Origin of the sequence: Xylanibacter ruminicola 23 (assembly GCF_000025925.1) — a bacterium.
GTDB lineage: Bacteria > Bacteroidota > Bacteroidia > Bacteroidales > Bacteroidaceae > Prevotella > Prevotella ruminicola.
Window position 1 is genome coordinate 2,417,795 of sequence record NC_014033.1, and the last position, 115,343, is coordinate 2,533,137.

The following is a 115,343-nucleotide window of genomic DNA, read 5'->3' on the forward strand; positions in this document are numbered from 1 at the left end:
GTGTAGTCATCTATAGCGCCATCGGTATATCCCCCATTCTCTTTAAACCATGCTCTGCGATGATATGCGTAATCCCATTCGGGATAACTATTTATAATATCATCCATAACCCTTATTGCATCGTCAACACGACCTGATTCATAATACACATCTGCTTTGGTAGCCTGAGCTCTAACATCTTTAGGATCCATTTGGAGCGTTTTTTCCAAATACGTCAAAGCCAAATCGTACTCACCAATACTCTCATAACATACAGCAATACTTCTGAATATCACAGAAGTCGTATTTATCTCTGCCGCCTTTTTGTAATACTCAATAGCCTTCTTCGTAGCACCTTTCCGGTCATATACCACTCCCAAATAATAAGGCCATGCCTGATCATTAGGATTCTTATTACTTTGAATTACTAATTTCGTCTTGAGTAGTGCGAAAGCATCATCCACGATGTTTTGCATAAGATAATACGCTTTTTGATCGCCATCTATTATCAACGCAGCAATGATATCGTCAATAGCCTCACTATACTTCTTTAAGCCAATATAGCTTTCAGCTCTAAATGAATAAACCGATGAGTAATTGTTGTCCAACTTGACTACATAATCAAATTGCTTGATAGCGTTCACCCATTGCTCTTGGGCATTAGCATTACGTCCAATCCCCATATACCCCATAACATCACCAGGCTTTAGCTCTATCATCTTCCGATAGTCTGCATCAGAACGAGCATAATCACCTTGCTCGTAATATACCTGCGCCCTATCCTCATAAGGTTTTGTTTCATTGGGTTTCAAACGTATTGCTTCGGTATAGTCAGATAAAGCTTTGATGGTATCTCCCAAATGTAGATATATGTCTCCTCTTGTGGTATGTGCAAACGAAGTGTAATCCACGTCTTTCTTTGGAAGGTATTTTATTGCCAAATCAACAGCAGTAAGCGCTCTACCATATTCCTCTGAACGAGTTCTTAACGAAGCTATCCACACAAACGAATATCCATTTTTAGGATTCTCCTGTACATCTTTGTTGAAATAATCAAGAGCATCCTCGTATTTCTGCTCCTGAATAGCCTCATGCCCCCTTAAGTAATTATATGTTTCTGGGCGCTTTATGTTCTGAGCTATAGTTTGAAGACAACAAACTACAGAAAGACAGGTTAATAGTAATTGTTTCATGCTACAAGTTTTTATATGTTGACACGTCCTAAATTCTATCCATTACAATTTTAATCAGCGAATTAAACGATTCATTCTTATCAAGATGCGAAATCTGTCCCGCATCATCGACAATACAACAAGAAATAGCTTTATGCCCCAACAATGATGCAAGTCCTATTATTGAAGCGGACTCCATGTCTATATTACATATACGTTCTCCTTCAAATTCGAATGACGCTAATTTCTCTTTAAGCATTTTGTCTTCTAATGGAAGTCTTAGTCCTCTACCCTGTGGAGCATAGAATCCTATACAAGAGACTGTATATCCACGCATAAGATCATCTTGAGCGACCTGCTCAATTAGTTTTTTCACTGTTGTAGCAACATATGGTGAGCCCTTAATAGGATTCCAACTCATATGGTCTACGAAACTCTTTTCTAATGATAAATCACATACAGTATCTCTATTAGCATAGAAATTCAGTAAACCATCAAAACCAATTGCCTTTTGTGTAACAACAGGCGTTCCTGGTTTAATATTTGGCTGTACGCTTTCACTTATTCCGACATTAACCATCGTTAGAGTACGGTGCTCGTCTTTTTCTTCTCGTGTTACATAATCGATATTTGCAAGTGTATCAAGTTCGTTAATAACGATGTCCATATTCTCTGAGCCAAAACCATATGACAAGCAAGTAATCCTTTTTTCTTTATATGTACCTGTGATGGTATGGAACTCACGGCTTTCTACTTCACACTCTCGGGTTTCATAATTATCTGCGACCAAGTTAACTGATGCAGGATCACTAACAAGAATAATACGGTCAGCCAACTGCTCTGGACGTAAATGCAAATGGAAACATGATCCATCTGAATTAATTATCAATTCTGATTCAGGAAATATTCGCTTCATTGTTCTTATTTGTTATGAACTGTATATCGTTATAGGTTATCACTCAGGTTTGCCATACTCATTTTCTCCATCATCACCTTTGGCAATCATAAGCCAAACGAAATATAGAGGAATTAGTTGCCACCAGCCAGAATTCCCAATATCATGGCATCTTTTAGCTCCCTGCATTAACATGAATACCCACAGGATTATCAGTATAATAGCATAGGCCCCATTATTACTTGGTGCTCCAATAATAAGTCTACAAATAAAATCAGCTCCGATAAAAATCAAAAGAGATAGTATATATTCCACTCTTCCAATTCTTCCGTTTGAATAAAATGGTGCCCTAAACATAATTTATAGTATTCAAATTTTTTATTAATTAAATTGGATTAGAAGGCACAAATAAGTGCCTCTAATCCTATCTAAATATCAGAGTAAGTCTTCCAAAATCTTCGGAAAATTCTTAGATTTTGCCTTGATGTTCAGTAACAGTGCTTTTTCTGTGCCATCAACTTGACCGTCCCCCTTAATCTTATCATAGAGATACTGAGCTTCATCATCATCAATCTCCCCTGGACTTGTTTCGTCATCAAGAACAAATGAAGTGATGGCCTTAACAAAGAATATCTCCCATGAAGGATCATTGGCCTTACCAGTTACAGCATCATTGAGCTCAAAGAGGAAGTCTGCTTCATCTTTGTCAATCACACCGTCTTCATACAAGACCTCTTCCAGTTCTTTTACTTCGTCAGCATCGATGATACCATCTGCCAACAATTCTTTTTTCAATTCTTCTAAAGATTTCATAATTTTACATTTTAGATTTTCTTTATTAATGCAAACAATTCACGTATAATCATTACCAAAGCAGAACCAATAATAATGATAGCCCAGTCAACCATCTTAAGTGGAACGACGTTAAAGAAGCTGTTAAGGAACGGGGCCTGAACTATGAGGATTTGACCAACCAAGATAATAATGGTAATGGTAATGAATCCGTCACAGCCTTTGAGATTCAAACCGCTACCGCCACTCTTATACGCTCTGGCATTGAACATATACCAGAAGTGTGTCATCACAAAAATTGTAAAGAGCAATGTTAACTCGTAAGGTGTCACAGCATTCTTCTCTGGAGTAAGTGATAATGTCATGAGATCGGTGAGCTGCTGAATATCACTATGCTGGAAAATATAGAGGAATCCAAGTAATAATACGAAGAAGAAACCACCAACACCAATGATATTAGCGAGCATTGACTTATCCAGGATAAAGGCCTTTCTATCTCTTGGTTTATCATTCATTACTCTATCTGTTGGAGGTAGAGCAGACAGTGCAAATGCAGCGAATGTATCCATGATTAGATTGACCCACAACATCTGTGTAACAGTTAATGGGGATTCTGTTCCCATAAAAGCACCACAAAGAACCAGGAAACAAGCTGCAACGTTTACGGTAAGCTGGAATAGCAAGAAACGCTGTATGTTCTGGAAAAGTGAACGTCCCCACTTCACTGCACGGGCAATACTTGCAAACGAATTGTCAATGATGGTAATGTCGCTAGCTTCTTTAGCAACGCTAGTTCCTGCACCCATAGAAAGACCAACATGGGCTGCATTAAGTGCAGGAGCATCATTGGTACCATCACCTGTAACAGCAACAACCTGATCTTTTGCTTGCAAGGCTTCTACAAGTCTCTTCTTGTCCATTGGGCGTGCACGAGCAATAATCTTGAGGTCATTAACTCTCTCCAACAACTCCTTCTCAGAGAGAGAAGCAAAAGTACGTCCGTCAATAATATTCCGTTCTGTATATGAATCCTTCCAGATACCAATCTGGCGACCAATCTCACGAGCCGTTGCAATTGTATCACCAGTAACAATCTTAACGTCAATACCTGCATGCAGACATTTCTCCACAGCATCCTTAACATCTTCACGAATAGGATCCTCAATGCCTACGATACCCATAAACGTTAAATCATCCGCAACCAGTTTGCCATTCTCGATGACCTTTTGATCATCTTCAATAATCTGGTAAGCAAAACCTAAGGTTCTCATCGCTTTCTTCTGATAGTCAAGAAGCGTCTTCTCATAATCCTCTTTGCTATGATTTGACGGCATGTGTTTACATAAACCTAATACTATCTCAGGAGCGCCCTTAACATAAAGCACTTTCTTTCCCTCCTTGACGCCTGATTGCACCATTGTAGCCATATACTTCCTCTCTGTAGAGAAAGGTACTTCTGCCAAACGACTTGTAGCTTCACGCAGTTCCTGATAACTCTGTTTCTTATTGTAGAGCCAAAGAAGAAGTGCGCCCTCAGTCGGGTTGCCAATTGCATGTGGTTTTCCTTCAGAAAAATCAAGCGAAGCTGTGGAGTTCACAGCCATTGCTTCATATACAAAAGCATCCTCGTCAATAACACTTTCCTTAACTTGCATCAGATTCTGAGTGAGAGTTCCGGTCTTATCTGTGCAAATTACAGTGGTCGCTCCCATAGTCTCACAGGCGTGCATCTTACGAACAAGATTATTCGTCTTAAGCATCTTACGCATAGAATTTGCCAGAGAAAGTGACACGGCCATAGGCAATCCTTCTGGAACAGCGACAACAACCAAGGTAACAGCAATCATTATCGTTTCTAATGAGTATGCCATCAAATGAGACATCTCAGCTTCTGGCAAGAGTAAATTATGAAGTCCGATTACTGCACCTATAAAAATTGCGAAGAATACAACAATCGTCGTCATACACTGCCATTTGCTGAAATCTTCAAACTTCTTAATAACAAGCCAGAAGAAAATGGCAGTAGGAATTATCAATCCCCAAACAGGTAATGCCCAGTCAAAATAAACCAAGAGTTTACCAACGATGATTAAACCAGCAAACACATAACTAATATTCGTAATGAGATCGCTAAGACCATCTAACTGTTCATTCAGCGGAGTCTTGACCTTCTTAGACACCTTATTCTTTCTTTGCAGTTTGACAGCTCTCTTTTGCTTCTCATCCAAGCCTACCAAAGCCTCGTCATCCTCTTCTTCATCATCAAAATCTGCACCGACTAGAGACTGCATTATCTTTCCATTTTCGGTATTATCTCCTACTGCAAAAACTTCTGCATAACCGTGACCTTCCATAATTTGGGTTCCACGGTATATCTGGTTACAGGGGTATGTCGCTTCGCTATCAAACTCTGCCTCATTAGTTGTTTTAGGATGGACAGGCTCACCAGTAAGAGATGATTCGTCAACATTCAGACTAACGGCTTCCAACAGTTTCGCATCTGCAGGAATCTCCTGACCTGTCTGAAGAACCAATATATCGCCAACAACAATGTCGCATTTTGGTACTTCTACAACATTACCGTTTCTAATAGCTAGTACAACCTCTTCATCATTAACCTGATTCAAAAGAGTAAACTCCTTTTGAGCTTTTAATTCAAAATAGAAACCAAGACCTGTAGCTAACAGGATAGCAACAAAGATTCCAATAGGTTCAAAGAAAACAGGAAAAGGTTCACCTAATCCCCAGAATTCATAACAGGATACTCCAATAGCGAAGATACCGATTACCATTAATATTACAATCAAGGGATCTTCAAACTTCTCAAAATACATTTTCCACAGAGATTCTTTCTCTGGTGGAGTTAATCGATTCGCGCCATGTTTCTTACGGCTTTCGAGCACCTGGGCATCGGTTAAGCCAGTGTAATGATTTTGTTTCATAAATAGATTTTTTATTTATTAAATAACTTATATGCAAAATAATAAACCGCACCAACACCTAAGGATATTGCGCAAATAGCATAATCTGAAACACAAATACCCCAAATAACACCACCTGCAGTGAATAACGCTATGTATGATACAGTCGATAACACAAACCACATCCAAGCAAGAGTAACAACAACTCCAGCAGAGATTGAAATTAATAATGACGCTATTACAGTATTGTTCCTACATATTGCCAAAAAAATCAGAATTGAGGCGATAACCCCAAAAACTTTGTAAAAATGCCCAAAAAGCACCAAACAATCTTGTATTCTATCTCGCATAATAGTCTTTTTACCTATTTTGCGTTCAAGACCTGATTTAGAAACAGAACTGCTCATATTCATATTTTGTGTCTTTATTCCATGTTACTTCATTTAATTGATATTGTTAACTACCTTCTTAAGCCATCCTTTGATGTTGAATAGCAGGTACAATAGAGCTATCAGAGTTACAATTATTGCTATCACTTCTCCAGTTCCCGGATATGTGATACCTATATAATATAGGCCCCAGAATACTAATACAAATGCGATAGGAATTATTTTTCTCATCTAATTATTTCTTTTAATGAACTTCTTTAAATAGTAATTACAACAATATATTATTGAAATAAGGGCAAAAAGTAGTATTGCAAACATTAAGAAATCACCTAATTGGGGATATATTAGTGTCAAAATGAAAAATCCAATCCAATATAAGGCGGTACTAAAACAATGCAATACTTTTTTCTTCATATTTTAATCAACTTTTATTCCGATAACCATCTTGCTACTCCATCATGGTGAAAGCATAACACTTATTCATAGCCTACTTGTTTTTCTCAAATTCTGCTTTAGATATACCTTGTCCCATTCCTCCTCTTCCTGATGACACAAAGAACTCTAAGGTGCCTTGTGAATAACCAGCAGCATCACATTGGACAGAGAACGGAGAAGATTTCTTGTAAAGGGTTTCAAATCCTTTTGTTGCTTTCGTTTTGGTAAAATAAGTGTCACTCTTTGAAAACGTAACATAACCTGAAGATTGGGGAGCTATAGAAAGAATCTGATACAACCCTCTCTCTCCCGTTCTCATAATCTTAACCGTCAAGGAATACGACGAACGATTCATTATCGTCAACGATGCTTTATGAGATGATGAAACGTCGCTGTCAGAATACCAACCCTGAGCACTAGCATTTACGATCAGTCCCATTGTAAGGACAAACATTAATAATAGCTTTTTCATATTCATGTCTTTTTTTTGATTGTTATTATTGATAGTGCAAAGGTACATCCTTTTTTTTATTCTTTTCGTAATTCCCAAACATTGCAATACTCCTACACGAATTGTTGCACTTATTAGTTTGCAAGGTTGCATCGAATCAATTTCACTTCTTAAAGAGGGCATCCAAAAGCATTTTGCCAATCTTGCGTTCCAAACCAGCCTTCGACGTAGGTACGCCTGTTCGTCTGGCAACATTTTGCTTTGCCTGCGTTATTCCCAAAGCCCTTTTCCATGAAAAAGTTAATCCAGGAATTCCTGTTCCATTTGATCTTTTTGCCATATTATTGTCTGAGTTTTGATTGATAGTTTACAGTTTGTTTCAAATATACCATGAGAAGCATTAAGCCGATGAATACCAAGAACAAAGAAACGAAAGGCCATGAAGAAATAGAATCATACAGGCCATGAATCAGTGCCGGTATTGTGAAAGCCAGAACATACAATCCCTTACGATACTTTGGATAGAGATTCGCAAATGAGAGGAAGTAGCCAGTAATACCACACCAACAAGCATGTAGGAATGGTAGACTAGTTAAACGTAATATGTTCAGATAAAAAGATACCGTATATTCTTGTTCAGCATTGACAGTCATTTGATATTGCACACCTTCCCATACACCAAAGGCTATGCCAGAAATCAAACCATAATAAACTACTGTTTGTGGAATAAGCGGCTCTTTTGCTTTATATAAAATAATAAGAAGAGGAACTGCTTTAGCCAATTCTTCGGTAAAGCCCACTCCAAGAGTATATCCTATAATATTCAAAGGAAAGACTGTTTCTGTAAACGAGTAGAATGGGTTTAAATTGGGCAAGCCAACCCCCCAAGCAGCAAAAACAAAAGCCTGTGTAATAAAGAATACGGCTAAAGTCGTTTTAAGTCCAACCTGTGGAGTCTTAAAACAGTCATAGAAAAACAATCCCCATATAACAGAGAAATAGAGAGATACTTCATAAAAGACAAAGAATCCGCCAAGTGGTATCTGCATGATTAGCATAGGTAACAACCCTACTAATGCCAAAATCAAGAATCGTTGGTCAAATAAGAATTGCTTGGAAAAGAGTGTCGTCCGTGGGAAAAGTAGCTCTCCTCCGATTGCTGCAATTTGTGAAAGGATGTTGCCTTTATTTTGACGATGTACTTTTAGATTAGCCCTTTTGAGATAATAGCCAACGGTTTGAGGAATGCTCTCCCCAACAGCAATGGCTTTATCATGGAGTAGTATCTGACCTGTGTTTACATACGAAAGCAACGTATGCTCATCGTATGGACCATATGGTTTGTTATTTCTTATAATATTTATATTCATGACATTACATTTCGTCCTTTGGGGTCTGGGCCATAACTGTTCTCATACGCATCACCATCTCCAAAGAGCATCCATAGCCCGTAAAATGGAATTATTTGATACCAACCACTATTATCACGATCATGACATCGTTTCGCTCCTTGTGCCCATATAAACCAATAACCAGGAATTAAAAAGAAATACATCATTCCTTCACTCCCATTATTAGCTCCCACAATAAAACCAACAATAATAGCGTAGATATAAACTATTATGGTTGATAACCAATATTCTGTACGTCGAATTCTACCTTCAAATGAAAATGGATGAGCAAACATACTCTGCCTTTCATTTTGAGATAAGGAAGACTCATTTGGACTAGAAAGAACAGATTTATCATCTGTATTTTTTTCCAAACTAATTCCAACTTTTCTATATGACTCACACGACATCTGATTGTAATTTGGTGATGCATTATCTACATTACATATACCAGATGCATAATGAATGCATTGTAAACACTGATCTTTTATTGCCATAACATTATTATACTCTAGTTATCTTACAAAAATTATTAGACTCGATATACTGAACAACGTCAAAAATTGCATCTGGTTGTTCTGTATCCTGCAATCCCCAAATCATAGATTTTTCACTGTATTTAGATTTGATATAGAACATCTTAAACCAAAATTTAGCTTGGCATATAACTTTATTCAATATAGAATCCAAATCATAGAAAAAAATGTATATCACCTCTAGTTCTGAAGAAAAATATATTTCCTTAATCCAATTCCACTCGAAGAATCCTAATGAGCCATTTTTGTCCGCAAGATAAATTCCTTGCTGACTGATTCCAACCCAATCTGATTCTCCAAAGAGTTGTGCTTTACCTATTTTGTATAGAAAGTCTCCTTTTACATCCTTATATGTCCTTTTAATATATTCCATAATATTAATTATTTACAAGTTGAACTACAATCAATCTGCCCCCATCTTCTGTAGAAAGGAGTATTTGGCGGCCATCAGTCAAAGGAACAAAGCCACCAACAGGTATCTGCTTGTTTTCTGTCTTATCCCACAAAGAATTAAGCCTGCGATTGATGAGAATCCACTGACCGTTATGAAAGTGGAAATCGCCTACAGGCCTTTTGTTCTCATCTGTAGTCTTCTCATTAGCTGCAATGTATCGATTAACATGCCACATATAAAGAGTCTGTTTGTCATAGACCATTAGGCGATAATTCTCTGGTATGAACTTTCCTTTTGATGGAGAGTAATAGAGATTAAGAACAGGTAACTGACCATGATACTCCTGACCACAGAAAGGACAACGTGGTTTCCTCGTGTTGTCGAAAACAAACCAATGGGCCTCGCATTTACTGTTCTGACAAGGTTGGACAAGATCTGTAGTCCTAACAAGAGCATCTTCCCATTCTGCTGCGCTTGGTCGCTTCATAGGGTCATGAAGTCCATCGATAAAGGCACGGTCAAACAGAGCCTTCAAATAAGGTCCACAAATTGTATAGGGCAATTTTGAAGGGTCACCCTGTGGAAGTTCTGATGGAGCCAATTGCTGGGGTTTAACTCTATTGGAATTGTCTGTAGGGTGTTCTATAAAAAGAGCTTTGATACCCATAGATAACTCCTCATCTCGTCCAGCGTCATTCACATCATGAACTTTACCACCACGAAGTGGATGTCTATTGAGCAGATACATATATATCAAGACAGCCAAGGCATGGCGGTCTGTGTAAATACTTGGCAATTTCCGATTTTTATCCGTAAGCGGAAGCCCTTTTGTTTCCATAACCTCTGGAGCTATGAAGTCGGGAGTTCCTAAAACCTCTGGTGGAAACTTTCCTGGAACAACAAGGCTGTCATCATCTATAATGCATGCAGCTCCAGTAATTGGGTCAACCAATATATTCTTATATGACAAATCGGAATGTGCAAGTCCTGCTGCATGTAACCTTCGGACTGCTCTTGCTATTTTTATACACATATGTAGATTCGTCAAGAATGTACCCTTTTGATCAGCAGGTAAGAAACGATTTCTCAATTTTGCAGAAGCAAACCATTTCCCTTCCTTTTCTTTGCCATCAAACGGACCACCATCAAAAAAATACTTTCGGTCGTAGAATGGCATGACTATTCCCATCTTACCATTCCATTCAACCATTTTTGTTGGCCAAGCGAACATCTGTTTCCAATAATCTCCACCTGGACCATTAAATATTTTTTCTCGATAAATACCAACGATATTATTAATTCTTTCTTTATCATTAGGATTTACAGGTGTTCTGTAAAATGCTACAACATACGACTTATCTGGACTGAAATAAACATCTTTCACTCCACCTTGTGCCTTGATTTCGTCTATGAATTCAACGGTACTGCCATCAGCGGCTTTCAATGTTATTTTCTGTGCCATAGGCTAATATAATATTGCAATAGTTCTATCATCATGGTTACCTCTATCCCAGAAGTTAAGCCAGCCAAGAAGCTGTTCCTGCGATTTCTCGTTGTCATCAGTTAACTCAACACCATTATCAGCAAGGTCTTTCCATAACTCGTCCCACATATCTATATTTTGGAGATTGGCATCTGTTTCAAATTTTGGGTCACTCACGCCATCAGTCATTAACATAAGCGCAGTGAAGTCTGGATAAATCTTAAAGCGGCATCGATTGTAAAAAGAATTGCTATCGCTGAATATTTCTGGCATTGTAAGGAAACGTGTTTGACCTGCAAATTCCCCTTCATCTGGCATACCTAACATATCTGCAGTGTGATTGTCTGCGTCATATACGCACATAGCACCATCACCAACCCAAAAAGATGCAACCGCCCAACCAAAATCAAATCGTTTACATATAGAAAGGAGTAACGTCGTTGCATAATCCTTCATCTTTGCGCCTTCTTTTCTTTCGGCCTCTTTCTTGATGGCATTATAAGCTTTTAATGCTGCATTCCCAAGAATTTTATAAGAAAAATCCCTCACACCTCTCAATTGCATTTCGTCTTCTGAATATATTTTTATGGCCTCTTCGAAATCAGCGCAATCCATAAGGGCATTTATGCAGTGCTCTACTACCGTCTCACAAGCGATTCTTGAACCTTCTCGAGAATACTTTGCAGAACCTGCACCGTCAGCGACTGCCATAATATACCATTCTGTATCCTTACAGTAATGCAAGAGAAAATGATCATCGCGAGGCTTACCTTCATGAGCATGAGAACGACCACGTTGACTTGCTGCTACAATATCCTTTCGGGGAACACCGTCTTTTTCTTCAACTTTCACATATTGCATCTGTGAATCCTCTTTGTAATATTCTGTGTCTCTAGGAGTTGGAATATCTTTCCAAAGAGTCTTGGGATCAGGATTTAATATAAAAGTCAATTTTCTCTCCAACCACTCTTCACCTTCAAGGATTCCTTTGGGTTTATATCTAAGGAAAAGAATAAAATCTCCACCTTTTATATCCTCTGGCTGAGCAGTTCCGGAAATAATAAACCCGGTATCTGTTTTCTCAAAATTCAAACCGATAGCATCAAGTCCGATTATTTCGTAATCTTCAACACCATCTACTTTAAAATCAACAGAAGTTTTATACTGCTCTCCAACTCTTCCATTAGGTAAAATTATTGGAGCAGAATCTACAGCATTCTTAATTATAAGCCTTTCGTCCATACGTTCATTTTTTATCTTGTTCCACAATCCACAGACAAGTCTTTTTTCAAAGTCTTCAAATTCACAATCTGTGGGTTCTATGCCAGCACGGCGCAATACTTCTAAAAAATAGTCTTTCATCCTCGTCCTCTAGTAATGTTCATTCCTCCTTCTTCAATCTCACCAAGAGCACCTTCCGTTCCACACCAAGGGCATGCCTGAGTATTACCATCAGAACACATGATATTACCGCAATCGCATACTACTACTCCATATTGGTTGCCACAACACGGACATGTTGGCACTCCACGCAGTGACATCGTATTAATATTTTGGTTAGATTTACCTTCACTCAAACTGTTGTAAATTTCCTCGTCAACAGGAAATGCACCAACGAGTTTATAATCAGTCGCCTTTATTCCAAGGCTTTCCAATCCGCGAATATCTCCAATACGTTTAGCATATTTTACAAGATATGTTTTCTTTGTGTTTGAACACTTTCCCATAAGAACGGCAAAGTTCTCATCGACAACACACTGTTCTTCTGTATTTACTTTTTCCAGGTTAATGCCATCCATCGGAGCAAGCTGTAAATCATCAATACCAGCATCTGTTACTGAAACGCTACTGGTTTTAATCGATGCTGTCACCCATTTAAAGAAAGCCTTGAACGAATACTCGTCGGTCTCTTTCAATCGTAAAACATTCTCAGTAAGTTTCCCCAATAAATGGGTATCAGCATTATCTCCTAATGAAATACAAACAAGATTGCACTTTTTTTGATATAGCTTTTGCCATCTTTCAATAGCAGGATTGGGATTGTCTGTAGGTGTACCATCTGTAAACAGGAAGATGATTGGTTTCCAGTCTCCTTTCATTTCTGATGTAGTCTTTTGAACAGATTTCTCCATATCATCCATCAAATAATTGAGGGCAGTCCCTAAAGAAGTACCACCACCAATCGGGAATTTTGGAGGATAGAACTTATATAGTTCTGTCAATGGAGATAGGCTCTTGGCCTTACCAGCAAAGGCGATGACGGACACGAAAACCGTTTCAAGAGCATAAGGATCTGTCCTCAATTCCTGAATGATATTCCTCATTCCATTCTCTACTTGTGTGATGGGGTCTCCCACCATTGACTCTGATACATCAATCAGAAAATATATTGGTAATCTTCTCATATTTCTACTAAATTACGATATTAACTTCTTCTGGTGGTCCGGGCAGTTCTATTGAATCTGTAGTACCAACGCTCTTTCCACCAAGTCCAATAACATCAGATACCCATACGAAGAACTTCTTAAAAGAAGTAGCATCCATAGTGTCAAGTCTGAATACTTGGTCTGTCAACTGCTGAAGTGGTTCAACCTTCGCTTTTGGGCCTGCTGCACAAGCTACTATACTAGCAAAATTTAAACTCTTTACTTTCGGAATAATTTGATTATAATCTTGTACATCACTGGGTTTTCCATCTGTCAATATAAACAAAAGTGGACGCCAATCACCCTTTTGTTCTGGAGTACCCCTTTTTACCTCCACAGCAATTTTGTCACAAAGCATTTTTAAAGCTTTACCAAGGTGCGTCGGACCTGTATCTGGAGTCAGGATATCAGGCATTTGAAGGTTTTCGAGCTCCGTAAGAGGTAGAACTTGACTTACTTCTCTATCAAAGGTAATTATACTAATACATACTGTTTCAAGAGCATATGGGTCTTGGCGCAAGGTTGCAACCATATCAGCTAGCCCTACCTTAACACTCTCTATTGGTTCACCTTTCATAGAACCACTAGTATCAATCAATATATAAACTGGTAAATGTCTCATGAGTCTGTTTTATAACATATTGCAAAGCCCTCATAGGCAGCAATTCCATAAACAATTAAACTAAAGAAATCAAAATCAGCAAATGCAATTTCAAAGAAATAAGTATTGTCAATCATTGTTAATGTCTCGAAATAGGCAAGTCCTTCTTCCTGGGCTATAAAACCAACATTCGTGAAGTAATCTCCCAATACACAAGACAATAAGGCAAAAAATCCGCCAATGAGTGAAATAGGGATTGTTCGACCTCTCCCTATAAGATGAACTACATAACCAACAGCAAAACCCGCCAAAATACCCATAATCATCCATTGCTTTTGAGCATTTACCGTAATCAAAGCCCAGAGACTGGCAATTAAAACACTAGACAATAGTCCGGCAATAATTGCAAAAACGAGATTTCCTTCCTGCTGGGGTATATAATTGCTGTTATCTTCAGCATTAGAAGGGACTTCCTGCCCCTCAATAACTCTATTTAGTTTTTCAAAATCGTAATTTGCCATATTTCCTAATCTTTAACAATATGAGGATGTAACAATAGCAGGCACACCCTCATATCATCTATTATCATACAACAATGTTTACCTCTGGAGGTGGCGGTGGCAACTCGCTCATAGTAGCAACATCACCGTGAGTATCCTCAACTTTTTGGCTTCCAGTGCTGATACTTGCACTTACCCACTTGAAGAATGCCTTGATTGTAGCACTATCTGCAGTGTCAAGTTGTACCACATTCTCTGTAATTTGCTTCAAAGTGTTGGTGTTTGCACCTTGACCAGCAGCACAAGCGACCACCATACCAAACTTACGCTTTCTAAACTCATTCAGCCCCTTCTGCAAGTCATCTGTTGGTTCTCCGTCAGTCATAATGAATACGATGGGTTTCCAGTCGCCTTTAACTTCAGCTGTTGTCTTTACAATTTCTGTATCAACTTTCTGAGCCAGTAGATTCAGCGCCTCGCCTAGGGCTGTACAGCCACTCGCATCAATTACAGGCGGTTGAAACGAAGCCAATTCGGTTAGCGGAGCTATTTGTTGAGCACTCGAATTGAAGGTAATAATACTAATGTATGCTGTTTCCAAAGCATACGGATCACTTCTCAGTGTTGAGACAAGCGTCTGAACGCCATTCTTCACAGCCTCAATAGGTTCACCATACATGGAACCAGAGGTATCAAGCAATAAATAAACAGGTAATCTTCTCATATTTTGTTGTCTTTATTTGTTATAATCCTTAGCAACTCTCGCAATCGTAAGCGCGATTGAGCGGTCTTCAAAAGCATCTCCAATAGCAGCAAACTTCCACTCGCCATTTCGACGATAGAGTTTACCCATTACTAAAGCCCTCTTTCCTACACAGTCAGTTTTAGTTGCAACGTCATATTGCGCAAAAACTTCTTTCACCTTGGTTGGTGTTCCCTCATACATACGAATAGATGCGTAGGGTATGCCTGAGAAATCTCCCTGATAATCATTGTTGTTATATATGTTCAAGAAGAAAACAATTGAGTTAACATTACTGCTTACACGAGCAAGGTCAACTGTAATAATCTCATTATCCAAGCCATCATCACCATCTTGATCTCCGGTAAGGTCATCACCTGTATGATGAAGTGCACGGTCATTTGAATCAAGCTTACCTTGGGGAAGTCCTATTTTTCCCAAATTATATAAGGGAGACCAAATGTGATCGACAACTTCTCCTTTTTCATTGAATAACAAGCAACTCAAGTCTAAGTCAACATCAACAGTAGTTGTTGTCATTCCAAAGAAAGCTTTCTTAGTAATAGCTCCCCAGTTACATCCAACACAAAAGTTGGTTAGTTTTGCACCACTTCCTTTTTCAAGGTTGATGCGTTGTCCTTTTTCAAGTTTAATAGCCATATCCGTTTATTTTAGTCCTTACTACCTGGTTTATAAGTAAATCCCCAACCATATTGACGATCACAGTCACTGTGACTATCGTGGAAAGTTACAAGTTTCTTTACCGTAATAGAATTATCTCCTCCAAAATCAAGTTCAGCTATGGCACAAAAGCGTTTGCTGCTTGATTGTTGTCCCATTTCTACAATAATATCTTCATTGCCTGGTACCTTGACCTTTACAACTGCATTTGTTTCTGCCCACTTTGCAACACCTTCAAAGATGAATGTGTAAACTACGATTCGTTTAATGTCATTCACGCCTTTAGGATTGACGAGGATGGTTTCTCCAGAGGACGAACCTCCGCCACGATCATCACCTTGATGCCATATAAAAGGCTTTTGGTCATAACAACCTTGACGCGTTACTTGATGACGGTTACCACCACGATTACGTGAGAACTGTAGACCATCAATAAGCATTTTAGACCCATCACGCAGTTCATAGAAACAACCTAAATCAAGGTCAACCGGATTTCCAAACATCTGCTTTAAAAAGCCTCCTTTACTCCAGTCGAGATTAATAATAATCTCACCAGAGAAAGAGGAGCAACCTTTTTCAAGATTAATCCGATGCTGGTCACCTGACTTTTCGAGGACAATAGCCATAATTACTGGTATTTATTAACCAAAGCCTGTAAACCACCCTTATTACCGATTCCCATTGCTTCAAACTTCCATTCACCATTACGACGATACAGTCGGCCAAATTCCACGGCAGTTTCAATCGAGAAGTCTTCATCAAGATCATAACGAGCGATTTCCTCATTAGTGATCGAGTTATAAATTCGGATATAAGAGTTTCTCACTTGCCCAAAGTTCTGCTTTCTTTCTTCAGCCTTGTAGATAGTGGCTGTGAAGATAATTTCCTGAACTTGAGGGTCTACTTTAGTTAGATCAACATTCAGAGTTTCATCATCGCCACCATCGCTATTACCACCAGTAAGATCGTCACCAGTAGATTCAACCGCTCCATCAGGAGACTTTTGGTTGTTGTAAAATACAAAGTACTCGTCCTTAGGAAGTTTTTTGTTTGCTCCCAGCATAAACGCCGAAGCATCCAAATCAAAATCAAAACCGGTACCTTCGTTGGGGTCCCATCCGAGTCCTACACTAACTTTTGACAGACCAATTTCAATACGCTGTCCTTTTTCCAAAGATATTGCCATAATTACTTTATTATATTATAAATGTTAATTATGGTGCAAATATAAATCAATTAATTATAAACATCTGGATTGTTGCAACCTTGCAAGTGTATATCAATAGATTGAAGAAGAATCCATGCAATATTACATAGCAAGCAATCGACCCCAGAAATCAGACTCTTCGAAAGAACATACTCTTGCTGTTACAGGATCATAACACAAGCAGAGTTCTTTTGGAATAGTCACACAATAATTACCGAACATATTACGCTGAACCAAATAGTCATCAGCCTGATTTAGCAAGTCGCCTAACTGTCGAAATTGTCTTTTAATAAGACTAATCATAGGTAGACGATTCTCTGGCAACTCTATTTGAGGGGCTTTTGTACGTTCTCCACCAAAATTTTCATATATTATTTCATATTTTCGCTGGATAGCGGCAATACGATGTTTGTACTTATCTAAAGACTTCACCCCGTTAGGCTTATTGAAATTAATACCTCCACTTGATGACTCTAATAAAAAAAGTGCATACAAGGCTTTTTCGCGACGATGTAAACCAGTAATTTTACTATCCGCTTCTGGCAAAAGAATATCTCCATGCATCAAATCTATTACAACACTACTTCTTATTCCTTTTTTATATATAAAAGAATCAAATATTTGCTTATAAAAACCATTATATACAAAACGTTGTTTCCCCTCGTAAACAGGATTTAGAATACGAGGTTTATACATTGAAACAAAGGTATCAACGAAACGACGAACCGCAACCAATGCTTCTTCTTCAATAGACATTACTAGGAAGTTATCAATATTTCTACCTTTAATAGAGGATATGCCTATTCTGAACATAATCGATGGAAGAGAATGAGCAAGACCGTCCATTTTCATCTTTCCAACGATCTCGTTCTTACAGAAATCAGATGTACTAAGTGCCATTAATTGCTTTGCAAAAAGTTCTATCTGAGCTGTTGTTGCAGAAGGGTAAAGAAAGGAAATAAGCGTATGCAAATCTTCTTGTGCTAGAGCCCTATAATGTTCACCAACTTTTGGAATATAAACAAAGTTAAATCCAATAAGTCGCAACTCATTTAATATTTCACGATAGTGAACCAATATCTCACGATTTGTTTCTTTGTAATATTCACCTTCAACATATAATACTTGTGAGTTATCAAGCTTAATATTCTCAGGTAGTTCAACGGAATAAACCATAGAATTATTTGGAAATCTTTCAGAAAGACATGACACTATCGCAATTAAAAACAAAGCTTCCTCCCTCGAACACGCATTATCAGAAAGCACCATACCTTTAAAGTCACCCCATAAATCTTGTTTTAAGCTAACGGAGGCATCATTTAAAGTTTGAAAAGCCTCTGCTAAAGTTATCGTTTCTGCGACAACCTCATCCTCGTGCTTAATATTATATTTTTGACGAATGCAATTAAGATATACAATTTCTTGCATATCAATGATGGCATCAGCTTTTACCATGTCAGAAACAATACGTATAATACTTGCCCTTTCTAATTGCTTCACATTAGTATACTATCATCCAAGGAGAATCCCAGAACTTGGCGATTTTCTGTAATTGGTTACTACATATAAAAGAAGCGTGGGAATCTCCTTGTTACTCGTCCCACCCTCCGAGGCTCTGGCATCGCCCTAACAGTCAGAACGAGCAACGCCGAAGCCCACGCCGATATGTATATAAACACACCTTTCTGCTTGAAGCCAATAATGGCTGTCAGCATAACCGATGTAGGATATTACATACCCATGGGCGTCATTGTTGCTTTGATTCCTCGACTGTTAGTTTGGAACTGCCAGATTCCGAAAGGTCAAGTACAAAGCGTCAAGTAACGCCTATCCTATATATAGGTCTCCACCCAGAAACAGACCCACCCGCAAGCGGGGCTTCGGTATGAAGACACTGCAAAGATAACGAGTTTTTCTGAACCAAACAAACTTTTACGAGAATTTTTGGAGAAATGTGTATTTCACAAGGCTTGTGGTGCACAATCTGACATAAATTTATGCTGCAAAAAAATGAGATTACTATTGGTGTTTTCAAATTTATATGTATATTTGCGCAATAAAACTGTTTAGGGATGGAAAGAATACATTCGGCAAAGGAGCTTTTTCTCAATACACTCATTAATATGGGTATCAAGTATGAGAGCCACAACTACGAAGATACCATCTGGTTTGACTACCAGGATATGGACTTTGAAGCAGAAGAAGATAAGGGAGGTAGGTACATAACCCTGGAGTATATGGACTGGAAAGAACTTCACGATGCCGAGGAAGCCTTAAGGATGCGGAGGATTATCAACAAGGTGAACAGGAACAGTGATGTAGTTATCTCAACAACGGTAAAATTTACTTATTATCGCAGAAAAATACTATTCATAGAGGAGATTCCTAATATCGAGGACTACCTGCGTTCTGAACTTCAAGAGTTGATACGTATTTACGAGATGGTGAACGAAGCTCTACAGAAAGATAACGAGAATGAGAAGTCAGGCAAATGGCAACCTATAGACATCGAATCTACCCAAACCAAAGACTTGTTTATTAAAACCATCAGGGAAATGGGGTGCGATTACGAACCATGGAAGGACGAGGAATCGCGTTGTGAAAGCATCGTTTTTGATTACCAGACGGAAACGTATCGTGCAACCTTTTTCGAAGTAACAAAGAAAGTGTTATTAGAAAACCACTATAGCCTATACAATGTGGCGCTAAACGACATGGATAAAGTAAACCAACTACGCGAGGTTGTAAACAAAGTGAATCAGGAGCATGATGCCGTTACTGTATACACGATCGACTGCGTTACTAATAAGATGTATGCCGAAGCCAGTCATACCGTGCCCTTCATGGCAGAAATACCCAATTTACTTACTTATCTTCATTCCATACTGAACGACCTCTATTTGGTGCGGATGGACATTAAATGCGAAATGGAAGCTGATGAGATTGAAGAACAAAGGATTATGGATCGAGAGGCCAATTAAACATAAGAATCTCCACTTCTTTCAGCGTCTCGTCAGCTCGATCAAGTCTGTACTGTACAAGCGCATCGCGGCTTGGGGCATCAAGAGTTTCGTTCATAACGTAATTCCTTCGTTCATTACATTAATATAGAAAGGTGTTTTGAATGGGCGATTCTCCCATTGCCTGCGAAGCATAATCATAGGACTGATGAGAACACCTGTGCTGAGTTCAAGATCATATAGGGCTCCTGACACAGCTTCCTCTCTTTTTAAGTCTCTAGCTTCCCCCTCAAGTAGAACGAGCACATCAATATCGCTATCGGCACGAGCATCACCTCGTGCTTCAGACCCATACAGAATTGCCGTTGCCGTGGGCTCGGTCTTTTTGATGGTCTGTTTTATTCGTTCTACAATCTCTGGTCTTCGCATTACCTTTATATTTCTGCGGCAAAGATAAGAAGAAAAACGTGAACTTTGCAAATATTTAGGGAAAAATTTACCAACCTGCGGGGAGGACGATATTGGGGACTTCGTGAGCTTTGGCGAAGAGGGGGGAGATTTCCTCGTTGGTGAAGCCAGCGATGCCACAACCTACGCGGGTTACTAAGAACGTGAGGTCGGGACGGGTTTTGGCGAATTCGATGAATTCATCTACATAGGGTTTGATGGCATCAACACCGCCATGCATGGTGGGTATGCCATAGCTCTGCCCTTGCAGACCAACGCCCTGCCCCCAGATAGCACCAAACTTACGATAGGCCAACAAGGCAGCCCCGCCACCATGCGCCCCAGCCAGGTTGCTACCAAACACAAACACCTCGTTCTCACCAAGCTCCGTTATCCGCTCCGGCGTCACTCTTTTCTGTTCCATATACTTGTATTTAGAAAGTCATCGCTGCAAATATACAACTTTTTCTGGAATATAAACAAAAAGGCACAAAAAAAATCGCAACAGGTTTTTGGCCTATTGCGATTTGATACTTGGGGGTGGATGCTCTACGATCCTACACAGCTGGTGGCGCCGAGGGCGGTTACGATGGCTGTAGCGATGGATGCAATCATCTGGACGATGAACTTCAGTGTTTCTTTCTTTGTCATAATGGTTTAGGTTATATGGTTAATACTTTGTGTTTCATGGTAAAAATGGTGGGGCTTGTGCCCCAACCATTAGTCGCCAATGGGCTCGTGGCCACCGCCGCCGGTATTGCCGCCACCGCCAGTGTTTCCACCGCCACCGGTATTGCCACCCTGAGTGCCGCCACCGGTATTACCTGGCTTATCATCCTCGATAAGCTGGCCAGCAAACGCCTCGGCATTTACAAACTCGGCCTTCTTGATGAACTCACGGCTTGAGATGTTGGTCTCGGCCTCCTGATCGGGCAGGAATCGGATGTGGAGGGCCTTCAGGTTCTTCTGAGGTGAAAAGTCCTCCTTCTTCAGAGCACCACCCTTCTCGTTCTCCAAGGTGGTAAAGAAGATGCCCAGACCGTCGATCTTGACGCGCTTGGAGTTCAGGAGCATCTCCAACAGACAACTACGGAACTTCTCCAGCACTCCGAACACCACGTCGGGAGTGTAGATACTGCCGTGCTCGGCGATGTGGTTGGCCATCTTACGAGTGTTCAGCGTCTCGACGGTCTTGCTGTGGGCAAACCACTTACCGAAAATCTTCGAATTCTTGATGTTGTTTTGCTTCAACAGATAAAAGATCTTTGCCATAATGTGTAAAAGGTTTTAAATGGGTTAATTATTAAGTTTGACGATGCAAAGGTACTACTATAGAATGTAATCTACAAACTTTTTAGGCCTCCACTTAGTTAAACAGTGTTAACAAAAATCAGCTACCACTTCATCGCTCACAATCCGTAACTTCGTGATTTACGATCTAACGGATATCGATGAGATAAGTGCCACCTCGTTCCAGGCACGCAGTATCACAGTAACATAACCGATTTTGCCTGTTCTGCAGAAAAACTGGCTATATTGAATATTATATATATTAAATATATATAATATTTATAATGCTATAATTATATATATTACCACCTATCGCCGCCTAACCTACTCGCAGTATCCTTATGTTACTGTGATACTGCGTGGAAAAAGATATATAAGAACAAAAATCGCGCATAAATCTTGTATATCTAAGAATTTTGCAATACCTTTGCAATATGGAATATTACATATGCCCATTCAGGATAGCAAGCAGCGAGAAATGGTACGCCCAGCCCGATGGTTTTCAACCACAGGAAGTCCTGGCGACAGTGACGCGAGATGACTTCCTACGACAGAACAAAAAATTACTATTCACTGACAAAAGCGGCAACCACATCTATTCGCACAAATACATATACCAACCCAAGGATGGCATAGCCGTGCTTAAACTAGCAAACAGGTACGTAGATAGTGATGACGAAGAATTCTGGAAAAGACGGCCTTGGGAAGACCGATTCTTTACAGTTATCGTCATAGTCAGTAGAAAGGATGGTACTTGTTTCTATGTTGAGGATAACGAGCGTGCATTTGATAGGGTTGAAGACGTGGTGAAGATACTGTGCAGAGGGCTTAACCATAGTCTGTCGAGTCATCAATTATTTATAGGTTCTGATTACAACTTCATCAAGCAAACCGATAACTTTGCCCTGATGTCGGCTTGTGCTATTATCAACCAGCAACTTGAAGACTCACTCAACCTTCAGTTTGGTACATGCGACGCGATGAAACATGAGTATGACGAGAATGCCCTATTAGCAGCACAACTGTTTACCAGCGCCTTAACCGACCAACGCAAAGCCAGCATGGTTATATCGTTGCTCTACGAACTTACCAAAGGCAGGAAAGACAGGAAAGCGCTGATGTGCGGACTACGAGCGGCTATGGATGCGGGGGTGATAGTAAAACCAAGCTACAACGATTTTATTACGGTGTTTAACTGTGGTCATCTGGTATCAAAAGAGCAGTATAGCACTTATACCAACCCAAATTATCACGGATACAAGAAATACGAACTCTACAAAAACGCCTACATCAGATTCAAACAGATTAAGGAAGCAGTCATCTAAACACACCAAAACGCTTAACTTTTCTGAACTTATCACAACTATTCTGGTCAAATCGGCACTCGGCCGAAATAATCAGTTTTTTTATTTGCGCATATCAGCCGGATGCTATATTTTTGCGGCCGCTGAGCACAACAATAATTAAAAACCTGAGACAGGCATGGGCCCATTCTGTTTCTTAAACTTTAACAACAATGAAGCAGAACAACAATGAAGTGCAGTACATTTGGCACGACGGGGCTACTATCCCCGAAGACCTGCTGATTAGCATGGCTAAAACAGCAGGATGTTACGAATCGGCTAAGCCTTATCTATTTTCGTTGATGGCGCATGGCCTTAACCATGGTATCCGCAACTATATATATAAGGTAAACGAGATACGTGATTATTACCACGTGGTACCTATCCCCATAGCCAAGGAGATGGGACAGGGCACTACCTGCGACCAAACCCATCACGCCGATGTGGCAAGGAAGCGATACAAAGCCATGAACCAGGAAGGTCGGGAACTGGTAGTAACCAACAGTCTGAAGCTACTGCTAACCAATCACCGCAACCTATTCTGCTCGAAAACCGATTGGGCGGGTATCTACCTGGTGATCAAGGACAGACTGAATGGACGAATAAGCAAAACCCGATTTACACGACTGATGATGAACCTTACCCGCGACTGGTGGCCCGGGGAGCTACAGATAGGCGAACGTACACTGAGTAACTTTGGTAGATGTGTGACCTACGAAGACCGACTGGAGGCTTACTACGACATGGATAATAACCCATGGGCCGAACTTTGCGACACCTATTGGAACCTACTGATGCAACAGATTCTGACGCATAACTGACGCTGTTTATCGCCCATCGACGCAAATAACGACGCGATTCTGACGCACTGACGCATCAGCCCCACCACCTATTTATTTCATCATATCTTTGCATCGTCAAAAAGAAATTAAAGCGAACAAGTATGAGAAAAATTGAAGAAAAAATCACGGTTACAACCAAGCCCAACGGCTATGCGTTGACAGTAAACGAGAAGGAGTATTTATACTTTAACACGTTAGATCTGGTAAAGGGTGTTTGCATTCATGTGGGATTGGGACGAAAGAGTCCGACCACCAAGTATGGACGCGATGCGATACTGAAGGCTATGGGCGATGGAAGTCTGGAGCGCAAGCTACAGAAAGAGGTAAACGAACTGAAATCACAAGTGTTTAATTTAAAGAACGCGCTGCATGAAAGCAAAGAAGAACAAAAGGGGAATAACGGTCAAGAAGGGCTGTATCTCATGTAAGTGGAAGATGTACGATGGTGAGGGCAACCGCATCTGCACCCTGTTCCGTAACAACGAGAAAGGTTACTGCAACAAATGGCGCATGACCCATGCCCTGAGGAACGCCGGTACACCATATGGCAACATTCATACCAAACCCTATCTGCGCTATGCCATGGAGATAGCGCAGGACGAGCAAAGGTGGATAGCCCAAGGTTACAACATCACCCCCACCCCGATCGAAGAGATGCGAAATAACTATTTAAAAGAACATAAAACTTATAACATCGATTTTTAACTAACTTATGAAAAAGAAACTTATCAACATTCAGGACATCACCGTAGTTATGAACCGTGCATCGAGAGGCCTTACCATTGAGGGCGTTATGTTTATCGACAAGCACACACACCATCTGACGTTCAAGCCTTACAACCTGGCCAAGTATCAGCCTGGCTACTACCAGCGAACCAAACCCAAACTGATTAAGAAACTGCCATGGGGAGCACTTAAACAGAGTATTCGCAACAACATTCTGCGACTGAGTGTGCCACAGGCGTTGGGAACAGCGCAAACCATAGCCATCTTTAACAACCATGTGGCCCAGGCCAACGATGCGCTGATTGATTTAGAACTCAAAGAGTTCTGTTGACTTTAAACATGAAACATGAAACATTAAAGATTAAAGATTAAAGATTAAAGATTAAACATGGGATTTTGTTATCAGAAGAACTTTAGTAATCCTACGTTGCCGGTTGACGAGGCCCAGTTCTGGGCCCTCGTCAGGGCAGAAAAATGGAACGAGAACATTGATAAGTATCGTGAAACTGGTGATGCTGCGTTGAAGCGAAAACTGCCTGCGTTTATCTTCCAGGCTACGTTCGACGAGACCACATCGAAAGCGGGCAAAGCTGGTGCCTGGCGCAAACAGAGTGCCACCCAGTTAACGGGATTGGTGGTGATGGATATCGACCATGTCGAAAAACCTCGTGAGGTATTTGACCAATGGGGATTAGGCACGGATGAACACGGCTTTATAAATAAAGACGCGGCTGGGAGAATACTTTTGGTGTATATAACGCCTAGCGGGAAAGGGCTGAAAGTTGTATTTAAAGCTGATGTGGCAGTAGGCAACCTCATCGACAACCAGCATGCTATGGCCAAGGTGCTTGGGGTGGAGGTTGATGAGAGTTGCAAGGATGCCAGTCGTATGAGCTTCATCTGTAAGGAATCGGATATTTTGTATTTAAACAAAGAACTTTTTACGTATGAGAACAAGGAATTTGCTGAGCGATATACTGCTCTATATCGAGACGGTCATAGCCAGGCTACGAGAGAGGATTTAGCAATGGATGACACGACTGTTGCCAACGAAAGGCGTGACAAGGGACAGGGCCCAGTCACATTCTGCGACAGGGACCAGTCCCTAGTCACGCCAGTCACAGCAAAATCTTTCAAAGGGGTTGCGTATTCGGATATTATTGATGAGTGGTGGCGGCAGAATGGAGGGGTGCCACAGGAGGGCGAAAGGAATGTAAAACTGTACCAGTTGGCGGTGAGTTTGAGGGCCATTTGCGACAACAACCGACAGTTGCTGATGGAGATTATGCCACGCCTGGGACTGAGCGAAGAGGAGGTTCGCAGCATTGTGGAGAGTGCCTGCAAGGAAACGCCAAAAGGTCTTTCAAAAGCCATGCGGAGTGTGCTGGAGGGGAATAAGAATCCGTCTGAACAATCAGAACACGATATCGACCAATGGCTGTGGGATTGGGGAGAGCAGATAGAGAGATTATTTGACGACTTTCCGATACTACGCGATGTGTGCAAAGGACTTAAACGCAACCAGTATGCTTCGGCCTTGTTTGTGAGTGGTGGATTTATGATGACACTGATGACGCGATGCCGATACAGCTTTTATCATCGACCAGAAGAATTGCGACGCCTGAACTGCGAGGTGATGGTGATTGGCGATCCTGCCAGCGGAAAGAGTTTTGCTACCCGATTGTACAAACTGCTGATAGCTCCGATTATCGCCGCCGACCGTATAGGTAAGGATGCCATCAACGCTTATCGCGAACAGATGAAAACCAAGGGTGCCAACAAGGAGAAACCGAAGAAACCCAAAGTGGTGGTACGTGTGCATCCTGCCCGCACCAGTAATGCCCAGTTTATTCAGGACATGGTGAATGCGGTTGAAGAGGTGGATGGCGAGCCCATGCAGTTGCACATGCTCACTTTTGATACTGAGCTGGACAATACCCTCTCGATTCAGAAAGGTGGTAGTTGGATTGACAAGCAATCGCTGGAGTTGAAAGCTTTCCACAACGAGGAGGACGGTCAGGCTTATTCGAACATGGACTCGGTGATTGAGAACTTCTGCGTAACCTGGAACTTTATATATACCGGCACGCCACTGGCCCTGAAGGCAAAAATAAACGAACGCAACTTTGGATCGGGATTGGCCACACGATTAACCTGTATCCCCTTGCCTCCCACTAACTTTGAGATGATGACCCGCGAAAGCGTGGTTGACCGTGAGAGCGACCATCGACTAAAGGAATGGGGTGAGAAGTTGGACCGTATGAAGGGTGTGCTGAGTGTAGAGAAGATTGTGGATGAGCTGTACGACTGGACGGCACGTCGCATGGCCGATGCCAAGGAGAACAACTCGAAGGCCGAAGAGATGCTGCTGAAGCGTTGTGCCTACCACGGACTAAACTTTGCCGCCCCGTTTATTGTGATGCGCCATTGGGAACAGATGCATCAGGATGGTGCCTACTACTGCGGAGAGTTTGAGACCGACGAGGTGGATTTGAAGTTGGCTGAGCTAATCGTCAACATACAGTACGCCTGTCAGCGCCACTACTTCTTGGCTATGGCCGAGAAATACTTCGACGACCAGATGCGTGATGTTTTAACTACCACCCACCGAAGACAGAAAACGTACGATGGGTTTAACCGATTACCCGAGGAGTTTGCAGTTGACGACGTAATGACTTGCTTTGCCATCTCGAACCCCACGGTGGCACGTGTAAAAATCAGCCGTCTGATGAAAGACCATCTGATTGAGAAGACAGATGAGTTTGTTGACAACGGCACCACAAAGGCCATCTACAGAAAGGTTGGTGCCATGTGTTAATCGCAGTATCACAGTAACAAATACATTAAACATTAAAGATTAAACATTAAACATTATTATGGAAATAGTGCAGCTTAATAGCAATGCCAATCTCTCCGAGCATTTTGTGCTCGGGGAGTTTACCAGGAGCAAATATCCTGAAGTATATAACATACCCAGTCATGAGGCGATAGCGAACCTCACCAAGCTCTGCCAATGGCTTGAGTTTTTACGAGAAAGGTCCTCCCAACCTATCATCATCAACTCAGGGTACAGATCTCCTCAACTTAATCGCAAGGTTGGCGGGGCGGCGAACTCGAACCATCTAACGGGGTGCGCGGTGGATATACGCACATCGGGCTACGAACAGGCCATACAGTATGCAGCCATATTGATAGACTATGCCAACAAAAACAATCAGCAGTTTGATGAACTGCTGATTGAGAGGAATCGTTATGGGGCCGTATGGTTGCACTTGGCAGTACGTCCCAAGGATAATCGTAGAAAAGTGCTGTTTATGATTACTTAAACAGCAACTGAGCGAACTGGTAGAGGCTGCGGCGCCAGGTTTGCCACTCATGGGCGGTCTCGGGGGAGATGTATGAGTGGGCGTTAATGCCTATCTTCTTCAGACCCTCGGCGGCGTTGATGACGCTACCCTCGCCTTCGGCCATGCCCTTCTCCTTACCACCGGCACTCATAAAGAGCACCTTGTTGGTAGCCTTGAAATCGGGCACGTCGGTGAGCTCGTCGGCACCAATGGTACCACCACTGAAGATACCTACATAAGCAAAGGTCTTAGGATTGTTGAGCGTGATGCCGTGGGTCTGCATACCACCCATCGACAAACCGGCCATGGCGCGATGATCGGCATCGGCAATCACACGGTAGTTTTTCTCAACCATAGGGATGATATCCTTAATGAGCACCTCTTCGAATGCACCACCCATGCGACGGGCCATCTTAGCAAAGTCGGCACCGCTCATGCGGGGGCGCTGACCACCTGCTGGACGTGCTCCACCCTGTGGACGTGGACCGCCTGGACGTGGACCACCAAAGCCCTGAGGCTGCTCGCCTGGCTTGCGGGCATTCAAACCATTGTCCATAAAGATGATGAAAGGCACGGCCTTGCCAGCGGCAATGAGGTTATCCATAATGATACCTGTCTTACCCTGAGCGCCCCAACCTGTCTCGTTCTCGCCCATACCATGCTGCAGGTAGAGTACGGGGAATTTCTTGGTGGGATTAGCATAATACTCAGCAGGCAGATAGATATAACCGTGGCGCATCTGCTGGGTTACTGATGAATAGTAGTAAACCTCGTTGACAGAGCCCTGAGGCACGTTCTTGACGGTATAGAAGTCTTCGTCGGCAGCAGGGATGTCGATACCACTACCCCAACGGCTGGCACCGTAATAGTATTTGCTACCTGGATCGGGTACTGAGGCACCATCGATGTTGAGCTGATAGTAGTGGAAGCCCTCGTCCTGTGGAGCCGACTCACCAGTCCACACACCGTTAGCATCCTTCTTCATCTCGTACTTCACACCACCGATATCAAGCTTGACGCTATTAGCCTCGGGGGCCGAAATCTGAGCGCGAACCATGCGCTGTGAATTTACCATGGGATACTGTTTTCCCTCCTGATTAGTACTTGCAGGCTTAAAGTCTTCAGTTACTTGGGCGCTTGCCGATACAGCCACAAAAGCTGCCATTAATAAAAGAGTTTTCTTCATAAATTTATAACAATTGTTAGGTTTATTATGTTACTTGTTTGACACCCGAGAGGGCAAAAAGTAAAATGCCGCCTGCGATAGTTAATGAAGATTAACAAATAAAAAAGAGCACCCTGATGCAGGATGCTCTATTTATAATAGCGTTTAGGGATTGCTTACTCAGCAGTCTCCTCGTCGTTAGCACGGAAGTTCTCGAGGTCCTCAACCTGGAAGGCCTTGATGTAAGCAGCCTTACCAAGAATATCCTCTTCGGCCATGCGGACATATACGTTAGCGCTCTTAGCGAACAGCTCAGGTGCCTTAGCAGCATCGCGGAGGATGAGCAGACTCATTACCAACTCAGCTGTCATGTCGTAGAGACGGCGAGCCAGGAAGTCGTGAGCATCCTGATTGTCGAGAGCCTTAACAGCAGCGAGAGCCTCCTCGTAAACGGGGATGAGCTTCTCGACACGGGCCTTGAGAGCAGCGTTAGCCTCAGCAGGCAGTGCAGCCAGCATGTCCTTGATGTTGTTGAGCATAGTGCCGTTGGTGATGTAGCGGATAGCAGCTACAACCTGCAACTGAGTGGTACCCTCGTAGATAGAGAAGATACGTGCGTCGCGGAACAGGCGCTGGCTCTTGTACTCCATGATGAAACCTGAACCACCGTGGATGCTGATAGCATCGTAAGCGTTCTGGTTAGCGTACTCTGAGTTCATACCCTTGGCCAGTGGTGTGAAAGCATCGGCCAGGCGCTGGTACTTCTTGAGTTCCTGCTTCTCCTCGGGAGTGAGCTTGCGGTCGCGCTCGATATCCTCCAAGCACTTGTAGATATCAACGTAAGCGGCTGTCTCGTACAGGAGTGAACGACCAGCATCGAGCTTAGCCTTCATGCGAGAGAGCATATCGTAAACAGCGGGGAAGTTGATGATCTTATCACCGAACTGCTGACGCTCCTTAGCGTAAGCCAGACCCTCGTTGTAAGCCTCCTGCTCAACACCTACACTCTGTGCGGCGATACCCAGACGGGCACCGTTCATCAGAGCCATCACATACTTGATCAGACCCAGACGTGTGCTACCGCAGAGCTCGGCCTTAGCGTTCTTATAGGTGAGCTCACAGGTAGGTGAGCCGTGGATACCCAGCTTGTGCTCGATGTGACGAACATCAACACCGCCCTGGCGCTTGTCGTAGATGAACATTGACAGACCACGTCCGTCCTTAGTGCCCTCCTCAGAACGAGCCAGCACGAGGTGGATGTCGCTATCACCGTTTGTGATGAAGCGCTTAACACCGTTCAGGCGCCAGCAGTTCTCCTTCTCGTCGAAGGTAGCCTTCAGCATCACGCGCTGCAGGTCGGAACCAGCATCGGGCTCGGTCAGGTCCATACTCATACCCTCACCAGCGCAAACGCGGGGGATGTACTTCTGGCGCTGCTCCTCGCTACCGAACTCATACAGAGTATCGATACAGCTCTGCAAGCTCCAGATGTTCTGGAAACCAGCATCGGCAGAAGAAATCATCTCAGACAGCATTGAGAACACGGTGTTAGGCAGATTCAAACCGCCGTAACGACGAGGCATAGAAACACCCCACAGACCAGCCTTACGGGTGGCGTCGAGGTTCTCGTAAGTCTTAGAGGCGTAGATCATACGACCGTTCTCGAGGTGTGGACCTTCGAGGTCAACGCTCTCAGAGTTTGGCTCGATGATATTGGCAGCCACGTCGCCAGTGATGTCGAGAATCTGCTTGTAGTTCTCGATGGCATCGCCCAGGTCAACGGGGGCATAGTCATATTCCTTTGCATCAGCAAAGCCTTTTTCCTTCAGCTCAACGATACGAGCCATCAGGGGGTGGTTCAAGTAGAACCCGATCTCAGGATGATCGCTATAATAGTTTGCCATAATTTCTTATTTGTTTTCTTGATTCTTCTTATATATTCTACCTCCTATTCTTGCACCAACGGGGATACCGCAAGCATAAGCGCCGATGTTTACTATCGCAGCACCTGCATGCTGGTCGATCGTCATCAGATAATACGATATACCGAGCAGTACGATGGTACAGAGAATGAGGAAATAATCTAAAGCTTTCATCTTACTTCGAGTTCTGCTTGTAGTACTTGATCAGTTTAGGTACAACCTCCTCAACGGTGCCAACGATTACGTAGTCGGCAATCTTGTTGATAGGAGCATCGGGATCGCTGTTTACAGAGATAATGATACCAGAATCCTGCATACCAGCGATGTGCTGAATCTGTCCAGAGATACCACAGGCGATGTACACCTTGGGGTGAACGGTAACACCTGTCTGACCAATCTGACGGTCGTGGTCCAACCAGCCTGCATCCACAGCAGCACGGCTACCACCAACCTCACCATGGAGCACCTTAGCCAGCTCGAACAGCATGTCGAAGTTCTCCTTAGAGCCAACACCATAACCACCAGCAACAACGATAGGAGCGCCCTTCAGGTTGTGCTTAGCAGCCTCAACGTGGTGATCCAGAACCTTTACTACGAAAGCCTCGGGGCTAACATACTTGCTTACCTCTGGATAAACAACCTCCTTGCGGCACTCGCCATCGTACAGAGCCTTCTGCATTACGCCTGAGCGTACAGTAGCCATCTGTGGACGGTGGTCGGGGTTAACGATGGTAGCTACGATGTTACCACCGAAGGCAGGACGAATCTGATAAAGCAGATTCTCGTAGGTCTTACCAGCCTTCTTATCCTCGAAAGGACCAATCTCCAGCTCTGTGCAGTCGGCAGTCAGACCAGAGGTCAGTGAAGACGATACACGTGGACCGAGGTCACGACCGATAACGGTAGCACCCATCAAACAGATCTGTGGCTGCTCCTCCTTGAAGAGGTTAACCAGAATATCAGTGTGTGGAGCTGAGGTGTAAGGGAACAGATCCTTAGCGTCGAAAACAAACAGCTTGTCAACACCGTAAGGCAGAATCTGATCCTCGACCTTACCCTTGATGCCAGTACCGGCAACAATGGCGTGGAGCTCAACCTTGAGTTCATTGGCGAGCTTGCGACCCTTAGTCAACAGCTCCTGAGATACTTCCTGTACCTGAGTACCTTCAATTTCGCAATATACAAATACGTTATTAGCCATATCTCGTTATCCAATGATTTTTTCGTCCAACAATTCTTTGATCATTCCCTCGATATCAGCATCAGAAGCCGTCAAAGTCTTCGACTCCTTAGCCTGGAACACGATGTTCTTGATGGCCTTAACCTTGGTAGGTGAGCCACTCAAACCGCACTGGTTTACATCGCCATCCACGTCGGCCACGCTCCACTGGTTGAGTGTGAGTTCAGGGCGCTGCTCGTACAGATAGTCGTAGGCAGTACCCTCGGCAGGGCGCTCCATAGGACAGGTAGCACGCTTGTACTTCATCACCAGCTTAGCGTTCTGGGGACGACAAGGAGCGGCACTTCCGTTAACAGTGATAACAACTGGCAGAGGAGCCTCAACAGTCTCAACACCACCGTCGATCACACGCTTGATGGTAGCCTTACCATCCTTTACTGAGAGAACCTCCTCAGCGTAAGTTACCTGGTTGAGACCCAGCTTCTGAGCCACCTGAGGACCTACCTGAGCGGTATCACCATCGATAGCCTGACGACCACCGATAACAATGTCAACATCGCCAATCTTCTTGATGGCAGTAGCCAGCGCATAAGAAGTAGCGAGGGTATCAGCACCAGCGAAGAGACGGTCGGTAAGCAACCAACCAGTATCAGCGCCACGATATAATCCCTGACGGATAATCTCACCTGCACGTGGAGGACCCATCGTGAGGATTCCTACTGTTGAGCCTGGGTTCTGCTCCTTCAGGCGAAGGGCCTGCTCCAGGGCATTCAAATCTTCTGGATTGAAGATGGCGGGAAGGGCTGCACGGTTTACGGTGCCTTCGGCAGTCATTGCATCCTTACCCACATTTCGGGTGTCTGGCACTTGCTTGGCCAGCACAACAATCTTTAAAGCCATATTTATTAATAATGTGAATGAAATTTCAAAATCGGCTGCAAAAATACACTTTTTTGAGCACACAGCCAAATAAAATGCACAAAAATACGCCGAATGTGCACAAATCGAGCAATTTGTGCAATTAAATAAGTACGAAAGTTTGCTTAATTATGCCAAAATGTTGTAATTTTGCAGCCGAAAAATGAATATTGAGATGAAAAAGTACATATTTATTGCTTTTGCGTGTCTTTTTGGCAACGCTACCATCCAAGCGCAGGACAAGGTAGAAACAACCGTAGAGGCCGACGTGGTAAGTCAGTATATCTGGCGTGGTATGGACTTGGGACATGTATCGCTACAGCCCACACTGGCCGTGAGTTACAGGGGATTAACACTCGAAGCATGGGGCAGCGTAGGACTGACCGACAGCAACGACACACGCGAGTTTGACGTGGCCTTGAAATACACCACCGGTGGATTTAATTTCGGCATTGGCGATTACTGGTTTAACGAGGGTCTTGACCCGCAGAACCGCTATTTCCGTTACAATGCACACTCAACCAACCATGTGATTGAGGCCAACGTAGGTTACGACTTCGGTCCGCTGGCATTACAGTGGTACACCAATATTGCGGGTAACGATGGCTTTACCTGTTGCGATCATCGTGCCTACAGCAGTTATGTAGAGGCCACAGCCCCCTTTAAGCTGGGTGGTTGCCAGTGGCAGGCCACAATAGGTGCCGTGCCCTTCTACACCACCTTTTACGATGCCGAGGGCTTTATTATAAATAATGTGACACTGCGTGCCGATCGTGATATCAAGATTACCGACCACTTCAGTCTGCCCGTGTTTGCCCAGATAACAGGCAACCCATCCAGCGAGCACGCTTATTTTGTATTTGGATTTAAGTTAAAAGCATTCTAAAACATTATGACAAACGGAATATATACCATCTTACTGCTCATTCTGAGCAATGTGTTTATGACCTTCGCCTGGTACGGTCATCTGCGCCTGCAACAGTCGGGCATTTCGAGCAACTGGCCACTGTATCTGGTGATTGCCTTCTCATGGATGATTGCCTTTTTCGAGTACTGCTGTCAGGTTCCCGCCAACCGCATCGGATTTATCGACAATGGCGGTCCGTTTAACCTTGTACAGCTGAAGGTGATTCAGGAGTGCATATCGCTGGTTGTGTTTGCCGTGATTGCCAACTTCTGTTTCCAGCACGAGCAACTGCACTGGAACCATGCCGCCGCAGCACTCTGTCTGGTGATGGCCGTATATTTTGTATTTATGAAACCGTAAGAAAGTTTATCGGGTTAACGAGAACTTCATAGATAAACCAAAATCATGCGTCGTTGTGGGATAGCTATTGCTTGACAACAACGGCGTATTTGTTTGTGTATCGTAATAAGCCGTGAGGGTGAGCAAACGCGAGAGTGTGTAATCGGCCATAAACGAGAGTTTAAAGGCCGAGTTACCGCTGGATGCTGATGACACACCTGTGGCGATATCGCGGGTGATGGCCGCCTGCTTGCGCAACGAGATATCAAGGCGCAGGTTCAAGTCGTGGTTAACACCGGTCTTTCTGCTTTGAACTTGGAGCTTTGTGTTTTGAACATTTTGGCTATCGCCTGCATTCTTTTTGCGGGGGTTCTGGGCTTTGCTGATGGTGCGGTTGCCCTTGGCACCAAACAGATTAAAATCGCGGATTTTATAAGCCAGACCAACCACCCAGTCCTTACTGAGCGACTCGTTGAGCTGAATGCTGGTCATCGAGAGGTTGAGCACACGGGTGGTGCGGTATTCCAGCTTTGCCGTAAGGTCGTTCTGGAAGGTAGCATCCACACCCAGCAAGGGCGAGAAGGCCTCGTTGATGCTCACGGTAGAGTAGCTGGTGTTGACGTAGCTACCCACACTATAAATGCTCTTATAAGCATGGTTCAGATTCAGACTCTTCAGATGCTCCTTTACCCAGGCCAGTTTCGACAGTCCGCCATAACGCACACTCCAGTTGGGTAACAAGCGGGCCAGCGACGGGAAGATGGCCAGCGACTTGCCTGCACCCGAGGTATAGGCCGACAGGAAAGCCGGGATAAGCACCTGGGGTGAATACTCCTCGCCTACCCTTTGCTGGAACTCGGGGATGAGCTCGCGGAAATGGTCGAAAGCGGCCGAACGATAGCCGTTGTTGGCATTGCCCATACCTGCCAGTGCCCCTCGCAAAGAAATGGTGGTGATATTAAACGTACCACTCAAGGTGGTGGGCATGCCATCGTACATATACTGTACACTCTTGGCGCGGGTATCGGTACGCGAGGCGGTGAGATCGATCTTCAGGTCGCGGATAGGCTCGAGTACCGCCTTTATCTGCAGATCCTTACTGGTGTTGATATTGGCAGGGGTGGATACACTTTCGTTCTGCAACAGCCAGTTGCGACCGAGGGCCTTATCGATATAGCCATCGCCCATCAGTCCGAAAGCAAAATCCAGTCCTGGTGTCAGCAATCCATCAGTACGGTTCTGACCCAACATATCGCCCACATTGGGCATAAAGCCAGGCAACAACATCGAATACTGGGTGCGATAGCTGATATTCATGCTACGCAGCATCATGAGCACACGCAGGGGCCCCTTGTTGCTCTTGTTGGCCTTTTGCAGAGCGGGGATGTGGTTATAGAGGGTGACGAAATTAAGCGCCACGTTCATGTTTACCTGACGGTTGCTGGTGATGGTGTTACCCAGACTGGTGCCATCCTCTAACTCGGTACCACGCACCCAGGTGTAGCGACCGCTATACGAGGCGTCGGCATTCACCCAATCGAAGATGGGTAGTTTGTTGAGCGGGAACTGGTACGAAGCGGTTACCTGTTGCTGGTAATCGAGCGGTGTACCCCAGTTGCGGATGCTCTGTTTTACCGAATCCTTCCACGCCACATACTGATCGGGATACAGGTCCTTGTTGATCGGCGTATAGGGCTCTTCGATCTCGGCACGGGTGGCCGACTGGAAGGTGAAATGCAGGTTCTTGGTAAAGTCCCAACGCAGGGAGAAATCACGGTTCCACAGGAACTGCTCGGAGAATGTAAGTGGCAGGTTCTGATTCTCCAGACTCTCCAGGTCGCGCTCCTGCAGTTCGTAGTAGTTACGCGTCATCTCGGTATTGAACGAGATGCTCTGGGGTAGGTAGTTCAGACCTATCGACTTGGGGAAGTTGAGCCACTTCGACTTACCCTTGAGTTTCTTAAACGGCTCCCAGGTCTTATACACGGGCGAGTAAGCGTAGTTCAGGGCGCCACGCCACTGGTCTTCACGCTCGTAAACGGTGGTCTTACCCGAGGTGTTACGATGGGCATGACTGTACGAGAACGAGAAGTTGGCGGGATCGTAAGGCATAGGATGACGCTTGGTTTTCAATCCCCAGCGCAGGTTCGACAGCGCGAAGTTGGTGTTACGTGTTTTGGTAACGGCAATACTCTCGATGCTGTCGCGCTCGTGCTGGTTGGCGGCACTCTCCAAGGCATCGCTCAGGCGCATATCCGAATCGAGCGGATTATAACGTGGGCGCACCTCTTCGTGACTCACCGAGTAGTACAATGGCGCACTTACCTTGGCCTTGTCGGGGAAGAACTTACCCAACTCTAACTGGGCGGTAAACGAGTATTCCTTCTGGGTGTCGGTAGAGCGTTGCATCACACTCTCCTCCAGTCCACCAAAGCCATCGCTGATGTATCGGCCCGAGAGGTTCACGGTACCGAAATCAGACAGTTGCACGTTCATGGTGCCCGATGCCGCCCAACCGCCATTGTTGTTGGCATCCATCAATCGGAGCTCGTTCACCCATACCTCACCCGACTTCACCTGGTCGGAGATGTTACGCACACCAATCATCATCACCTTCACCTCGCCCAGAGTAGGGTTACCCTGCACACGTACCGTGTTGTTGGGTTTGCGAGGGTCGGGCTCGCTATAAACCTGATTAAAGCTACCGATACCCTGTGCCTTGGCCTGATTGCGGGCTTTCTTCAGTTTGGTAAACACATCAAGATTGATATCCAGCATGTTCTCTTCGGGCCACACCATACGGCGATCGGCCGTGGCATACTTACTATAGTCGCTACGGTCGGGGGTGAGCTGAAGGGGAATCTCGTACTCGTAGTAGTTATTCTTATAGTCGCTACCCATACGCACAAACACAGCCAACTGGCCGTTCTGCAACTGGGTGGCATCGGGCACCAGGTGGTTGGCATGCACAAACATCTGCATGTGCTTGTACTGGCGCAGGTCGAGGTTCATGTTACGATAAACGGCCTTCGACTCGCCATGCTGCAAATCCTTCACCACCATATCGAGCGACTGCTCGTTGTTCTCAACCAACTGGGGCTGTGAGGGGTCGGTAACACGACTGATGCCTGGGGGCAACACGTAGTTAACGGGTGTTTTATCGTTGTTCTCCTCGATATTCACGGCACTCACCTCGATGGTTCCACCCTCGGCACCTGTGCCTAAGCTCTGCTTATATACGCGCCACTTGCCACGTACCAGGTCGAGCGAACCGAAACGCAATACGATAGGCTTCTGGAAGCCCGTCATAAACATACGCATAAAGCGCACACTGGTAAAATCGCTGATGCTACCCACCTTGCGTTCGTACTCGGTAAGGGGGATGCGGAACTGGTACCAGTTAACGCTGGTGGTATCGCCGTTACGCAACTTGACCCTGCTGGTACGCATATCGGTGATAAAGCAATCGGCAGGGGGCACACCATTACGGTAGGCTTCGAGTATCTCGGGACTGATACGCACCTTGTACTGGTAGTAGCGCTCGTACTCGTTCAGGGTGTAGTCCTGGTTGATATCCTCAACATCGGGACCGCTCTTATAGCTGGTATCGTAACTCTCGGTCTGGTCCTCGGTCTCGGGTGAGTTGCCCTGAGGGTTGTTGATACGCTTGTAGCGTTCGAGGATGCTCTTGCGCTCGTTGTCGAAATCGGTGCCACGATAGTAGTGATAATCGTCGCCTGCAGGGTCCTGTAGCCAGGCCTGTAGGGTGCTGTCGTTGGTTACCACACCACTCACAGCATTCAACCAATCGTGGTAGGCACCATACTGTTGCTCCTCTTCATCCGTTAATCCATTGTAACCCACATCCTGCTTTTTACGCGAGCCGGTGGTGGTAGCAAAAGCATAGGTCTGGGTGGCCTGCACGGGTATCTTTCCCCACTGAGTGGTGGTAAAATTGTTACTGCCATCCACGGGCATGCCGCTCTCGTAGAATTTCTTGCCATCGCGCAGGATATCCTCGGATATCTCACCCAGGTTAAAATACAGGTCGCCAGCATAATCCGAAGCCCTACCCTGCTCGCGGGTATAGATGAACGGATCGAGCAACCAGAACTCGATATACTCGATGTTGGCCTGCTCAAAGTCGTTGGTATCAATCTTACGCATCATACCGCCCCACTTGGTTTCGGGCTGTTGCAGGGTACCATCGCTGTTAAGTCCCAACGAGAGGTTGTAAGGACCACGCTCCTGGGGGTAGTAAGCCAGGTTAAGAATGGGCAGTGTTGAGGTGGCGCCATTATAGGTACTTTGGTCGCGGTTAGGATACAGTTCCTTGACGTACACCTCGCGCACATAGTGGTTGGAAAGCTGATTCAGGTCGCTCTTGATATGGGCAGGGGTGAGCGTAGAACTGCGACGGGTAAAGATGGGATCGACATTATACCACGCCAACAAGGCACGGTTATAACCACTCGAAACACCGGTCTTATCAGCACTCTCCACAAACATCGAGGGCACACTCGAGAGTGTCCACTCCTTGGGGTTGCTCATATCCAGATAGCTCTTGGTATTCTCGAAATCATCCACATACGAGGCGTTGTCCTGCGTGCCACGGGCACGACCGGCTATCAACTGGGCAAACTCGCCTGTAAACGAGATGTGCGAGGGTTCTTTTACATGCAGGAAAGGTATCTTATTGAGCATGGTAGTGAGCCACTGACTCTCCTGTTTCCAGTTTACGCTCAGACCCCAGATGGTGTTGCTCAAGGGTTCCTCACCCATGGTTACCTTCGAGGTAAGTGCCTGCTCGCTCAGGTGCATCAGTGTACCACCGATAGTGAGACTCTTGGAGAGTTCGTACTCCCAGTTGACGCCTAACATGGTTTTGCGCTGCATACCGTATTCGGTATCCGACTCGAGCGACACGTTCACGTTGGTGCCCGCATCGATGATGCTCTGGTTCAGGATGGTTACCTCGCCAGCCGAATAATCTACCGAATAATCGGAACCTTCGGTCAGCACCATGCCACCTGCCGTAACCACCACCGAGCCGTGAGGCACGTTCATGGCACCTAACGAGATGACATTGGCCGACGAGCCTTTATACTGGCCCACCAGCATATACTTATCCTTCTCGGCAATCAGCTTGGCCACCGTCTTGGTTGAGTCGTACAGTTCGCTGAACACGTACTTCTCGGCCTCGGATGCGGGCAAACCGTTCTTCTTCAACTGCTGGCGCAGGTAGTCACCAAAGGGTTCGGCAGAAGGCAGGAACACACGACCATCGCTTATGGTGTAGCCCTCAACAAAGTCGAAGTAGCCATTAGAATGCAGTTTATTGTTATTATCCAGGCGATCGCAACCCAGCATCTTCAGGAGCGTTGTGTTTTTCACACGCTGATCGGGGATATAGGTGAGATACACACCTGCGGTATCGCTCTGGAACTTGATGTCCAGACGGAACTTGGTTTTCTCGACCTTCGAAGCCAGATAATACACGTTTTTCATCATCAGCTTCCAGTTGGATTGCGAAGGATTATTCGAGGTATTCTTCAGCGACTTCACAAAGAGTGCCTTGGAGGTCTCGGTAATATCTGCGGCAAACTCGCCCACCTTATAGGTCACACCACCCAAAGTAAACTCGTAAGCCACGGCCAGCACCTGATCGGTCTGGAGTCCGCTCTTCAGTGAGATATAACCCAAGGCCTTGTTAACGGTGTATTCGGACGAGGTGAGTAAGCGGGCACTGGCCAGTTTCTCGTAGTCGCGCCCACTCTCAAAATCGGGCATACCAGCCAGCACACTATTGGTCTGGTCGATATCACGCGCATCGGCATACTGGGTAGTCAGGGTGTTATACAGGTTGTTAGCGGCATTATCAGGCACACGCTGCGAACCCTCACCCAAGTCGGTTACCGCCACAATGTTACGGGTATTCGAGGTGGTGCCGGTCTTATTGGTTACCCAAATCTCCACACGGGTTATCTCGATACCGGTAGTGAGGTTTGGCAGGGTGCTCATGGCCTGATCGTAGCGGTTGCGGAAGTAATGCGACAAGAAGAAGTGACGGTTCTCCTCGTAATCGGCCACATCGAGTTCGAAAGCAGTGGTCTGTGTGCCACCTTTCGATGAGACGCTCTTGGATGATGATTTCTTCTGCGAGAGCACGGTCTGGAGTTTCAGTCGTCCGAACTGCATATCGGTACGCACACCAAACAAACTGCTGGCACCTTTTACCAACGAGTTGTTACTGGGGAAGGTGATGTTACCAGCCTCGACCAGTTTAATAATCTCGTCCTCCTTACCCTCGTACTTCAATTTCAGGTTCTGGGCATCGAAATCAAACGTGGCATCGGTATTGTAGTTCAGGTTCATGTTCACCTTATCGCCCACCTTTCCGTTCAGGTTCAGATTCACCTTCTCGTCGAAATCAAACGAGGTAGTTTTACGGTTACGGATGGGCAATGAGGGGTTATCAATCTTCTTGATGTTACCACCAATCTTCAGTTCGGCGGTACCCTGGGTTTTGATACGCACACCACCAGGACCGAAAATCTTCTCGGCCGGTCCCAGGTCGAAGTGCATATCCATCAGGTCGAACTTATCCTTACCAGCGTTCTGGGTGTTCTCTTCGTTTTTCTTGTGAAAGAAATCGTGCAAGGCACGTTTCTCAACATACTGACGATACTCCTCGGGTGTCATCAGCGTGGGCACACTCAGGTACGAATCGCCCATCTTCTGTCCGATGTAATAAACGTTCAGCGAATCGTTATACTCCACCGTTTCGCGGATATTGTCGGGTGTCTTCAGGTAGTTCTTCGTCTGCGCATGCGCCCCCGCGCACGCGAACAAAGCCACCATCAACAATCCAACAATCCGCTTCATATCCAAAGATAAATGGCACGAATTACACGAATTTCACGAATTTATGTCGCGAATATAATTATTCGTGTTAATTCGTGTAATTCGTGCCTATATTTATTACTTGATTTGCTTAAGGGCGAGCTTAACAACCTCCTCAACGGGAGCGTTGGGGTTAGCCTGGAGGATCTGGAGCACCACCTTCTGGGTGGGGGCTGGGGCAAAACCAAGCATGGTGAGTGCTGCGATAGCCTCGTCCTTTACCTGGTTGTTTACCGGTGCCGCTATCTGTCCACCTGCCGGTATCTCGTCCGAGATACCCAACGTTACTATCTTATCCCTCAGATCAACGATGATACGCTGGGCCGTCATCTTACCAATGCCCTTAATGCCCTGTATCAACTTGGCATTGCCCATTGAAATGGCATTACAAAGCTCGGCCACACTCATGCCCGAGAGCATCATACGCGCTGTGTTGGCACCCACACCACTCACGGTTATCAACAACAGGAACATCTCGCGCTCCTTCTTGTTTACAAAGCCAAACAACACGTGCGCATCCTCGCGAATAGCCTCGTAAACATAGAGTTTTACCTCCTTCTTTCCCTGGATGGCACTGAATGTATTCAGTGATATGTTCAGACCGTAGCCTACACCACATGCCTCGACAGTTGCTAAAGCGGGAGTCAACTCGGTCAGTTCTCCCTTAATGTATTCAATCATAAACTTACTATTTTGTATATATACATCTAAATAAACGTAGAAACCTTACAATTTATTGTATTTTAAGGCAAGAAAGTTTCAATTCGTCACAAATTGAAAGTTTTTAGATAATTTTCACGTCAGATAGTTACGTAATTCGAGATAAAAGCATTACTTTTGCAACCGCAAACATAGAAATAATCATCAAAAGAATAAATAAAACATGAAGAAAATCAGAGCAGCCGTAGTAGGTTACGGCAACATCGGTAAGTATGCGCTTGAGGCTCTCGAGACCGCTCCCGACTTTGAAGTAGCTGGTATCGTGCGTCGTAATGGCGCTGAGAACAAGCCCGCCGAGCTGGCACAGTATGAGGTTGTGAAGGATATCCGCGACCTGAAGGATGTAGATGTAGCTATCCTCGCTACCCCAACACGTAGCTGTGAGGAGTATGCTAACCAGATTCTGCCATTGGGCATTAACACTGTTGACTCTTTCGATATCCACACACAGATTCGTGGCTATCGTGAGCGTCTGATGAAGCTGAACAAAGAGACAAACACCGTTAGTGTGATTGCCGCAGGATGGGATCCAGGTTCTGATTCAATCGTACGCACCCTGATGCAGAGCTTGGCTCCAAAGGGTCTGAGCTACACCAACTTCGGTCCTGGTATGTCGATGGGCCACAGTGTATGCGTACGTTCTAAGGAGGGTGTTAAGAATGCACTGAGCATGACTATCCCCTTGGGCGAGGGTATCCACCGCCGTATGGTATATGTAGAGCTGGAAGAGGGCGCTAAGCTCGAAGAGGTAACAAAGGCTATCAAGGCCGATCCTTACTTCGCTTCTGACGAGACTCACGTGTTCCAGGTAGAGAGCGTTGACGACGTTCGCGATATGGGACATGGTGTAAACCTGGTACGCAAGGGTGTGAGCGGTAAGACTCAGAACCAGCGTCTGGAATTCAACATGAGCATTAACAACCCTGCACTCACTGGTCAGGTTCTGGTAAACGTTGCTCGTGCCTCTATGCGTCTGCAACCCGGATGCTACACAATGGTAGAGATTCCTGTCATTGATATGCTGCCTGGTGACCGTGCCGACCTTATTGAGCATCTCGTATAAATGAACATTGCGATTTTCGTATCAGGTGGCGGTACCAACTGCGAAAACCTGATTAAATATTTTGCTGGCTCCGAGAACGTGAATTGCGCTCTCGTAGTCAGCAATAAGTTTGATGCCTACGCATTGGTTCGTGCCGAGCGTTTGAATGTGCCAACAGCTGTAACACCTAAAGCCGAACTGAACGACCCTAAAATAATGCTACCTCTGCTGAAGAAGTACAACATCGATTTTATCGTATTAGCAGGCTTTCTGCCATTGGTTCCCAGTTTTCTGATAGATGCCTATCCACATCGTATCATCAACATCCACCCTGCCCTATTGCCCAAGTACGGCGGCAAAGGAATGTGGGGCCACCACGTGCACGAGGCAGTAAAAGCTGCTGGCGAGACCGAGACGGGTATGACAGTACACTGGGTAACGCCTGTATGCGATTCAGGTGAGATTATCGCCCAATACAAGGTTGCCATCTCTCCCAATGACACTGTAGATGACATCGCCGAGAAAGAGCACCAACTGGAAATGAAATACTTCCCCAAGGTTGTTGAGGAAGTATTAAACAATCTGTAAAGTTATAAAGTCCGTTGTTACTCTACAGCGGACTTTAATATTTCTGACAGTGTGGGATGGATATGTACCATATCGGCGAGTTCGGCGATTGTGGTATGTTTGCACATCAGCACGCTCACCTCCTGTACAATATCAGCCGAATGGGCGCCATAGGCATGACAACCTAAGATGGCACCATCAGCAGGTGACACGAACAACTTCAACATACCCTCTGTTTCGCCCATCGCCAAAGCCTTACCATTGGCACGCCAGAACGACTTTCTGCACTCATAAGCAATACCTTCGGCTTTGAGCTGGTCTTCGGTTGGACCCACACAAGCGGCTTCGGGCTGTGTAAAGATGGCCGCAGGCATGATATCAAAACGGATATTGTCGGGTTTGCCGATAATCTGATTCACCACATGGATGGCCTGCATCTCAGCGGCATGAGCCAGCATCTGCTTGCCATTTACATCGCCAATAGCGAAGATGCCATTAACGGTAGTCTTGAAGTGATCATCTACGGTAACGCCTTTGCGCTCATCGAACTCAATACCAGCATTGGCAAAGTCAGCCTGCACACGAGGTTTTCTACCTGTAGCCATCAGGACAACATCGGCATCGATATCTGCGATATCTTCTACAGCAGTCTTCATCTTGAAAGTAATACCGCCTTTCATTCCCGACGTTCCGTCGCCTACCCGTGGCCTTTCAAGATACTTACGCAGGCGCTTGGCAATATCGCTATCAAGGGCTGGCAAGCACTCCTTCAGATACTCAATCACCGTTACCTCAGTACCAAAGCGATTGAACACCGAGGCGAACTCCATACCTATCACACCGGCACCAATAATAGCCAGGCGCTTGGGCTGGGTTTCGAGATTCAACAAGCCAGTAGAGTCGACTACACGAGGAATTCCCGAGCTTTGCTCGCCTACCCGTAGCCTTTTATCAACACCCTTGATGGGGAGCCACTTGGTTTCGGAGCCGGTAGCAATGATGATGTTATCGGCAGTATAATCGCCAACGGTATGAGCATCTGTAAACACACCCTTCTCACGAACCAACGTGATATTGGGATGCGAAAGGATGCCCTCAACACCCTGACGAAGCTGACTAACAACTGTTGCCATGCGTTCGCGAGCCTCAGCAAAGGTAGCACTATGCACATAGGTCTTGGTGGGTATACAACCCACATTCAAGCAGGTGCCACCCACTTCTGAACCTTCGAAGATGACCACCTTTAAGCCTTGCTTAGCGGCATATTCAGCGGCGCGGTAACCACCTGGGCCCGCGCCGATGATAATCAAATCAACCTTAGACATTAAACATTAAAGATTAAACATTAAACATTTTCTGCCTGGAGTTGACGGTAGGTCGTAACAGGATGCTTAGCGGCGAGGACATCATCCACACGACCGATAGGTGTATCGTGTGGAGCGCCCTTCACCAGTTCGGGATCGGTCTTAGCCTCCTCGGCAATCTGTCGCATCACGGCAATAAAGCCATCCAGCGTTTCCTTCGACTCGTTCTCCGTAGGCTCGATCATCAAGCTCTCGTGGAACAACAAGGGGAAGTAGATGGTTGGCGCATGATAGCCGTAATCGAGCAATCGCTTAGCCACATCCATCGTGGTAACACCCGTCGATTTATCCTTCAGTCCGTCGAACACAAACTCATGACAACAGATGGTGTTGATAGGCAGTTCGTACACATCCTTGAGCGACTCCTTGATATAGTTGGCATTCAAGGTGGCTAACGGACCAACCTCCTTGACATGTTCACGACCCAACGAGAGGATGTAAGCATAGGCACGCATCATCACACCATAGTTACCCTGATAGGGCGACACAAATGGGAAGCAATCCTGCAATCCCTCGCGAACACCCACAGGACCAGCACCAGGACCACCACCGCCATGAGGCGTTGAGAAGGTCTTATGCAGGTTAATATGCATCACATCAAAGCCCATATCGCCAGGACGACAAGCACCCAGCATCGGGTTCAGGTTGGCACCATCGTAATACATCAATCCGCCACAGTCATGAATCAACTGGGCAATCTCAGGAATACGAGTTTCAAACAGTCCGAGGGTATTAGGATTGGTCATCATCATAGCGGCAATCTCAGTTCCCTGCTCAGCTACCAAGCGTTGCAGATCCTCGAAATCAACCTGACCATTAGCCAACGATTTCACCTCAACAATCTCCAAGCCACACACAGCGGCCGAGGCAGGATTGGTACCATGGGCGCTATCGGGCACAATCACCTTTTTGCGCGCCATATCACCACGACTACGATGATAATTGTCGATAGTCATCAGTCCCGTTAACTCACCATGGGCACCAGCATAGGGTTTAAAGGTGAAGTGAGCCAGACCTGTGAGTGCGCAGAGCGACTTTTCCAACAGGGTTACCAAAGCCTGCGCACCACGTACCGTTTCGACAGGTTGCTCAGGGTGCAGATTCTGGAACTGGGGCAGAGCGGCCATCTCCTCGTTGATTTTGGGATTGTACTTCATGGTACATGAACCCAGCGGATAGAAGCCCGTATCAACACCAAAGTTATTATTAGAGAGGTTGGTATAATGGCGCACCACGGTGAGCTCGTCGCACTCAGGCAACTGAGCCTCTTCGGCACGTTTCATCTCTGCAGGTATCTCGTAACTGCCAAAATGATTCTTAGGCAGACTATAGCCTTTGCGGCCCTCCTTTGAGAGCTCAAAGATCAGATTTCCATATAATCGGTTGTTCATAGGGCAGCAATGTTTACGAGGTTATCAATTTCTTCCTTGGTACGCTTCTCGGTAACGGCAAACAGAATGCCATCACCCAGCTTTACGCCACCCAATATACCTGCATTCAGCAAGTGCTTAGAGAGAGTATCAACATTGCCATCATACTTTACGAAGAACTCATTAAAGAATGGTTTGTCGAAAGCCAGATGGAACTTACCAGTTTTAACCAGTTCGTCGCACAGATAATGTGCACCGGCATACGAGAGCTCTGCGGCCTCTTTCACTCCCAGTTTACCCATCAACGACAGATACATGGTAACAAAGAGCGCCATCAGACTCTGGTTTGAACAGATATTTGAAGTGGCTTTCTGACGACGGATATGCTGTTCGCGAGCCTGAAGAGTGAGTACAAAGGCACGCTGATCGCGATTATCCTTGGTCATACCCACAATGCGTCCTGGCATCTTACGAATCAACTTCTCGGTGCAACACATATAGCCTACGTAAGGACCACCAAACTGCATGGGGATACCCAAGCTCTGACCATCGCCCACAGCAATATCAGCCCCCCACTCGCCTGGTGTCTTCAGCACAGCCAAGTCGGCAATCACACTGTTCATGACAAACAGAGCCTTCTGCTCATGACAAGCCTCAGCAAAACCGGTAAAGTCTTCAACAATACCATACACGTTAGGCTGTTGCACAATAGCACCAGCCACACCACCATTTGCGAGTTGAGATTTGAGCATTGAGAGATCGGTAGCACCATCCTTCAGAGGGATGGTTTCGAGTTCGATTCCTTGATGCAGGGCATAGGTATCGAGCACCTCGCGGGTCTTGGGATTCAGACCTGCTGATAGCAGCACCTTGTTTTGTTTCTTACCTGCGGCAACAGCCATCATCATAGCCTCGGCAGTAGCGGTAGTACCATCGTACATCGAAGCGTTAGAGATGTCCATACCTGTCAGTTCGGCCATCATGCTCTGATACTCAAAGATATAGTGCAAAGTGCCCTGTGATATCTCAGCCTGGTACGGGGTGTACGAGGTAAGGAACTCTGAACGTTGCAGCAAACTTGGGATAACAGATGGCATATAGTGATCGTAAACACCATAGCCAGCAAAGCAGGTAAGCTGTTGGTTCTGCGAACCCAACTTATCAAACAGTTGGCGCACTTCCAACTCGCTCATCTCCGAGGGCAACTGGTAGTCGCCCTTAAAGCGGATGGCATCGGGTATCTGGGCATACAGACCATCCAAGTCTGTCACCCCCACCTTCTCCATCATCGCCTGCAAGTCGTCGCTTGTATGCGGAAAATACTTGTAATCCATAGATAGTATATTTTTGGCACGGATTAACACGGCTCTCTTTAGAGAGGCACTGCTTTTTTTTTGTAAAGAGCCGCGTCTTTATTTATAAAGCCGTGTTAATCCGTGCCTAATAATTATTTTTCGCAGAAAGCAGCGTAGGCCTTGGCATCCATCAGGTTTTCAACCTCAGAAGGATCGCTGAGCTGTACTTTGATAATCCAGTTCTCAAAGGCATCCTGGTTGATGAGTTCAGGCTGGTCGTCGAGAGCTTCGTTAACCTCTACAACGGTGCCACTAACGGGCGAAATCAGATCCGATGCAGCCTTTACGCTTTCAACGGCACCAAACTCCTCACCTGCTTCAACTTCGTCGTCAACATCAGGCATATCTACATAAACCACATTGCCCAGCGCATTCTGAGCATAGTCGGTAATACCTACAAAACCAAAATCACCTTCTACTCTAACAAATTCGTGAGACTCTGAGTAGTAGAGTCCTTCAATTACTTTAGCCATAATATTTATTTCTTATAATTTTTAGTATAGAATTGCTTTTTTACCACCTTGCCAGGGAATACCTTTTTGCGAATCTGAATCTGCACTTCGGTATCCAGTTTGGCGTATGCGGCATCGATGAGTGCCATACACACGCTCTTATCCGTAGATAAGGTGTGATAGCCAGTTGTCACCTCACCGATAGGTTCGCCTGCCATATTCAGCACGGTGTAACCATGACGGGGGATGGCCTTATCCATCAGTTCGATACCCACCAGTTTCTTAGCAGGACCTTCGGCCTTTTGCTTGGCCAGTGCCTCCTTACCAATAAACTCGGTCTTATCCAACTTGACGAACATGCCCAAGCCAGCCATGATAGGCGTGATATCCTCAGAGAGCTCATCGCCATAGAGCGGCAGTCCCACCTCGAAGCGCAGGGTATCGCGACAACCCAGTCCACAAGCCTGAACACCTGCTGCAATCAGCTTGTCCCAGCACTCACGGATATAGTCGTGATTGGCATAAATTTCAAATCCATCCTCGCCGGTATAACCGGTACGAGAGATGATAACATCGCCAATAGTCTTACAAGTATAGAACACCAGTTCGGCACAAGGCAAGCCCAATACCGTTTCAACGATATGCTCGCTCTCAGGACCCTGAACGGCTATCTGACCATAGAAGTCGGAACGGTTCTGCAGGTCGATATCAAAGCCCTCGGCATTCTGTTGCATCCAGGCCCAGTCCTTATCGATGTTAGCGGCATTGATGACCAGGAAGAAATCGTTCTCGCCCATCTTATACACCAACAGATCGTCAACCGTACCACCATTCTCGTAGCACATCATACCATAGTAGATCTTGCCCACAGGAGCACCAGCGATATCGTTGGTAAAAATGTGCTGCACATAACGCTCGGCATCAGGACCTTTTACGGTTACTTCGCCCATGTGCGAAACATCAAACAAGCCCACATGCTCGCGAACGGCCGTATGCTCGGGAGCAATACCAGCCATCTGATAAAGCAAAGGCATGTCAAAACCACCAAACGTTACCATGGTGGCACCAAGCTGTAGATGCTTGTCGTACAAGCAAGTACGCTTTTCTTTCTTTTCTAGTTCTTGTTTTATTGCCATAGATTATTGTATTTTTAATTATTGTATTTTAATGATTCTATTTGTTCAATGTCCTTAATTTGTTGGTTTGTGAGCATCACCTCGCCATCACACAGGGTTTGCCGTATCATTGTTTTTATCTCATCGAGCGATAACGTGGTGTGGTCTTTTAAAAAGGTGATGCGTTGCCGCACGCTCTGAATGCCTTTCTTCTCTAACTTCTCCGGCCCAGGCGTGATGGCATTCAGCATGTGCTCCATATTGGTGTCGTAGAGCATGGTGCTATGAACGATGCTGCGCCCAGGCAACTGATAGAAAGCCGTGCCGCACACTTTTTTATCACCTATCATAATATCGTTATGCGTGGTGCTGGTGGCTTCGACGCCCATCTTATGCAGCACCAGTTGCACCATCGTTACAAAACGGTTAAAGGTAAAGCCTACATTGTCGCCATCCGTAATCATCGAGAGCATCAGGTTGTCCATATCGGCATACACACATCCACCACCACTCTTACGGTGATACACCTGGATGCCATGCTCGCGACAATAGGCCAAGTTTACCTCGTTCTCAACCACCTGGTTGCGACCATAGATAACACTGGGCTCTACTTGCCACATAAAAAAGCAGTCGGGTTCGTTCAGATTTCGCGCTACATACTCCTCCATCGCCAGATAGAAACTTAGGCGACGGGGTTCGTTAGTAGGTAAGGCGATATATTTCATCTGTAAAGTATAGTCATTAAAACTTTCTGCAAAAATATGAAGATTTTATGTAACCACCAAATTCTTTCCTCTAAATAATGCTAAATCTTATTTATTGTCCGCCCAGACGTTCAAAGTAGGGTATCACATCATCCCATGTCTTAAAGGTATCGCTACCAAACTCTATCAGCGTAGCCATGCCATCAACCTTGTGTGTATCAATCAGATAATCGCCATAGAGCAGTTGTTTCTGGTTGGTAAAAATGGTATGTCCGTAGGCTGGTACGTTGATGTATTCATACAGCCAGGCGTTCACATCGGCATAATCCTTGGCATCTACCGTAGCAGGAGCCACAAAGTAGAGTTGATAGGTTTCGAGCAACTGGCGGATGGCTTTTTGCGACGAACTGCGTGGTTTGCCATACTGATCAATCAGCGTGTTGGTGCTGATATACACAATGGGACGCTCCCTACCCTCCTGTTTATCGTTCACCCAACGGATGACAGGCACCACCGAGTGCATAAACGAGCCATCGTTCATACGATGCTCGCCATGAAAACGCACAGCCTGCTGATAGTGATTGCGAAACAGGTCGTAGGTATTCACAGTGGTATCCTCGTCGCCAAACAAGCCCCAGACATGCTGTTGTTCAGCATCGCTGGTATCGGCAAAGCACTTTTCGGTGATATCCTTATACTCCTTGACCAGGGCCTTGGTAACGATAAAATCCTGCACGCCGTCCTGTCGTGGGTTCTGAAAGTGCTGGGCACCTATCATACCGTGCTCTTTCATGGTGTCGCCCATCTGCATGGCAGGGTTCACCAGAATGCGGTCATAGCCATGCAGCATCTCGGCATACATACCCCCCATCGAGGTACCGATAATCAGGTCGGGCTTCTCGGTTTCACATATCTTATATAATAGAGCCATCGCCTCCTCGGGGTGGATGGGCAGGTCGGGGGCAATCACCTCGGCCTCGGTCAACACCTCACGGATACGAGTTACAGTGCCACTCTGCCCCGACGAGGCAAAGCCATGCACATACATTACTTTTTTACCTTTAAATAAATCCATCATGGTGCAAAATTACAAAATTACCGCGAAAAAATTTGCACGGAACGAAATAATTTGTATCTTTGCAAGCAAAAATCTACATATCAATCAACATTTTAAACTTCTATGTTATGAAAAAGTATTTAGCAGAAATGGTGGGCACTATGGTGCTCGTGTTGATGGGCTGCGGTGTAGCAGTTAGTTTGGGTTGCGACCCAGTAAACAACATCCCCGCTGTGGTAGGAACGGCATTTGCCTTTGGCTTATCGGTGGTGGCTATGGCATATACCATCGGTGGCATCAGTGGTTGCCACATTAATCCTGCCATCACCTTAGGCTGCTTCCTCAGTGGCCGTATCAGTGGCAAGGATTGTGGCATGTACATGCTATTCCAGGTGATTGGTGCTTTCATCGGCTCTCTGCTATTGTATATACTTACCGAGAATGTACCTGGTTTGGAGGGTACTGGTGCCAATGATCTGCAGGCTAACGTAAGCGTGCTGGGCGGACTGCTGGCCGAGATTATCTTTACCTGTGTATTTGTGCTCGTAGTACTGGGCGCTACTGCCAAGACCAATGGTGCTACCAACAACTTTGCCGGACTGGCTATCGGTCTGTCGCTTATTCTGGTTCACTTGGTTTGCATCCGCTATACAGGCACATCGGTTAACCCTGCCCGTTCTATCGCTCCTGCCATCTTCGAGGGCGGCACAGCTTTGTCTAATCTTTGGATTTTCATTGTTGGTCCTTTTGTTGGTGGTGCATGTGCTGCAGGTATCTGGAAACTGATTGATTCAGATAAATAAATATATAAAAAGGAAATTAACTACAGTGAAACAAAACAACGGACTTTTTAGGGCAAACGGCGCCAACTATTTGGTGCCGTTTGTATTGATTACAACTCTCTTTTTCTTGTGGGGATTTGCCCGTGCCATTTTGGATGTGCTTAACAAACACTTCCAGAACGAGATGCACATCTCTATCACCCAGTCGAGCCTCATCCAGGTAACCACCTATATGGGCTACTTCCTGATGGCTATCCCCGCAGGTTTGTTTATTAACCGCTTCGGCTATCGTCGCGGCGTAGTATTCGGATTGCTACTGTTCGGTCTGGGCTCATGGTTGTTTGTGCCTTGTACCGAGGCTGGTACCTTAGATGCTTACCTGTTTGCGCTGTTCATCATCAGCGTAGGCTTGGTATTCCTGGAGACTGCTGCCAATCCTTATGTAACAGAACTCGGCGGTAAGGAAACGGCCTCCAGCAGATTGAACCTCTCGCAGTCGTTCAATGGTTTGGGTTGCTTGTTTGCCACCTTTGCCGTAGGCCAGTTCCTGTTCAGCAATGGTGGTGGCAATGTAGAGGTACCCTACGTTATCCTAGGATTCGTGGTATTGGTGATAGCAGGCATCTTTGCCCGTGTTGATCTGCCAGAGATACGCCATAACGACGGCCTGGAGGAGAAAGCCAAGTACGGTCGCGAGCCATTGAAGCGCATCTGGAGTCATAAGTATTTTGTCTATGGACTTATTGCCCTGTTCTCATACGAGGTAGCCGAGATTTCTATCAACAGCTATTTCATCAACTATGTTACGGGCATGGGGTGGATGGACGATCGCACGGCCTCGATGGTGCTCACTGGAGCCTTAGCCTTCTTTATGGTAGGCCGTTTTGGTGGTAGCTTTATCATGCGCTGGGTACCTGCCGAGCAGATGTTGCTTATCTGTGGTTGCGGTTGTGTGCTGTGTACCATGGTGGTACTGATGAACTTTGGTAAGCTGTCGATGATAGGTCTGTTAGGCAACTATCTGTTCGAGGCGATCATGTTCCCCACCATTTTCTCACTCGCAGTTCGCGGATTAGGCTCACTTACCAAGAGTGCCTCCAGCATTCTGATGATGACCCCTGTAGGCGGATGCGGCTTCCTGCTGGTAGGTATCATAGCCGATGCCACCGACATGATAGTACCCTTCATCATCCCTCTACTCTGTTATATCGTGGTTGGTCTTTATGGCTTCGGCCTCACCATCCACCGCGAAGAAAAAGGCTTGCTCGATTAATTCGAGCAAGCTTCTTTTTTTACAGACTAATATTTCGTATCACGAACACATCCTCGCCATCTCCCTCCCTGAAATCAAAGGTAGCAGGCTTAGTATCAAACGGCTCGAAAGTGAGGGTAAAATCACTGTAATAGATGTTAGCCAAGGTACCCTCTGTGGCAGTGTGGGCTTTTACCTTAACAAAGGTGCGTTCGTCGAGCGTGATGCCATCGGCAGCTGTCACCTTATATCTCTTGCCATTAGCCGCAATGTAGGATTGCCTGGCCACAGCGAAAGGATACTCCTTCAATGTGTAATAACGGAAACTAACCTTGGTGGCGTTGGCATCGGCTTCCACCTTCGTCACAACGAGTGCCAGATTAGAAGTATTGTCTTGTGGCAGACCATTGAGCGCATCGTACATGCCCATAAAATAGCCGGGAACATAGCCCATGGCCTTCCAAACAATACGCTTATCAGGCGAGAGCAATACATAATAAGGCTTAGCATGAACATCGCAATAACTGCTCACGATGTTAATACCCTTGAAGCCATCGTTCCAGTTCTTCCAGGCGATACGCTTACTGAACTCGTGCTCTTTCCATTGCGGAAGATCATCTAAGCTGATACCTACTATCTCAAGCTTACCTTTCATCTTCTCGTAGAAATCTTTCATCTCAGCCTCAGCCATTCTGCATGGACCACAACCTATTGCCCAGAAATCGAGCAGCACATAGCGCCCATCGGCAAAGGCATCTGACAGATAATGCTTATTGCCCTGCAAATCGAAGAGTTCGTAATCAACGGCTTGATTGCCTACTTGCAAAAGACGTGGCGGATAGAGATTTGCATGAATCTCGTCCATTTGGGTTTTAAGTGCTTGGGGCGCATGGGCTGCAAAACGCTTCTCGAGAGCCCTTGCCTGCTCCAGATAAGGGAAGTCCTTAGTAACCTTTGCCGATATGGAAATCTCGTAAAGCTTTTCTATCGAGGCTGCATCTATGGGCAGCAATGGTAGGATATCGAGCTCGCGTTTGGTTATCTCTAAACGTATTGGCTCTGTCTCCTTCCAGGCACCAGCCAACTCCAGCTTCATACATTTTTCCAGCAGATCACGACAATGGTCAACAAGACGGTTCTGAGTCTGCTGTTCAGGCACATCACTTTCTACTTTCCATAACGGGTAGAGGCAATCGGTGCCAGAAACCTTAACATGAGCGCCAGGTCTCAGTATGACATTAAATGTACGGCTGGGACAGCCTTCGCCCATAAAGTCAAGACTAACCAAGGTTACATCTTCTACAGGAACGGATAGCGAGAAGCGGCCGTTCTGAACGGTCCCTACGTCATGTCCAAGAGAACCCGTGGCAAGACCAATTACGGTGCCATCTTTAACTGCTGGTACTTCACCTGTGATTGTTGCGGTTTGGGTTTGCGCCAGTCCCATCATTGCGATGAGGGCGAGCATTGCGGTAATAATAGTTTTCTTTTTCATAATGATACAAAATTTGGTTGAATCCGACAGCAAAGATATGAATAAAAAGGTGAATGATGCAAGTGTTTTTCAGGAAAACTGCAATAGGGGGTGTTGCAAGCGTTTTTCAGCTAAACATCTGATAACATGACAGTTAAACAAAACAGCAACATCAAAAAAGTGGCTGAGAGGGACGGGCTGATAAGCAAAAAACACCGAAATTTCTTGGTCATGTTACGAAAAGACTGTATTTTTGCACACAAATATTAATCAATATGAAGAAACCATTAATCATATTAACCATCATGCTTGTCGTGACAGGTTGTACAGGGTGGCAGAACCCGCTCATCAAGCAGGCTTGGCAGGAGATAGACGACAAGCCCGAAGCAGCCAGAACCATTCTGGCCAAGGTGCATTACAACTCTTTGTCGGAGAGCGACAAGGCCGAGTATGGACTGCTGAGTGCAATCGTTGACTATGAAACCAGCAGAAAACCTGAAAACGACTCGCTGATATCGGCCAGCATTACCTATTATAATCAGCATGGCGACGATTGGCATCGCGGTCGTGCCTATTTCTATCGCGGAGCCGTCAGAATGTTTAAATTCGGTAATATCCCCGAGGCCGTGGGCGACTTTAAAGTGGCAGAAACGATTGCAGAGAAATCCAACGACGAAGAGCTGAAAAGCCGGGTGTACGAACGATTGTTTTATGCCAACTTCTATATCGGCAGCAACACCTCGGTCATTAAGTATGCACGAAAGCTATTGAACAGCAGCACCCACCTTAACGATAGCACCATGATGCTGAAAAGCATGCTGATGTGCGCCACCGCCCATGCCGACATGGACAGGATGGACAGCGCATACGCCTATATAAAGAAAGGTATAAAGCTGAAGAAGGATGTAGACTGGTTCCGGTTGGTCGATGTAGATGCCAACGGTATCAGATGGTATCTCACGATGGCCTACATCCGTAAAGCCCAAGGGCAATATGATAGCGCCATAGAACTTGCGAAGGTAGGTATGACCGATATAGACCAGAAGACACGCATGAAAAGCATGCAGCTGCTGGCCGAACTATACGAACAGACAGGCGACAAGAAGCAGGCAGAAGAGACCAAAATGCAGCTAAAAGAGTACGAAGACTCTATGAAATACGTCAAGCTGGGCATGCAAATGATAGACTGGCAAAACACATTTGATGAGCGCCAGCAAACTCAGGAGTTCTACAGGCAAACGGCATGGATGCAAGGGGTGATAACCATGATAGTCATACTGGCAGCACTGGCCATAGGCATCGGCTTGTGGCTACACCGCCGAAAGGTGCGCCGACTGAGCCACCAGTTGGACGAAGATGCACAAAGCACCAACGAGCTGCGTTCAAAGATGGGACTACTTGAGAACCGCATGGAGCGCATATCCAATACACTGCTGATTGGCACACAGATGTACAACCAGTTGCAGCAGCGCCAATGTATAGCCGAGGCTACAGCCAAAGAACAGCAAAGTCTGGTTGACTACTTTACCCAGCTGCGCCCCAAACGCTGGCAGGAGTGGAAGCGCAAATACAGCAGTCTATCCACGGCACAATACATCTTCCTGATTATGCAAGACGACCTGCACTACGACGACGAAGCCATCGCTAATGCCCTGAATGTAAAGCGTACATCGGTAAGAAGCATGCGTTCGAGGATTAAGAGCCGAGAGAGGTAAGAATAAACTTTTTTGGCAAATTACTTGGTCTTTAAAATAAAAATAGGTATATTTGCAGCCAAAACAATTAACTAAAAGATGAGGAAAGAACTACTTCTATGTTTATTGCTGGCTATTACCAACACGATGCTGGCCGATGAGAAACTGAATCTGGAGGCTTACTGCCAGCAGATTGACCATGCTATAGCCCACTCTGCCGACTATGTGGCAGCACACGAGAAGAAAATTAGCGAGACCAAAAGGGCACTGGCATTCGAAACAACACCCAAGAACAAATATCAGATAAACTTTCAGCTTTACGAACTGTACCGTGCTTTTGTAAGCGACTCGGCCATGTATCACCTGACGGAGTGTATAAAACTGGCCGACCAGTTAGGCGATGCATCGGGTGCCGTAAAATGCCGTGCGCTGATGGCTATCAGATGTTCGAACATCGGTATGTATGATGAAGCACTGAACACACTCGACTCGATACATCCCGTGGGTATCGACACACTCTCGCTAGGTATTTACTACGAGGCATATAATAATGTATATAGCGAGCTGGCCTACTACACTCGTTTGGAGCACATGCGACAGACGTACCAGGCCAAAGCCGACCATTACAAACAATTGATGATGGACATTCTGCCCCCCACCTACGAAACCCGTTTTCTGAGATTGGAACAGGCTGCGCAGGGCGAAGGCCGACTGGACGATGCGATGAAGATTAACGATGCATGGCTAAAAACCGTTGAGCCAGGCAGTCATCCCTATGCGATGGTAGCCCTATACCGCTATATAGAATACAAACTGAGAGGCGACAAGCCCCAAATGATGCACTGGCTGGTTGAATCGGTGTTAGCCGATATACGTAATGCCGCCATGGACCAGGGATCGATGTGGGAACTGGCCAACGAACTGATGCTGAACGGTGATATCGACAAGGCATCGAGCTACATCAGCTTTACCAGCGACTGCGCCAACCGCTACGGATCGCGCCAACGCAACTGGCAGATAGCCCCGCTCCTGACTACGATTGCCAAGAACTACAAAACCAAGAGCGAGCATACCACCAACCAGCTACGCATGCTGTTGGTTGCCATCAGCCTGTTGCTGTTACTGCTGTTAGGCGTACTGTTCTTCCTGCGCCGCCGCAACCTGCAGTTGGATGCTGCCCGTATGGCTCTGAAAGGCAAGAACGACGAACTGGCCACAGCCAACAGTCAGTTAGCCACACAAACCGAAGAGTTGTCAACGCTTAACTCTCAATTATCATCTCTCAACTCTCAATTATCCGAGAGTAACCGCGTAAAAGAGGAGTATATCGGCCGATTCATGAGTCTGTGTTCGCAGTATATCGACAAATTGGACGACTATCGAAAGATGGTGAACAAGAAGATGAAGAACAAGGAGTTGGAGGATCTGTTCCGTATGTCGAAATCTACCGAACTCAAGGAGAAAGAGCTGGAAGAGCTGTATCAGAACTTCGACTCGGTATTTCTGCACCTGTTCCCCAATTTCGTGAACGACTTTAACGCCCTGCTACAGGACGATATGCAGGTACACCCCAAGGAGGAGAACCGACTGACCACAGAAATAAGAATTTTCGCCCTGATACGACTGGGAATCGAAGACTCGTCGAAGATTGCCGAATTCCTGCATTACAGTGTAAATACCATATATAATTATCGTGCGCGTATCAAAAACGGTGCATTAGACAATCGCGAGAGTTTCGAACGGCGTATCAAGCAGTTAGGTAACATACAATAGCATCTTACAGTTAACAAAATATTATAAAAATATTGAAATAATCCACTAATTGGCGGTTAAAATCTACTAACCGTCAATTTTTTGTCTATTTTATTTGGAAGTTATCGATAAACTTATTACCTTTGCCGACGAAATCAAATATGATTGGGATGAAAAAAAGATTAGTTGTATTAAGTATGTTGATGCTGACGCTGACGATATCAGCTCAGAAGAAATGGACTATGCAGGAGTGTATCGACTATGCTATGGCCAACAACATAACTCTGCAGAAGTCAAAACTGCAGAAGCAGAGTGCAACCGAAGACCTGAAGGGTTCGAAGGCTGCATTGCTGCCTACTCTTAACGCATCTACCAACCAGAGCGTGGGTTACCAGCCCTGGAAGGATTCAGGTGTATCTACTGTTACCAATGGCATGGTAAACACCAAGGTTGACAAGACGTATTATAATGGTTCGTATGCCGTTAACGCCCAATGGACAGTTTGGAACGGCAACCGGAATACCAATACCATCAAGTTAAACAAGATAACCGAAGACGAAGCCGAACTGCAAAGCAAGGAAACGGCAAACAGCATTCAGGAGCGTATTGCCCAACTCTACACCCAGATACTGTATCTGGATGAGAACGTGAAGGTGAACGAGCAGATGCTGGAAACCGCTAAGAAAAACGAGGAGCGCGGACAGGAGATGGTAAACGTGGGTAAGATGAGCAAGGCCGACCTTGCCCAGCTGAGTGCCCAGCGAGCCACCGACGAGTATAACATTGTAGAGACTCGCAGTCAGCTGTTGAACTATAAACTGCAACTGAAGCAGTTGTTGGAGATTACCGACGAGACAGAGTTTGACGTGGCTATCCCTCAGATTACCGACACGATGGTACTGAAAGAGGTGCCCACCCTGCAGGGTGTTTACGAGCAGGCACTGCTGAACCGTCCTGAGATTGAGCGCTCTAAGTTAGCCATCAAGAGCAGCGACGTGAACCTCTCGGTAGCAAAGGCCGGTTGGCTTCCCACCGTTAGTATGACAGGTAGCTTCGGCACCAGCACCAACTCGCTGAGTTCGAACGGCTGGGGCAAGCAGATGAAAACCAACTTTGATGCGATGGCAGGTGTTTCGGTTAGTGTACCCATCTATGATGGCAGATCTACCAAGACATCGGTTAACAAGGCTAAGATACAGCAGTTGTCGGCACAGCTCGACCTGCTAGACCAGCAGAAGACCCTCTACTCTACCATTCAGGAGTACTGGCTGAATGCTCAAACCAACCAGCAGAAGTACAAGGCTGCCTGCGCTACCGTTGAGAGCGAACAGCAGAGTTTCGATCTGCTGCAGGAGCAGTTCCGTCTGGGACTGAAGAACATCGTGGAACTGATGACTGGTAAGGACAACCTGCTCTCGGCTCAGCAGAACCAGTTGCAGTCGAAGTATCAGACCATCTACAACCAGCAGATGCTGAAGTTCTACGAAACGGGAGAGATGTAATAATTGACAATTTACAATTGAAAATTGAGAATTTTAGAGATATGAAAAAGATCGGTAAGAAAGGATGGATTGGTATCGGCGTTGTGGCCGTTATCGTAATTTTTGCCCTGGTAAAATGCACAGGTGGCAAGAAAGAAGAGAAGATTAGCTTTGATACCGCAAAGATAGAGAAAACAAATATCCAGACCAGCATTACAGCTACTGGAACCATCGAGCCTGTAACCAGCGTAACCGTTGGTACCCAGGTGAGTGGTATTGTAAGTCATCTGTATGTAGATTACAACAGCGTGGTAAAGAAGGGACAGGTGATTGCCGAGTTGGACCGCACCAACCTGATTAGCGAACTGAACACAGCCAAGGCTAACCTGAGCAGTGCCCAGAGCTCGCTGAACTACCAGCTGAGTAATTATAATAGGTATAAGGAACTGTACAACAAGGGACTAGTAAGCGCCGATGAGTACGAAAGCGCCCGTTTGCAGTATCTGCAGGCCAAGGAGCAGGTAAACACATCGAAGGAGAGCGTACAGAAGGCTCAGACTAACCTGGGCTATGCCACTATCACATCGCCTATCGATGGTGTCATCCTGTCGAAATCAGTTGAAGAAGGTCAGACCGTAGCCGCCTCATTCAACACCCCAGAGCTGTTTGTGATTGCTCAGGACCTGACCGACATGCGTGTGATTGCCGATATCGACGAGGCCGACATAGGTGGTGTTAAGGAGGGACAGCGTGTAAGCTTTACCGTAGATGCTTTCCCCGATGATCAGTTCGAGGGTCGCGTAACACAGGTTCGCCAGCAGGCAACCACCGAGAGCAATGTGGTAACCTACGAGGTAGTAATTTCGGCTCCTAACAACGACCTGAAGCTGAAGCCTGGCTTGACAGCCAACGTAACCATTTTTACCTTAGAGAAGAACGACGTACTGGCCGTTCCTTCAAAGGCATTGCGATTCCACCCCAACGAGGCACTGTTGCAGAAGGGTGAGACCATCGAGGATTGCGAGGGCGACCACAAGTTGTGGACCAAGGAAGGAACTGTATTCAAGGCTCATAAGGTTGAGGTTGGTACCAGCAACGGTATCATGACCGAGATTACCGGCGGCATGAAGGTTGGCACAGAGATTCTTACCGACTTTAACATCAGTGGCGGAGCAGGCGAGGCTGAACAGCAGCAGGCCAGCAACCCATTCATGCCACGTCCAGGTGGAAACAGAAATAACAACAATAACAAGCAAGGCGGACAAGCTGGCGGTGGTGCACCACAAAGATAAGCATTATGGAAGAAGAGAAGAAAGTAGTTATTGAACTGCAGAACGTAAAGCGCTACTTCCAGGTGGGCAGTGAGACGGTGAAAGCCTTGCGAGGTGTCTCGTTCAAGATTTACGAGGGCGAGTTTGTTACCATCCAAGGTACATCGGGCTCAGGTAAGAGTACGCTGCTTAACCAGTTGGGCTGTCTCGACACGCCTACCAGCGGCGAGTATCTGCTGGATGGCATTGCCGTGCGCACCATGTCGAAGACCCAGCGCGCCAAACTGCGCAACCGCAAGATTGGCTTTGTGTTCCAGAATTACAATCTGCTGGCCAAGACCACAGCTTTGGAGAATGTGGAACTGCCATTGATGTACAACTCTGAGATTTCGGCCTCAGAGCGTCGTCGCAAAGCCATGGAAGCCCTGAAGGCAGTGGGACTTGAAGACCGTATGTATCACAAGTCGAACCAGATGTCGGGTGGCCAGATGCAGCGTGTAGCCATCGCCCGTGCGCTGGTTAACGATCCCGCTGTGCTGTTGGCCGACGAGGCAACAGGTAACCTTGATACACGAACATCGTTCGAGATGCTGGTACTGTTCCAGGAGCTCTACAAGCAGGGCCACACTATTATCTTTGTGACCCACAACCCTGAGATTGCCGAGTATTCGAGTCGAAATATCAACCTGCGCGATGGTAAGATTCGCGAGGATACCATCAATACCAATATCAAGTCGGCAGCCGAGGCACTGGCACAGTTGCCTGCTCCGCAGGATGATTAAACATTAAACATGAAACATTAAAGATTAATGAATATACTGAATCTGTTTAAAGTAAGTCTGAAGGCCGTAGCGAATAATAAGATGCGCTCGTTCCTGTCGATGCTGGGTATCATCATCGGCGTAGCAGCGGTGATTATTATGATGAGCATCGGTCAGGGCTCGAAAGAGAGCATCCGTGCCGAACTCTCGACAATGGGTACCAACCTGCTCACAATCCGTCCTGGTGCCGATATGCGAGGTGGCGTACGACAGGATCCGTCGAGCATGCAGACGCTGAAGATGGCCGACTACGAGCGTATTGTTCGTGAGAAGCGTTTTGTTACCAAGGTATCGCCCGAGGTAACAGCCAGCGGTCAGGCCATCTATGGCAGCAAGAACACCAACGCCTCGATGTATGGCGAATCGATAGATTATCTGGACATCCGACTGTGGACCATCGAAGAGGGCGAGTGCTTTACCGAGGAGGACATCAAAAAAGCCTCGAAGGTGTGCGTGGTTGGTGCTACCATCGTTAAGGAGCTGTTTGGCGAAGGTGCCGAGTGTATCGGTAAGACCATCCGCTTCAAGAGTATCCCCATGCGTATTGTGGGCGTACTGAAATCTAAGGGCTACAACTCGTGGGGTATGGACCAGGACAACGTGATTATCGCTCCCTACACCACAGTGATGAAGCGTATTGCTGCCCAGACCTATTTCTCAAGTATTGTCTGCTCGGCTGTAACCGAGGAGCTGAGTGATGCTGCCATCGAGGAGCTCACACAGATACTACGCGACAACCACAAGCTGAAGGAGGATGCCGACGACGACTTTACCATCCGCTCGCAGGCCGAGATGATGGAGACCATGTCGAGTACGATGGACACCGTTACCATCATTCTGGTAGTGGCTGCAGCCTTCTCGCTGTTGGTAGCTGGTATTGGTATTATGAACATTATGCTGGTAAGTGTAACCGAGCGCACCAAGGAGATTGGACTGCGCATGGCGGTAGGTGCTACCGGACCCGTTATATCGCTACAGTTCCTGATAGAGAGTGTGCTGATATCCTTTACAGGCGGACTGATAGGTGTGATTGTAGGCGTAGGCGCCAGCACCTTCTTAGCATCGTTCGGCATGCCATCAAGCGTACCCGCCTGGAGTATCTACGTATCGTTCCTGGTATGTGTGTTTATCGGTGTACTATTCGGTTACATTCCTGCACAGAAAGCAGCAAATATGGATCCTATAGAAGCTATAAGACATGAATAAACATTTAGCAGGCCTATGCCACGTGGCCCTTTGGGCATTTATGTTCCTGTCGCCTCTTACATTCTGGCGAGGCACAGGAATCAAGTTTATGCAGTACCTGATGTACTGCATGCAGCCAGCAATGCTGATGATAGTGTTCTATCTCAATTATCTGTATCTGGCTCCCAAGCTCTTTGTGGCAGGTAAGCATCGCTACGACCTGCTCATCAACTTGGCAATGATTTCGGTATTCAGTATCACCCTTCACTACTGGACCGATTTTACCAACGATCTCTTCGGTGTACGCCAGCGTTTCGACGACACGATTAACGACGTAACCAACATTCTGCGCGAGGGACTGAACTTCTGCATTTTCGCAGGTGGATCTACCGCTTTAGCCCTGGCACGCAAATGGGTAACTGCCGAACAGAAGCTGAGAGAATCTGAGACTGCACGCATCCAGAGCGAACTGAAAAACCTGCGTTCGCAGATTAACCCCCACTTCCTGCTCAACACACTGAACAATATCTATGCGCTGACAGCCATCGACCAGACACGCGCCCAGAATGCCATCCAACAGCTGTCAAAAATGCTGCGGCATCTGCTATACGATAATCAGGAACGCGAGGTAACGCTCACGGATGAGATGCAGTTTATCGAGAACTACATTGCGCTGATGAAGATCCGCTTGTCGCAGAACGTGGATGTAACGTTCCATCGACAGGTGGCCTTGCCTGGTATTAAGGTGGCACCACTTATCTTCATCTCGCTTATCGAGAATGCCTTTAAACATGGCGTAAGTCCTGTTGAGCCCAGTTTTGTACACATCAGCATTACCGCCACAGAACACGACATTACCTGCCAGATTGAGAACTCGAACCACCCCAAGTCGCACGACGACCGTAGTGGCCATGGCATCGGTCTCAGTCAGGTGCAGCGCCGCTTAGAGTTGTCCTATCCCGGACGTTACACCTGGGAGAAGGGCGTTAATAAAGAAGGAAATATTTACACATCAACAATACATATCCAGTTATGACAATTACTTGTGCTATCATCGACGATGAGCCTCTGGCAGCAGGTCTGCTTGAGAGCTACGCCAAAAAAACTCCTTACCTGAGTTTGCAGGGAACCTACAACAGTGCCGTACAGGCCATGAAGGATCTTCGTGAAAACCCCGTACAGCTGTTGTTCTTAGACATTCAGATGCCCGAACTGTCAGGCATCGAGTTTGCCAAGATTCTCCCCAAAGACACAAAGGTAATCTTTACTACCGCATTCCCTCAGTATGCTATCGAGGGCTTTAAAGTTAATGGTTTGGATTATCTGCTGAAACCCATTTCGTACGACGACTTCATTAAGGCTACCGACAAGGCCATCGAGTGGTTTACCGTAGCCTTGCGTCAGGACGTTTACCGCCGCGACCGCTTTATGTTCGTAAAGAGCGACTACAAGCTGCAGCGTGTTAACCTCGACGACATCCTGTATGTCGAGGGATTAAAGGACTACGTACGCTTCTACCTGAAGAACGGCGATAAGATTATGTCGCTGATGTCGATGAAGAAACTCGAGGAATATCTGCCTAAGCCAGAGTTCCTTCGTACCCACCGTTCATTCATCGTACATATGAAGGAGACACCACTCGTGGATAAGTTCCGCATTGTGTTCGACGATGTGATGATTCCTATCTCCGACAACTACAAGGAAGAGGTTCAGAAGTACTTCGACGAGCATACGCTGGTGTAAGATTGCAAACTGCGTTTTACAAAAGGTAAAAAAGTAAAAGGGTAGAAAAGTAAAAAAGTGATAATTTAAGAAATCATTAATAACTTTTACCCTTTTACTTCTTTTCCTTTTTACTTTTTTTTGTACCTTTGCAGGCGTTAAAGCGACAATTATTCATTTAAATTTAAAGATATTATGGTTAATTACAAGGAATTAGGACTCGTGAATACTCGCGAGATGTTCAAGAAGGCAGTAGCTGGTGGCTACGCTATCCCCGCTTTCAACTTCAACACAATGGAGCAGATGCAGGCTATCGTACAGGCTGCTGTTGAGACCAAGTCACCTGTTATCATGCAGGTTTCAAAGGGTGCTCGTAACTATGCTAACGGTACCATCCTGCGTAACCTCGCTAAGGGTGCTGTAGAGTATGCTAAGGAGCTGGGTTGCGAGAAGCCCGAGATCGTTCTTCACCTCGACCACGGTGATAGCTTCGAGCTCTGCAAGGACTGCATCGACAACGGTTTCTCAAGCGTTATGATCGACGGTTCTTCACTGCCTTACGAGGATAACATCGCCCTGACAAAGAAGGTTGTTGAGTACGCTCATCAGTTCGACGTAACTGTAGAGGCTGAGCTCGGCGTTCTGGCTGGTGTTGAGGATGAGGTAGTAGCTGAGGAGAGCCACTACACAAAGCCTGAGGAGGTTATCGACTTCGCTACTCGCACAGGTTGCGACTCACTGGCTATCTCTATCGGTACTTCTCACGGTGCTTACAAGTTCAAGCCCGAGCAGTGCACACGCGATCCTAAGACTGGTAAGCTCGTTCCTCCCCCACTCGCATTCGACGTTCTGCACGAGATCGAGAACAAGCTTCCTGGATTCCCCATCGTTCTCCACGGTTCTTCTTCAGTTCCTCAGGACGAGGTTGACACTATCAACAAGTACGGTGGTAACCTGCCCGACGCTGTAGGTATCCCCGAGGAGCAGCTCCGCGAGGCTTCTAAGAGCGCTGTTTGCAAGATCAACATCGACTCTGACTCTCGTCTGGCTATGACTGCTGCTATCCGTAAGTACCTGGCTGAGCACCCCGATCACTTCGATCCTCGCCAGTACCTGAAGCCCGCTCGTGAGAACATGAAGAAGATGTACATCCACAAGATTGTGAACGTACTCGGTTCAGACGGCAAGCTCGGATAATCCAAGCATCACATTATAAAAAAAGTCCGAAAGTATCATGCTTTCGGATTTTTTTTGTATTTTTGCAGCCAGATAATAAACCTAACAATACGAACAAGATGAAGACGAATGTTCTTAAACACAGTTTAGCAGCTGTTTGTTGCATGGGACTGGCTGCATCGTGCACCCAAAAGGCAGCAGTAGTAGAAAGTCAGGAACTCACAACACTTAACACCGTTGGAAACCCCTATCTGCCATTGTGGGAGCATATTCCTGATGGCGAGCCTTACGTGTTCGACGATCCCGATAACCCAGGTAAGCAGCGTGTGTACATCTATGGTTCGCACGATAACCTGAAGGATGCCTATTGTGGTCGCGACCAAGTGGTATGGTCGGCTCCAACAGACGATCTGAGTCACTGGCGTTACGATGGCATCATCCTCACCGTAAACCGAAATGCCCGAGGCGAGGTATTCGACTCAGCAGCTACAGCCGACGTGCTGTATGCACCCGATATCACTTTTGTAACCGATAGCACAGGCAAAAAGACATATTATCTGTTCCCCAACGACCAGACAGGCTACCGCAATGCACTGATTGCCAAGAGCGACCGTCCGGATGGGCCTTTCGAAGTATGCAACTGGAGCAAGAAGAACCCCAACCAGGTTGAGGGAATCTATGGTTTCGACCCCGCTGTGTTTGTTGACGATGATGGTCGTGTGTATGGCTATTGGGGCTTTGAGCACTCATACGCCGCCGAGATTGATCCTGCCACGATGTGTACCGTTAAACCTGGCACGGAGATTATCGATGGCATGGTATCAGGCCGCAACGAAGAGGGTATCTTCAGTTTCTTCGAGGCATCGAGCATCCGTAAAATAAAAGATAAATATGTGTTTATCTACAGTCGCTTTACCAAGGATGGCGAGTTTGGTTTGCCCACTAGCAACTACAACTTAGCCTATGCCTATAGCGACCAGCCATTAGGTCCTTGGACTTATGGTGGTACCATTATCGATGCTCGTGGTCGCGAGATTAACGAGAAAGGCGACACCATAGCATCGGCTGTTCCAGATGGCAACACCCATGGCAGTATCTGCGAGATTAACGGACAGTGGTATGTGTTCTATCACCGCCAGACAGGCACCAACGAGTATGCACGCCAGGCCATGGTGGCTCCTATCAAGGTAACTGTCGAGGAAGGCGAAGGTGGTAAGGTAGAGATTACCGAGGGCGAATATAACTCCGAGGGTTTTGCACTCGCTGGTTTGAATCCATTCGAACGCCACTCAGCCGGTATTGCTTGCTGGCTTACTGGTCCTACACCTGCCGTTCACGAGTGGCCTAACAACAAGTTCTCGGGTTCGTATGTCGAGGTATCGTATGGTAACGATAAGAACTTCGACGATCCTTATGCCTTGGCCTGCAATACCAACCGTGTGGTTAACAATACCGATGGTTCAATCGTAGGCTACAAGTATTTTAACCTCAACGAGAGCAAGGGCAAGAATAATTTGAAGCTGTCGTTGAATCTCATCCCTGCAGGTATCGATGGTACCATCCAGCTGATGCTCGATCGTCCTTGGACATCGCAGAAAGGCAAACTTCTTGGTTGCTTCGAACTCAAGGCCGACATGCCACAGGAGGCAACCGAAGCCGTTTTCGACCTGCCTGAGCTGGCCAAGCTTTCAGGAAAGCACGCCATCTACTTTGTATTCAAGTCGAATACCAAGCAGAAGTCGCTGTGCACCCTGTTGGATTTCGCATTTCAATACTCAGAGTAATACATGGAGATACAACCCATAGCATGGTTTGAATCACCATTCCCCACCAAGTTTGGTATTCCTCGTCAGAGCGGGTTGGTGCCCGACCTGACGGGGCGTATCGTGTTTGAACCAGAGTATCGACAGATGGAGGCCGTTCGCGGACTTGAAGCCTTCGATTACCTGTGGATTATCTGGGAGTTCTCGGCCAATCGCGATGCCGAAAAGAGTCTCACTGTGCGTCCACCCCGTTTAGGCGGCAACCAGCGCATGGGTGTTTTTGCCACCCGCTCGCCATTCCGTCCAAACAATCTCGGATTGTCGTGTGTGCGTATCGATCGCATTGAGCACGATGCCAAACTCGGCCCTGTCATCTACGTTAAAGGTGCCGACTTGATGCACCACACCCCTATCTACGACATCAAGCCCTATGTGGCCTATGCCGATGCCCACCCCGAAGCCCGTAGTGGGTTTGTGGATAACACTGAGTGGGAACCTTTAAAAGTAGAACTTCCAAAAGAGTTGGAAAACAAAATCCCAACTGATCAGGTAGCATCCTTAATTGCCACCCTGCAGCAAGACCCCCGTCCCCGTTATCACAACGATCCCAACCGCATCTACGGCATGCCGTTCCTCACCTTCGACATCCGTTTTAAGGTTGCAGATAATGTATTAACAGTGGTAGAGATAAAGTAAAATTTGCAAAGTACCTAAAGAAATTTTGCACTCTAAGTACTTTGCAATTGAAAAGTCCTTAGGAATTTTTGAGGTGCCTCTTTTACTTCACTTCTACCCATTTGCCGTTGCGCTTTACTGCTTTTACTTTGCGTACGCGGCGGGTGCCTATTTGGTTGAAGTTTTTAGGATCAACAGATGGGAGGGAAATCTGGCCTAACTGCTCCTGAGCACGCTTGGTGAGGCCAACAATCTTGCCATCACGAAAGGCAAACTCCATGTTGGCTGGGTCGATAATCACCTCGCGAAGATTAGGACAACCTTTCACAAGATCGACACCTATCTGATGAGTAGAAGCTGGAATATAGAGGCGCTCCAGCAGGGTGCAGTTTTCAAATACTCCAGCTCCCAGCGTGTCGATAGATTCTGGTAACGTCACTTCGGTAAGGTTCTTACATCCACAGAATGTACCACTCAGAATATTACGCACACCCTCAGGGATGTGGATACTCAACAGATTGGGACAAAAATTGAATGCCCCCTTACGTATACGCCATACCGACGAGGGAATGTCGACTTCATTAAGCATTATACAAGTATTAAACGCATCACGCCCTATCTGCTTGAGCTTCTTAGGCAGACGGACATAGAACAGCGTCTGCGTAGCGCATAATGCGGAATCGGGCAGATATTCCACCTCGGCATCGCTCAGATCGAGTGTGTGCAGGTCGCCTCCCTTGCCGACAAAACGATCCATTTGTGCCATCTGCTGCAATACCTTGAAGTCGCTCTTGTCGAGTGGTCCGCTAACGCGCAGATGTCGAATCTGTTTCCACTCGTTCTGTGGCAGCAGCTCGGCCAACTGTCCGGCATGCTCGGTCTTTACCACCTTAGACTCTGGCACATAGTCGGCCTTACCTATTCCTATAATTGCAGATTGGTTAATGTTGAATCCCCCAAGATCATCGAGCGCATAATAACCGTCGCCTTTACCATCCCAGCCGAAGTTCACGTGTACACGCGAGCCACGCACTCCATCAATAATAAATATGTGGCCTAGATTTTTGTCTCCATTCAGAAGTGAGCCTATCATCATGACCGGTCGGCCGCCCTGCAACTCGTCCATAATCAGCCTTCGCCAAAGCCTTCTGCCTTCATCGCCAGGATATTGTTCGCGCATGATGATATAGATGTACGGATTTAATCCGAAGCACTTCTTCATCGCACAAAGCACGTTGAAGGGATTGGTTCCACTGCTGTTTTTGCCGTACGCAGTAAAAGCATTGACGCCACAATCGGTAACCAATCGAGCGATAGCACGTGCCTCTTCAGGTGTAGACGGGCGCTGAGGCATCAAGTCCCACTGATATTTCTCGCCCTTGGGCGATACTGACGGCTCTTGCAGGTAGCGCATAACCTGTGCCATAGCGAGAGCGCCGCAGCCAGCAAGACTATTAGGACCTGCCAGCGACTCCTTAGGGCAGAACATATTATAAGGTGCGGCTTGTCCCCATTGGGTTTGTATCAGTGGCAGAATTTCTTGCGCCTGCATAGAAGCGCAGGCTATAACAGAGAATGTTAAGCCAGTAAAGTATCTTAATATGTGAAGCATTAAATATTCATTATTTATTTCTTGGCACCGATGACTTTCGAGATGTCCATCATCATGCCGCCGTTGCCAGTCATGATCTGGGGCATCTTGCCATCCCACTTCTCAATCATGTCCTCCTGAACAATCATGGGCGAGAGTGATGCGGCGATGGTGCGGTTGTAGTAGGCCTCGGCATCGGCCTTAATCTTCATGGCCTTGGCGTTACCCTCGGCTTTGGCCACAGCAATCTTGGCATTGGCCTCTGCCTCTTTCACCTCGTTCTCAGCCTTCAGGGCACTCTGGATGGCGGTGTTCTTGGCATCAATCATAGAGAGAAGCGATGATGGTGGGGTAATCTTTGAGGTGAACTCCTCAACCAGGAAGCCCTCGCTCATGAGCGACTTCTCCAAACGGGCACGCACATCGCGCTCGAAATTGGCACGGTTAGACATGAGTGAATCAGAGGTGTACTGGTTAGCACAGGTACGATAGGCCTCGTAGATACAGGTGCGGATATAGCCCTCCTCGAGTTCCTTAACACCCACACGATATTTAGTAAAAATGTCGCAAGCCTTGTCGGGATTGATGCGGTAGGCAATGGTAGGATCCATCTCAAAGAGCGAAGCATCCTTGGCATTTACCGAGAAGGTCTCATACTGCTTACGCTGGGTGAACGTAGGATAGGTAAACACGTTGGTGGTGATGGGATTATAGAACACCCAACCTTTACAAGTGCCCTCAACGCCACCATAGTCCTGCTCGTTGAGCGACCATTTGTGGAAACGGATACCCACCTCACCTGAATCAACTACTGTACAGCAGGTAGTAAACAGAATCAGAATAAACACAAAGCCTCCCAATCCGTAGGCCAGCAGACGATAATACGGTTTCAATGAATTCATAACTTATAGCTTTTTTATTGTTGCATGATTGATATCGGTTGCAAAAATACAAAAAAAGTTGGAAAGACTGCACCACCAAACAGATTTTTTCGTATATTCGCACCATAAAACATGTATTACTAAAAACCTTGAGCTTATGAAAGTAGGAATTCCAAAAGAGATTAAGAACAATGAGAACCGTGTTGGTATGACGCCTGCAGGTGTGGCCGAACTTACACGTCGCGGTCATGAGGTAAGTGTGCAGCATACGGCTGGCGAAGGTAGCGGATTCAGCGACGACGACTATGTGAAAGCTGGTGCGCGCATACTGCCTAGCATCGAGGCTGTGTATCGTGAATGCGACATGATTGTGAAGGTAAAAGAACCCATTGAGCCCGAGTATGAGCTGGTTCGCGAGGGACAGTTGCTATTTACCTATTTCCACTTTGCCTGCGAAAAGGAGCTTACAGAGGCGATGCTGAAGAGCAAAGCAGTTTGTCTGGCTTACGAAACAGTACAACTGCCTAACGGTTCGCTCCCCCTGTTGCAGCCTATGAGCGAGGTGGCCGGACGCATGGCCACACTGAATGGTGCCTATTATCTGCAGAAAACCAAAGGCGGAAAGGGTAAACTGATTAGTGGTGTGCCAGGTGTGAGTCCGGCTAAGGTGCTGGTACTTGGTGGCGGTGTGGTTGGCGAGGCAGCAGCCTTGATGGCCGCAGGACTGGGGGCCGACGTGACTATCGCCGATATCTCGTTGCCACGTTTGCGCCAACTAGATATTGAGACACCAGCCAACGTGCATACCCTGTATTCGTCGGAGCATAACATCCGACAGATGTTGCCAACGGTTGACATTGTGATAGGTAGCGTGTTAGTACCAGGCGACAAGACGCCACACCTGATTACACGCGAGATGCTGAAACTGATGGAGCCTGGAACAGTGCTGGTTGATGTAGCCATCGATCAGGGTGGCTGTTTCGAGACATCGCGACCCACCACGCATAGCGAACCCGTTTATACCGAGGAGGGCATTGTACACTACTGCGTAGCCAACATCCCAGGTGCTGTTCCTAACACCTCTACCCTCGCCCTCACTAATGCTACGTTGCGTTATGCCATTGCACTGGCTGATAAGGGCTGGCAGCAGGCTTGCAAGGACGACCCAGCACTGGCTAAGGGACTGAACATTGTAGAAGGAAAGGTAACCTACAAGGCTGTGGCTGATGTATTCGGTCTGCCTTACGAGAAGATTATCTAAGTAGGTAAAATTCCACAAAAATAAAATTTCCCCAAAAGCACAACGCTCTTTGGGGAAAATTTTATAACTTTGTCGCCGAATATGGAAGAAGTAAGCAAGATACCACAGGAGTGGAACAAATTCTACTTGAAGAATGTGTCGTTCGTGAACCTGATGACACGACGCATCTTTAATGTGCTGATTGTGGCCAATCCCTACGATGCGTTTATGCTCGAAGACGACGGTCGTGTGGATGAGAAGATCTTCGACGAGTATATGGAGCTGGGTATGCGATACCCACCCACGTTCCGACAGGTGTCGACAACCGAGGAGGCACACGAAGTGCTACACAACACGGATATCGACCTGGTAATCTGTATGCCTGGTAATGCGGACAACGATGCCTTTACCGTGGCACGAGAAATCAAGGCCGAGCATCCAAACATTCCCTGCGTGGTGCTTACACCCTTCTCGCATGGTATCACCAAACGTATTCAGGACGAGGATATGTCGGTGTTCGACTACGTGTTCTGCTGGTTGGGTAACACCAACCTCATCATGAGCATCATCAAGCTGATTGAGGACAAGATGAACATCGAGCACGACATCAAGGAGGCTGGCGTACAGATGATTATGCTGGTTGAGGATAACATCCGCTTCTACTCGAGTGTGCTGCCAAACCTCTATAACTATATCCTGGCTCAGAGTAAGCGTTTCTCGACCGAGGCGCTGAACCCGCATGCGGCTGCCCAGCGTAAACGCGGACGCCCCAAAGTGGTACTGGCTACCACCTACGAGGAGGCCATGCAGCTGTACGAGAAGTATCACGAGAACACCTTAGGTGTTATTAGTGATACCCGATTCCCCATGCAAGTACACGAGGGCCGACTGAGCCACGTAGAGGATGGCGACCCAGAGGCAGGATTGAAACTGCTGAGGGAGATTCGCCGTCGCGACGAGTACGTGCCCCTGATTCTCGACTCTTCGGAGATAACCAACAAAGAAAAAGCCGAAGCTGAGGGATTCCACTTTATAGATAAGAACTCGACCAAGATGAATGTGGACCTGCACCACCTGATGGAGGAACACATGGGTTTTGGCGACTTTATATTCCGCGATCCGAAAACCAAGGAAGAGGTGTTCCGTGTATCGTCGCTGAAGGAACTGCAGGACAACATCTTCAAGATTCCTTACGACTCGATGCTCTACCACGTGAGTCGTAACCACATGAGTCGCTGGCTTACAGCACGTGCCATCTTCCCCGTTTCGGCCTTCTTGAAGCATGTTACCTGGCATAAGCTGCAGGACGTGGATGCCCACCGACAGATTATCTTTGATGCCATCGTACAGTACCGAAGGATGAAGAATATTGGTGTGGTAGCTGTGTTCGACCGATTGAAGTTCGACCGCTATGCCCACTTTGCCCGTATCGGTGAAGGTTCTTTGGGCGGTAAAGGTCGTGGTCTGGCATTCCTTGATAACATTATCAAGCGCCACCCCGAGCTGAACCAGTTTGAACAGGCCAAGGTATCGATTCCCAAAACGGTGGTATTGTGTACCGATTTCTTCGACGAGTTTATGGAGAAGAACAACCTGTGGACAATTGCCCTGAGCGATGCCAGCGACGAGGAGATACTGCAGCACTTTATGCGTGCCCAGTTGCCCGACTCGCTGATAGCCGATTTCTTTACCTTCTTTGATGCCGTAAAGAGTCCTATCGCCATCCGTTCAAGTTCGTTGCTCGAGGATTCGCACTACCAGCCCTTTGCAGGTATCTACTCTACCTACATGATTCCATATCTGGATGATAAGTACGAGATGCTGCGCATGTTGGCCTGTGCCATCAAGGGTGTGTATGCCTCGGTTTACTATAAGGACTCGAAGGCCTACATGCTGGCCACACAGAACGTGATCGACCAGGAGAAGATGGCTGTGATTCTGCAGGAGGTAGTGGGCAAGCAGTATGGCGACCTGTACTACCCCAACTTCAGTGGTGTGCTACGTTCGTTGAACTACTACCCCATCGGCGACGAGACTGCCGAAGAGGGTATTGCATCGCTGGCAGTAGGATTAGGTAAATATATTGTTGATGGCGGTCAAACCCTTCGCGTTTCGCCCTATCACCCCAAGCAGGTGCTGCAGACATCGGAGATGGAGACTGCCCTGAGCGAGACCCAAACCCGATTCTACGCCTTGGACATGGCCCATGTAGGCGACGACTTTAAGGTTGACGACGGCTTTAACATCAAGAAGGTACGTGTAAAGCAGGCAGCCGAAGATGGAGCCCTGACCTATCTGGCCTCGACCTACGACCCCGTAGATCAGATTATCCGCGATGGTATCTACGAGGGCGGCCGAAAGGTAATCTCGTTCTGCGGTGTGCTGCAGCACGATGTATTCCCATTACCCGAGCTGTTGCAGATGGCACAGAAGCTGGGTGCCGACGAGATGAAGCGCCCCGTAGAGATTGAGTTTGCCTGCAACCTGAACGACGACCGTACAGGCGAGTTCTACCTGCTGCAGATACGTCCTATCGTAGATGCCAAGCAGGTGCTGGATGAAGACCTGCAACAGATACCCGATAGCGACTGCTTGCTGCGCTCGAACAACTCACTGGGGCATGGTATTTCCGAGGATGTGGTGGATGTGGTATATGTAAAGACCGACGACGATTTTACCGCTGTAAACAATCCCACTATCGCCAGCGAGATTGAGGAGATTAACCGCAAGTTCCTACAGGCCGACAAGAACTATGTGCTGATTGGTCCAGGCCGCTGGGGTTCGAGTGATTACTGGTTGGGCATACCAGTAAAATGGCCTCACATATCAGCAGCAAGGGTGATTGTTGAGGTAGGATTGAAGAACTACCGTGTTGACCCCTCGCAGGGCACGCACTTCTTCCAGAACCTCACCTCGTTTGGTGTGGGCTACTTCACCATCAACACCTATACGGGCGATGGGGTATTCCAGAAGGAGCTGCTCGACCAGATGCCCGCTATAGAAGAAACCCAGTTCGTACGTCACGTGCGCTTCGACCATCCGCTGAAAATCATGATGGATGGTAAGAAACAAACAGGCGTAGTACTGCGATGAGATACAGGCCCTGCTGCAATAATCAGATTGCTAGCAGGGCTTTTTACTAAATAAACAAAAAATTAAACAGAAAACTTGGTTTGAAAAAATATTTTTCATACCTTTGCACAAGTGCAATTCCAATCTATTAACATAGTCCAAAACATGTCGAAACTAACTGCAAAGATTAAACGTGATTTGCCATTACGCATCAGTCTGATGATAGTGCTTGCCATGGCGCTGCTGTTAACAGTAACACTGCTTGTCATGCTTCATTCTTCGCGTAACTCTATGAAAGATGATGCGCTGAATAGAGCCACCTATACACTCGATCGCGCCACCAACAACATCGATAACATCCTGCTGAGCGTAGAGGAAACGGCTGGCAACATATATTTCAACATGAAGTTTGATGATCCGGAACGGATGTACACCTATGCACATAAGATTGTAGAAACCAACCCATACGTGTCGGGCTGTGTCATCGCCTTTAAGCCCGGATACTTTAAGGGACACGACCTGTTTATGGTATATGCACATAGTACTGATAGTACCCATCAGGATCAATCCACAGCCAACATTGTTCACAGTAACAGTTTCGGCACCAAGCCCTATACCGAACAGATATGGTTTAATCGTCCGATAGGTAAGAACAGAGCCATGTGGATGAACCCGCTACTCGGCATGAAGTCGGACATAGAGCCACTCACCTCGTTCTGTGCGCCTATACTCGACGCTAATCACAGTCCGATAGGTGTTATCAGCGTACATGTGCCACTACAACTGCTTTCAAGCATTATCTCAGCCGCCAGGCCTTCGCCCAACTCCTATTGTGCGCTGTTAGATAACGACGGATCGTTTATTGTTGATCCCACTGTCAGCTATCTCTCAAAAACAAAGGCTTTCAACCTGCCAGGCAACTCAGTTCAGGAGGCCGTAAAAACAATGACGTCGGGTAATAAAGGCTATCTGCCATTCGAACTCAACGGACACAAGTTTTATCTGTTCTACCAACCATTCAGGATGGCCCAAGTGCCCTATCGCACCTTGATAACCAATCCTGGTTGGAGTATCGGCGTAGCATTCTCAGAAAACGACATCTTTGGCGAGTACAATGCACTATTCAATTTTGTAATCATCATCGCCATCGTGGGCATGGTACTGATGTATCTGCACACCCGTCTGATTATCCGTCACCGCTTAAAGCCACTCAGGATGCTTACAGAACTTACGGATCGCATTGCCCATGGACATTATAACGAGCCCCTACCCTCACGCCATCGGAACAAGGACGAGATAGGTCTGCTGCAAGGCCATTTCCAGCAGATGCAACGCTCGGTGGCAGCCAACATCAACGAACTGCACGAACTAACCCAAACCATACAGGAACGCAGTAAAGAGTTACATGAGGCTTACGAGCAAGCTCAGAAGGCCGACCGAATGAAGACGGCTTTCCTGCATAACATGACCGACCAGATGTTGGCCCCATCGTTTGCCATCGACGAGGATGTGTCGGCATTAAGTCATTTTGATAAAAAAACAAGCACCCAGACGGTGAGCCAGTTAGTGGAGGACATCCAGCAAAACGGCGACACCATTACGCAGATACTGAATAATCTGATCAACCTCTCGGAGAAAGAAGAAGACCTGGAGGAGAAAGGAGGTAAGTTATGATGAATATTCGTCGTTCATTCTCGGCAAAGGTCATCATGTGGGTTCTGCTGTTAGCAGTACCAGTTTTCCTGGCATCGGTAGGTGTACTGTTCTGGCAGTCGCACAAACTGATACGTGCCGAAGCTGTTGATAAAGCCAGCAATGTACTGGCTTGTGCCATGCACCGTATTAACCGTTATCTGATAACGACCAAGACGGCAAGTCATACTAATGCCTGGATAGTTGAGCAATCACTATACCCCGACTCGATACAGGCCATAACCAACCGCATAGCAACCACCAATCCCTATACCGATGGTTGCGCCATCAGCACCGAGCCAGGTGTTATCCCCCAGTATCCCGATGGATTCATGTCGGTTTCGTTCAATACCAAAGACAGCGTCAATACCTTTATTGAGCCCGACCACAGCTACTTCCAGGAACGTTGGTACAGTATTCCTCGTACACAGCGCAAACCAACCTGGGTGGTGTTTAACGACAAGAACAGGGAACAGGAAACCGACGAAGATGCTACGATAGCCGCCTATACGCACCCCTTGTTCAACAAGAAAGGTAAGTTTGTTGGCGTTATTTCAATCTGGCTCTCATTGCAGCACATCTCCAATATTATGGCCGAGGTACGACCCTATCCGCACTCGTACTATGTGATGATTGACGAGAAAGGACGTTATGTGGGTCATCCCGATTCTACCCGCCTATTCAACCAAACTATCTTCAGCGTGGCCGACCCACAACATCAGGCCGACCTGATAGCCTTAGGTTACGAGATGACAAAGGGTAATAAAGGTAGCATGTCGGTAAAAATCAATGGCAAAAAATCGCTGGTATGCTATATGCCCGTTGAAGGCACTCCATGGAGCCTGGCTATTGTTTGTCCGCATAGCGATATCTTGAGAGGATTCTACCGTCTTACCTATATTGTAGTGGCACTACTGATTGTAGGTTTGCTGCTTATCTTTATCAACTGTCACAAGGCGGTAACCGTTTCACTCAGTCCGCTACAGCAACTGCTTGAAAAGACCAAAGCAGTTAGCAACGGCCATTTAGATGTGGATATAGCCCATACCAAGCGAACGGATGTGATAGGCGGATTGCAGAACAGTTTTGCCACCATGTTGGAGTCGCTCAATTATTATATCAACAGCGTGCGTACCGCTACCGATCAGACCAAGCGTTACAACCGTGAGCTGGAGCATACCACCCAACTGGCAGTAGAGGCCCAGCATCAGAAAACGGTTTTCATCCAGAACGTTACACACCAGATACGCACACCGCTTAATATCATTATGGGCTTTGCACAGATACTGAATTGCCCTACCGACGACACATCGCTGAGCGAAGAGTTAGGACAGGATGAGATTAAGAGTATTGCCAGCACCATGACGCACAACAGTCGACTGCTTATACGTATGGTGATGATGCTGTTCGACAGCTCTGAAAACGGCAAGGCTGAGACTGCCAATTGTGATAAGCGCGAGATGGTGGCATGCAACGATGTGTGCCAGGTAGCGCTAAAATTCACAACCAAGAATCATCCTGACATACCTGTAGAATACAAGACCGAATTGGCTGATGATTTCTGCATCCACACCAATTTCCGCTATCTGGAATATAGTCTGGAGGAGTTACTCAGCAATGCCGTACGCTATTCCGACCAGCAGCACATCTCGCTACACGTAACGCGTAACGAGGAGTTTGTACGTTTCGTAGTACAGGATACAGGTAATGGTATTGCCGAAGCCGACCGCGACAATATCTTTAAGTTCTTTACCAAGGTGGACGACTTTAGCGAGGGCTTAGGCCTGGGCCTGCCCCTTACTAAACGTCATGCAGAAACATTGGGTGGAAACCTGATACTCGACACCACCTACCATGAGGGTAGCCGGTTTATCTTCGAGATACCCGTGGCATAGCATCAGCCACAATGGAAGTACTTGGTAACTAACTTCTGGATTTCCTCTGGATAATTCTCTATCGTAAGACGGAGGTTCTTATCGTCGAAGGCACGAAGCTGTTCGATGATACCATCTATCATGGCAGGCGAGAACACGCCATACTCCTCGTAGGCCCTACGCTGACGATTCAAGCAGTCGGCCGAAGCCACACACGAATCGGGTAACTGTGCCAGATTAGCCAGACGATCGGCATTCTCGGCAGCATGGATGTTTACATTCACGTAAGTTTTCTCGGCCAGTTTAAGTGCGCCATCCAACTCAAAACCATAACGGCAGGCTACGCACAAGCCAGCCAACAACTGGTAGAGATCGGCAGAGCCATCGGGTGAACGCATCTCAACGGTCTGCTTGATGCTGGTATCATAGCGAGTTTGTGGCTCCAACGGATTCGCAGCATGACACATATCCACATCTGCAGCCCAGCCTAATGGCACACGTACCAATACGCTGCGGTTTCTGTCGCCCCAACAAACATTAGTGGGCGCCTCCTGATGGGGAACCAGACGGAAGTAGCTGGTTGGATTCTTATTACCAAAAGCGGTAATCGAAGGTGCCAGCACCATCATACCAGCAATCATCTTACGGGCAGCCTCGCTCAGTACACCATTCTCCAGCATCTGGTTCTTGCCGTCCTTCAGCATACGCATGTGGATATGCAAACCAGAGCCAGCCTTACCTGTGGTAATCTTAGGAGCAAAGGTTACATCATAACCCAACTCATAAGCCAGGTTGCGGATAACCCACTTGGCAATCATCAACTGGTCGGCAGCCTGCTCAACAGCCACAGGCAGGAACTCAATCTCGTTCTGCTCGTAGTTCTTACCATCCAAGCTGAAGTTACCTACCTCAGAGTGTCCATACTTAATCTGACCACCAGCCTGGGCAATATACTTCATACAACGGGTGCGGAACTCATTAGCTTTGGCATAAGGTGCCGACTCGTGATAGCCGCGCTGGTCCTGAGCAGGGAACATGCCCTCGTCGTTACTAATCACATAATACTCTAACTCGCCCATGGCCTGGAACTCCATACCTGTTACCTGACGGAAAGCCTCAGCAGCCTTGTGGAGTGTGTGCTCGGGCGATGACTCCAACGGATTGCCATCCTTATCGAAGAACGAGCAGAGCAATGATACAGTTGGAATCTCGGCAAACGGATCGACAAAAGCCGTACGGTAGCGTGGCAACACATACAGATCGCTGCTGCCAGCCTGAATAAACGAGAACAAGCTACTGCCATCCACACGCTCGCCACAAGTAAGTATGGTATCAAGATAAGCCAGATCGTTAATTACAAAGTTAAGGGTTTTCAATCTGCCATCGCCGCCTGGATACATAAAGTTAACCATGCGGATATCGTTGTTCACAATGTAATCAATAATGTCGGCTTTAGTAAACTCTGCCGCGGGTTTCTGAAGTGCCTCTACAATAGGGTTGGCATTCAACATCAGCTTGTCGTTGTTCATCATGATGCTTTATCGTATAATTGTTTACGTTATATTTCGGGCAAAGATAAGCATTTTTATTGGGTGTATGGTATTATTTTGAGGTTTTTTATAATTTTTGCACAAATATACATAAAAATGGGAGACCGGTTAAAGTCTCCCATCCAACCAATTACTTACAATTAAACGTCGGATAACTACTTTCTACCGACGACTGGCTGCCTGCTATCAAAGGCCAGCCATTAACCCATTCAACACGATCCATCAACACCTGTCTGCCAGCATCGGGATCGCTCCTCATGTAACCATGATATATCATCCAGTCCTGACCGGCATCATCGGTAACAAACTCGGAATTATGGCCAGGGCCTGCCACGTTGTTACTGCCATGCAACAGCACATCGAATGCACCATCTAACATACGCTTGCCATCCTTGGTAACATACGGTCCGAACAGATTCTCAGAGCGTCCGTAGATAACCTGATAGGTACTGTTGTTGCCCTCGCAGCACGAGCCGTTTGATCCAAACAGATAGTAATAGCCATCGCGATGGTGGATATAAGTAGCCTCCATCTGGTTGCCAGCTATCTGTACAGGCTTGGCACCGGGCTTAAGCGTGAGTCCGTCGGCACTCAACTCTACACCATAGATACCATGGAACGAGCCCCAGAACAGATACTTCTTACCACCATCCTCGATATAGAAGGGATCGATACAGTTCTGTATGCCGATATCCTCGCTGATAAACAGTGCACCATGATCGGTGTAAGGTCCCTGCGGTTGGGTGGCCGAAGCAACACCTAAACCGCAAGTCCACTCACCACCCCAAGTCGACTTAGAGTAATAGAGCATATATTTTCCATCAACATAATTTATATCGGGTGCCCAGATACCACCACCAGGATTCCACTTGGGGCGACTCTCATCAGTAAAAGCCGTACCCACATACTGCCACTTCAGCAAATCGGTAGAACGATAGATAGGCAGGTTGCGGATATCCTCGGTAGCAAAGAGATAGAACACGCCATCGGGCGACTTTACTATAGAGGGATCGGGCAACGAGGTTGCAATGATAGGATTACGATACTTCTGAACAACAGGGATAGGTTTGTTATCCTGAGAGTGCCCACCGTCGTCCGACGATGAGCAACCCAGAATAGGCATAAAGCCAACAATTATACTAACTATAGAAAACATGTAACTTCTTTTATTCTTTACTAACATATTACCAACCAGGATTTTGTGTGAGATTAGGATTACGCTCCAGTTCGCCCTGTGGCACAGCAAACAGTTTTACGTGCTCGCCAATATAGTTATTGGTGTAGCGTTTGGTACCCCAGATTTCGGTCATACCATTAGCACCATTCAGCTGTGAAGGATCGCTAACCAGTGCGCGGTTGGTGCCCAACTTACGATCGAGCCATGTATCCCAACGCAGCTGCTTCCAGTAGAGCTGGCCCTCGCCACAAAGCTCCCAGCCATACTCGTTACGGATACGCTCACGCATGTTGTCCTGACCAGTTACCTTGGTGTACTCGTTGCTATTAAGCAGAGCCAATCCAGGAATACGGGCACGAACCATATTGATGTATTTCACGGCCTCATCGGTCTTTCCCTGCTCGTTCAGAGCCTCAGCCAAAGAGATGAGTGCACCGGCATAACGGAAGATAGGTGTATCGATATCACTGTTCAAGCCGTTCTTGGTTTCACGACCCTCGGGCACAAACTTACGCCACAGGTAGTAGAAGCGGTCGTTGGTATCGGTACGCAGGTCGTAAGGAGCAGCATTATCCGATCCAATGTAAGGCCAACGCAGGGTATAATCCCAGCAGTCGGCAGTTGAACCACCTTTATAAGTAGAGTACGGGGTGATGAAGTTCATCAGCATACGGGGGTCGCGGTTCTGATAGATAGCCAGAATGCGGGCCTCGTTACCATCCTTATCGTACTGACTCATGTCGGCACCGTAGGTTACCATCTGCTGGTAGCCGGCCTTCAGCTTATCGCTGGCAGCATTTGGATCAAGACCATCACGCAGGAAGTAAACCGAACGGGCCTTAGGATCCATCTTTGAGTAACCAGGGAACACCTCGTCCATATTGAATGGCTTACCATCGGCATACTCGTAAGAATCTACAAAGTAAGGATTAGGAATCAGGTTGTTCCAGCAACCAAAACCATCGGCGGTATAAGTATTACGGTTACCATGTGTACGACCTAACAGCGAGCCCATACCCTCCTCGTCGGTGTACTGATACTGGAAGATATACTCATCGTTGCGCTCATTGGCAGCCTTGAACATATTCTTATAGTCGGGGAACAACTGGAAGCCCATGGTGGTGATGGCAGTGAAATCGGCAGCTGCCTTATCCCAGTCCTTCAGCCACATGTAAACCTGACCACGCAGATAGTAAGCACAAGCCTTGGTTACACGACCGTAGTTCTTATCAGAGGTGGCGTACTTATTTGGCAGACTGGGCTCGTTGATAGCCTCAGAGCAATCCTTGATAATCTGCTGCCATACCTCATCGGCAGTGTTACGGGGCTTGGTGTCCTCGCCATACTCTACAGGTTCGGTGTAGATGGGCACACCACGCCACAGCACGTTGGCACGATAGTAAGCCCAGGCACGCAGGAACTTACACTCGGCAATATCACGGGCACGCTCGCTGGCCGCCATGGCCTCGCATCTATCCAGATTATTAATCACGTTGCTGGTACGATAAATCTCCTCATACAAGCGCTTCCACCAGTCGTTGAATCCCCAGTAACCGGCATTACAACGGCCACGGGCCCAATCGTAACCACCCCAGTTAGCATCCAGGTCGCAAACATCGGTAGCAGCATCAAAGTTCTGCCAGTCGGGGCATTCGCCCTGCTGCTCCCAGTAGAAACGTTCGTAGGCACCATTCACCACGGCATCAGCCATGTTATAGGTACTCCATACCAAGTCGGTACCTACACGGTCGGAAGGTTGAGTATCCAGGAAATCGGCATTACAAGCCGTGAGTGCGATACTCGATGCAGCCAAGATAAGACTGCGACACATATTATTAATTATTTTCTTTTCCATATTGGTTATTCATTGTTGATGGTTAAAATGTTACATTCAGTCCGAATGAGAGCTGTCGCATGGTAGCATAACCCTCACCAGAGCGCATCTCAGGATCAAGTCCGGGGAAGCTGGTGATAGTCCACAGGTTCTCGCCCGAGAAGTAAACACGCAGGTTCTCGGCATAGATCTTTCTGCTGATGCTCTTTGGCAATGTGTAACCGATAGTAAGGTTACGCAGCTTCAGGTAATCGCAGCTATAGAGATGGAATGTATTGTCGAGGGCATCACTCATACTTGGATTCTCGAGCGACATACGTGGATTCTTCGAAGTAATGTTGGTACGAGGATCGTTGGGGTTATTGGGATCATAGAAGTAGTGATCGTCGGCAATCCACTGTGGGATGCTCAAACCAAATACCACGTTTGATGAGTTCTGACCAATCTCACGCCAGTAGGTTGAGAAACCTGTGGCTCCACCCCAGTTCATCGAGAGGTCGATACCCTTCCACTCTGCATGCATCTGCATACCGAAGGTAAACTTAGGAACGTTCGACTCGCCCATGAACTGTTGGTCGTGACTGCCACCATAAACCTTATCGCCATTGGTATCGGCATAGATATACTCACCATACCAGATAGCATTCTGGGTAACAGCGTGCTGTGGCTCAAACGAGTAGCCGGCAGCAATCATATCCTGTACCCACTTCAGGTCTTCGGGCGTACGGATCATACCATCGCGTGGACCACCATTGGGGTTAACCACACCGTTGGCATCGTAATAGGTTCCGTTACCGCTATAGATAGGATATACATAGAACTCGTTCATCATGTGGCCCTCAACCAGGCGCTGGGTACCACCCGATGAAACCTCACCAAGGTTAGAGTAGTACACGTTAGGATCGGGATTGTTAGGATCGGCACCCCATCCCTGAATGATGCCACCCTTATAGTCGGTTACCTTGTTCTTGTTGAACGAGCCGTTAACAGCCACACCATAGGTTACATCGCCAATCTTATCCTCCCAACGGAAGGTCATCTCCAAACCGCGGTTGCTAACACCAGCCAGATTCTGCAATGGAGCCACCTTATCACCGAAGATCAGTCCGATAGACGGACGGTAGAGGATACCAGAGGTCTGCTTGTCGTAGTAGTCGATAACACCCGACAGACGACCACCGAGGGTACTGAAGTCGAGACCCAGGTTGAAGGTCTTGGTAGTCTCCCAAGTTACGTTCATGTTAGGCAGGTTCTTCAGGTAGAAACGAGGCACCTTCTTGCCACCCATGGTGGTGTAACCTGTTTCGTACCACGACTGATAAGCATAGTTATCAACCGATGAGTTACCCAGCTTACCATAAGAGGCGCGCAGCTTCAGGTTATCGAATACGCTGAGGAATGAGTTCTTGGCAAAAGCCTCCTCGCTGATACGCCAGCCTGCCGATGCAGAGGGGAAGAAGCCCCAACGGTTATCGGGTGAGAAACGCGACGAGCCATCATAACGGAAGTTAGCCTCTAACAGGTAACGTGAATCGTAGGCATAGTTCAAACGACCGAACCAAGAACGATAGGTATAACCGGTAAAGTTACCACGTGTGTACTCCTCCGATGTCAGGGTATTCAGGTCGGTCAGTGTGGCATCAATCATACCCATCTTCTTCACATCGGTATTACCATCGCTGTTCTTACCTTCCTCGAAACCTACCAACGCACCTACATCGTGCTTCTGGGCAAAGGTGTGGGCCCAGTTCAGGGTATTGGTAATCTTCCAGTTATAGTAGTGGTGATAGTACATATAGCTTGAGAGGGCCTCGAGTGCAGCAGGCGATGCCACCACCTCGTTACGACTGAAGCTATAGCTCTCGTTCTGTCCGTCGGTGTACTTATGACGGGCATTGTAGTAGTCGTAACCAAAGGTTGACTTGAAGGTAAAATCCTTCAGGAACTTCACCTGAGCATAGGCGGTACTGTAAGCGTGGGTAGTCTTATAGTAACTGTCGCCATCGCCATTCAACAGTTGCATGGGGTTGTGGGCAGCACCATCCTCAACCGATGTCTCGATACCACCAAACTTACCATCGTAATAAGGATAGATACCAGGCACGGTCTTCAGGAACTCCCAGCTCGATAGGGCATCCACGTTGTTACGGTCGCGATCGCTGTGTGTACCCCATACCTGAGCACCCAGCTGTAACCAGTTAGTTACATCCGAAATCAGCTTCAGGTTGATAGAGTACTTCTGCTCGCCCGAACGAACAATCATACCAGGGTTATCGAGATAGGTTAATCCAAGGTTATAACGTGTGCGGGTGTCCTTACCCGACAAAGAGATAGCGTGCTCCTGCATTACCTTGGTCTGGTAAATTTCATCATACCAGTCGGTATTAGGATAAGCCACGTAGTTGGGATAGCCCGACTCGGCAATGCCATTAGGATTAGCCTCAGCCTGACGCCACTGGTCAATCACGCTTTGTGGATATTTTCCGGCTGTACCGATATTCTCGCTGGCCTCGTTCACCATCTCCATATAGTCGGCATAATTCGACATAAAGCGAACCAGCTTTGACGGTTTGTTAATCGACAACCTTCCGGTATAGGTTACATTCACCTTACCCTCGGTACCACTCTTGGTTGTAACCAGGATAACGCCGTTAGCACCACGGTTACCATAGATGGCACACGATGCAGCATCCTTCAGGATCGAGATACTCTCGATATCCATGGGGTTCACATCCGAGAGACTCATCTCCATACCATCTACCAATACCAGCGGACTGGCATCGTTCATGGTTCCCACACCACGGATGTTTACCGAGAAGTTCTCGGCGCCGGGCTTACCTGAGCCCTGCAGGATATCAAGACCGGCAGCCATGCCCTGCAATGCCTGGGCCACAGTGGTAACAGGACGCGAGTTGGCTTCCTTCTCAAGGTTTACCGATACCACCGAACCTGTCAGGTTCACCTTTTTCTGGGTACCGTAACCCACTACTACTATCTCGTTCAGTTCGTTGCGGTCTTCCTTCATGGTTACTACCATGTTATCGGTTGCACGAGCAGTCACATCTACGTAACCGATATAGGTAAACACCACTTGTGCATCGCTCTTACTGAGCTGCAGTTTAAAACGTCCGTCCATATCGGTAACAGCGGCATTCTGCGTGCCCTGTTCCTTAACGGTAACGCCAATCAGGGGTTCACCCTGTGCATCAACCACCGTACCAGTAACAGTACGTTGCTGCTGAGTGGCTGCTACAGTACTGGAATGAACCGATAAGGCCAGATTTCGTTCGGCTAAAGCTGGCGAAGCTGCCATCAGCATAGCTGCGCCTACCAACGAGGTAATTAATCTTTTTTCCATTTCTTGATGTTTAGGTTTAATTGTTTTTGTTTATTTCTTCAGAAAATCATCTGTTCGTGTTGGTGAATACATTTCCCAGAGCGAGGCGATAGTCCAGCCTGGTGCAAAGAGGTTATTATAGAATCCCTTACCATTCATACCATAATCCCAAGTGGTGTGCTGTACTACCTCGGGATAGAATCCGGGTACTGAGATACCACAAAGGCGCTCGGGTGTAGGCATCAGCTGTGAGAGCGAGTTAAAGATCACATCGTGCATCTGCAGGAAACGCTGGTTACCCTTCTGCTGGCCCAACCACTTTACAATGTGTGGCAACTCGAATACAAACACATCAATATGGTTGTTCTCTACCGATACGTTACTCCAGCCACGGGTCTTCAAACCTAAGTCGCCCAGCATCTGACCCTGTGCAAAGGGTACATCCCACATGTAATACCACGACAAGGCAAAGTAAGCAGCCTTTTCACACAGGTCGATATAACGCTGGCGCTCCTTACCCTTGGTTACAGCTGCCAGGTAATAGGTAGCAGTAACAGCAGCAATGGCAGCCTCTTTATCCTCGCAGTTAGCATCGAGGGTTGATGAGAAGTAATCGCTCTTTGAGATGATATTCTGCTCCAGATAGTCAACAGTGCGACGGGCAGCCTCCAGGTACTGTTTCTTACCGAAGTAGCGGTAACCCATCACCAAGGCTGAGGTAGACGATGGTGTGCTACCACCAGTGCCATCCACGTCGGTACCATTGTCGTGATACTTACGGGCAAAGCTGCCATCGGCCTTCTGCAGTTTCAGGAATCCATCCAGGATACCCTTTATACGTGCCTCCCACTGGGGATGACGACGACCGTGTGCCTTCTCGTACTTGAGATATAACAGAATGGCATAAACACCCTCTGACTGCTGACGGATAGAATGTACTACCTTATCATCGCTTGGGAAACCACGTGTAAAGTTCACGTTATCGTAGAAGTAACCTGCACTGGTAAGACCATGCTGCAGATAGCTCTCCAGAATCTCATTACCCATGGTTACGAGATCCTGCTCGCCATGCTGTTCGCCGTACTCGATAGCATTGAAGGCATTCAGCAGCACACGACCACAGAAACCTACCTGTGCCTCGGGGAAAGGCTTACAATCGCTGGTAAGCAAGGTGTGACCCGAGTTGTACTTCAAGGGATAGTTGCTTACATACGATTGACGGAAATAGTTAGTCAGTCCCTTCTTCATCTCCTCAGGCGTAAAGAGTGGCTTCAATGCCTGTGGCTTCAGGTTATCGAAGCAGCGCTGCCACATCAGTGTTACGTGCTCGCCAAAGTCCTTGGCCTCGGTCTCACTGATGCGCCACTGGATAGTCTTGGTCTCACCCTTCTCGATCTTAGCGAAAGCAAATACCGGAGCTGCCAGGGTGAGCTTACGAATATAGCGCTTAGGGGTCTCGATATAAGGATAGCCGAAGGTAAGTTTAGCCTCCTGCTGTTCGCAATCCAGACCTAAATAACCCAAAGAAGTCTCACCACTCAGAATGATTTCACCCTGCTGATGTGTGGTCAGGCACTCCTTGGGGCTATCGAGCAGTCGGATCACAGATACCGATTTACCATTAGCCTCATCATAGACACTCGTCATGGGCGACGACAGACGATCCTCGCGGAAGTTCCAACTCTTTGAAGTGTGGAAAGCCGGCGCCTGCTTGGGCGAGCGCAGGTTGCGATGATACCAGAAGCCTGGCAGATAGAACTCACTATCGGCCGACTTGATGCCTGTGGCAAGCTGCGCACCGAAGTTGTAATACGTAGTGGCATCGGCCTTGATGGTAACGGTATAAACCTGATCGTTGCCATCGTTTGCCAACTGCGCACTGATGTGCAAAGGCAATGCCTTACCATCGGCAGGCTTTAGCTGATTGCCATCAGCCTGCAGTTGGATAACTTTTGCCTCGTTGCCTGGCTGCTTGATACTAATCTGCGTTTGGATGTTGATAGCAGAAGCATTCATCGATAAAGCAGCAAAGACTGTTAATAAAAAAGTTTTGTTGAACATATAATAAAAGTTTTTGTTGGTTGCTTGCGTGGGTTACTCTTTATATAAGTAATGGAACGTGCCATTGGTAACAGCAAAACCTTGACTGGTCTGTGATAATCCTACAACGGCTGTTTTTCGGGGACTCACCTCGGTAAAGCTGTTATGGGTATGGAACACGTAGTTCCACTGGCCCTGGGCATCCTTAAATATATCACCATGACCGGTGCCGTAATAGCCTATGTTGGCACGATTGATAACCGACTGCGATGATTTGGTCCAAGGACCGAAAGGCGACGAGGCTGTAGCCACACCAACGGCATAGTCGATATTACGGAAATCGTTAGCCGAGTAGAACATATAATAGGTATCGCCAAGATGCAGTACAGTAGGACCCTCGGTTACTCCCCAACTGGCCTGTGCCGTATTCTCCCACTGCTCCGAGGCATGGATACACTCCTGGGCTGTTTCTTCCTTAATGCCCATCAGGTCGTCGGTCATCTCGGCCACAAAGATACGGTTGCCATCCTGCAATCGCACATGATACAGATAAACCTTACCGTCGGTATCAAACAGCACAAAAGGATCGATCGCTTTTCCTGGGGTAGCAATGCACTTTTTCTCCTGCTGGGTAAAAGGTCCTTTGGGCGAGGTGGCTATTGCTACGGCAATCTGCTCGTTGGCTGTGTAGAACATATAATAGGTATCGCCACGTTTCACTACCTGTGGTGCCCAGAAACCTGTAGTACCATACGAGGTAGCCCCCGTTAAGCAGAACCCATTGGTATTACCAACCGGTCCCTGCCAGGTTTTCATATCGGCAGAACGGTATACATAGAAACCAGTATCCGAGTTGCTACGTGTACCATATAAATAATAGGTGCCATCGGTATCCACAAAAATGGTGGGGTCGGCTTCAGTCAGCACTTCCTGTTGGGGTACAGATGGTTTCTCGGGCACAGGTGCTACTGCGCTACCCGTGTCGTTCGAACTACATGATGGTAAAACAGTAAGTACTGCCATCAGAGTCATCGATAATCTTAAATTGGCTTTCTTATACATTTAGTTACAATTGGGTTGGTAATAAAGATTTCGGCGGCAAAAGTAATAAAAAGGATTATTAGGCACGGGTAATATTGTTCTGAAAACGGGTAATATCGTCAAAAGTACAGAATTACTGCACAAAAATAGGGTTAAAATCAGAATTAATCGCTAAATTTGCACACAGATAAAAACGAAGCAATGCGATATATAACGTTACTCCTTACTTGGATATTTGCCAGCGTCATGGTAAATGCTGCCGACTTTAAGTTCCAGCATCTGAACACCTCGTGCGGTTTACCCAACCAGCAGGTAGAGTGCATGGTGCAGGATAACAACGGCTATATATGGATAGGTACACGTAACGGACTGGCCAGATATGATGGTTATAATGTAGATACCTACTACCATGTTGAGGGACAGCCCAACTCATTAGTGCATAACTTTGTTCATGGATTGTTTGTGGATAGCAAGCACCGCCTTTGGATTAGTACCGAGAACGGTGTGAGCATGTATCGCCCCCAAACCAACGACTTCCGTAACTATTTCAACGTGCGGGGCTACTGTACCAGTTTTGTAGAAACCAACGATGGCAGGATACTCACCGGCTCGGGACAGTTGTATGCTTACGATGCCAAGACCGACTCGTTTGTAGTGATTCCATCGCTCAATGCCGGCACCATTGCCTCGCTGGCTAAGGATAGGGCTGGCAACATCTACGTGTCGGCCAGTCAGATGATATTCTCGATGAGCGCTAACCTCACAAAGATACTACCGCTAAACATCAGTCTGAACGATGGACAGCCCGTAAGCCATAACGCCATCCTCCCCTTGCTAGTTGATTCAAAACAGCGCCTATGGGTGGGCTGCAACGATGGTAGTGCCATCTGCTACAATCTGAAGAGTCATGCCCAACAGCGTTATACCGCCAACCAACTAACCGGCGGCATCATCCGTGTGATTATCGAGGACAAGCAGCACCGCATCTGGTTCGGTACCGAGAACGGCATCCTGACGTTGAATCCCGATGGCAGCAGCATACTCACACAGAAGCACTATGGTAGCGACGGTCTGTCGGACAATGCGGTATATACTATCCTGGCCGACCGTCAGAACAACATCTGGATAGGCTCATACTTCGGTGGCGTAGATTATCTGTCGACTCAGAAACCGCAGTTCCGCCATTTCGAGCCCAGTGCCGCGAAAGGCGAGTTAAAGGCGCGCATACCACGCATGATTACCGAGACATCGCCTGGCATCTTCTGGATTGCTAGCGAAGACCAGGGTGTAAACATCTACAACTCTATCACAGGTCTGTTCACACCTTTTACCGAGATTCCTGGTCTCGACTCGAACACGCACAGCATCTACTACGATGCCAAGACTGCCGACATCTGGATTGGTACACGATTCAAAGGGTTGTACCGCTACAACCTGCAAACCCGCAAAACCACCCAGTATTACCGTACCAAGGGACTTACATCGGAGGGTATTTTTTACCTGACCCGCGATAAGAACGGACGCTTGTGGATAGCCACCATGGAGGGACTGCGCTACTACGACGAGCAATCGGATACGTTCTGCACGATAGGCGACGACCTGCTGGACCGCACATTTATCTACTCGCTGTTTGTAGATCGCCACAACCAGTTATGGGCCAGCACGGTGGCTTGCGGCTTGTATTGCATCAGCAACGGCAAGGTAACAAGTTACAGTAGGGATAACGGCAGCGGACTGACCGATAATTACATCATATCGTCATTCGAGGACTCGAAAGGTCGCCTGTGGATAGGCACTAACAATAACGGCTTGTTCTGGCTCGACAACAAGAACGGCAAAATTCATCAGGCAGGCACATGGATACCCCGCCAATGTACGGTTTGCAGCATTGTTGAGGATAAAACGGGTAGCTTGTGGATTGGTACCGACCAAGGTTTGTTCAGTCACCGACTGAGCGATGGGCATACCCGCTGTTTCTCGGCAGGTGCCGAACTGCCCGTCAACCAGTTTAACTTTACATCAACCTATCTGGCCACCGACGGACGCGTGCTGATGGGTACCTTCGACGGTCTGATAGCCTTCCAGCCCAAACAGATGCACACCGAGGCCAGGAACATGTATGTGCATTTCAAGAAACTGTTTGTAAACGATCAGGTACGCTCGCAGATCGACTATACCGACTGCATCACACTCACCTACGAAGAGTCGCACTCGTTCCACATCGAGTATGGTGTAGTGATGCCCGAGAATGTGCAGGGCATACAGTATCAGATAAAGGTGGATGGCATTGATAAGGAATGGCGCAGTGTAGGTGCCGAACGCCGGTTCTATGGTTATCTGCTCAGTCCGGGCACCTACCAGCTGCACGTAAGGGCAAACACCTGCGACAGCGACTGGGATAAATGTCCTGAACGCACGCTTACCATCGTTATCAAGGCACCGTTCTATCTCTCCACCCTCGCGTACATTATATACTTTATATGTTTTGCCGCACTGGTGTGGGGCGGACTCACGCTCTACAATATCCGCATGAAAGAGCAGGCCAAGGTGCGCTATGCCAACATGGAGAAAGCCAAGGTTGAGGAGATCGACCGCATGAAGTCGAACTTCTTCACGATGGTATCACATGAGCTCAAGACACCACTCTCGCTCATCATCGCGCCACTAAAGAGTATCAGCGCCAGCGAGGTGGATAAGGAGGTGGGAGAATCGCTGAACCTTGCCATTCGCAACTGCTCTAAGATGGAACACCTGATTAACGAGCTGGTGACCTTCAACAAGATTGAGTCAGACAATTTCCCGTTCTACGTACAGCAGGGCAACCCAGTGGAGTTTGTGGGTGTGGTGGCCGATAACTTTAACGAGGCCGTTCAGGCCAAGGGCTTACACCTCACCGTGAACTGCATCGACAACGGCGAAGACGGTTGGTTCTCGCCCTCGTATATCGAGCATATACTGAACAACCTCATGTCGAACGCCATCAAGTTCACAGGTAACGGCGGCGCCATCACCATCCATGCCGAGATTACACAGACGGCGGATTCGCCCGACCTGTTCCTGAAGATGCAGGTAACCGATACCGGTATCGGCATTATCAAAGACGAGCAGAAGAATATATTTGAACGTTTCTACCAAACCAAGCGCGGCTACAGCACCAACAGCAGTGGCTGGGGCATCGGTCTGGCGCTCATCCGCCGACTGGTTGAGATCCATAAAGGCTCGGTATCGGTAGAGAGCGAGCTGGGCAAGGGCAGCACGTTTACGATACTGCTGAACATCTCAGGCAACGCATTCTCGGATAAGAACAAGATTGCCGGCGATAGCGAACAAGCCACGGTAAGCAACTATCTCAGTAAACTCGATGCCACACCCGTTACCATTGCGGGCAGTGCCGTTTCGGCCACTGCTGCCCCATCGGCCTCAGCAACACATAAACATACCTTGCTGGTGGTTGAGGATAATGAGGATATGCTGAAATTCCTGGAGCAGCTGTTTGCTGCCGATTACAACGTGATAACGGCGCCCGACGGACAGCAAGCATGGGACATCGCCATCAGTCGTTCGGATATCGACCTGGTGGTATCGGATGTGATGATGCCTGTGATGACCGGTGCCGAGCTATGTAACATGATAAAAGGCAACATGAGCACCAGTCATATACCCGTGATTCTGCTCACTGCCAAGGGCGATCCCGAGGACGTGAAGGATGGTTATCGCAACGGTGCCGATGCCTATGTACTGAAGCCTTTCGACCCCGAATCGCTTTCGCTACAGATCAGTAACCTGCTCAAACTGATACAGAACCGTCAGCAATCCATCTTTAATGACGGTGAAGAATCGCTGAAACAGAACGACAGTCTGACGCAGCTCGACCGCGACTTTATCCAGCGACTGATGGAACTGGTGGACAGCAACATCGGCAACGCCAACTTCTCGGTTACCGATATCACCACCGAATTAGGTATGAGTCGCAGTCTGTTGCACACCAAGATGAAGAATCTGATGAACACCTCGGCTGGCGACTACATCCGCCACAAGCGCATACAAAAGGCTTGCCAGATGATTACCGACGGACATAATGTTTCGGAAACAGCCTACAGCTGCGGCTTTGCCGACCCCAACTACTTCTCAAAGGTATTCAAGAAAGTAGTTGGCGTGGCACCATCCGAATATACTAGTAACCGCGCACAACAGCAAAACCATTAGGCTTATAGTTATTTTTTTCATAATCATGCCGCAAAGATAGAAAAATTATTGCAAAAAGTGATGCACATTCGGTATTTATTTGTATATTTGCCACATGAAAGATAAAGTTGACCACTATACTATATGTTTTATAGACAGTTGCCCGTTGCACAGGCACTGTTTGAGATGGATGGTAGGCCGTTATGCCGATACCAGTAGAGAAACATACCTGGCAGTTAACCCACATAACCCACTGATGGGAAGCGACAGTTGTCCGTTGTATCGCGAAGATATACGTGTTATCAAGAAGAAAGGCTTTACCAACATGTATTACGACATGCCTTGGCACCTGGAGTTTAAGATACGTCGACAGCTGATTGCCAAGTTCGGGCGCAAGCAGTATTTCCAGATGCGTAAGGGCGAACGCCTGATAACACCCGACCAGCAAAAGGTGATAGAACAGGTAATGCGTGCCAACAACTGGCAAGGCCCCATCAAGTTCGACGGGGAGGTAGAAGATTACCTGTGGTAAGAACTTAATCTTTTTGTGATTTCAAGAGTTGTTGATCGGCAGGTGCCACATCAACAGTCTGTACGTCGCCCTCAACATCAAAGGCAAGCGTAGTTACATCGGGTGTTACATCAAGTGTGCATGTAGCTCCCACATACAGCGGCATACACCTGTTAGCACCAAAGGGCAGTCCGCAGGCAATAGGAATATCCAGATCGTTAAGATGCGCAATAAGCATCTGCTCAACGCTATCGTACTGAATATCGAACCTGATAGAACTGAAAGTACCGAAGATAATACCTTTTACACGCGAGAAATCTAACTGCAGTCGCAACATATAGAACAAACGGTCGATATCGTGCAACGACTCTTCCATCTCCTCAAGAAACAGAATAATGTCCTGATCTTCGGGCAGGTTGAACTTTGTTCCTGCGATGGCCGAATAGCTCGACAGATTTCCACCTATCAGAATACCTTCGCCATGACCGCATTGGTTGTTTGGATTACCAGGCACCTTAAAAAGCGGCACCATGCCAAACAGCATATTGCGCATCAACGTAGAACAGGGCTCCAGATTACCTGCCAACTGGAATGCCATCGGTCCGTGCATGCTCATCACCCCTGCCCCAGCCTCAGCATAAAGCAGTGTGGTAATATCGCCATGCCCCACCAGCCACTTGGGGTGCTGACGATAACTATCCCTACTGATACGGTTAAGCAGATGGATAGAGCCGTAACCACCTCGACTACAGATGATGGCCTTAATGCTATCATCCTGCAGTGCCCATATCATATCGGCTGCACGCTCATCGGCTGTGCCTGCATACACATCAGCATTCAAACAGTTGGTATGAGGACCGATAACAGGTTGTAAGCCCCAGCTCTCGATAACTGCTGCGGCTTCGGCTATCACTGCCTCATCTACCCTGTAGGCAGGCGACACCAATGCGACCTTATCACCCGGTATTAGAAACGGTGGTGGTACAATTGTTTTCGTCATAAAGTTAATAGATAGTCACGGGGACATGTTTCTGTTGCAAAGATAAACAATTCTTTCAATTTATGCAAGAAAAACGCCCAAAATTTGGCATATTGATATCTTTTTTGTACTTTTGCCGGCAAATTGTAAAACAAGAGGATCAAGATGGTAAAGAAACTAAGACAAGGTACACTATGTGTACAGGCCGGCTACAAGGCCAAGAACGGAGAACCAATTGAGTTGCCCATCATCCAGAGTACTACATTTAAGTACGACGACTCTGAGGAGATGGCAAAGTTGTTCGACCTGGAGAAGGAGGGCTATTTCTATACCCGCCTGCAGAATCCCACCAACGATGCGGTAGCAGCTAAGATCTGCACACTCGAAGGCGGTGTAGGTGCTATGCTCACATCTAGCGGTCAGGCAGCTAACTTCTACGCTATGTTCAATATCTGCCAGGCTGGCGACCACTTCATCACATCGAACGAGATTTATGGTGGCACTTACAACCTCTTTGGCGTCACCATGAAGAAGCTGGGCATCGAATGTACCTTCGTATCGCCCGAAGCCAGCGACGAGGAGATTCAGGCAGCCTTCCGCCCGAACACAAAGGCTGTGTTTGGCGAGACTATCTCGAACCCTGGTTGTGCCGTGTTCGATATTGAGCGTTTCGCTAAGATTGCTCACAAGAACGGTGTTCCCCTGATTGTGGACAACACCTTTGCCACACCAGTAAACTGCCGCCCCTTTGAGTGGGGTGCCGATATCGTAACCCACAGTACCACCAAGTATATGGACGGAATGGCCACACAGGTTGGCGGTTGTGTTGTGGATAGCGGTAACTTCGACTGGTTGGCTCATGCCGAGAAGTTCCCCGGACTATGTACACCTGATGAGAGCTACCACGGACTTACCTACGTAAAGGCCTTTGGCAAGATGGGCTACATGACCAAACTGGTGGCTCAGCTGATGCGCGACCTGGGCTCTATCCCTGCCCCACAGAACTCGTTCCTGCTGAACATGGGACTGCAGACACTGCACCTGCGCATGGCCCAGCACTGCAAGAATGCACAGAAGGTAGCCGAGTTCCTGAACGCCAACGATAAGGTGGCTTGGGTACACTACTGCGGACTGCCTACAGATAAGTACTACGCACTGGGACAGAAGTATCTGCCCAACGGCAGCTGCGGTGTGATTGCCTTCGGACTGAAGGGTACTCGCGAGACAGCCATTAAGTGGATGGACTCGCTGGAGATGATCAACATCGTGACCCACGTGGCCGATGCCCGCACCTGTGTACTGCATCCTGCCAGTCACACCCACCGTCAGCTCAGCGATGAGCAGCTGCGCGAGGCTGGTGTAGCACCCGACTTGATCCGTCTTTCAGTAGGTATCGAGGATGTAGAGGATATCCTGGACGACATCAAGCAGGCACTGGAAAAGATATAAGCCGACGGCAAACGTCGAAACACAGGGGGGCAAACGTCGAAAGAGATTTCACGCTTGCCCCCTTTTTTCATACCTTTGCAGCAGAAAAATTTAAAAATTCAAGAATGTAAAAATTAAAAATATAAAAGGTATGAAACAGATTAGATTTTTCCTGGTAACAATGATGCTGACACTCTCAGCAGTAGTAATGGCACAGAAGACTACCGTTAGTGGTGTGCTGATGGACAAGACCCTGAACGAGGGCGAACCATTTGCCACCGTTCGTGTGTTTAAGGCTGGCAAAAGCGATAAGCCTATCGCCATGTTTATCACCGACGAGAACGGTCACTTCCAGCAGGAGGTGAAAGGTAAGGGCAAGTTCGACATCGTGTTTAGCAGCGTAGGTAAGGAAGAGTTGCGACAGAGCATCGAACTGGGAAAAGAAACACCACTCGATCTGGGTACGATCTTTATGAAAGAGAATGAAACCATGCTGAAAGGTGTGGAGATTGTTGCTCAGAAGCCATTGGTAAAAATGGAGGTTGACAAGATGAGCTACAACGTAGCCGAGGACGAGGATTCGAAATCAAATACCGTACTGGATATGCTGCGTAAGGTGCCCATGGTAACTGTCGACGGACAGGATAACATCACCGTTAACGGATCGTCATCATTCAAGGTATATGTAGATGGTATGCCCAACGTGATGTTCTCGAGCAACCCATCAATGGTATTCAAGAGCATGCCAGCCTCAGCCGTTAAGAGCATCGAGGTAATGACCAACCCAGGCGCCAAGTACGATGCCGAGGGTGCCGCAGGTGTACTGAACATCGTGATGAACAAGCAAAACCCACAGGCAGCACAGAGCATGAACGGCTATAACGGAACAGTACGTGCATCGGCTGGCAACAAGCAGTTGGGCGGAAGCCTGTTCCTGAACGGACAGCAGGGCAAGTTGAGTTATAGCGCCAACGTGATGACCAGCTACAACAAACCTGGCAACACCACCACCGAAATGGAGCAGATTCAGGACAACGGAGTTAGCCAGTTGATGACATCGAGCAACAACGTAAAAACACCATTCACCATGGGAAGCTTGAGTCTGGGATACCAGCTCGACTCGATGAGTGTGCTGAACCTGACTGCTCAGGTGAACTCGATGAACATGAAGAGCACCGGCACATCTACCACCACCATGGGTGGCAACGCTTACGGCAATGGATTCAGTTACGGCAGTACTACAGATATGAAGAACTCGCGTACTTCATTCAGCGGAAGTATCGACTACCAGCGTTTCTTTAACAAGGAGCACACCCAAAGCCTGGCTCTGACCTACCAGTTGAACTACAGCCCCGCCACCACCGAGATGACCAACAACTTTGGAACAAGCTCGACCATTATCGATCTGACCGACCGTTTCTCGGAGAATAAGGATAAGACCACCAACCACATCTTCCAGCTCGACTACACCATGCCACTGGCACAGGGACAAACACTGAGTATGGGTAGTAAATTGCAACTGCACGATGCCACATCAGATGCCAAGTACTATCTGAAGGGCACCTACGATCCCAGTTCAAGCTCCGACTACGAGTACAAGAACTCTATCTTGGCTGGCTATGGCGAGTATGTAGGCAACTTTGGCAAGTTCGGTATGAAGGCAGGCTTGCGTTACGAGTACACATGGCAGGATGTAGAGTACCATTTGGGTAATGGTCAGGATTTCAGCACCAGTTACGGTAGTCTGGTTCCAACAGCCAGCATGCAGTACACCATCTCGCAGGGTTCTAACCTCGGTCTTACCTACAACATGCGTATCTCTCGCCCCGGTATCTCTTACCTGAACCCATACGTTGATAAGACAAACCCCATTGCTCTGAGCTACGGTAACCCCGACCTGGATGTTGAGAAGGCACATAACGTATCACTAGTTTACAATGCCTTTACATCAAAGTTGATGGTGAACCTGAACCTGCATCACAACTTTGTGGATAACGCCATCTCGCAGTACAGTTTCTACGATACCGACAACCTGTTGAACACCACCTACGGCAACGTTGTAAAGAGTCATCAGACTGGTCTGAGCGGTTACGTTAACTACCTGCTCACTAAGAATACCCGTATCTTCTTCAACGGCGGTCTGAACTACACCGACCTGCGCAGTACAGCACTCGACCAGAAAAACAGCGGTTGGACAGCTAACATCATGGCCGGCATACAGCAGACACTGCCTTGGGACCTGAAGCTGAGCGCCTTTGCCATCACCTCTACCAAGAGCTACAACCTGCAGGGCTACAGCGGCGGTTTCAACCTGGTAACAGCCAGCGTATCGAAGAGTCTGCTCAAGGATAAGCTGAATCTGAGCATTTCAGGACTGATGGGACTGAACAAGGGCGGCAACATCAATATCGAGACCTCAAGCCGCGGTAAGGACTTTACCAGCAACACCAGCATCAAGGTGCCCATCTACGGCGTAACCTTCACCGTCAGCTACACCTTCGGAAACTCAAGAGTATCGCAGAAGCAGCACCAGAGCCGCGTACAGAACGACTTCATCGAGCAGCAGTCGCAGGGTGAGATGTTGAACAGCATCGGCAGCGATATGTAAGAAAAAGATGGAATAAAGCGTTCTTTTTACAAAAAAGGGCGCTTTATTCTAAATTATTTCATATATTTGCAAGCGTTATGAAGAAGATAGAGAAAAAAAATATCTGGTTACTACTGACACAGCTTGGTGTTTGGGCCATCATCATACTGGCAATGCCGCTGGCCACATTCCTTAGCACGCAAGACTTACATGCCACAAAGACCTCGTTCTTTGTGGTTTGGGGTATTCTACACTCGCCCTTCGTAATCTATTTCATCAACTTCTACCTGTTCGGTCCATTCCTGTTTTTCCGCCGCAGGTTCTGGTGGTTCGCACTGTGCAACCTGCTCACTATCCTACTGATGAACAGTCAGTTCTTCATGCTATGGTTCCATCGTGACCGCATTCCGCATGAGATAACGATGACACCAAACATGTGGATAGGTATCTTTGCAGGCATGTTGTTGTTTATGCTGCTCAACTGCTTTGTGGGCGCTATCGCCATCGGCATACGCCACTTTATGCGCATCCGACAAATCAAACAGCAACTGAAAGACGAGAAAGCCAAGAACACTGAGGCCGAACTGGCTTGGCTCAAAAATCAGATAAACCCACATTTCTTATTTAATACACTCAACAATATTTCGAGTTTGTGCCAAATAGATGCAGATGCCGCCCAGGATGCTATCGCACAACTGAGCGATTTGTTGCGCTACGCTATGTACGAGACAAATAAGAAAACGGTGCCCATCGAGGGCGAGGTGGAGTTTATGCGTAACTACATCGAGCTGATGAAACTGCGCTGTAACGAGAAAACCGAGGTAACAACTTCGTTCGATATCAAACAGAACATGGAGATAGCTCCTTTGCTATTCATATCACTCGTAGAGAATGCATTCAAACACGGTGTGAGCAGTAACCGTCCGTCGAAGATCGACATCCGATTGCTGCAGAACGCTGACGAACTGATATTCAACTGCGACAACACCAACTTCCCCAAGGATGATGCCGACCGTAGTGGTTCGGGCATCGGACTGGAGAACACCCGTCGCCGCCTGGAATTAATGTACGCAGGCAGGTACACATGGGAGCAATCCCTCGAAGACAATATTTATCACGTGAGGATTACTTTAAACATTATACATTAAACATTAAAGATTAAACATTAAACATTATATGCCATTAACCTGTATTATAGTAGATGATGAGCCACTGGCCGTAAAGCTGATGGAATCGTTTGTAGCTAAGACACCCGACTTGAAACTGCTGGGCAGTTTCACCGACTCGGTAGAGGCTATCAACGCCGTTAAGGAGCAGAAGCCCAACCTGCTGTTCCTCGACATACAGATGCCCGACCTGAACGGCATGGAGCTGGCCCACATGATTCCAGCCGAAACACGTGTGGTGTTCACCACCGCCTTCAAGGAGTATGCCTTTGAGAGTTACGAGGTGAGTGCCCTCGACTTCCTGCTCAAGCCCATCCGCTATAACAAGTTCATGGTGGCCGTAGAGAAAGCCAAGGAGTGGTTTGCCAAAAGCGAATCGCCTGTCAGCCAACACCCATCCCCCATCACCAATCACCCATCAGCCATCTTCGTTCGCGTGGATGGCGAGTTGCGTAATATCACCATCAGTGATATCATCTATGTAAATGGTATGAAGGATTACGTGATGTTCTATCTCGACAGCGAGCCCAAGCCACTCATCACCCACCTCACGATGAAAGCTGTTGAGGAGATGCTGCCACCTGAGAAATTTCTGCGTGTACACCGATCATATATTATAGCGGTTGACAAAATAAGAAAGGTTGACCGCAACGATTGCATTTACATCGGAAACGAGATTATTCACGTGCCCGATGGTTACCAAGATGCCTTCCATAAATTCCTGGGAACGCGCACAATTAACAAAATGTAACTTTGCGATAAAAATTTTCGGGTTTTTACTTGGATGGTATCGGTAATTTTCCTACTTTTGCAGTACAATTAGTAACAAAATGTAAACTTAAAACGTTTTAACGACAATGGAAGTTGAGAAAATTATGCAGGCCTTGGAGCAGAAGCATCCAGGCGAAATGGAGTACTTACAGGCAGTAAGAGAGGTGTTGGACAGCATCAAGGATGTGTACAACCAGCACCCCGAGTTTGAGAAAGCCAAAATCATAGAGCGCATCGTAGAGCCAGAGCGTATCACTACTTTCCGTGTGCCCTGGGTCGACGACAAGGGCGAGGTACAGGTAAACATTGGTTACCGTGTGCAGTTCAATAGCGCCATCGGCCCCTACAAAGGCGGTTTGCGTTTCCACCCATCAGTAAACCTCAGTATCCTGAAGTTCCTCGGTTTCGAGCAGACCTTCAAGAATGCACTTACCACCCTGCCTATGGGTGGCGGTAAGGGCGGATCCGACTTTGCTCCCCGTGGTAAGAGCGATGCCGAGATTATGCGTTTCTGCCAGGCATTCATGTGCGAGCTGTACAAGGTGATCGGTCCTGATATGGACGTACCTGCCGGTGATATCGGCGTAGGTGGTCGCGAGATTGGTTATCTGTTCGGCTACTACAAGAAGCTCACCAGCCAGTTCCATGGCGCTACCCTCACTGGTAAGGGTATGGAATGGGGCGGCTCTATCCTGCGCCCAGAGGCTACAGGTTATGGTGCACTCTACTTTGTTCACCACATGCTGGAGACTCACGGACTCGACATCAAGGGTAAGACCGTTGCTCTGTCAGGTTTCGGTAACGTAGCATGGGGTGCTGCCAAGAAGGCCACCGAGATGGGTGCCAAGGTTATCACCATCTCAGGTCCTGATGGATACATCTACGATCCCGCAGGTCTCGATGCAGAGAAGATTGAGTACATGCTGGAGCTCCGTGCCAGTGGTAACGACGTATGTCAGCCATACGAGGAGGAGTTCGAGGGTTCTAAGTTCTTCGCAGGCAAGAAGCCTTGGGAGCAGAAGGCCGACATCTATCTGCCATGTGCTACTCAGAACGAGCTGAATGGTGCTGATGCCGACATGATTCTGGCCAACAAGCCACTCTGCGTAGCCGAGGTATCTAACATGGGTTGCACAGCCGAGGCTGTCAACAAGTTCATCGCCGCTGGTCAGCTGTTCGCTCCTGGTAAGGCTGTTAACGCCGGTGGTGTAGCCACATCAGGTTTGGAGATGACTCAGAACTCAATGCGCATGAGCTGGACCGCCGAGGAGGTTGACCAGCGTCTGCACCAGATTATGAGTGGTATCCACGAGCAGTGCGTGAAGTACGGTAAGGAAGGCAACTACATTAACTATGTAAAGGGTGCCAACGTAGCCGGCTTCATGAAGGTCGCTAAGGCTATGCTCGCTCAGGGCATCGTGTAGAGCTCGGCGATAGCCAAGGTCTATTCTGCCATGCTGTCAGGCATTGGCGGCGATAGCCAAGGTCTATACTGCCATGCTTCGGCATGAAGGCATTGTATGATCAAATTCATAAAAATAGTCGCAACGACACTAACACTAATAATAAGCTTTACCGCTCAGGCGCAAACCGAGAGCGGTAAGGCTTCGTTTTATTCTAAAAGCTCCAGCGGCCGCCGAACGGCCAGCGGTGTGCGACTGCATCACGACAGTCTTACATGCGCCCACCGCACCTACCCTTTCGGTACACTGCTGTTAGTAACCAACCCAGCCAATGGTAACCATGTTATCGTAAAGGTCATCGACCGTGGTCCGTACGTTAAAGGTCGCGTTATCGACCTCTCGCATCGTGCCGCCAAAGAGTTAGGCATCATCGCCCAGGGCATAGCCCCAGTGATTGTCGAGGAGTTTAACGAGTCGGTCATCCCGTTCAAACCTGCCGAGGTATTCAGCAAGCCAGAGCTCGACTTAAGTACCAGCGATGGCGATGCCGCCACACCAATCTGGGTTGAACTAAACCAACAGATGAAACAGAAAAAGCAGCAGGAGCATAAAGAAAAAAAGAAGCGATAGGACGAACCCTATCGCTTACTTGTTTGAATCCTGAACTCCCTTGTCTGGGAAACAATCTCATTACGACCTAGAAAAACTCCTATACGGAAAACAGCCTCGCCATCTCTTAATCCATTATCAGCCCGTACGAGCGCTGTATATCTGATGCCCTTACCTGGGGCTATACTCTCTATCATTACGTTGTCAGAAACCTCTATATGCTTGTTTCCGCTTATTTCTGTTACATTAGGACGTACGCGGTACAGAATCTTATCTGTTGTATTATAAACCTCGAACACAATTCTGGCCTCCTCACCACGTGCCAGCACCTGGTCGCGACTACTGTCGATCAGCATCGGACGGCGGATCTCCAACACATCAGGTGTGCGAGCTGGTGTATTATCCATATATATGCGATCATCGGGATAGTCATAATCCGACTGGCGTTGAACACTGCCACGATCCATACGGCGCTGCTCGTATTGCTCCACCTTCTTTTGATGCGCTTCATCGGCTGCTTGTCCTACAGCTGCACCAACAATTGCACCACCGGCCATGCCAATCAGCGTGCCGACATCACTGCCACGTGGACCGCCAGAAAGGCCTCCGATAGCCGAACCGATGATTGATCCGAACCAGGCACCTGTGGTAGCCCCTGTCTCCGTGTAGGTGCCACAACTACTCAGCAGCAGCATGGCACCAAGCGACATAACAAACAACTTCTTCATAACCAATCTAACTAACTAATTAACTATTTCGGTGCAAAGATACGCATATATACAAAAAAAAGAAAAGGAATTCCCCCACACTTTGGTAGGAAAATCCCTATTCTTTATAATTAGAATATAAAATTCTAACGATTACTCAGCCTTAGCCTCTTCAGCAGGAGCCTCAGTTGCAGGAGCCTCAGCTACGGGAGCCTCAGCAGCCTCTGCCTTTGGAGCAGCCTTGCGTGAACGACGGGTTGACTTCTTCTTAGTATCCTTTGCCATCTCTGGATCAAAGTCAACGAGCTCGATGAAGCAAACCTGAGCAGCGTCACCCTGACGAGTACCGAGCTTAATGATACGAGTGTATCCACCGGGACGATCGCCAACCTTCTCACTTACAGTAGAGAAAAGCTCCTTGATAGCCTCCTTGTTCTGGAGGTAGCTGAATACTACACGACGAGAGTTGGTAGAATCCTCCTTAGCCTTAGTGATCAGGGGCTCTACATACTTCTTCAGGGCCTTAGCCTTTGCTACGGTCGTAGTGATTCTTTTGTGCATGATCAGCGAGATAGCCATGTTTGCGAGCATGGCACTGCGGTGAGATGCAGTACGACCGAGATGATTAAATTTCTTATTATGTCTCATAATTATTTTTTGCTTTTATTGGGCAAGAGATTACTCTCTGTCCAGTTTGTATTTTGAAATATCAGTTCCAAACGACAGATTCAGACTCTCGAGCAAATCATCAAGCTCAGTGAGCGATTTCTTACCAAAGTTACGGAACTTCAGGAGGTCTGTCTTATTGTACTGTACCAGATCGCCAAGTGTCTCAACATCAGCGGCCTTGAGGCAGTTGAGGGCACGAACCGAGAGGTTCATGTCAACGAGACGAGTCTTAAGCAGCTGGCGCATGTGCAGGATCTCCTCGTCGAACTCCTGGTTGCTCTCAGTCTCAGAACTCTCGAGAGAGATCTTCTCGTCAGAGAACAGCATGAAGTGGTAGATGAGGATCTTAGCAGCCTCTTTCAGTGCATCCTTTGGGTGGATGGAACCGTCCGTAGTAACCTCGAGTACCAGCTTGTCATAGTCGGTCTTCTGTTCAACACGATATGGCTCAACAGCGTACTTTACGTTACGGATCGGAGTGTAAATAGAATCGATTGCAATTACATTAACGTCGGTGCAGAACTCGCGATTCTCATCGGCAGGTACATATCCACGACCTTTGTTGATTGTAATATCAATCTGCATCGATGCTTTGGAATCTAAATGACAAATCACCAAATCGGGATTTAACACTTCAAATCCAGAAAGATACTTGCTGATATCACCAGCCTTGAATTCTGTAGAATTCTCGACCGTGATACTTACTTTCTCGTTCTCGAATTCTTCTACTATTTGCTTGAATCGAACTTGCTTCAGATTCAAGATAATGTTGGTTACATCTTCCTTTACACCGGGAACTGATGAGAATTCATGCTCAACACCAGCAATGCGGATGGTGTTGATAGCATAACCCTCGAGTGATGAAAGCAGAATGCGGCGAAGGGCGTTACCAATGGTTACACCAAAGCCAGGCTCCAAAGGACGGAATTCGAACTTGCCGAACTTGTCGTTGGCCTCCAACATTACGACTTTATCGGGTTTTTGAAATGCTAATATCGCCATTAATTTAAATGATTTTAGTTCTTAGAGTACAACTCAACGATTAACTGCTCCTTAATATTCTCGGGGATGTCGGCGCGCTCAGGCTTGTGCAGGAACTTACCGCCCTTTACATTCTCATCCCACTCAATCCAAGGATACTTGCTGTGATTGAAACCTGCAAGAGCAGCCTCAATAACCTCAAGTGACTTAGACTTCTCACGAACAGCTACAACCTGACCAGGCTTAACAGCATAAGAAGGAATATTAACAACCTGACCATCAACTGTAATGTGCTTGTGACCTACGAGCTGACGAGCAGCAGCGCGAGTTGGAGCAATACCAAGACGGAATACTACGTTGTCGAGACGACTCTCGAGGTTCTGCAGCAGAACCTCACCAGTGATACCCTCAGCCTTAGCTGCCTTCTCAAACATATTACGGAACTGACGCTCGAGTACACCATAGGTATACTTGGCTTTCTGCTTCTCTGCCAGCATGACTGCATACTCCGACATCTTACGACGACGGTTGTTGCCATGCTGTCCAGGAGGGAAGTTTCTCCTAGACAAAACTTTGTCTGCGCCGAAGATGGGCTCACCAAAACGACGCGCAATTTTTGATTTCGGTCCTAAATATCTTGCCATAATAATAAAATATGTTTCTTCTTAATAATCCTTCTAATAATTATACGCGACGACGCTTTGGAGGACGACATCCGTTGTGTGGCAGTGGAGTTACATCGATAATCTCCATTACCTCGATACCAGCACCATGAATGGCACGGATAGCTGACTCACGACCGTTACCGGGACCCTTAACATAAGCCTTAACCTTGCGAAGACCCAGGTCGTAAGCAACCTTAGCGCAATCCTCAGCAGCCATCTGGGCAGCATAAGGAGTATTCTTCTTAGAGCCACGGAAGCCCATCTTACCAGCTGATGACCAAGAGATGATCTGACCCTCGTCGTTAGCCAGCGATACAATAATATTATTAAAAGAACTGTGTACGTGGAGCTGGCCGATAGCGTTTACTCTCACGTTTCTCTTCTTTGAAGTGACTGTTTTCTTTGCCATAATTCCTAATTTCTTAAATGTTCAACTTAGAATTACTTCGTAGCCTTCTTCTTGTTAGCAACAGTCTTCTTCTTACCCTTACGAGTACGAGCATTATTCTTAGTGCTCTGACCGCGAACGGGAAGACCGTTACGATGACGGACGCCACGATAGCAACCAATATCCATCAGTCGCTTGATATTCAACTGGATCTCTGAACGGAGATCACCTTCTACTTTGAATTCAGCGCCGATAATTTCACGGATTTTGGCTGCCTGGTCGTCAGTCCACTCGTTAACCTTCAGGTCACGGCTGACACCTGCCTTATCCAATATCTTTGCTGAACTACTTCGACCAATACCGTAGATATAGGTCAATGCGATTTCGCCACGCTTATTCTGGGGCAAATCTACTCCAACAATTCTTATTGCCATTGTTAATTAAAAAGATAAAAATAAATTACTCTAAAAATTACATTTCTTGCTAAAAAGCATGCAAAGGTACGAAGAATTTTTCAATTCTCCGCCATTTTATGCATTTTTAACATTAACCCTGACGCATTTTATACTTTGGGTTCTTCTTGTTGATAACGAACAGGCGACCCTTACGACGTACGATTTTGCAGTCTGGGGTACGCTTCTTCAATGATGCTCTTGTCTTCATATTAATTCGTATTGTTTATTTGTATCTGAATACAATTCGTCCCTTTGTCAGGTCATAGGGGCTCATTTCCACCTTAACCTTATCACCGGGGAGGATCTTGATATAGTGCATTCTCATCTTACCAGAGATATGCGCAATAATCTGGACCCCATTTTCAAGTTCTACACGAAACATCGCATTCGACAGCGATTCTACAATTGTTCCGTCCTGCTCAATAGCGGATTGTTTTGCCATACTTAATGTTTAATATAACTTACCTTCTAATTTCTCCACTTCTTCAAAAGAAGACAGGATTTCGGCCTGACCCTTTCTAACAGCAATGGTATGCTCAAAATGAGCTGCTGGCTTTCCGTCGCGAGTACGGATTGTCCAGCGGTCGGCATCCATCCAGATGGCTCGGTTACCCATTGTTACCATAGGCTCGATAGCCAAGCACATACCGGCTTTCAGCATGATACCGTTGCCACGTCGACCATAGTTAGGCACCTGTGGGTCTTCGTGCATCTCGCGACCGATACCGTGACCGGTCAACTCACGTACGATGCCGTACTTCTGTGCCTCACAATGCTCCTGCACTGCAGCGCTGATATCCCCCAGGTGTTTGCCCGCTACGGCACTTTCGATACCTTTGTAAAGCGACTCCTTGGTAGTCTTCAACAGCTGCTTGACCTCGTCGGAAACCTCGCCCACACAGAATGTGTAACACGAATCTCCATTAAAGCCGTTCAACAGTGTACCGCAGTCGATCGAAATGATGTCGCCCTCTTTGAGAACAGTCTCAGCGTTGGGCACGCCATGAACCACTACGTCGTTCACCGATGTGCAGATGCTGGCAGGAAACGGCCCTCCATATGGATTGGGGAAACCCTTGAAAGTTGGGATAGCACCATTATCTCTAATGAACTCATCCGCTATCTTATCCAACTGGAGGGTCGTTATACCAGGCTTAATATGTTTAGCCAATTCGCCAAGCGTTTTGCCAACAAGTTGGTTGGCCTGGCGCATCAGCTCTATCTCATCTTCAGTTTTTAGATATATCTTCATAGAAGATTAGTATGCGGCCATTCCACGTCCGTGAATACGACCTGAACTGAGCAGACCGTCGTAATGACGCATCAGCAGGTGACTCTCGATCTGAGCGAGTGTGTCGAGCACAACGCCCACCAGAATCAGCAACGATGTTCCACCGAAGAACTGAGAGAACGCATCCTGAACATTCAGCAAGCTTGCCAATGCAGGCATGATAGCGATGAATGCGATGAACAATGAACCGGGGAGAGTAATGCGACTCATAACTGTGTCGATGTACTCAGCGGTCTCCTTACCGGGCTTAACACCTGGGATGAAACCATTGTTACGCTTCATGTCCTCAGCCATCTGAGTAGGATTCAGAGTGATGGCTGTGTAGAAGTATGTGAAAGCGATAATCAGTATAGCGAAAATGATGTTGTAGGTCCAGCTGTGATGATCGAGCATCGTGCGAACGAACCAACTTGCATTCTCAGGAGCTGAATACTGTACGATAGTCAATGGAATGAACATCAGAGCCTGAGCAAAGATGATAGGCATTACATTGGCAGCGAACAGCTTCAGGGGGATATACTGACGTGCTCCACCGACCTGCTTGTTACCTACGAGGCGCTTAGCGTACTGAACGGGCACTTTGCGAACACCCTGTACCAGAACAATTGATGCGCAAACAACTGCATAGAGAATGATGATCTCGACCAAGAACATAACCAGTCCACCACCAGTGATGGCAGTGAATCGCGAGCTAACCTCCTGGATGAATGCCTGAGGCAGACGTGCGATAATACCGATCATAATAATCAGTGAGATACCATTACCTATACCCTTATCCGTAATGCGCTCACCCAACCACAGGATAAACATGCTACCTGCAGCCAGAATGATAACAGCAGGAACCATGAAGTATGACCATGAGATGCCTGTTGCCAGGGCAGCTCCCGAAGTCATCTTCAGGTTCATCAGGTAACCCGGTGCCTGGAACATCAGGATGGCTACAGTGAGCCAACGGGTGTACATGCTGATCTTCTTGCGGCCGCTTTCACCTTCGCGCTGCATTTTCTGCACGTAGGGAACAGCGACAGCAAGAAGCTGCATTACGATAGAAGCAGAGATGTAAGGCATGATTCCAAGCGCAAAGATAGATGCGTTGGAGAATGCACCACCGGAGAACATGTCGAGCAATGACATCAAACCACCGGCAGTCTGTGACTGCAATTGGCTTAACATGGCTGGGTTGATACCAGGAAGTACAACGAACGAACCAAAACGATAAATTGCTACGAACAGGAGAGTGATGAGGATGCGCTGGCGCAAGTCCTCAATCTTCCAGATGTTCTTCAGTGTCTCTATTAACTTCTTCATTTTTAATGTTAGATTTTTGTTGCGTTACCACCTACTGCCTTGATTGCCTCTTCAGCAGTCTTTGAGAAAGCGTTAGCTTCTACGTCAACCTTAGCCTTGAGCTCACCGTTGCCAAGAACCTTTACCAGCACCTTGCCATTGGTAAGACCAGCAGCGATCAACTCCTCAATGCCGATCTTGGTGAGGTTCTTCTCCTCAGCAAGCTTCTGCAGTGTAGAGAGGTTAACTGCAAAGTACTCCTTGTGGTTGATGTTCTTGAAACCAGACTTCGGAACGCGACGCTGGAGTGGCATCTGACCACCTTCGAATCCAATCTTTCTCTTATAACCAGAACGAGCCTTGGCACCCTTGTGACCACGAGTAGAAGTACCACCCAGACCTGAACCAGGTCCGCGACCGATACGACGACTTGAGTGGGTAGAACCCTCAGCCGGCTTTAAATTATTCAGTTTCATAATCGAATCTACTTTTAAAATGTTAATTACTCAACTACTGTTACCAGGTGGTGTACCTTACGGATCATACCACGGATTGAAGGAGTATCCTCTACCTCAACAACCTGAGAGATCTTGCGCAGGCCGAGAGCCTCGAGAGTGCGCTTCTGATCAACTGGATAACCGATCTTACTCTTAATCTGCTTTACCTTAATTGTTGCCATAGTTATTTTCTCCTTTAACCTCTAAATACTTTATCCATACTGATTCCACGAGTACCTGCTACAGTATAGGCATCACGCATCTGACTCAGAGCTACGATAGTTGCCTTAACCAGGTTGTGAGGGTTAGATGAGCCCTTTGACTTAGCGAGCACATCCTTGATACCAACACTCTCCAGTACGGCACGCATAGCACCACCGGCAACAAGACCGGTACCAGCAGCAGCTGGCTTCAGGAATACCTGAGCACCGCCGAAGCGAGCCTCCATCTCATGAGGGATGGTACCCTTGAGTACGGGAACTTTAACAAGATTCTTCTTAGCTGCCTCAACACCCTTGGCGATAGCTGCTGTAACCTCACCAGCCTTACCAAGACCCCAGCCGATGATACCGTTGCCGTCGCCGACAACTACAATGGCTGCGAATGTAAAGGTGCGACCTCCCTTTGTTACCTTGGTAACACGGTTGATGGCAACCAGTCTGTCTTTCAACTCTACGTCACTATTTACTTTAACTTTGTTCATTGCCATAATCGTTTAGAATTTAAGTCCACCTTTACGAGCTGCGTCTGCAAGCGACTTTACGCGGCCGTGATACAGATAACCGTTACGGTCGAAGACAACGGCGCTAACGCCAGCCTCCTGAGCCTTCTTGGCTACCAGCTCACCTACCTTCTCAGCCTGCTCGATCTTAGGCATAGCCTCGAGACCCAGTGAAGATGCAGAAGCAAGTGTTTTACCTTCCAAATCATTGATCACCTGAGCATAGATCTGCTTGTTGCTGCGGAAAACGCTCAGACGAGGACGCTCGGCTGTGCCGAATACGTTCTTACGAATTCTATATTTGATCTTAATTCGTCTTTCTACTTTCTTTGTTGTCATAATCTTCAATTTTTAATGATGTTAATTTTCAAGATTACTTAGCTGAAGCTGACTTACCCGACTTACGACGGATAACCTCACCCTTGAACAAAATACCCTTTCCTTTGTAAGGCTCAGGCATACGGAAAGAACGAATCTTAGCACAAATCAGACCGAGCAGTGCCTTGTCGCATGACTCGAGGATAATCTGAGGATTCTGGTTACGCTCAGACTTGGTCTCAACCTTAACCTCCTTAGGAAGCTGGATGAAGATGGGGTGAGTATAACCCAGAGCGAACTCGATGATGTTACCCTGGTTAGAAACACGGTAACCTACACCTACGAGCTCCATCTCCTTCTTATAACCTTCGCTTACGCCTACTACCATGTTGTTAACAAGCGCACGATACAGACCGTGGAAAGCCTGCTTCTGCTTGATGTTAACAGGGCTGTTCTCGTCGATCTCAAACTTAATCTGACCGTCCTCGATAGTCATCTTGATTGAGGGGTCAACCTTCTGTGTCAGCTCTCCCTTTGGACCCTTAACGGTTACAACACCGTCCTTGTCCTGAGCAACAGTAACGCCTGCAGGGATACTAATTGGCAATTTTCCTATTCTTGACATATTCTATCCTCCAATTAATATACATAGCAAAGAACCTCACCACCGATCTTCAGGGCTGCGGCCTCTTTGTCTGTCATTACACCTTTAGACGTGGAAAGGATGGCAATTCCAAGTCCGTTAATTACTCTCGGCATGTCTTTGTAGCCAGTGTACTGGCGAAGACCTGGGGTTGAAACTCGCTTCAAGCACTTGATAGCGTTTTCACGAGTAGCTGGGTTGTACTTCAAAGCAACCTTGATAGTACCCTGAGGACCATCCTCGATGAACTTGTAGTTCAGGATGTAACCCTTCTCGAAGAGGATCTTAGTGATCTCTTTCTTCAAGTTTGACGCAGGAACCTCAACGACACGGTGATGTGCCATGATGGCGTTTCTGAGTCTTGTCAGATAATCTGCTATTGGATCTGTCATAAAAATAAATGTTTTAATTAATCGGGACTACCCCGACAATATTAAATTAATAAATCTCTTTTTTGCTTAAATCAGGTAGATTACCAGCTGGCCTTCTTTACTCCAGGAATCAGACCGTTTGATGCCATCTCACGGAACTGGATACGAGAAAGACCGAACTGACGCATATATCCCTTTGGACGACCTGTGATCTTGCAACGGTTGTGCAGACGGATAGGGTTAGCGTTCTTAGGGATGCTCTGCAACTTGCGAGCTGCCTCATAAGCCTCTGCGGGATCCTCAGTAGTAGCGATCACCTTCTTCAGAGTTGCACGTTTCTCAGCGTAGCGAGCAACGAGCTTAGCGCGCTTTACCTCGCGGGCTTTCATTGATTCTTTTGCCATATCTCTTAATCGTTTTTAGCGTTCTTGAATGGAAGACCGAAAGCCTTCAGCAGTGCGAAACCTTCCTCGTCGGTCTGAGCCGATGTAACGAAGGTGATGTTCATACCCTGAATGCGGTCAACTGAATCGATATTGATCTCTGGGAAGATAATCTGCTCCTGGATACCCAGTGTGTAGTTACCACGGCCGTCGAACTTGCTCTCGATACCCTTGAAGTCGCGGATACGAGGGAGAGCGATGCGAACGAGCTTCTCGAGGAACTCGTACATGCGCTCACGACGAAGAGTTACCATCACACCGATAGGCATCTTCTTACGAAGCTTGAAGTTTGCGATATCCTTCTTAGAATATGTAGCAACTGCCTTCTGACCACAGATAGCGGTAATCTCGTTGATAGCAACCTCGATAATCTTCTTATCCTGAGTAGCGTCACCAAGACCCTGGTTTACTACGATCTTCTTCAGGACAGGAATCTGCATTGCAGAAGTGTAGTTGAACTGCTTCTGAAGAGCAGGAGCGATCTTCTCCTTGTACTCTTTCTTTAACTGTGCTGTATTTGCCATTACTTAATCTCCTCTCCTGACTTTTTAGCGATACGAACGACATTCTTACCCTCGCGCTTGATAGCAACACGGGTAGCCTTGCCACTCTTCGGATCAATCAAACTAATATTCGAAATGTGAATAGGAGCCTCCATCTTCACAAAGCCTCCCTGAGGATTCTTGGCGCTTGGCTTGGCACTCTTGTTCACCATGTTGATACCCTCTACGAGAGCACGCTGCTTGTCGGTCAGAACCTTCAGTACCTTACCAGTCTTGCCCTTGTCCTCACCGGCCAGAACGATGACTGTATCGTTTTTCTTAATATTGAACTTTGCCATTTCTCTTAACTCTTAACTGTTAATTATTAACTATTACAGTACCTCAGGTGCCAAAGAAACGACCTTCATATTCACGGCACGGAGCTCACGGGCAACGGGGCCGAAGATACGGCTACCGCGGAGCTCACCTGCATTGTTCAGCAGTACGCAGGCATTGTCGTCGAAACGGATGTAAGAACCATCAGCACGACGGATTTCCTTCTTAGTGCGAACAACCAAAGCCTTTGATACTGCACCCTTCTTTACATCACTTGTAGGGATCGCGTTCTTGATAGACACAACGATGATATCACCTACGCTGGCATAACGGCGCTTGGTACCGCCCAATACACGGATGCAGAGAGCCTCGCGTGCACCGCTGTTGTCAGCTACTGTAAGTCTTGATTCTGTCTGTATCATAATTACTTAGCTTTTTCTACGATGTTAACTAATCTCCATCTCTTTGTCTTTGACAGAGGACGGGTTTCCATAATGAGCACTGTATCACCTACATTGCACTCGTTATTCTCATCGTGTGCGTGATACTTCTTTGTCTTCTGGACAAACTTACCATACATAGGGTGCTTCTCCTTGAACTTGGCTGCAATAACAATGGTTTTATCCATCTTGTTGCTGATAACGACACCCTGTCTTGTCTTTCTTAAATTTCTTGTTTCCATCTGGACCATTGTTATTTATTAAGTTCTCTCTGATGAAGTTCTGATTTCATTCGTGCGATATCGCGACGAGCGGCCTTAATCTGAGATGGATTCTCAAGTGGAGTGATTGCGTGGTTCAACTTCATCTGGTTGTACTTTGCAACCTCAGCCTCAATGCGCTCTGCCAGATCCTTGGTCTCGAGCTCTCTTACTTCTTTAATCTTCATACTCAATTAAGCGTTTTTATCGAAATCACGTCTTACAACAAACTTAGTCTTTACGGGCAGCTTCTGAGCACCGAGGCGAAGAGCCTCCTTAGCGATGTCGAAAGGTACACCCTCTACTTCAAAGAGAATACGGCCTGGTGTAACAGGTGCAACCCATCCTGCGGGATCTCCCTTACCTTTACCCATTCGCACGTCAGCAGGCTTGCGAGTGATTGGCTTATCAGGGAAGATGCGAATCCATACCTGACCTTCACGGTTCATATAACGATTGATAGCAACACGGGCTGCCTCAATCTGGCGGCTGTCGATCCACTTTGCATCCAAAGTCTTGATGCCGAAGCTACCGAAAGCCAGTGTTGTTCCTCTGTGGGCGTTGCCTTTGTTGCCGCGTCCATCCTGAGGTCTTCTATATCTTACTCTTTTGGGCTGTAACATAATAAGTTTCTACTTTAAATCGTTATTACTTCTTCTTATTACGGAACTTTCTGTCACGACCATTACCGCCGTTAGAGCGACCATTTGATTTCTCCTGAGTGAAGTTAGGTGCGAGGTCAACGTTTCCGTAAATCTCACCACGGCAAATCCATACCTTGATACCCAGAATACCAACCTTGGTCAGAGCCTCAGCGTGGCAGTAGTCAATGTCAGCACGATAAGTGTGCAGAGGAGTACGACCCTCCTTCAGCATCTCGCTACGTGCGATTTCAGCTCCATTAAGACGACCTGAAATCTGAACCTTAATACCCTCGGCACCAGCACGCATTGTGTTCTGGATAGCCATCTTGATGGCACGGCGATAAGCGATCTTACCCTCTACCTGGCGAGCGATGTTGTTGGCAACAATCGTGGCATCGAGCTCAGGACGCTTTACCTCGAAGATATTAATCTGAATCTCCTTATCATAGAGCTTCTTCAGTTCTTCCTTCAGTTTGTCGACATCTTGTCCACCTTTACCAATGACGAGACCTGGACGGGCTGTGCAAATAGTAATGGTAACCAGCTTCAATGTGCGCTCGATGACAATCTTCGATACGCTGGCCTTAGCCAGACGCTCGTTCAGGTACTTACGGATTTTCTGATCCTCTACCAGGTTATCTCCGAAGTCCTTGCCTCCGAACCAATTTGAATCCCAACCTCTTACGATTCCAAGACGGT

109 protein-coding genes and 1 pseudogene (2 of these 110 running past the window's edge) are annotated in these 115,343 nt (G+C 47.0%); 37 read left to right on the forward strand and 73 right to left on the reverse strand.

Annotated features, from left to right (window positions below):
* The 21 genes from PRU_RS10350 to PRU_RS10440 all read right to left on the reverse strand — a co-directional run.
* Positions 1–1,172: the 5' portion of a tetratricopeptide repeat protein gene (locus tag PRU_RS10350; protein WP_013063374.1), read on the reverse strand. The gene continues 874 nt to the left of window position 1, outside the view; 1,172 of the gene's 2,046 nt are visible here — the first part of the coding sequence; it begins with the start codon at positions 1,170–1,172; its stop codon lies off the left edge, out of view.
* 28 nt (positions 1,173–1,200) lie between these two features.
* Positions 1,201–2,067: a nucleoside phosphorylase gene (locus tag PRU_RS10355; protein ID WP_041386107.1), complete on the reverse strand. Its 867-nt coding sequence runs from the start codon at positions 2,065–2,067 to the stop codon at positions 1,201–1,203.
* 39 nt (positions 2,068–2,106) lie between these two features.
* On the reverse strand, positions 2,107–2,403 hold the full coding sequence (locus PRU_RS10360; RefSeq protein ID WP_041386108.1) for a DUF805 domain-containing protein: 297 nt from the start codon (positions 2,401–2,403) through the stop codon (positions 2,107–2,109).
* Positions 2,404–2,481: 78 nt separating this feature from the next.
* On the reverse strand, positions 2,482–2,859 hold the full coding sequence (locus PRU_RS10365; RefSeq protein ID WP_013065137.1) for a hypothetical protein: 378 nt from the start codon (positions 2,857–2,859) through the stop codon (positions 2,482–2,484).
* An 11-nt stretch (positions 2,860–2,870) separates the two neighbouring features.
* Positions 2,871–5,780, reverse strand: a complete 2,910-nt coding sequence (locus PRU_RS10370) for a cation-translocating P-type ATPase (RefSeq protein WP_013065581.1) — start codon at positions 5,778–5,780, stop codon at positions 2,871–2,873.
* Positions 5,781–5,791: 11 nt separating this feature from the next.
* Positions 5,792–6,166 (reverse strand): hypothetical protein, encoded by a 375-nt coding sequence (locus tag PRU_RS15865; protein ID WP_187288010.1) that lies wholly within the window; start codon positions 6,164–6,166, stop codon positions 5,792–5,794.
* 469 nt (positions 6,167–6,635) lie between these two features.
* Positions 6,636–7,055, reverse strand: coding sequence for a hypothetical protein (locus tag PRU_RS10375; RefSeq protein ID WP_143040026.1), 420 nt, complete (start codon positions 7,053–7,055; stop codon positions 6,636–6,638).
* Positions 7,056–7,197: 142 nt separating this feature from the next.
* Positions 7,198–7,374 (reverse strand): hypothetical protein, encoded by a 177-nt coding sequence (locus PRU_RS16125; RefSeq protein WP_177168130.1) that lies wholly within the window; start codon positions 7,372–7,374, stop codon positions 7,198–7,200.
* A gap of 1 nt (position 7,375) precedes the next feature.
* Positions 7,376–8,404 (reverse strand): PrsW family glutamic-type intramembrane protease, encoded by a 1,029-nt coding sequence (locus tag PRU_RS10380; protein WP_013064782.1) that lies wholly within the window; start codon positions 8,402–8,404, stop codon positions 7,376–7,378.
* Complete coding sequence (locus PRU_RS16340; RefSeq protein WP_143040025.1) at positions 8,401–8,922, reverse strand: DUF805 domain-containing protein; 522 nt, start codon at positions 8,920–8,922, stop codon at positions 8,401–8,403. The genes PRU_RS10380 and PRU_RS16340 overlap by 4 nt, the downstream gene beginning before the upstream one ends.
* 7 nt (positions 8,923–8,929) lie before the next feature.
* Positions 8,930–9,334 (reverse strand): hypothetical protein, encoded by a 405-nt coding sequence (locus tag PRU_RS10390; RefSeq protein WP_041386112.1) that lies wholly within the window; start codon positions 9,332–9,334, stop codon positions 8,930–8,932.
* A 4-nt stretch (positions 9,335–9,338) separates the two neighbouring features.
* Positions 9,339–10,817 carry a helix-hairpin-helix domain-containing protein gene (locus tag PRU_RS10395; RefSeq protein ID WP_013063837.1) on the reverse strand — a complete coding sequence of 493 codons (1,479 nt, stop codon included), beginning with the start codon at positions 10,815–10,817 and terminating at the stop codon, positions 9,339–9,341.
* 3 nt (positions 10,818–10,820) lie between these two features.
* Positions 10,821–12,200, reverse strand: coding sequence for a PP2C family serine/threonine-protein phosphatase (locus tag PRU_RS10400; RefSeq protein WP_013063570.1), 1,380 nt, complete (start codon positions 12,198–12,200; stop codon positions 10,821–10,823).
* Entirely contained in the window at positions 12,197–13,243 is a 1,047-nt protein-coding gene (locus PRU_RS10405; protein ID WP_013063981.1) for a TerY-C metal binding domain-containing protein, read from the reverse strand. The genes PRU_RS10400 and PRU_RS10405 overlap by 4 nt, the downstream gene beginning before the upstream one ends.
* A gap of 7 nt (positions 13,244–13,250) precedes the next feature.
* Positions 13,251–13,886 carry a vWA domain-containing protein gene (locus PRU_RS10410; RefSeq protein ID WP_013064383.1) on the reverse strand — a complete coding sequence of 212 codons (636 nt, stop codon included), beginning with the start codon at positions 13,884–13,886 and terminating at the stop codon, positions 13,251–13,253.
* Positions 13,883–14,386, reverse strand: coding sequence for a hypothetical protein (locus PRU_RS10415; RefSeq protein WP_049769146.1), 504 nt, complete (start codon positions 14,384–14,386; stop codon positions 13,883–13,885). The genes PRU_RS10410 and PRU_RS10415 overlap by 4 nt, the downstream gene beginning before the upstream one ends.
* 64 nt (positions 14,387–14,450) lie before the next feature.
* Positions 14,451–15,089 (reverse strand): vWA domain-containing protein, encoded by a 639-nt coding sequence (locus PRU_RS10420; RefSeq protein WP_013063246.1) that lies wholly within the window; start codon positions 15,087–15,089, stop codon positions 14,451–14,453.
* A gap of 12 nt (positions 15,090–15,101) precedes the next feature.
* Positions 15,102–15,767: a TerD family protein gene (locus tag PRU_RS10425; protein WP_013065631.1), complete on the reverse strand. Its 666-nt coding sequence runs from the start codon at positions 15,765–15,767 to the stop codon at positions 15,102–15,104.
* Positions 15,768–15,778: 11 nt separating this feature from the next.
* Positions 15,779–16,414, reverse strand: coding sequence for a stress protein (locus tag PRU_RS10430; RefSeq protein ID WP_013063752.1), 636 nt, complete (start codon positions 16,412–16,414; stop codon positions 15,779–15,781).
* Between the two features lie 2 nt (positions 16,415–16,416).
* Positions 16,417–16,974, reverse strand: a complete 558-nt coding sequence (locus PRU_RS10435; protein ID WP_013064878.1) for a TerD family protein — start codon at positions 16,972–16,974, stop codon at positions 16,417–16,419.
* 123 nt (positions 16,975–17,097) lie between these two features.
* On the reverse strand, positions 17,098–18,495 hold the full coding sequence (locus PRU_RS10440; protein WP_013063005.1) for a hypothetical protein: 1,398 nt from the start codon (positions 18,493–18,495) through the stop codon (positions 17,098–17,100).
* 572 nt (positions 18,496–19,067) lie between these two features.
* Here PRU_RS10440 and PRU_RS10445 point away from each other — a divergent pair.
* Positions 19,068–19,976 carry a hypothetical protein gene (locus tag PRU_RS10445; RefSeq protein WP_041386114.1) on the forward strand — a complete coding sequence of 303 codons (909 nt, stop codon included), beginning with the start codon at positions 19,068–19,070 and terminating at the stop codon, positions 19,974–19,976.
* Between the two features lie 93 nt (positions 19,977–20,069).
* Here PRU_RS10445 and PRU_RS10450 read toward each other — a convergent pair whose 3' ends face one another.
* The 4 genes from PRU_RS10450 to PRU_RS10460 form a co-directional block, all read right to left on the reverse strand.
* On the reverse strand, positions 20,070–20,384 hold the full coding sequence (locus PRU_RS10450) for a nucleotidyltransferase domain-containing protein (protein ID WP_013063913.1): 315 nt from the start codon (positions 20,382–20,384) through the stop codon (positions 20,070–20,072).
* A gap of 67 nt (positions 20,385–20,451) precedes the next feature.
* Positions 20,452–20,826 (reverse strand): A1S_2505 family phage non-structural protein, encoded by a 375-nt coding sequence (locus tag PRU_RS10455; protein WP_013063173.1) that lies wholly within the window; start codon positions 20,824–20,826, stop codon positions 20,452–20,454.
* Between the two features lie 125 nt (positions 20,827–20,951).
* Positions 20,952–21,053: a smalltalk protein gene (locus PRU_RS16135; protein ID WP_013064575.1), complete on the reverse strand. Its 102-nt coding sequence runs from the start codon at positions 21,051–21,053 to the stop codon at positions 20,952–20,954.
* Positions 21,054–21,122: 69 nt separating this feature from the next.
* Positions 21,123–21,674, reverse strand: coding sequence for an HU family DNA-binding protein (locus PRU_RS10460; protein WP_013063062.1), 552 nt, complete (start codon positions 21,672–21,674; stop codon positions 21,123–21,125).
* 452 nt (positions 21,675–22,126) lie between these two features.
* Here PRU_RS10460 and PRU_RS10465 point away from each other — a divergent pair, with 452 nt between their 5' ends.
* The 7 genes from PRU_RS10465 (at position 22,127) to PRU_RS10495 (ending at position 27,929) form a co-directional block, all read left to right on the forward strand.
* Complete coding sequence (locus PRU_RS10465; protein WP_041386116.1) at positions 22,127–23,017, forward strand: hypothetical protein; 891 nt, start codon at positions 22,127–22,129, stop codon at positions 23,015–23,017.
* A 191-nt stretch (positions 23,018–23,208) separates the two neighbouring features.
* Positions 23,209–23,856 (forward strand): hypothetical protein, encoded by a 648-nt coding sequence (locus tag PRU_RS10470; RefSeq protein WP_041386118.1) that lies wholly within the window; start codon positions 23,209–23,211, stop codon positions 23,854–23,856.
* 122 nt (positions 23,857–23,978) lie between these two features.
* A complete protein-coding gene (locus PRU_RS10475; protein WP_013064224.1) occupies positions 23,979–24,305 on the forward strand; it encodes a hypothetical protein in 327 nt (108 codons plus the stop codon).
* Complete coding sequence (locus PRU_RS10480) at positions 24,247–24,582, forward strand: hypothetical protein (RefSeq protein ID WP_143040024.1); 336 nt, start codon at positions 24,247–24,249, stop codon at positions 24,580–24,582. Before PRU_RS10475 ends, PRU_RS10480 begins: the two co-directional genes overlap by 59 nt.
* A gap of 7 nt (positions 24,583–24,589) precedes the next feature.
* Positions 24,590–24,934, forward strand: coding sequence for a hypothetical protein (locus PRU_RS10485; RefSeq protein ID WP_013063000.1), 345 nt, complete (start codon positions 24,590–24,592; stop codon positions 24,932–24,934).
* 57 nt (positions 24,935–24,991) lie between these two features.
* Positions 24,992–27,421: a BT4734/BF3469 family protein gene (locus PRU_RS10490; RefSeq protein WP_041386120.1), complete on the forward strand. Its 2,430-nt coding sequence runs from the start codon at positions 24,992–24,994 to the stop codon at positions 27,419–27,421.
* A 58-nt stretch (positions 27,422–27,479) separates the two neighbouring features.
* Positions 27,480–27,929, forward strand: coding sequence for a YcbK family protein (locus PRU_RS10495; RefSeq protein ID WP_013065405.1), 450 nt, complete (start codon positions 27,480–27,482; stop codon positions 27,927–27,929).
* Here PRU_RS10495 and PRU_RS10500 read toward each other — a convergent pair.
* The 5 genes from PRU_RS10500 to PRU_RS10520 all read right to left on the reverse strand — a co-directional run bounded on the left by PRU_RS10500 (position 27,922) and on the right by PRU_RS10520 (position 33,117).
* Entirely contained in the window at positions 27,922–29,136 is a 1,215-nt protein-coding gene (locus PRU_RS10500) for an alpha/beta hydrolase (protein ID WP_041386122.1), read from the reverse strand. The genes PRU_RS10495 and PRU_RS10500 overlap by 8 nt on opposite strands.
* A gap of 155 nt (positions 29,137–29,291) precedes the next feature.
* A complete protein-coding gene (locus tag PRU_RS10505) occupies positions 29,292–31,019 on the reverse strand; it encodes an acyl-CoA dehydrogenase family protein (protein WP_013063855.1) in 1,728 nt (575 codons plus the stop codon).
* A 6-nt stretch (positions 31,020–31,025) separates the two neighbouring features.
* Entirely contained in the window at positions 31,026–31,211 is a 186-nt protein-coding gene (locus PRU_RS10510) for a hypothetical protein (protein WP_013065651.1), read from the reverse strand.
* A gap of 1 nt (position 31,212) precedes the next feature.
* The gene (locus PRU_RS10515) at positions 31,213–32,238 is read right to left on the reverse strand and encodes an electron transfer flavoprotein subunit alpha/FixB family protein (protein ID WP_013065223.1); all 1,026 of its coding nucleotides are present in this window, start codon (positions 32,236–32,238) and stop codon (positions 31,213–31,215) included.
* A gap of 6 nt (positions 32,239–32,244) precedes the next feature.
* A complete protein-coding gene (locus PRU_RS10520) occupies positions 32,245–33,117 on the reverse strand; it encodes an electron transfer flavoprotein subunit beta/FixA family protein (protein ID WP_013064028.1) in 873 nt (290 codons plus the stop codon).
* Positions 33,118–33,298: 181 nt separating this feature from the next.
* On the opposite strand from PRU_RS10520, the gene PRU_RS10525 reads away from it, so the two are divergent.
* The gene (locus PRU_RS10525) at positions 33,299–34,021 is read left to right on the forward strand and encodes a TorF family putative porin (protein WP_013063487.1); all 723 of its coding nucleotides are present in this window, start codon (positions 33,299–33,301) and stop codon (positions 34,019–34,021) included.
* 6 nt (positions 34,022–34,027) lie between these two features.
* Positions 34,028–34,402: a DMT family protein gene (locus PRU_RS10530; protein ID WP_013065301.1), complete on the forward strand. Its 375-nt coding sequence runs from the start codon at positions 34,028–34,030 to the stop codon at positions 34,400–34,402.
* Positions 34,403–34,408: 6 nt separating this feature from the next.
* Here the strand turns inward: PRU_RS10530 and sov are convergent.
* Both sov and ruvA read right to left on the reverse strand, forming a co-directional pair.
* Positions 34,409–41,191: pseudogene (sov, locus tag PRU_RS10535) on the reverse strand (T9SS outer membrane translocon Sov/SprA); the annotation flags it as partial.
* A gap of 171 nt (positions 41,192–41,362) precedes the next feature.
* A complete protein-coding gene (gene ruvA, locus PRU_RS10540) occupies positions 41,363–41,965 on the reverse strand; it encodes a Holliday junction branch migration protein RuvA (protein ID WP_013063699.1) in 603 nt (200 codons plus the stop codon).
* A 202-nt stretch (positions 41,966–42,167) separates the two neighbouring features.
* Here ruvA and PRU_RS10545 point away from each other — a divergent pair, with 202 nt between their 5' ends.
* Positions 42,168–43,067, forward strand: a complete 900-nt coding sequence (locus PRU_RS10545) for a diaminopimelate dehydrogenase (protein ID WP_013064713.1) — start codon at positions 42,168–42,170, stop codon at positions 43,065–43,067.
* Positions 43,068–43,634 (forward strand): phosphoribosylglycinamide formyltransferase, encoded by a 567-nt coding sequence (purN, locus tag PRU_RS10550; protein WP_013064837.1) that lies wholly within the window; start codon positions 43,068–43,070, stop codon positions 43,632–43,634.
* Positions 43,635–43,651: 17 nt separating this feature from the next.
* Here the strand turns inward: purN and PRU_RS10555 are convergent, their stop codons facing one another.
* The 7 genes from PRU_RS10555 to PRU_RS10585 form a co-directional block, all read right to left on the reverse strand.
* Positions 43,652–44,938: a dihydrolipoyl dehydrogenase family protein gene (locus tag PRU_RS10555; protein ID WP_013063907.1), complete on the reverse strand. Its 1,287-nt coding sequence runs from the start codon at positions 44,936–44,938 to the stop codon at positions 43,652–43,654.
* Between the two features lie 20 nt (positions 44,939–44,958).
* The gene (gene gcvPB, locus PRU_RS10560; RefSeq protein ID WP_013063268.1) at positions 44,959–46,368 is read right to left on the reverse strand and encodes an aminomethyl-transferring glycine dehydrogenase subunit GcvPB; all 1,410 of its coding nucleotides are present in this window, start codon (positions 46,366–46,368) and stop codon (positions 44,959–44,961) included.
* Complete coding sequence (gcvPA, locus tag PRU_RS10565) at positions 46,365–47,681, reverse strand: aminomethyl-transferring glycine dehydrogenase subunit GcvPA (protein ID WP_013065253.1); 1,317 nt, start codon at positions 47,679–47,681, stop codon at positions 46,365–46,367. Before gcvPA ends, gcvPB begins: the two co-directional genes overlap by 4 nt.
* Positions 47,682–47,794: 113 nt before the next feature.
* Positions 47,795–48,175 carry a glycine cleavage system protein GcvH gene (gene gcvH, locus PRU_RS10570; RefSeq protein ID WP_013064567.1) on the reverse strand — a complete coding sequence of 127 codons (381 nt, stop codon included), beginning with the start codon at positions 48,173–48,175 and terminating at the stop codon, positions 47,795–47,797.
* Between the two features lie 5 nt (positions 48,176–48,180).
* A complete protein-coding gene (gene gcvT, locus PRU_RS10575) occupies positions 48,181–49,290 on the reverse strand; it encodes a glycine cleavage system aminomethyltransferase GcvT (RefSeq protein WP_013063972.1) in 1,110 nt (369 codons plus the stop codon).
* 14 nt (positions 49,291–49,304) lie between these two features.
* On the reverse strand, positions 49,305–49,994 hold the full coding sequence (locus tag PRU_RS10580) for a lipoate--protein ligase family protein (protein ID WP_013064063.1): 690 nt from the start codon (positions 49,992–49,994) through the stop codon (positions 49,305–49,307).
* Positions 49,995–50,085: 91 nt separating this feature from the next.
* On the reverse strand, positions 50,086–51,051 hold the full coding sequence (locus tag PRU_RS10585) for a YqiA/YcfP family alpha/beta fold hydrolase (RefSeq protein ID WP_041386124.1): 966 nt from the start codon (positions 51,049–51,051) through the stop codon (positions 50,086–50,088).
* A gap of 107 nt (positions 51,052–51,158) precedes the next feature.
* Between PRU_RS10585 and PRU_RS10590 the strand changes: the two genes are divergently transcribed.
* Both PRU_RS10590 and PRU_RS10595 read left to right on the forward strand, forming a co-directional pair.
* Positions 51,159–51,833, forward strand: coding sequence for an MIP/aquaporin family protein (locus PRU_RS10590; RefSeq protein WP_013064759.1), 675 nt, complete (start codon positions 51,159–51,161; stop codon positions 51,831–51,833).
* Between the two features lie 25 nt (positions 51,834–51,858).
* Positions 51,859–53,085, forward strand: coding sequence for a sugar MFS transporter (locus PRU_RS10595; RefSeq protein WP_013064522.1), 1,227 nt, complete (start codon positions 51,859–51,861; stop codon positions 53,083–53,085).
* A gap of 19 nt (positions 53,086–53,104) precedes the next feature.
* Here PRU_RS10595 and PRU_RS10600 read toward each other — a convergent pair whose 3' ends face one another.
* Positions 53,105–54,559 (reverse strand): TlpA family protein disulfide reductase, encoded by a 1,455-nt coding sequence (locus PRU_RS10600; protein WP_013063669.1) that lies wholly within the window; start codon positions 54,557–54,559, stop codon positions 53,105–53,107.
* Between the two features lie 254 nt (positions 54,560–54,813).
* Between PRU_RS10600 and PRU_RS10605 the strand changes: the two genes are divergently transcribed.
* The 11 genes from PRU_RS10605 (at position 54,814) to tsaA (ending at position 68,099) form a co-directional block, all read left to right on the forward strand.
* Positions 54,814–56,253: a tetratricopeptide repeat protein gene (locus PRU_RS10605; RefSeq protein WP_013064151.1), complete on the forward strand. Its 1,440-nt coding sequence runs from the start codon at positions 54,814–54,816 to the stop codon at positions 56,251–56,253.
* Between the two features lie 78 nt (positions 56,254–56,331).
* Positions 56,332–58,005 carry a DUF6377 domain-containing protein gene (locus PRU_RS10610; protein ID WP_013064973.1) on the forward strand — a complete coding sequence of 558 codons (1,674 nt, stop codon included), beginning with the start codon at positions 56,332–56,334 and terminating at the stop codon, positions 58,003–58,005.
* 149 nt (positions 58,006–58,154) lie between these two features.
* Positions 58,155–59,486, forward strand: a complete 1,332-nt coding sequence (locus tag PRU_RS10615; protein WP_013064579.1) for a TolC family protein — start codon at positions 58,155–58,157, stop codon at positions 59,484–59,486.
* Between the two features lie 41 nt (positions 59,487–59,527).
* Positions 59,528–60,757, forward strand: a complete 1,230-nt coding sequence (locus PRU_RS10620; protein WP_041386127.1) for an efflux RND transporter periplasmic adaptor subunit — start codon at positions 59,528–59,530, stop codon at positions 60,755–60,757.
* A 5-nt stretch (positions 60,758–60,762) separates the two neighbouring features.
* A complete protein-coding gene (locus tag PRU_RS10625) occupies positions 60,763–61,518 on the forward strand; it encodes an ABC transporter ATP-binding protein (protein WP_013064549.1) in 756 nt (251 codons plus the stop codon).
* Between the two features lie 27 nt (positions 61,519–61,545).
* A complete protein-coding gene (locus tag PRU_RS10630; RefSeq protein WP_013065353.1) occupies positions 61,546–62,763 on the forward strand; it encodes an ABC transporter permease in 1,218 nt (405 codons plus the stop codon).
* Positions 62,756–63,778 carry a sensor histidine kinase gene (locus tag PRU_RS10635; protein ID WP_041386128.1) on the forward strand — a complete coding sequence of 341 codons (1,023 nt, stop codon included), beginning with the start codon at positions 62,756–62,758 and terminating at the stop codon, positions 63,776–63,778. The genes PRU_RS10630 and PRU_RS10635 overlap by 8 nt, the downstream gene beginning before the upstream one ends.
* Entirely contained in the window at positions 63,775–64,485 is a 711-nt protein-coding gene (locus PRU_RS10640; RefSeq protein WP_013065081.1) for a LytR/AlgR family response regulator transcription factor, read from the forward strand. The genes PRU_RS10635 and PRU_RS10640 overlap by 4 nt, the downstream gene beginning before the upstream one ends.
* A gap of 174 nt (positions 64,486–64,659) precedes the next feature.
* A complete protein-coding gene (locus tag PRU_RS10645) occupies positions 64,660–65,661 on the forward strand; it encodes a class II fructose-bisphosphate aldolase (protein WP_013065104.1) in 1,002 nt (333 codons plus the stop codon).
* A gap of 98 nt (positions 65,662–65,759) precedes the next feature.
* Positions 65,760–67,424: a family 43 glycosylhydrolase gene (locus tag PRU_RS10650; protein ID WP_013065570.1), complete on the forward strand. Its 1,665-nt coding sequence runs from the start codon at positions 65,760–65,762 to the stop codon at positions 67,422–67,424.
* A 3-nt stretch (positions 67,425–67,427) separates the two neighbouring features.
* Positions 67,428–68,099: a tRNA (N6-threonylcarbamoyladenosine(37)-N6)-methyltransferase TrmO gene (gene tsaA, locus PRU_RS10655; RefSeq protein ID WP_013063424.1), complete on the forward strand. Its 672-nt coding sequence runs from the start codon at positions 67,428–67,430 to the stop codon at positions 68,097–68,099.
* A gap of 82 nt (positions 68,100–68,181) precedes the next feature.
* Here tsaA and PRU_RS10660 read toward each other — a convergent pair whose 3' ends face one another.
* The gene (locus PRU_RS10660; protein ID WP_080517201.1) at positions 68,182–69,690 is read right to left on the reverse strand and encodes a C10 family peptidase; all 1,509 of its coding nucleotides are present in this window, start codon (positions 69,688–69,690) and stop codon (positions 68,182–68,184) included.
* A gap of 14 nt (positions 69,691–69,704) precedes the next feature.
* The gene (locus tag PRU_RS10665; RefSeq protein ID WP_143010946.1) at positions 69,705–70,571 is read right to left on the reverse strand and encodes a prohibitin family protein; all 867 of its coding nucleotides are present in this window, start codon (positions 70,569–70,571) and stop codon (positions 69,705–69,707) included.
* A 136-nt stretch (positions 70,572–70,707) separates the two neighbouring features.
* Between PRU_RS10665 and ald the strand changes: the two genes are divergently transcribed.
* The 4 genes from ald to PRU_RS10685 all read left to right on the forward strand — a co-directional run bounded on the left by ald (position 70,708) and on the right by PRU_RS10685 (position 78,449).
* Entirely contained in the window at positions 70,708–71,811 is a 1,104-nt protein-coding gene (ald, locus tag PRU_RS10670; protein ID WP_013064027.1) for an alanine dehydrogenase, read from the forward strand.
* Between the two features lie 81 nt (positions 71,812–71,892).
* Positions 71,893–74,883 carry a PEP/pyruvate-binding domain-containing protein gene (locus PRU_RS10675; RefSeq protein ID WP_013065249.1) on the forward strand — a complete coding sequence of 997 codons (2,991 nt, stop codon included), beginning with the start codon at positions 71,893–71,895 and terminating at the stop codon, positions 74,881–74,883.
* Between the two features lie 144 nt (positions 74,884–75,027).
* Positions 75,028–76,536, forward strand: coding sequence for a PDC sensor domain-containing protein (locus PRU_RS10680; protein ID WP_080517202.1), 1,509 nt, complete (start codon positions 75,028–75,030; stop codon positions 76,534–76,536).
* Positions 76,533–78,449, forward strand: a complete 1,917-nt coding sequence (locus PRU_RS10685; protein WP_041386132.1) for a sensor histidine kinase — start codon at positions 76,533–76,535, stop codon at positions 78,447–78,449. The genes PRU_RS10680 and PRU_RS10685 overlap by 4 nt, the downstream gene beginning before the upstream one ends.
* A 2-nt stretch (positions 78,450–78,451) precedes the next feature.
* Here PRU_RS10685 and PRU_RS10690 read toward each other — a convergent pair whose 3' ends face one another.
* The 6 genes from PRU_RS10690 to PRU_RS10715 form a co-directional block, all read right to left on the reverse strand.
* On the reverse strand, positions 78,452–79,957 hold the full coding sequence (locus PRU_RS10690; protein ID WP_013063758.1) for a glutamine synthetase family protein: 1,506 nt from the start codon (positions 79,955–79,957) through the stop codon (positions 78,452–78,454).
* Between the two features lie 151 nt (positions 79,958–80,108).
* Positions 80,109–81,101, reverse strand: a complete 993-nt coding sequence (locus PRU_RS10695; protein WP_143040022.1) for a family 43 glycosylhydrolase — start codon at positions 81,099–81,101, stop codon at positions 80,109–80,111.
* A gap of 61 nt (positions 81,102–81,162) precedes the next feature.
* Positions 81,163–83,010, reverse strand: coding sequence for a RagB/SusD family nutrient uptake outer membrane protein (locus tag PRU_RS10700; RefSeq protein ID WP_013064098.1), 1,848 nt, complete (start codon positions 83,008–83,010; stop codon positions 81,163–81,165).
* Positions 83,011–83,032: 22 nt separating this feature from the next.
* Positions 83,033–86,347, reverse strand: a complete 3,315-nt coding sequence (locus tag PRU_RS10705; RefSeq protein ID WP_033149498.1) for a SusC/RagA family TonB-linked outer membrane protein — start codon at positions 86,345–86,347, stop codon at positions 83,033–83,035.
* 30 nt (positions 86,348–86,377) lie between these two features.
* Positions 86,378–88,387 carry a hypothetical protein gene (locus PRU_RS10710; protein WP_013065017.1) on the reverse strand — a complete coding sequence of 670 codons (2,010 nt, stop codon included), beginning with the start codon at positions 88,385–88,387 and terminating at the stop codon, positions 86,378–86,380.
* Positions 88,388–88,420: 33 nt separating this feature from the next.
* On the reverse strand, positions 88,421–89,428 hold the full coding sequence (locus PRU_RS10715) for a glycoside hydrolase family 43 protein (RefSeq protein WP_013065036.1): 1,008 nt from the start codon (positions 89,426–89,428) through the stop codon (positions 88,421–88,423).
* Positions 89,429–89,608: 180 nt separating this feature from the next.
* On the opposite strand from PRU_RS10715, the gene PRU_RS10720 reads away from it, so the two are divergent.
* Both PRU_RS10720 and PRU_RS10725 read left to right on the forward strand, forming a co-directional pair.
* A complete protein-coding gene (locus PRU_RS10720; protein ID WP_041386134.1) occupies positions 89,609–93,613 on the forward strand; it encodes a hybrid sensor histidine kinase/response regulator transcription factor in 4,005 nt (1,334 codons plus the stop codon).
* Positions 93,614–93,707: 94 nt separating this feature from the next.
* Positions 93,708–94,124, forward strand: coding sequence for a DUF6078 family protein (locus tag PRU_RS10725; protein WP_143040021.1), 417 nt, complete (start codon positions 93,708–93,710; stop codon positions 94,122–94,124).
* 4 nt (positions 94,125–94,128) lie between these two features.
* On the opposite strand, the gene PRU_RS10730 is transcribed toward PRU_RS10725, so the two are convergent.
* A complete protein-coding gene (locus tag PRU_RS10730; RefSeq protein ID WP_013063734.1) occupies positions 94,129–95,103 on the reverse strand; it encodes a S66 peptidase family protein in 975 nt (324 codons plus the stop codon).
* Positions 95,104–95,247: 144 nt separating this feature from the next.
* Here PRU_RS10730 and PRU_RS10735 point away from each other — a divergent pair, with 144 nt between their 5' ends.
* The 6 genes from PRU_RS10735 to PRU_RS10760 all read left to right on the forward strand — a co-directional run bounded on the left by PRU_RS10735 (position 95,248) and on the right by PRU_RS10760 (position 103,067).
* Positions 95,248–96,531, forward strand: coding sequence for an O-acetylhomoserine aminocarboxypropyltransferase/cysteine synthase family protein (locus tag PRU_RS10735; RefSeq protein ID WP_013063038.1), 1,284 nt, complete (start codon positions 95,248–95,250; stop codon positions 96,529–96,531).
* Between the two features lie 130 nt (positions 96,532–96,661).
* Complete coding sequence (locus PRU_RS10740; protein WP_013063782.1) at positions 96,662–99,118, forward strand: outer membrane beta-barrel family protein; 2,457 nt, start codon at positions 96,662–96,664, stop codon at positions 99,116–99,118.
* Positions 99,119–99,195: 77 nt separating this feature from the next.
* Positions 99,196–100,245 carry a sensor histidine kinase gene (locus tag PRU_RS10745; protein ID WP_013064586.1) on the forward strand — a complete coding sequence of 350 codons (1,050 nt, stop codon included), beginning with the start codon at positions 99,196–99,198 and terminating at the stop codon, positions 100,243–100,245.
* Positions 100,246–100,273: 28 nt separating this feature from the next.
* On the forward strand, positions 100,274–101,014 hold the full coding sequence (locus tag PRU_RS10750) for a LytR/AlgR family response regulator transcription factor (protein WP_013065275.1): 741 nt from the start codon (positions 100,274–100,276) through the stop codon (positions 101,012–101,014).
* 106 nt (positions 101,015–101,120) lie between these two features.
* Positions 101,121–102,458, forward strand: a complete 1,338-nt coding sequence (gdhA, locus tag PRU_RS10755; RefSeq protein WP_013063372.1) for an NADP-specific glutamate dehydrogenase — start codon at positions 101,121–101,123, stop codon at positions 102,456–102,458.
* A 96-nt stretch (positions 102,459–102,554) separates the two neighbouring features.
* Positions 102,555–103,067 carry a septal ring lytic transglycosylase RlpA family protein gene (locus PRU_RS10760; RefSeq protein ID WP_013064184.1) on the forward strand — a complete coding sequence of 171 codons (513 nt, stop codon included), beginning with the start codon at positions 102,555–102,557 and terminating at the stop codon, positions 103,065–103,067.
* A gap of 8 nt (positions 103,068–103,075) precedes the next feature.
* Here the strand turns inward: PRU_RS10760 and PRU_RS10765 are convergent, their stop codons facing one another.
* The 24 genes from PRU_RS10765 to rpsC all read right to left on the reverse strand — a co-directional run.
* A complete protein-coding gene (locus PRU_RS10765) occupies positions 103,076–103,774 on the reverse strand; it encodes a glycine zipper domain-containing protein (protein WP_013063848.1) in 699 nt (232 codons plus the stop codon).
* A 132-nt stretch (positions 103,775–103,906) separates the two neighbouring features.
* Positions 103,907–104,401, reverse strand: a complete 495-nt coding sequence (rplQ, locus tag PRU_RS10770; RefSeq protein WP_013065636.1) for a 50S ribosomal protein L17 — start codon at positions 104,399–104,401, stop codon at positions 103,907–103,909.
* A 30-nt stretch (positions 104,402–104,431) separates the two neighbouring features.
* Positions 104,432–105,424: a DNA-directed RNA polymerase subunit alpha gene (locus tag PRU_RS10775; RefSeq protein ID WP_013064365.1), complete on the reverse strand. Its 993-nt coding sequence runs from the start codon at positions 105,422–105,424 to the stop codon at positions 104,432–104,434.
* A gap of 14 nt (positions 105,425–105,438) precedes the next feature.
* On the reverse strand, positions 105,439–106,047 hold the full coding sequence (gene rpsD / locus PRU_RS10780) for a 30S ribosomal protein S4 (RefSeq protein ID WP_013064747.1): 609 nt from the start codon (positions 106,045–106,047) through the stop codon (positions 105,439–105,441).
* 40 nt (positions 106,048–106,087) lie between these two features.
* Positions 106,088–106,477, reverse strand: a complete 390-nt coding sequence (gene rpsK / locus PRU_RS10785) for a 30S ribosomal protein S11 (RefSeq protein WP_013063216.1) — start codon at positions 106,475–106,477, stop codon at positions 106,088–106,090.
* Positions 106,478–106,509: 32 nt separating this feature from the next.
* Positions 106,510–106,890 carry a 30S ribosomal protein S13 gene (rpsM, locus tag PRU_RS10790; RefSeq protein ID WP_013065210.1) on the reverse strand — a complete coding sequence of 127 codons (381 nt, stop codon included), beginning with the start codon at positions 106,888–106,890 and terminating at the stop codon, positions 106,510–106,512.
* Positions 106,891–107,002: 112 nt separating this feature from the next.
* Positions 107,003–107,119: a 50S ribosomal protein L36 gene (rpmJ, locus tag PRU_RS10795; RefSeq protein WP_009160995.1), complete on the reverse strand. Its 117-nt coding sequence runs from the start codon at positions 107,117–107,119 to the stop codon at positions 107,003–107,005.
* 15 nt (positions 107,120–107,134) lie between these two features.
* Positions 107,135–107,353 carry a translation initiation factor IF-1 gene (gene infA / locus PRU_RS10800; protein WP_004341775.1) on the reverse strand — a complete coding sequence of 73 codons (219 nt, stop codon included), beginning with the start codon at positions 107,351–107,353 and terminating at the stop codon, positions 107,135–107,137.
* 9 nt (positions 107,354–107,362) lie between these two features.
* Complete coding sequence (map, locus tag PRU_RS10805) at positions 107,363–108,163, reverse strand: type I methionyl aminopeptidase (protein WP_013064374.1); 801 nt, start codon at positions 108,161–108,163, stop codon at positions 107,363–107,365.
* A gap of 6 nt (positions 108,164–108,169) precedes the next feature.
* A complete protein-coding gene (secY, locus tag PRU_RS10810) occupies positions 108,170–109,510 on the reverse strand; it encodes a preprotein translocase subunit SecY (protein ID WP_013063504.1) in 1,341 nt (446 codons plus the stop codon).
* An 8-nt stretch (positions 109,511–109,518) separates the two neighbouring features.
* The gene (gene rplO, locus PRU_RS10815; RefSeq protein WP_013064744.1) at positions 109,519–109,965 is read right to left on the reverse strand and encodes a 50S ribosomal protein L15; all 447 of its coding nucleotides are present in this window, start codon (positions 109,963–109,965) and stop codon (positions 109,519–109,521) included.
* A 26-nt stretch (positions 109,966–109,991) separates the two neighbouring features.
* Positions 109,992–110,168 carry a 50S ribosomal protein L30 gene (gene rpmD / locus PRU_RS10820; RefSeq protein ID WP_013063208.1) on the reverse strand — a complete coding sequence of 59 codons (177 nt, stop codon included), beginning with the start codon at positions 110,166–110,168 and terminating at the stop codon, positions 109,992–109,994.
* Between the two features lie 14 nt (positions 110,169–110,182).
* Positions 110,183–110,695, reverse strand: coding sequence for a 30S ribosomal protein S5 (gene rpsE, locus PRU_RS10825; RefSeq protein ID WP_028902366.1), 513 nt, complete (start codon positions 110,693–110,695; stop codon positions 110,183–110,185).
* 6 nt (positions 110,696–110,701) lie between these two features.
* Positions 110,702–111,046, reverse strand: a complete 345-nt coding sequence (gene rplR, locus PRU_RS10830; RefSeq protein WP_033149489.1) for a 50S ribosomal protein L18 — start codon at positions 111,044–111,046, stop codon at positions 110,702–110,704.
* 34 nt (positions 111,047–111,080) lie between these two features.
* The gene (gene rplF / locus PRU_RS10835; RefSeq protein WP_013064742.1) at positions 111,081–111,650 is read right to left on the reverse strand and encodes a 50S ribosomal protein L6; all 570 of its coding nucleotides are present in this window, start codon (positions 111,648–111,650) and stop codon (positions 111,081–111,083) included.
* 14 nt (positions 111,651–111,664) lie between these two features.
* Positions 111,665–112,060 carry a 30S ribosomal protein S8 gene (gene rpsH / locus PRU_RS10840; protein ID WP_013064141.1) on the reverse strand — a complete coding sequence of 132 codons (396 nt, stop codon included), beginning with the start codon at positions 112,058–112,060 and terminating at the stop codon, positions 111,665–111,667.
* Positions 112,061–112,140: 80 nt separating this feature from the next.
* Positions 112,141–112,443 carry a 30S ribosomal protein S14 gene (gene rpsN / locus PRU_RS10845; protein WP_013063532.1) on the reverse strand — a complete coding sequence of 101 codons (303 nt, stop codon included), beginning with the start codon at positions 112,441–112,443 and terminating at the stop codon, positions 112,141–112,143.
* Between the two features lie 5 nt (positions 112,444–112,448).
* Complete coding sequence (gene rplE, locus PRU_RS10850) at positions 112,449–113,006, reverse strand: 50S ribosomal protein L5 (RefSeq protein ID WP_013065667.1); 558 nt, start codon at positions 113,004–113,006, stop codon at positions 112,449–112,451.
* A complete protein-coding gene (rplX, locus tag PRU_RS10855; protein ID WP_013065652.1) occupies positions 113,006–113,323 on the reverse strand; it encodes a 50S ribosomal protein L24 in 318 nt (105 codons plus the stop codon). Before rplX ends, rplE begins: the two co-directional genes overlap by 1 nt.
* A gap of 33 nt (positions 113,324–113,356) precedes the next feature.
* Entirely contained in the window at positions 113,357–113,722 is a 366-nt protein-coding gene (gene rplN, locus PRU_RS10860) for a 50S ribosomal protein L14 (RefSeq protein ID WP_013065032.1), read from the reverse strand.
* Between the two features lie 2 nt (positions 113,723–113,724).
* A complete protein-coding gene (gene rpsQ / locus PRU_RS10865; RefSeq protein WP_013063072.1) occupies positions 113,725–113,991 on the reverse strand; it encodes a 30S ribosomal protein S17 in 267 nt (88 codons plus the stop codon).
* A gap of 2 nt (positions 113,992–113,993) precedes the next feature.
* The gene (gene rpmC, locus PRU_RS10870; RefSeq protein ID WP_013065209.1) at positions 113,994–114,188 is read right to left on the reverse strand and encodes a 50S ribosomal protein L29; all 195 of its coding nucleotides are present in this window, start codon (positions 114,186–114,188) and stop codon (positions 113,994–113,996) included.
* Between the two features lie 6 nt (positions 114,189–114,194).
* On the reverse strand, positions 114,195–114,623 hold the full coding sequence (rplP, locus tag PRU_RS10875; RefSeq protein ID WP_013065278.1) for a 50S ribosomal protein L16: 429 nt from the start codon (positions 114,621–114,623) through the stop codon (positions 114,195–114,197).
* 25 nt (positions 114,624–114,648) lie between these two features.
* On the reverse strand, positions 114,649–115,343 hold the 3' portion of the coding sequence (rpsC, locus tag PRU_RS10880; RefSeq protein WP_013064542.1) for a 30S ribosomal protein S3. Its footprint extends 28 nt past the window's final position; the window shows 695 of its 723 coding nt (coding positions 29–723); its start codon lies beyond the right edge, outside the window — the gene reads right to left on this strand; the stop codon is at positions 114,649–114,651.

Excerpts from the sequence above, each read along its gene's own strand:
- PRU_RS10355 (WP_041386107.1), bottom strand. The coding sequence starts at position 2,067 with ATGAAGCGAATATTTCCTGAATCAGAATTGATAATTAATTCAGATGGA.
- PRU_RS10360 (WP_041386108.1), bottom strand. The coding sequence starts at position 2,403 with ATGTTTAGGGCACCATTTTATTCAAACGGAAGAATTGGAAGAGTGGAA.
- PRU_RS10365 (WP_013065137.1), bottom strand. The coding sequence starts at position 2,859 with ATGAAATCTTTAGAAGAATTGAAAAAAGAATTGTTGGCAGATGGTATC.
- PRU_RS10370 (WP_013065581.1), bottom strand. The coding sequence starts at position 5,780 with ATGAAACAAAATCATTACACTGGCTTAACCGATGCCCAGGTGCTCGAA.
- PRU_RS15865 (WP_187288010.1), bottom strand. The coding sequence starts at position 6,166 with ATGAGCAGTTCTGTTTCTAAATCAGGTCTTGAACGCAAAATAGGTAAA.
- PRU_RS10375 (WP_143040026.1), bottom strand. The coding sequence starts at position 7,055 with ATGAAAAAGCTATTATTAATGTTTGTCCTTACAATGGGACTGATCGTA.
- PRU_RS16125 (WP_177168130.1), bottom strand. The coding sequence starts at position 7,374 with ATGGCAAAAAGATCAAATGGAACAGGAATTCCTGGATTAACTTTTTCA.
- PRU_RS10380 (WP_013064782.1), bottom strand. The coding sequence starts at position 8,404 with ATGAATATAAATATTATAAGAAATAACAAACCATATGGTCCATACGAT.
- PRU_RS16340 (WP_143040025.1), bottom strand. The coding sequence starts at position 8,922 with ATGGCAATAAAAGATCAGTGTTTACAATGCATTCATTATGCATCTGGT.
- PRU_RS10390 (WP_041386112.1), bottom strand. The coding sequence starts at position 9,334 with ATGGAATATATTAAAAGGACATATAAGGATGTAAAAGGAGACTTTCTA.
- PRU_RS10395 (WP_013063837.1), bottom strand. The coding sequence starts at position 10,817 with ATGGCACAGAAAATAACATTGAAAGCCGCTGATGGCAGTACCGTTGAA.
- PRU_RS10400 (WP_013063570.1), bottom strand. The coding sequence starts at position 12,200 with ATGAAAGACTATTTTTTAGAAGTATTGCGCCGTGCTGGCATAGAACCC.
- PRU_RS10405 (WP_013063981.1), bottom strand. The coding sequence starts at position 13,243 with ATGAGAAGATTACCAATATATTTTCTGATTGATGTATCAGAGTCAATG.
- PRU_RS10410 (WP_013064383.1), bottom strand. The coding sequence starts at position 13,886 with ATGAGACATTTACCAGTTTATATATTGATTGATACTAGTGGTTCTATG.
- PRU_RS10415 (WP_049769146.1), bottom strand. The coding sequence starts at position 14,386 with ATGGCAAATTACGATTTTGAAAAACTAAATAGAGTTATTGAGGGGCAG.
- PRU_RS10420 (WP_013063246.1), bottom strand. The coding sequence starts at position 15,089 with ATGAGAAGATTACCTGTTTATTTATTGCTTGATACCTCTGGTTCCATG.
- PRU_RS10425 (WP_013065631.1), bottom strand. The coding sequence starts at position 15,767 with ATGGCTATTAAACTTGAAAAAGGACAACGCATCAACCTTGAAAAAGGA.
- PRU_RS10430 (WP_013063752.1), bottom strand. The coding sequence starts at position 16,414 with ATGGCTATTGTCCTCGAAAAGTCAGGTGACCAGCATCGGATTAATCTT.
- PRU_RS10435 (WP_013064878.1), bottom strand. The coding sequence starts at position 16,974 with ATGGCAATATCTTTGGAAAAAGGACAGCGTATTGAAATTGGTCTGTCA.
- PRU_RS10445 (WP_041386114.1), top strand. The coding sequence starts at position 19,068 with ATGGAAAGAATACATTCGGCAAAGGAGCTTTTTCTCAATACACTCATT.
- PRU_RS10450 (WP_013063913.1), bottom strand. The coding sequence starts at position 20,384 with ATGCGAAGACCAGAGATTGTAGAACGAATAAAACAGACCATCAAAAAG.
- PRU_RS10455 (WP_013063173.1), bottom strand. The coding sequence starts at position 20,826 with ATGGAACAGAAAAGAGTGACGCCGGAGCGGATAACGGAGCTTGGTGAG.
- PRU_RS16135 (WP_013064575.1), bottom strand. The coding sequence starts at position 21,053 with ATGACAAAGAAAGAAACACTGAAGTTCATCGTCCAGATGATTGCATCC.
- PRU_RS10460 (WP_013063062.1), bottom strand. The coding sequence starts at position 21,674 with ATGGCAAAGATCTTTTATCTGTTGAAGCAAAACAACATCAAGAATTCG.
- PRU_RS10465 (WP_041386116.1), top strand. The coding sequence starts at position 22,127 with ATGGAATATTACATATGCCCATTCAGGATAGCAAGCAGCGAGAAATGG.
- PRU_RS10470 (WP_041386118.1), top strand. The coding sequence starts at position 23,209 with ATGAAGCAGAACAACAATGAAGTGCAGTACATTTGGCACGACGGGGCT.
- PRU_RS10475 (WP_013064224.1), top strand. The coding sequence starts at position 23,979 with ATGAGAAAAATTGAAGAAAAAATCACGGTTACAACCAAGCCCAACGGC.
- PRU_RS10480 (WP_143040024.1), top strand. The coding sequence starts at position 24,247 with ATGAAAGCAAAGAAGAACAAAAGGGGAATAACGGTCAAGAAGGGCTGT.
- PRU_RS10485 (WP_013063000.1), top strand. The coding sequence starts at position 24,590 with ATGAAAAAGAAACTTATCAACATTCAGGACATCACCGTAGTTATGAAC.
- PRU_RS10490 (WP_041386120.1), top strand. The coding sequence starts at position 24,992 with ATGGGATTTTGTTATCAGAAGAACTTTAGTAATCCTACGTTGCCGGTT.
- PRU_RS10495 (WP_013065405.1), top strand. The coding sequence starts at position 27,480 with ATGGAAATAGTGCAGCTTAATAGCAATGCCAATCTCTCCGAGCATTTT.
- PRU_RS10500 (WP_041386122.1), bottom strand. The coding sequence starts at position 29,136 with ATGAAGAAAACTCTTTTATTAATGGCAGCTTTTGTGGCTGTATCGGCA.
- PRU_RS10505 (WP_013063855.1), bottom strand. The coding sequence starts at position 31,019 with ATGGCAAACTATTATAGCGATCATCCTGAGATCGGGTTCTACTTGAAC.
- PRU_RS10510 (WP_013065651.1), bottom strand. The coding sequence starts at position 31,211 with ATGAAAGCTTTAGATTATTTCCTCATTCTCTGTACCATCGTACTGCTC.
- PRU_RS10515 (WP_013065223.1), bottom strand. The coding sequence starts at position 32,238 with ATGGCTAATAACGTATTTGTATATTGCGAAATTGAAGGTACTCAGGTA.
- PRU_RS10520 (WP_013064028.1), bottom strand. The coding sequence starts at position 33,117 with ATGGCTTTAAAGATTGTTGTGCTGGCCAAGCAAGTGCCAGACACCCGA.
- PRU_RS10525 (WP_013063487.1), top strand. The coding sequence starts at position 33,299 with ATGAATATTGAGATGAAAAAGTACATATTTATTGCTTTTGCGTGTCTT.
- PRU_RS10530 (WP_013065301.1), top strand. The coding sequence starts at position 34,028 with ATGACAAACGGAATATATACCATCTTACTGCTCATTCTGAGCAATGTG.
- ruvA (WP_013063699.1), bottom strand. The coding sequence starts at position 41,965 with ATGATTGAATACATTAAGGGAGAACTGACCGAGTTGACTCCCGCTTTA.
- PRU_RS10545 (WP_013064713.1), top strand. The coding sequence starts at position 42,168 with ATGAAGAAAATCAGAGCAGCCGTAGTAGGTTACGGCAACATCGGTAAG.
- purN (WP_013064837.1), top strand. The coding sequence starts at position 43,068 with ATGAACATTGCGATTTTCGTATCAGGTGGCGGTACCAACTGCGAAAAC.
- PRU_RS10555 (WP_013063907.1), bottom strand. The coding sequence starts at position 44,938 with ATGTCTAAGGTTGATTTGATTATCATCGGCGCGGGCCCAGGTGGTTAC.
- gcvPB (WP_013063268.1), bottom strand. The coding sequence starts at position 46,368 with ATGAACAACCGATTATATGGAAATCTGATCTTTGAGCTCTCAAAGGAG.
- gcvPA (WP_013065253.1), bottom strand. The coding sequence starts at position 47,681 with ATGGATTACAAGTATTTTCCGCATACAAGCGACGACTTGCAGGCGATG.
- gcvH (WP_013064567.1), bottom strand. The coding sequence starts at position 48,175 with ATGGCTAAAGTAATTGAAGGACTCTACTACTCAGAGTCTCACGAATTT.
- gcvT (WP_013063972.1), bottom strand. The coding sequence starts at position 49,290 with ATGGCAATAAAACAAGAACTAGAAAAGAAAGAAAAGCGTACTTGCTTG.
- PRU_RS10580 (WP_013064063.1), bottom strand. The coding sequence starts at position 49,994 with ATGAAATATATCGCCTTACCTACTAACGAACCCCGTCGCCTAAGTTTC.
- PRU_RS10585 (WP_041386124.1), bottom strand. The coding sequence starts at position 51,051 with ATGATGGATTTATTTAAAGGTAAAAAAGTAATGTATGTGCATGGCTTT.
- PRU_RS10590 (WP_013064759.1), top strand. The coding sequence starts at position 51,159 with ATGAAAAAGTATTTAGCAGAAATGGTGGGCACTATGGTGCTCGTGTTG.
- PRU_RS10600 (WP_013063669.1), bottom strand. The coding sequence starts at position 54,559 with ATGAAAAAGAAAACTATTATTACCGCAATGCTCGCCCTCATCGCAATG.
- PRU_RS10605 (WP_013064151.1), top strand. The coding sequence starts at position 54,814 with ATGAAGAAACCATTAATCATATTAACCATCATGCTTGTCGTGACAGGT.
- PRU_RS10610 (WP_013064973.1), top strand. The coding sequence starts at position 56,332 with ATGAGGAAAGAACTACTTCTATGTTTATTGCTGGCTATTACCAACACG.
- PRU_RS10615 (WP_013064579.1), top strand. The coding sequence starts at position 58,155 with ATGAAAAAAAGATTAGTTGTATTAAGTATGTTGATGCTGACGCTGACG.
- PRU_RS10620 (WP_041386127.1), top strand. The coding sequence starts at position 59,528 with ATGAAAAAGATCGGTAAGAAAGGATGGATTGGTATCGGCGTTGTGGCC.
- PRU_RS10625 (WP_013064549.1), top strand. The coding sequence starts at position 60,763 with ATGGAAGAAGAGAAGAAAGTAGTTATTGAACTGCAGAACGTAAAGCGC.
- PRU_RS10630 (WP_013065353.1), top strand. The coding sequence starts at position 61,546 with ATGAATATACTGAATCTGTTTAAAGTAAGTCTGAAGGCCGTAGCGAAT.
- PRU_RS10635 (WP_041386128.1), top strand. The coding sequence starts at position 62,756 with ATGAATAAACATTTAGCAGGCCTATGCCACGTGGCCCTTTGGGCATTT.
- PRU_RS10640 (WP_013065081.1), top strand. The coding sequence starts at position 63,775 with ATGACAATTACTTGTGCTATCATCGACGATGAGCCTCTGGCAGCAGGT.
- PRU_RS10645 (WP_013065104.1), top strand. The coding sequence starts at position 64,660 with ATGGTTAATTACAAGGAATTAGGACTCGTGAATACTCGCGAGATGTTC.
- PRU_RS10650 (WP_013065570.1), top strand. The coding sequence starts at position 65,760 with ATGAAGACGAATGTTCTTAAACACAGTTTAGCAGCTGTTTGTTGCATG.
- tsaA (WP_013063424.1), top strand. The coding sequence starts at position 67,428 with ATGGAGATACAACCCATAGCATGGTTTGAATCACCATTCCCCACCAAG.
- PRU_RS10660 (WP_080517201.1), bottom strand. The coding sequence starts at position 69,690 with ATGCTTCACATATTAAGATACTTTACTGGCTTAACATTCTCTGTTATA.
- PRU_RS10665 (WP_143010946.1), bottom strand. The coding sequence starts at position 70,571 with ATGAATTCATTGAAACCGTATTATCGTCTGCTGGCCTACGGATTGGGA.
- ald (WP_013064027.1), top strand. The coding sequence starts at position 70,708 with ATGAAAGTAGGAATTCCAAAAGAGATTAAGAACAATGAGAACCGTGTT.
- PRU_RS10675 (WP_013065249.1), top strand. The coding sequence starts at position 71,893 with ATGGAAGAAGTAAGCAAGATACCACAGGAGTGGAACAAATTCTACTTG.
- PRU_RS10680 (WP_080517202.1), top strand. The coding sequence starts at position 75,028 with ATGTCGAAACTAACTGCAAAGATTAAACGTGATTTGCCATTACGCATC.
- PRU_RS10685 (WP_041386132.1), top strand. The coding sequence starts at position 76,533 with ATGATGAATATTCGTCGTTCATTCTCGGCAAAGGTCATCATGTGGGTT.
- PRU_RS10690 (WP_013063758.1), bottom strand. The coding sequence starts at position 79,957 with ATGAACAACGACAAGCTGATGTTGAATGCCAACCCTATTGTAGAGGCA.
- PRU_RS10695 (WP_143040022.1), bottom strand. The coding sequence starts at position 81,101 with ATGCCTATTCTGGGTTGCTCATCGTCGGACGACGGTGGGCACTCTCAG.
- PRU_RS10700 (WP_013064098.1), bottom strand. The coding sequence starts at position 83,010 with ATGGAAAAGAAAATAATTAATAATATGTGTCGCAGTCTTATCTTGGCT.
- PRU_RS10705 (WP_033149498.1), bottom strand. The coding sequence starts at position 86,347 with ATGGAAAAAAGATTAATTACCTCGTTGGTAGGCGCAGCTATGCTGATG.
- PRU_RS10710 (WP_013065017.1), bottom strand. The coding sequence starts at position 88,387 with ATGTTCAACAAAACTTTTTTATTAACAGTCTTTGCTGCTTTATCGATG.
- PRU_RS10715 (WP_013065036.1), bottom strand. The coding sequence starts at position 89,428 with ATGTATAAGAAAGCCAATTTAAGATTATCGATGACTCTGATGGCAGTA.
- PRU_RS10720 (WP_041386134.1), top strand. The coding sequence starts at position 89,609 with ATGCGATATATAACGTTACTCCTTACTTGGATATTTGCCAGCGTCATG.
- PRU_RS10725 (WP_143040021.1), top strand. The coding sequence starts at position 93,708 with ATGAAAGATAAAGTTGACCACTATACTATATGTTTTATAGACAGTTGC.
- PRU_RS10730 (WP_013063734.1), bottom strand. The coding sequence starts at position 95,103 with ATGACGAAAACAATTGTACCACCACCGTTTCTAATACCGGGTGATAAG.
- PRU_RS10735 (WP_013063038.1), top strand. The coding sequence starts at position 95,248 with ATGGTAAAGAAACTAAGACAAGGTACACTATGTGTACAGGCCGGCTAC.
- PRU_RS10740 (WP_013063782.1), top strand. The coding sequence starts at position 96,662 with ATGAAACAGATTAGATTTTTCCTGGTAACAATGATGCTGACACTCTCA.
- PRU_RS10745 (WP_013064586.1), top strand. The coding sequence starts at position 99,196 with ATGAAGAAGATAGAGAAAAAAAATATCTGGTTACTACTGACACAGCTT.
- PRU_RS10750 (WP_013065275.1), top strand. The coding sequence starts at position 100,274 with ATGCCATTAACCTGTATTATAGTAGATGATGAGCCACTGGCCGTAAAG.
- gdhA (WP_013063372.1), top strand. The coding sequence starts at position 101,121 with ATGGAAGTTGAGAAAATTATGCAGGCCTTGGAGCAGAAGCATCCAGGC.
- PRU_RS10760 (WP_013064184.1), top strand. The coding sequence starts at position 102,555 with ATGATCAAATTCATAAAAATAGTCGCAACGACACTAACACTAATAATA.
- PRU_RS10765 (WP_013063848.1), bottom strand. The coding sequence starts at position 103,774 with ATGAAGAAGTTGTTTGTTATGTCGCTTGGTGCCATGCTGCTGCTGAGT.
- rplQ (WP_013065636.1), bottom strand. The coding sequence starts at position 104,401 with ATGAGACATAATAAGAAATTTAATCATCTCGGTCGTACTGCATCTCAC.
- PRU_RS10775 (WP_013064365.1), bottom strand. The coding sequence starts at position 105,424 with ATGGCGATATTAGCATTTCAAAAACCCGATAAAGTCGTAATGTTGGAG.
- rpsD (WP_013064747.1), bottom strand. The coding sequence starts at position 106,047 with ATGGCAAGATATTTAGGACCGAAATCAAAAATTGCGCGTCGTTTTGGT.
- rpsK (WP_013063216.1), bottom strand. The coding sequence starts at position 106,477 with ATGGCAAAGAAAACAGTCACTTCAAAGAAGAGAAACGTGAGAGTAAAC.
- rpsM (WP_013065210.1), bottom strand. The coding sequence starts at position 106,890 with ATGGCAATAAGAATTGTTGGAGTAGATTTGCCCCAGAATAAGCGTGGC.
- rpmJ (WP_009160995.1), bottom strand. The coding sequence starts at position 107,119 with ATGAAGACAAGAGCATCATTGAAGAAGCGTACCCCAGACTGCAAAATC.
- infA (WP_004341775.1), bottom strand. The coding sequence starts at position 107,353 with ATGGCAAAACAATCCGCTATTGAGCAGGACGGAACAATTGTAGAATCG.
- map (WP_013064374.1), bottom strand. The coding sequence starts at position 108,163 with ATGAAGATATATCTAAAAACTGAAGATGAGATAGAGCTGATGCGCCAG.
- secY (WP_013063504.1), bottom strand. The coding sequence starts at position 109,510 with ATGAAGAAGTTAATAGAGACACTGAAGAACATCTGGAAGATTGAGGAC.
- rplO (WP_013064744.1), bottom strand. The coding sequence starts at position 109,965 with ATGAAACTGAATAATTTAAAGCCGGCTGAGGGTTCTACCCACTCAAGT.
- rpmD (WP_013063208.1), bottom strand. The coding sequence starts at position 110,168 with ATGGCAACAATTAAGGTAAAGCAGATTAAGAGTAAGATCGGTTATCCA.
- rpsE (WP_028902366.1), bottom strand. The coding sequence starts at position 110,695 with ATGGCAATGAACAAAGTTAAAGTAAATAGTGACGTAGAGTTGAAAGAC.
- rplR (WP_033149489.1), bottom strand. The coding sequence starts at position 111,046 with ATGACAACAAAGAAAGTAGAAAGACGAATTAAGATCAAATATAGAATT.
- rplF (WP_013064742.1), bottom strand. The coding sequence starts at position 111,650 with ATGTCAAGAATAGGAAAATTGCCAATTAGTATCCCTGCAGGCGTTACT.
- rpsH (WP_013064141.1), bottom strand. The coding sequence starts at position 112,060 with ATGACAGATCCAATAGCAGATTATCTGACAAGACTCAGAAACGCCATC.
- rpsN (WP_013063532.1), bottom strand. The coding sequence starts at position 112,443 with ATGGCAAAAGAATCAATGAAAGCCCGCGAGGTAAAGCGCGCTAAGCTC.
- rplE (WP_013065667.1), bottom strand. The coding sequence starts at position 113,006 with ATGGCAAATACAGCACAGTTAAAGAAAGAGTACAAGGAGAAGATCGCT.
- rplX (WP_013065652.1), bottom strand. The coding sequence starts at position 113,323 with ATGGCAAAGTTCAATATTAAGAAAAACGATACAGTCATCGTTCTGGCC.
- rplN (WP_013065032.1), bottom strand. The coding sequence starts at position 113,722 with ATGATACAGACAGAATCAAGACTTACAGTAGCTGACAACAGCGGTGCA.
- rpsQ (WP_013063072.1), bottom strand. The coding sequence starts at position 113,991 with ATGGTCCAGATGGAAACAAGAAATTTAAGAAAGACAAGACAGGGTGTC.
- rpmC (WP_013065209.1), bottom strand. The coding sequence starts at position 114,188 with ATGAAGATTAAAGAAGTAAGAGAGCTCGAGACCAAGGATCTGGCAGAG.
- rplP (WP_013065278.1), bottom strand. The coding sequence starts at position 114,623 with ATGTTACAGCCCAAAAGAGTAAGATATAGAAGACCTCAGGATGGACGC.